The sequence below is a fragment of the Acidisoma sp. 7E03 genome, assembly GCF_054665075.1.
Genome location: NZ_BAAFHE010000006.1, coordinates 180,572 through 288,205 on the forward strand (window position 1 = coordinate 180,572; position 107,634 = coordinate 288,205).

Here is a 107,634-nt window from a genome sequence, read left to right on the forward strand (position 1 = left end):
CATCTCGCGCGCCAGGGCATAGGCGTCCGGCGTCCCGGTCTCGGTCACGTCCCCGGTCAGCAGCACGAGGTCGGGGGCCGGATCCAGGCTGCGCAGATGCCGGAGCGCGGCCGCGAACATGGCGTTGGAGTCGACGAGGCCCTGGTAGAGCTGACCCGGCGGGCAGAGATGCGGATCGGAAAGCTGGGCGATGAGCATGGGGGTAGCCTCAGCCGGTTTCACCGCTCGCGCCATACGCCGAAACGCGCAGAGCCGCGGTCAGCGGCGATAGGGCAGCGGCAGCAGCGCGCGGATCGGCATCTTGAGCGGGGCGAGCAGCCCCGGCACGATCACCTGCGCATCCGGATCATAGTCGAGGATCATTTCCCGGCAGGCGCCACAGGGAGAAACGACGGCAAGGCTCTGATCCGCTTCCTCGGCCTTCGGGTGGCGGATGGCGACGGCCGTGGCGATGGTGCCGTCGCCTTCGAGGATGGCGCGGCCGAGGGCGACGGGCTCGGCGCAGACCTGCATGCGACCGACGGTCGCGCCGAGGTGGATGCCGGTCCAGATCCGCCCGTCGCGTCCGCGGATGGCGGCGGAGACCATGTGCCAGAAGGGCCGATAATGCTCTCTGAGGACTGCACGCGCCGCTTCGATCAGCGCGTGGTCTTCCTCCGTCAGGGTGTCGACGGCGATCTCTGCCGTAGCGGGCTCAGTCTCATTCGGCAGCCTCAAGCTCGTCTCCCGTAGGATCGGTCGTCATGGCGTTCACCACGATGCCCGCCTGTTCGCGAATCTTCAACTCGATGGCATCCGCGACGGAAGGATTGTCGATCAGGAACTGGCGGGCATTGTTCCGCCCCTGGCCGATACGCTGATTGTCGAAGCTGTACCAGGAACCGGACTTCTCGACGATGCCGGCCTTGACTCCGAGGTCGATGACCTCGCCCATCTTGCTGACGCCTTCGCCATACATGATGTCGAACTCGACTTGGCGGAAGGGGGGCGCCAGCTTGTTCTTCACCACCTTCACGCGCGTCTCGTTGCCGATCACCTCCTCCTTCTCCTTGATGGAGCCGATGCGCCGGATGTCGAGGCGGATGGAGGCGTAGAACTTCAGCGCATTGCCGCCTGTCGTCGTCTCCGGGCTGCCGAACATGACGCCGATCTTCAGGCGGATCTGGTTGAGGAAGATGAAGGTGGTCTTCGAGCGTGAGACCGAGCCGGTGAGCTTGCGCAGCGCCTGGCTCATCAGGCGGGCATGCAGGCCGACATGGCTGTCACCCATCTCGCCTTCGAGTTCGGCGCGCGGCACGAGGGCGGCCACGCTATCCACCACCAGCACGTCAATCGCGCCGGAGCGGACCAGGGTATCGGCGATTTCCAAGGCCTGTTCGCCGGCATCGGGCTGGCTGATCAGGAGGTTGTCGACGTCGACGCCGAGCTTGCGGGCATAGACCGGATCGAGCGCGTGTTCGGCGTCGATGAAGGCGCAGGTGCCACCGCGCTTCTGCGCCTCGGCGATGACGTGCAGCGCGAGCGTCGTCTTGCCCGAGCTTTCGGGGCCATAGATCTCCACAATACGGCCGCGCGGCATGCCGCCGATGCCGAGGGCGAGGTCGAGACCGATGGAGCCGGACGGGATGACCTCGATCTGCTCATCGGTGCCCTTGGACCCCATGCGCATGATGGAGCCTTTGCCGAAGGCCCGCTCGATCTGCACGAGGGCCGCATCCAGAGCCTTGGTCTTTTCCATAATTCATCCCTCTCAGGGCATAGAAGCGGCCGCGACTCGGGGTGCGGCGGTTACCAGTCGGAGTCTGCGCGAATGGGAACAATTTAGCAACTCCGGCATCGGGTGGCGATGCGGAGCTTAATGATCCCTATCCGATCAATTGCGATATCGTTACGATATTGACCCCGGCGATGTCCATGTTTCGATAAGCGCGGGCCATCGATCCATCGAGATCGATACCGCGGCAGGCATCCGGCACCACGGACGCGCTGATGCCGAAGTGGTGGGCGTCACAGGCCGTCCAGCCGACGCAGAAATCGGTCGCAACACCGCAGACCACCGCTTCGGTGATGCCGCGCGCGGCAAGCCAGCCGTCGAGCCCGGTGCGCGTCTCGCGGTCGGCTTCGAGGAAGGCGGAGTAGCTGTCCACCGCCTTGTGGCCGCCTTTACGGAGAATGAGGCTGGCATGGGGGATGGCGAGCTTGGGGTGGAAGTCCGCACCATGGCTGCCCATCACGCAATGGTCCGGCCACAGCACCTGCGGGCCGTAGAAGGCGTCATAGCTCTCGAAGGGCTGTCGCCCGGCATGGCTGGAGGCGAAGGAGCTATGGCCCGGGCAGTGCCAATCCTGCGTCAGCACCACGGTCTCGAAGCTCTGGGCCAGGCGGTTGATGGTCTCGACGATCTCGTCGCCTCCAGGCACGGCGAGCGCGCCCCCGGGCATGAAGTCGTTCTGCATATCGACGACGATGAGGGCGCGGGTCGGGGTCATGGCATGCCCTCAGGGAAGCTGGAGCTGCTTCAAGGCTTCGTCCACCACCGCTTGCTCCAGTTGGTCGATGGAGACGGCGATCGCCTCGTCCGGCCCCGGCACTTCCAGCGTGTCGAACTGGCTCTGCAGCAGGGCGGGCGGCATGAAGTGGCGCGTGCGGTGCTGCATCCGCCCATAGAGCAGATCGTAGCTGCCGTTGAGGTAGACGAAGCGGACGTCCTTATGGCCGGCGCGCAGGATGTCCCGATAAGCGCGCTTGAGGGAGGAGCAGGTAACCACGCCCTGCTGCCCCGCGCGCCGCCAATCGTCGATCCGCGCAGCGATGGTTTCCAGCCAGGGCGTGCGGTCCGCGTCGGTGAGCGGAATGCCCTGGCTCATCTTGGCGATGTTGGCGGCTGGATGCAGGTCGTCCCCCTCAATCATCGGCCAGCCGAGACGCTGGGCGAGGTCGGCCGCGATCGTGGATTTGCCGCTGCCGGAGACACCCATGACGATGAGGGCGGTCAGCGCAGGAGGAGGGGCGATGTCGGGCAATGCGAGGGTCCGTTCCGGCAAGCGTGGGTGGAGTTCCTGCTGATAGGCCATCGGCCCGTTGTCACGGAAGCTCTAACCCGCAGGTTCGAGGACAGGGTGCGGGCCGAGGCGCGCGGGAGCCAGGGCCTGCGCCCGCCATGCCGTGGGGGTGCGGCCTGTGACCCGCAGAAACTCCCGGTTGAAGTTGGATTTCGTCTGAAAGCCGACCGCGAGGAACACCTGCGTGACTGGCATCTCGGTCTCGGCCAGGAGGCGGCAGGCATCGGCCACCCGGAAGCCGTTGACGTATTGGGAGACGTTCATGCCGCGAACGCGGTTGATGGCGCTCGAGACGGCCCGAGCTGGCACGGCCAGCCGGCGCGCCAAGCGTTCGAGGCTGAGGTTCGGGTCGTGATGCAGCGCCCGCTCGTGGAGCAGCGCATCGAGGGCCGCGACGATGGCGATATCGCCCTCACCCGCAACAGGAGCCTCCGCGACGGCGGTGGGTGCGGACGGAGCCACGGGGACCGGTGCGCGTCTACCCGCCCAGGCGGCCGCGGCGCTGAGCAGGCCGATGGAGATCATGCTCGCCAAGCCTGAGATGAAGCCCGCGTTGCGGCCATCATCATGCAGGAGATCCTGGTTGATCGCGAAATCCGTGATCGGCGAGAGCAGCGCCTTGATCGCCGTGATCCAGAGGGCCACCGACACGGGAATGCTGCCGTCGAGAGTGGCGCAGGTGAGGGCATCGGCTCCGCGCCAGGCGAGCCGCAGCAGAGCGATGCCGTAGCCCACGAAAATGGCCGCGAGCGTGGCATCGATCATCCAGGGCGCGGTCAGCCAGAGTCCCGCGAGCACGAGCGGCGGCAGCGCATGCAGCGCCGATGGCGGCTGCGCGGTCACGAAACTCCGGAAGGCGAGCCAGGCGAGTGGCGGGAGGGCCGCCGCCATGATGCTCTGCAAGGGCAGCACGGCCTGCAGCCCGTAACCCCAGTGCAACCCGATCAGCACGGCCTGCACCGCATAGGCGCCGATCAGAGCGATCATCCACCGGTTGGCCGAAGCCTGTTCCGCCCGCAGCATCCGCAGCAGCAGGAGGCCGAGCAGCAAGGCGAGGACGAAGGGCAGGGGCACCATGGGCATGGCGGAATCTATGACCGAGAACGCGATGCCGGACGACCGAAAACAGGATCCAGGTCGCGGATCCGAGCGCGCCCGTCCATGCCGGAGGCATTCGCCACGAGGAGGGTTCCCCATGCGATGGCTTCTGGCCGTCTTGCTGTTGCTGCCGTTGACCGCCCATGCTGCCGGCCTGCGCTTCATCACGATACCGGCCAAGGCGGCCGAGCCGGCGATGACCGGCGTGATCTGGACCCCCTGCGCCCATCCCGCTGGACAGGTGCAGGCCGGCCCGCTGACCATCCCCGGCGTGCGGGATTGCCCCGTGGTGGGCGAGCGCCTGCCGCTCGTCGTCATCTCCCACGGCGTCGGTGGCTGGTCCCTCAGCCATCATGATCTGGCGGAGCGGCTCGCGAATGCCGGCTTCGTCGTGGCGGCGATCGATCATCCGGAAGATGGTGGCCGCATTCCCGATCGCACCCATGCCGATGCCCTGGAGGTCTGGAGCCGGCGCCCGGCCGATATCAGCCGGCTCATCGACTACATGCTGTCCGCTTGGCCGGACCACGCCCGCATCGATCCGCGGCGGATCGGCTTCTATGGCTTTTCCCGTGGTGGTTTCACCGGCCTCGTCCTCATTGGCGGCCAGCCGGATACTGGCCGGCTGCGGGCGGTGTGTGCCGACTATCCAAAGATACAAACCTGCCTGCAGGTGAAGGCGGGCGCCCGCTTGCCGAACCCCATGCCGCATGACCCGCGCATCCGGGCGGCGGTGCTGGCGGACCCCGTGCTCAGCCGCATCTTTCCGGCTTCGGGGTTGGCCGCCATTCACGTGCCGACGCAGATTTGGGCCTCCCAATATGGTGGCGACGGCGTCGTGCCGGGCGAGGTGGTGGCGATGGCACGGGACCTGCCTGCAGCACCCGATCTGCACCCGGTAAAGGGTGCGGCCCATTTCTCCTTCCTTGTGCCGTGCGACGCGACCCTGCGGCGGCTTGCCGCGCCCATCTGTGTTGACCCGCCCGGCTTCGACCGGCTTGAGTTTCATGCTGAGATGGACGACGCAATTTTGGCGTTCTTCCAGGCGCAGCTGGCGCCGCAGCACTGACGAGGACCGATGCGGGTTCTGCTGACAGGATCGTCCGGCTGGCTCGGCCGCTATCTCGGACCGCGGTTGCGGGCCGCGGGCCATGCGGTGGTCGGTCTCGACGTGGCGCCGCGGGCGGAGACGCAGGTTCTCGGCTCGGTCGTGGACCGGGCGTTGATCGGCCACGTCTTCGCGGAGCATCGACCTGAGGCGGTCATCCACGCGGCTGCGCTGCACAAGCCCGACATCGCGCGCGACCCGGCGCAGGCCTTCATCGACGTCAACATGACCGGCACGCTCAATCTCCTGGAAGCCGCCGTCGCGGCAGGGCATGACCGCTTCGTCTTCACCTCCACCACCTCGCTCATGATCTCGGACGCCATCCGGCGCGAGGAGGCGGACCATGCCGTCTGGCTGGACGAGAGCAGCGGCCCGTTGGCGCCGCGGAACGTCTACGGGGTCACCAAGCTCGGCGCCGAGGGCCTGTGCCGGATGCATCATCTCGGCCATGGGCTGAACTGCATCGTTCTGCGCACGGCGCGTTTCTTTCCCGAGGAGGACGACACCGATCGCGATCTGTCGGGCGAGAACCGCAAGGCGAACGAATTCCTCAACCGTCGTGCGACGGTGGAGGACATGGCGGCAGCGCATCTCCGCGCGTTGGAGCGTGCGCCCGTCATCGGCTTCGGCACCTATGTCATCTCCGCGCCGACGCCTTTCCAGCGGGCGGAGGCGACGGCGCTGAAGCAGGATGCGGCGGCCGTCATCGCGCGGCATTTCCCGGAGGCGCCGGCCCTCTATGCCGCACGCGGCTGGTCCCTGCCGCGCTCCATCGGTCGGGTCTATGACGCGCGTCTGGCCGAGCGCGAACTGGGCTTTCGGGCGGCGACGGATTTCGCGGCCGTGCTGGCGGCGCTGCGCAGCGGCGCGCCCCTGCCTTTCACCCACGATCCGGGCTATGTGTCACCGAAAGAGGTGGGAGGGGCTGGATGATCACGACGCTCGAGGAGTTGGAGGCGCTGTACGGTCCGGCCAATCCGCGCTCGATCCTCAAGGAAATCCCGGCGCTCAACGCCGATTACCGGGCCTTCGTCGAGGCTTCACCCTTCATCGTCATCGCGACCGCCGGGCCGGAAGGGCTGGATTGCTCGCCCAAGGGCGATGCGCCCGGCTTCGTGCAAATCCTGGACGACCGGACACTCGCCATCCCCGACCGGCCGGGCAACAACCGCGTCGACAATCTGCGCAACATCATTCGCGATCCGCGCATTTCCGTGCTGTTCATCATCCCTGGTGTGGGAGAGACGCTGCGGGTGAATGGCCGCGCGGCGATTTCCACCGAGCCCGATCTGCTCGACCGCTTCATCGTCCAAGGCAAGCGGCCGAAGACGGTGATCCTGGTGACGATCGAGACGACCTATTTCCATTGCGCCAAGGCCTTCGTGCGCTCGGCGCTATGGGACCCGGATCGCTTCGTTGCGCGGTCGACCCTGCCGAGCGCCGGGCAAATCCTGCAGCACATCAGCGACGGCGCCTTCGATGGCACGGCCTACGACCGCGAGATGCCAGAGCGGACCAAGCAGACGCTGTATTGACCGTGCGCCTCGGAACGAGTCCGAGGGCGACGGCAAGAATGCTCAGACGTTGAAGCGGAACAGCAGGACGTCGCCGTCCTTCACAACGTATTCCTTGCCTTCGATACGCAGCTTGCCGGCTTCGCGCGCGCCGGCCTCACCCTTGAAGGCGATGTAGTCGTCATAGGCGATGGTCTCGCAGGCGATGAAGCCGCGCTCGAAATCGCCATGGATGACGCCGGCGGCCTGCGGCGCCTTGAAGCCGCGTTCGATCGTCCAGGCGCGGGTCTCCTTGGGGCCCACCGTGAAATAGGTGATGAGGCCGAGCAGCCCGTAGCCGGCCGCAATGACGCGGGCGAGGCCGCTTTCCGTGAGGCCGAGGCCTTCGAGGAACTCCGCCTGCTCCTCCTCGGGCAGCTGGCTGACCTCGGCTTCAATGGCGGCGGAGACGATGACGTGGGCCGCGCCCTTCGCCTTCGCCATCTCGGCGACCTTAGCGGAGAAGGCATTGCCCGTGGCGGCCGAGGCTTCCTCGACGTTGCAGACGTAGAGAACCGGCTTCGCAGTAAGCAGCTGCAGCCGCTCCGCCATCTTGCGGTCGGCCGGTGCGATCGCGCTCCAGGCCGACTTGCCTTCCGTCAGCGCCTTGACGATGGGCTCGATCAGTTCGAGCTGCGCCGCGCTTTCCTTGTCGCCGCCGCGCGCCTTCTTCTGCAGGTTCGGCACCCGCTTCTCGAGGCTTTCGAGATCGGCGAGCATCAGCTCCGTCTCCACCACCTCGGCGTCGCGCACCGGGTCGACGGAGCCTTCGACATGGGTGATGTCCCCATCCTCGAAGCAGCGCAGGACGTGGATGATTGCGTCCGTCTCGCGGATATTGGCGAGGAACTGGTTGCCGAGGCCCTCACCCTTGGAAGCGCCGCGCACGAGGCCGGCGATGTCCACGAATTCCAGGCTGGTCGGGACGATCTTCTGGCTTTTTCCGATGGTGGCCAGCGCCTGGAGACGGCGATCGGGCACCGCGACGCGGCCGACATTCGGCTCGATCGTGCAGAAGGGGTAGTTGGCGGCCTGGGCGGCGGCGGTCGCCGTCAAGGCGTTGAAGAGCGTCGACTTACCGACATTGGGCAGGCCGACGATGCCGCAATTGAAGCCCATTACTGTACCTTCCGCATGTCTTCGGAAACGCTGGTCATGAATTTCTCAGGCTCGCCGCCGGCCAGTTGCGCGGCGTTATCGGCCACGGCATCGAGGAAGGGAACGAGCCAGCTCTGATCGGCCTTCGCGAAGTCCCCCAAGACATAGCCATGCACCCGGTCCTTGTGGCCGGGATGGCCGATGCCGAGGCGGACGCGCCAATAGTCCGGCGTGCCAATGAGCTGATCGATACTCCGCAGGCCGTTATGCCCCGCCGCCCCGCCGCCGCGTTTGACCCGCAGCTTGCCGGGTACGAGGTCCAACTCGTCGTGAAACACCGTCATCTCGGCGGGCGCAATCTTGAAGAAGGCGAGCGCCTGCTGCACCGACTGGCCGGACAGATTCATATAGGTCATCGGCTTGAGGGCGAGCACCTTCTCGGTGCCGACGCGCCCTTCGGCCACCAACCCCTTGAAACGCGGCCGCCACGGCGTGAAGCCGTGGCGGGTCGCGATCACATCCAGCGCCATGAAGCCGATATTGTGGCGCTGCCTTGCCATTCCCGGCTCGGGGTTGCCGAGCCCGACCCAAAGCAACATGGGTGGACCTGGCCTCCCTTCGCGCGGTGAGCGGCTTACTTCTTCTTCGGCGCGGCCTTGCCACCCTTGGCGGCGGCAGCAGCGGCAGCGGCCTCAGCCTTGGCGGCGTCTTCGGCGGCATCGGCCGCGTTCTGCTGCACGGAGGCGATGCTCGCGATGACGAAGTCGCGGTCGACGATCGTCGGCCGGGTGCCTTCGGTGCCCTTCAGGTCGGAGAAGCGGACGTTGTCGTTGATGTCGAGTTCGGTGAGATCGGCCACGAAGTGCTCGGGCACGGTCTCCGGATCGGCATAGACTTCCACCGTGTGGCGCACGACGTTCAGAACGCCGCCACGCTTCAGGCCAGGGGAGACGGCGTCACCCTCGAAGACCACGGCGACGGCGACGCGGATCTGCTCGCCTGCTGCCAGACGCTGGAAATCGACATGCTCCGGCTGGTCGGTCACCGGATGGAATTGGATGTCGCGGATCAGCGCGCGCGGCTTCTCCGAGCCGAGATCCAGCTCATACAGACGGGATCGCCAGCCGCCGCGATGCAGCTCCTTCATCACCGAGCGGGGGTCGAGGGAGATCAGGGTCGGCGTTTGCTTCGCACCGTAGATGACGGCGGGAACTTTCCCCGCCCGGCGTGTCGCGCGCGCTGCCCCCTTACCTGCCCGCTCGCGCAGCTCGGCCGGAATAGACGTGAAATTGGCCATAACTCGCTCCTTGGAAATACGGAAAACGCCGGCCTCCAGGGGTGCCGACGTCAGGGGCGGGCGTGTAGCGGATGCGGCGGCTGGAGGCAACCGGCCTTGCTGCATGCCGCCCGCGCGTGCTGGCCGATCGATCGGCCTCGACTGGCGCGGGCGGGGGCCTTTGCCGTCTTGCTCTCCCGCAGGGCATCGGCCATGGTCCGCCGCCGTTCAAGACCCGGTGCGCATGACCCTCCCTGCCATCCTCAATCACCTGCTCTTCCTGATCTGTCTGGCCCTGCTCTCGGCCGGCGTCGTCCGGGTGATGATTGCGGTGGGGGTGATGGACCACCCGGAGGGTCGGAAGGCGCATGAGAGGCCGACGCCCAAGCTCGGCGGCATTGGCATCGTTCTCGCCTATCTCGCGGGCATTCTCTTTCTCTATCAGGTGGCGGAATTCGCCCGCCTCGCCGATCCCTATTTCCGCGGCATGATCCTGTCGGCTTTCGCGATCGCCTTGGTCGCCCTGCTGGACGACATCTACGACTACCGCTTCGTCGTGAAGCTCGGCGCCCAGGTGGCGGCCGCGCTGACCGCCGTCGGCACCGGCCTCTACGTCTCGGCCTATCACCTCCCTTACATCGGCGGTGTCGATGTCGGGCCACTCGCCATTCCCTTCACGCTCTGCTGGATTCTCTTCGCGACGAACGCGATGAACTTCATCGACGGGATGAACGGGCTCGCCGCCGGCATCACCTTCATCACCTGCGTCTTCCTGAGCATCTTCGCCGCCCATGCAGCGGGCTGGTTCACCTATTTCGCCGCCGCCCTGCTCGCCGCCGGCGTGCTGGGTTTCCTACCCTTCAACTACCCGCGCGCCCGCATCTTCATGGGTGACGTCGGCAGCCAGTTCTGCGGTTTCGTGCTCGCCATGCTGGCCGTCGCCTCCTCCCGCTTCGAGAGCACCGAGCTGTCCTTCGTTCTGGTGCCGATGATGCTGTCCGGCGCGCTCTACGACGTTGCCTTCACCCTGATGCGCCGGCTGCTGCGGGGAGAGAACATCACCCAGGCGCATCGCGGCCATCTCTTCCAGGTCGCCCACCGCGCCGGCATGGCACCCTGGTTCATCACCCTGATCTATTGGGGTTTCACTCTCTTCGGTGCCTGTGCCGCCTGGTGTTTCCTTGCCGCCCCCTCCTTCTACAAGCCGATGGTAGTGCCGGTGCCCCTCATCCCGCCGCTGATCTGGACCCTCTATGTCGTCCGACGGGCGCACCGCGCCGAGGTCGGCCGCTGGTCGAATTGATTTTGTCGTCTCCGCTGCCGAATTGACCGCTGGCACGCTGGGCATTTCGGGCTAGGGTTGCCAGGCACGGCGTATCCGGAGCGGAGCGTCCGGACGCACGCCCAAGAGCGAGGGGAAGAGCATGTCCAAAGTGGCACTGGTCACCGGTGGAACGCGCGGCATCGGCGCTGCCATCAGCATCGCATTGAAGGAAGCGGGGCGCACCGTCGTCGCGAGCTACGCCGGCAACGTCGAGAAGGCGGAAGCCTTCGGCCGCGAGACCGGCATCGCCACGCTGCAGTTCGACGCCGGCGATTATGCAGCCTGCGAAGTGGCGGTGAAGCGCATCTCTGAGGAGTTCGGGCCCATCGAGATCCTCGTCAACAACGCGGGCATCACCCGCGATGCCACCATGGCGAAGATGACCCGCGACATGTGGGACGCCGTGATCGACACCAATCTCGGCTCCTGCTTCAATCTCTGCAAGCTGACCTTCGACGGCATGAAGGCCAAGAAGTTCGGACGCGTCGTCAACATCGGCAGCATCAACGGCCAGGCTGGGCAATACGGCCAGGTCAACTACGCTGCGGCGAAATCCGGCATCCACGGCTTCACCAAGGCGCTGGCCCAGGAGGGGGCCCGCTTCGGCATCACCGTGAACGCCATCGCGCCTGGTTATGTCGATACCGATATGGTGCGCGCCGTGCCCGAGGATGTTCTGGCCAAGATCGTGGCCCGCATTCCGGTCGGGCGTCTCGGCCATGCCGAGGACATCGCCCGCGGCGTCGTCTTCCTCACGGCTGATGATGCGAGCTTCGTCACCGGGTCGACGCTGTCGATCAACGGTGGCCAGCATATGTACTGATCAACGGATACTTATATATTGATGTCTTCGCGTATCGGGATTGCCGGCATCTCTGGCCGGATGGGCCAGATGCTGGTGGAGGAGGTGGAGGCCGCGGGCGCCATTCTCGCCGGCGGCACGCGGCGTCGTTTCGCGACCGAGTCGCCCGTGCCGCTCTTCCCCGACGTCGCCACTTTGGCAGCGCAGTCCGATGTCGTGATCGACTTCACACGCGCCGGCACAGCCGAGAGCCATGCGGCGGCACTCACCGCCGCCGGCACGCCATGGGTGCTCGGCACCTCGGGCCTCTCGGCGGAGGAAGAGGCTGTGGTGGCCGAGGCCGCGCGGCGAATCCCCGTGGTCTATGCCGCGAATTTTTCGGCCGGTGTCACCCTGGTTCTGGCTTTGGCCGAAATGATGGGCGCGGCGCTGCCGGCCGCGCAATACGACGCCGAAATCGTCGAGATGCATCACCGCCAGAAGGTGGATGCGCCGTCGGGAACCGCTATCGCCATGGGGCGGGCGGTGGCGCAAGGACGTAAAGTCGATCTTAAGGACGTCATGCAGAGCGGTCGGGACGGCCATACCGGCCCGCGCCCTGACGGCGCCATTGGCTTCGCCGCTCTGCGCGGTGGGCAGGTGGTGGGCGAGCACAGCCTGCTCTTTGCCGGCAGTGACGAGCAAATCATTCTCTCGCACCGGGCTTTCGACCGCAGGACCTTCGCGACCGGCGCCGTACGGGCTGCGCTCTGGCTGCGCGGCCAAGCCCCCGGTCTCTACAATATGAGGCATGTCTTGGGTCTGGCTCAATCGCCGGAGGGTTGACCCGCCTCCCTCTTTAGGCGAAATGCGCACTCCCTCGCCGGTCGGTGAGGATTCCTCCTGTCAGCACGGAGCACCTTATGCGCGACACCGGCGAGTACCTGTTTACGTCAGAATCGGTTTCCGAAGGCCATCCCGACAAGGTTGCCGACCGGATCAGCGACACCGTGCTCGACGCCTTTCTGGCAGCAGACCCCTACGCCCGTGTCGCCTGCGAAACGCTGGTGACGACGAACCGCATCGTGCTGGCGGGCGAAACCCGCGGGCCTGACACCATCACGCACGAATACCTGGCCCATCTCGCGCGCCTTGCGGTGCATGACATCGGCTACGACCAGGAAGGCTTCTCCTGGCGCAATGCCGACGTGGCTGTCCATCTGCACGCCCAGTCCGCCGACATCGCGGTTGGCGTGGACGCCGCCGGCAACAAGGACGAAGGCGCGGGCGACCAGGGCATCATGTTCGGCTATGCCTGCCGTGAGACCGAAGAGCTGATGCCGGCGCCGCTCTATTACTCCCATCTCATCCTGCGCCGGATGAGCGAACTCCGCCGCAACAAGGACCTCTCGGTCGCTGGCCTGCAGCCGGATGCGAAGAGCCAGGTGACGCTGCGCTACGTCGACGGCAAGCCGGTGGGTGCGACCAGCGTCGTCGTCTCCACCCAGCACGACGCTGATGTCAGCCTCGCCAAGGTGCGCGACATGGTGCTGCCCATCATCCAGAGCAGCCTGCCCGAGGGCTGGATGCCAGCGGATAGCGAGATCTACATCAACCCGACGGGCACCTTCGTGGTTGGCGGTCCGGACGGCGACTGCGGCCTGACGGGCCGCAAGATCATCGTCGACACCTACGGCGGTGCAGCCCCGCATGGCGGCGGCGCCTTCTCGGGCAAGGACCCGACCAAGGTCGACCGGTCGGCGGCCTATGTCTGCCGCTATCTCGCCAAGAACGTCGTCGCCTCCGGCCTCGCCGACAAGTGCACGCTGCAGATCTCCTACGCCATCGGCGTCTCCCATCCGCTGTCCGTCTATGTCGACCTGCATGGCACGGGCCGGGACGTGAACGAGCAGAAGCTGGAGAAGACGCTCCGCGAGCTCGTGAACCTTTCGCCGCGCGGCATCCGCGAGCATCTGCACCTCAACCGCCCGATCTATGCGCCGACCTCGGCCTATGGCCATTTCGGCCGCACGCCGGATGAGGAAAAGGGCACCTTCACCTGGGAACGGACCGACCTCGTGCCGGCGCTGAAGTCCGCCTTCAACCGCTGATCGACGCGAAGCCTCAGCCGGACCGTCTCTACGGCCGGCAGCGCGGACACGCCCTGCGGGCACGGCAGGTCTGGCTCATGGAGCAGGTCCTGCCGCGCTTGCGGGTGCCGGAGGCGGCGCTGGCCGCTCCCGCCCGCGCCTTTGATGTCGCACCCAAGGAAGTTTGGGTCGAAGTCGGCTTCGGCGGCGGCGAGCATGCGCGCGCGCTCGCCGCGGCGCATCCCGAGGCGGGGCTGATCGCCTGCGAGGTCTTCGAGAACGGCATCTGCTCGATGTTGTCGGCCTTGGTGCCGGATGACGGCACGGAGACGATTCCGCCGCTGCCGGGCAATCTTCGCCTCTGGGATGAGGACGCGCGGCATCTTCTGGGGCAACTGCCGGACGGCGCCCTCTCGCGGCTCTATCTGATGTTTCCGGACCCCTGGCCCAAGGCGCGCCACGCCAAACGGCGCTTCATGCATCCCACCAACGTGGCTCTGGCGGGACGGTTGATCCGTCCGGGCGGTCTGTGGCGCATCGCAACCGATGACCCGACCTATCAGGCCTGGACTGCCGAAGTGCTCGCGGCCCAGGATCTGTTCGAGGTGCCGGCGCCCGCGCAGGACCGCCCGGAGGGTTGGCCGCCGACGCGCTATGAAGCCAAGGCGCTCAAGGCCGGCCGGCAACCGATGTATTGGAGCCTGATCCGAAAGGCGTGACGCGCGGACGCGCCGCGCCGAGGATACGGGCGCGGCTCCAGCGGCGGCAGGGTTCTTCCACCGTGCGATGCACGAGTGCCGCCACGGCGAGCGGCAACAGCAAGGCGGCTGGTCCCCAGATCAGGGTGAAGAGCGGCCCGTCGCCATGGGCGAGCGGCGCGAGAGCCAGCATCAGCAGGCGCTGGACCGGCGCATGCAGCAGATAGAGAGAATAAGAGAGGCCGCCGCACCATAGCAGCGGCGGCCAGGTGAGAAGCCGCCGCAGCCCGTGGTCGGCGCGCCATCTCGGCTGCTGCGCCCTCAGGCAAAGGATCCAGACGAGAGGCACGGCCGTCGCGCCCCAGCCGCCACCCGGCTCCCGCGCCGCCGCGCTCATGCCGATGGCGACTATCACCACCGCCATGAAGGGCAGGGGGCGGAGTCGCCGGCTCAACCAGCCATGGCTTGCCAGGCCTAGGGCGAAATACCACGCTTCGCGCGGCAGAAAGGCGCGGCCGAAACGCCAGGCGTCGGGTAGCGCCGAGATGCCGAGCCCGCCGAGCCCGAGCAGCAGCAGGAGGGCGACGAGGCGGCCGGTGCCGCCGGTGAGCAGAGCGGGTGCGGCGGCTAGGCAGACGGCCATCAGCGTATAGAACTGCCACTCCGTTCCGAGACTCCAGGCGGGGCCGAGCAAGGCGTATTCGGCGCCGGGCAGGAGCCTCGGAGGCAGGAGGCTGTGCAGCATCAGGAGATGGGCAAGGAGATGCAGCCATGGCTGCGGCGGCCAGCCGGGTTCGAGCACGGCATGGGCCACACCGCCTGCGCCGAGCCAGGGCATGGCGGGAAAAGGGTCTCCGGCCGCGAGCGCGCCACAGGCAAGGGCTAGCGCCAGGAAATAGACGGGAAGGAGACGCCCGGCGCGCAAGGCCAGGAAGCGGCCGGCGGCCGCCCAGCCTTGGGTCCCCGCCTGCGGTTCCAAGGCATGCAGGATGACGAAGCCGCTCAGCGCGAAGAAGAGGTCGACCGCAGCGCGGCCATGCGAGACGAGACCCGCGATCCAGCTCACAGAGGGTGGCAGGAAGAGGAACGGCAGCGTATGCCCCGCCAGAATATAAAGAGCCAGCAGGCCCCTCAGCCCATCCAGCGCAAGCAGACGTTGCGGCATCGGTGCGTATCCGGAACGAAAACCCCTAGATACGCCGCGCTGCGGGTCTTGGCGAGGCCTGCTGCGCGGGACGGAGGATCAGCGGGCGCCGCCGTAATGCGGGGTGAGGCTGGCATGGCCGAGCGCATTGCGGCGCAGGAAGATCGCGACCTTCTCCGCCGGCGTCCCTTCCTTGAAAGGCAGGCTGCGGTCCTTCAAAGCCCAAACGGTGATGAGATAGTGGTGCGCGAGCTTGCCCGGGTGCGGACAGGGCCCCGTATAGCCCGCATTGCCGAAGCCGTTGCGCGCCTGCACCGTTCCGGCGGGGCGCAGCTTCTCGTCCTCAGCCGCATTCTGCTGCAGTGTCGTCACGCTGGCCGGGATATTGAACATCATCCACAGCCAGGTAACGCCGACGCGAGCATCGAGATCCGCCATGCTGATCGCATAGCTGCCGGTGCCGGCGGGGCCATCATTCCAGATGAGCGGGGGCGACTGGTCGCCGCCCGTGCACCCGTTGCGGGTGCCGACATCCGCCTTGGGGATGGTGGCGCCGGTCTGCACCGTCGGGCTGGTCAGGACGAAATGCGGTGTATTGGCGACGGTCGCGGCGAGGGCCGTCGTGCTTCCTTGAGCCGCCAGGCCGCCGATCATGCAGAACAGGAACAAGCCTCCTGCATGGCATAACCGAACGGAGGATGACCCTCGCGCGCGGAAAAACCTTGGCAGACGGCCCCGGTGCGAGTTATCCTCCACGCAACAAGAACTCCTGCGATCAGCGGGGAACACATCCAAGAAACTGAAAAAGGGTGGCCCTGGGCCGCCTTTTTTATTGCTTGGCCCAGGATGTAGCGAGGCCGCCCCGCGCTTGGCAAGCCACTGCAGCTAGACCGGCCGCTGATCAGATCTGCGCCTCGGGCTTCCTGCTTGCAGAGCCGCCCGCACCCGCCTATATGCGAGGTCTTCCCTTCACCGATGAACCGACGGGGGTGGCCCAAAAGGCCGCCTTTTTTGTTTTGACCGACGACGACAGACCGCATCATTCCGGGTTCGACGCGCGCCTGGCCGAGATCATCATGCCGCGGCTGGAAGCCATGGGCTTCGAGCTGGTTCGTGTCCGCATGCTCGGCCGCGAACGCCCGACGGTGCAGATCATGGCTGACCGCGCCGACGGCAACCAGATCACCATCGACGACTGCGAGACGATCAGCCACCAGATCGGCGCCGTACTGGACGTCGAAGATATCGTCCCCGGCGCTTGGACTTTGGAGGTAAGCTCCGCGGGCATCGATCGGCCTCTGACCCGGGCCAAGGATTGGAACCGGTTCTCGGGCCATCTCGCGAAGGTGGAGATGACGATACCGACGCTCGATGGACGGCGCCGGTTCTCCGGCATCGTGCTGGGTGCCGCAGAGGGCCAGGGCCGCATGCGGCTGGACGACGGGACTGAGGTGACGCTGCCCCTCGTCGACATCAAGACGGCACGGCTGGTTCTGACGGATGCGCTGATCGAAGCGACCGCCCGGGACCTGCCCACTGACCTCCACTGAGCTTTTACCTTTGAGTCGTTTCTGAGAGGCCCGACCATGGATACCGCGATAGCCCGCCCTGAGCTGCTCTTGGTTGCCGATGCCGTCGCCCGCGAGAAATCCATCGACCGCGACGAGGTCCTGGAGGCGATGGAGCAGGCGATCCAGAAGGCCGGCCGCGCCAAATACGGCCACGAGAAGGACATTCGCGCGACGATCGACCGCAAGACCGGAGACGTGCGCCTCTCCCGCTGGACCGAGGTGGTCGAGGTCGCGGAGAACGAAGACACGCAGATCCCGCTGCACATCGCGCGCAAGTTCAAGCCTGAGATCAATCTGGGCGAGTTCATCATCGACCCGCTGCCGCCGATCGACTTCGGCCGCATCGCGGCGCAGACGGCCAAGCAGGTGATCGTCCAGCGCGTGCGCGAATACGAGCGCCGCCGCCAGTTTGCCGAGTTCAAGGATCGCGTGGGCGAAATCGTCAACGGCGTGGTCAAGCGGACGGAATACGGCAACCTCATGGTAGATCTCGGCCGGGCGGAGGCGCTGCTGCGCCGCGACGAGCTGATCGCGCGCGAGAGCTTCCGAAACGGCGATCGCGTGCGCGCCTATATCTATGACGTACGGGAAGAGCCGCGCGGCCCGCAGATCTTCCTCAGCCGCACCCATCCGGGCTTCCTTGCCAAGCTCTTCGCCCAGGAAGTGCCGGAAATCTATGACGGCATCATCGAGATCAAGGCCGTGGCGCGCGACCCCGGCAGCCGCGCCAAGATGGCGGTGATCAGCCGCGATGCCTCGATCGACCCCGTGGGTGCCTGCGTCGGCATGCGCGGCAGCCGCGTTCAGGCCGTGGTGCAGGAGCTTCAGGGCGAAAAGATCGACATCATCCCCTGGAGCGCTCAGGCCGCGACCTTCGTCGTGAATGCTCTGGCGCCGGCCGAAGTGACCAAGGTGGTGATGGAAGAGGAGACCGGGCGCGTTGAAGTCGTCGTGCCCGATACCCAGCTGTCGCTCGCCATCGGCCGCCGCGGCCAGAACGTTCGTCTCGCTAGCCAGCTGACGCGGTGGGACATCGACATCCTGACCGAGGCGGAAGAGAGCGAGCGCCGTCAGGAAGAGTTCCGTCGTCGCTCCGGCCTCTTCGTGGAGGCGCTGGATGTGGACGACGTGATCGCCGGTCTGCTGGTGACCGAGGGCTTCACCACCCTCGAGGAACTGGCCTACACGCCGGTCGAGGAATTGGCTGAGATCGAAGGCTTCGACGAGAACGTGGCGGGTGAACTGATCCGCCGTGCCGAAGAGTTCATGACGCGTCGGGATCGTGAGCTGGAAGATCGCCGGGTCGCCCTCGGCGTGACGGACGACGTCGCCTCCTTCGAGATATTCTCGCCGCAGGCGCTGGTCGCATTGGGAGAGAAGGGCGTGAAGACGCTCGACGATCTGGCCGACCTTGCTTCCGACGAACTGATCGAGATCGTCGGCGCCGGTCTCGACGAAGAGACTGCGAATGCCGTGATCATGCAGGCGCGGGCGCATTGGTTCGAGGGTGAGGAGGAGGGCGATTCTGAGCCCGCAGCAGAATGATGACCCGCGTCTGACCGCGGCGCCTATCTCCGGCCTCGTCATGGACGCGGCCGGACCTCAGGAGCTGCCTGAGGATGAGGGCGCCGACGACGAGAAGGGACCGTTCCGTCGCTGTATCGTGACACGCGAACGGAACCGTCCCAAGACCATGATCAGGTTTGTCCTGGGCCCCGAGCGGATGGTCGTGCCTGACCTCAAGGCAGGGCTGCCCGGACGGGGAATGTGGTTGAGCGCGCGGCGGGATGTGATAGAAACCGCTCTCGCTCGAAAGGCTTTCGCACGGGCTGCACGTGCGGAGGTTGTGGTGCCCGCCGATTTGCCGGACATCATCGAGGCAGCGCTCAAGCGGAGAGTGATCGAGGTTTTGGGCCTGACCCGGCGCGCTGGTCAGGCCGTATGTGGATTTACCAAGGCGCGTGAGTGGCTGGCGGCCGATCGTGCGGCGCTGATCGTCCAGGCTTTGGACGGCAGCGTCGAGGAACGCGCCAGATTGTTGAATGGACGCGCGGTTCCCGTGATCGCTCCCTTGCCTGCCCAGGAACTGGGGCAGATCTTCGGGCGTGACCATGCCGTGCATGTGGCGGTATCGGCCGGGCGGCTGGCATCGATGCTGCTGACAGAGACTGAGCGTCTGGCCGGGATTTCCCGAAGCCGGAGCGAGGCTGATCAACCGGGCGGATGATAGTGAGCGATACGAAAGACCAAGACGGCAAGGCGAGATTGTCCCTGCGCCCTTCCGGGCGACTGGAGCTGGGGCGGACCGTGGATGCAGGTTCCGTGCGCCAGAGTTTCAGCCATGGCCGGTCCAAGGTGGTGCAGGTTGAGGTTCGGAAGAAGCGTGCCCCAGGCACGCCGCCGCCGGCCGCCCCTTCTGCTGCCGGCCAGCCTGCGGGCAGCGGCCGTCCTCAGGGCGGCGGCCGTGCCGGCTCCGGCACGGGTTCGCGCGCGCTGACGGCGAGCGAACTCGCCATCCGTCAGCGCGTTCTGGAAGACCAGAAGCGCGACGCGGCGAAGCGCGAGGCCGAGGCCCGCGAGCGCGAGAAAATCATGATCCTGTCGGCGGCCGAAGAGGCGCGTCGGCGTGAGGAAGAAGAGGCACGCCGCGCGGCCGAAGAAGCCGAACGGCAGGCTGCCGAGGAAGCGGAGCGCCGCGCGGCCGAAGCGGAAGCGCGTCGGGCTGCCGAAGACTCGCAGCGTCCGGCGAGTGCTGCTTCTGTCGCCCCGCTGCGCAGCAAGGCGCCGGTCGCACCCGTGCCGCCGCCAGCGCCGAATCCGGCTGCGCGGCCGGCCGCTGCCCCGCGCCATCCCGGCGCCGGTGCCCCTGGCGAGACTCTCCGTCTCAAGCCCTCGGGCCGGGCGGGTGAGGAAGACGATGATCAGCGCCCCGTCCGCCGCGCAGGTGGTGGCGCGGCCGTACCGCCGCGCAAGCCCGCCGTCGTTGCGCCCAAGAAGGGGGCCGACGATCGGCGCCGCGCCGGCAAGATCAACGTTCAGGCCGCGATCGAAGGTGACGATGAGCGCGTGCGCTCCATCGCCTCCATGCGCCGGCAGCGGGATCGCGAGCGCCGCCAGGCGGAGCTCGAGCGTCTGCGCGCCGACCAGGTGAAGGTGGTGCGCGACGTGGTGATCCCCGAGAGCATCACGGTGCAGGAACTCGCCAACCGTATGGCCGCCCGTGCGGGTGACGTCGTCAAGACGCTCATGAAGATGGGCGTGATGGCGACCATCACCCAGACGATCGACGCCGACACGGCCGAACTGGTGGTTCAGGAATTCGGCCATCGCGTGAAGCGCGTGTCCGAAAGCGACGTCGAGCTCGGCCTCGAAGGCGAGGTGGACGAGGAAGACGATCTGCTGCCGCGGCCGCCGGTCGTGACCATCATGGGCCATGTCGATCACGGCAAGACCAGCCTGCTCGATGCGCTGCGCCAGACGGACGTCGCGGCGGGCGAGGCAGGTGGTATCACCCAGCATATCGGCGCCTACCAGATCACCACGCAGTCGGGTGACAAGATCACCTTCATCGACACTCCGGGCCATGCCGCGTTCACGGCCATGCGCTCCCGCGGCGCGAGCGTCACGGACATCGTCGTGCTGGTGGTTGCCGCCGATGATGGCGTGATGCCGCAGACGATCGAGGCGATCAGCCACGCCAAGGCGGCGGGCGTGCCGATCATCGTGGCCATCAACAAGATGGACAAGGTGGGCGCCAACCCCGACCGCGTGCGCAACGAGCTGCTGCAGCACGAAATCGTGGTGGAAAGCCTGGGCGGCGACACGCAGGAGATTCACGTCTCCGCGCTGAAGCGCACGGGCCTCGACAAGCTCGAGGAAGCGATCCTCGTGCAGGCCGAGATGCTCGACCTCAAGGCCAATCCGACGCGCGATGCCGAGGGCACGGTGATCGAAAGCCGCCTCGACCGTGGGCGCGGTCCGGTCGCAACCGTTCTCGTCCAGAAGGGCACGCTGTGGACGGGCGATATTCTCGTCGCCGGTGCCGAATATGGTCGTGTCCGCGCGCTGATCGATTGGAACGGTCAGAATGTGAAGACGGCCGGCCCGTCCGTTCCGGTGGAAGTGCTCGGTCTCTCGGCGGTGCCGGGCGCGGGCGAGACCTTCACGGTGGTGGACGACGAGCAGCGGGCGCGTGAGATCGCCGAATTCCGCCAGCGCAAGCTGCGCGACAAGGCGGCGGCCGGGGCGATTGCCGGCCGTGGCACGCTGGACCAGATGCTCGCCCGCATTCAGGCCGGCGTGCAGAAGGAAGTCGGCGTCCTCATCAAGGCGGATGTGCAGGGCAGTTCCGAAGCCATTCAGGCGACGGTGCTCAAGCTCGCCAATGACGAGGTGAAGGTGCGCGTTCTCCTGGCCGGCGTCGGCCAGATCTCGGAGAGCGACATCCAGCTCGCCAAGGCCTCCAACGCCGTGATCGTCGCCTTCAACGTGCGGGCGACCGCTCAGGCGCGGGAGCTTGCACAGCGCGAGGGCGTCGATATCCGCTACTACAGCATCATCTATGACGTCGCCGACGACATCGAGAAGCTGGTGCGCGGCCGCATGGCGCCGAAGGTGCGTGAGAACTTCCTGGGCTATGCCGAGATCCGCAAGGTCTTCGACATCACCAAGTCGGGCAAGGTCGCCGGCTGTATGGTGACCGACGGCGTGGTGCGGCGTGGCGCCGGCGTGCGCCTGCTGCGCGACAACGTGGTGATCCACGAGGGCGAGCTGTCCCAGCTCAAGCGCTTCAAGGACGACGTGAAGGAAGTGGCCCGCGGCTACGAATGCGGCCTGTCCTTCGCCGGGTTCCAGGATCTGCGCGAGGGCGACATCGTGGAGTGCTACGAGCGCGAGCTGGTGCCGGCGTGACCGGAAGCAACGCACCCTCGCAGCGCCAACTGCGCGTCGGCGAAGAAATCCGCCACATCCTGGCGGATCTCTTCGCCCGCGACGTGATCCGCGATCACGAGCTGAGCGGGGTGGCGATCACCGTGACGGAGGTGCGGGTCAGCCCGGATCTGCGGCGGGCGACCGCCTATGTCACGCGGCTGGGCCGCAGCGACGTGGACCAGCTTCTGCCGGCGTTGAAGCGGGTTGCGCCCTTCCTACGGAGTCAGGTTGCCCGCTCCCTGCGGTTGCGGGTGACGCCGGATCTCTCCTTCCTGGCTGATACCTCGATCGACTATGCGATGGAGGTAAACAGCCTCCTGCACCGGCCCGATGTGGTGCGGGATCTCGACAAGGGCTGAGCCCAGGCGCTCTCCGCCGGGGATGCGTTGACGCTATGGAAAAGGCAGGCCCTCGGGAGCCTGCCTTTTTTGTGGTCTCACGCCGGCGCGCGAGGCGGTCCGCAGGCTCGGCGCCAGGGCGGCTGTACGCCATGCTCCTCGGGATTACCTGCGGTCACTGGGCGTCCAACCGCATCTCCTCCCTCCTCCGACGCGCGGAAAATGTCGCGCACGAGGGCCTGATAAGGCGCCGCAGGCCTGATGGCGGGGCCGCCGGGGTCGCCGAAGCGAGGGCAAAATGTTTCAGATACGTTTTGAAAGAATGAAAAACCTTAGGTCGTTTGCTCACCGTTGATCTTCCTCATGATAAAAGAAGGGTTTGCGGGTTTGCTTTCACGTCTTTGATCAACGATTGGACAATCTGGAGGTTGCGTGCTTGCTCGGGCATCTTAGCCGCCTGGTCTCGCACTGCGGGCGCGCCATTTGTCAGATCATAGCGACGCCAGGATGCCGCCGTCGACATAGAGCACCTGGCCGGTGACGTAGGCCGCGGCATCCGAGCACAGAAAGATGGCGGCGCCGGCCAGATCCTCGAGCTGCCCGAAGCGGCCCAGCGGAATGCGCGCGCGCATGCGCGCTTCCCACGCGGCATCGGCATAGAAGGCCTCGGTCAGCGCAGTTCTGAAATAGCCAGGCCCGATGCCGTTGACCCGGATACCCACGGGAGCCCATTCGGCGGCCAGCGCATGCGTCATGCCGACGAGCCCAGCCTTTGAAGAACCGTAAGGAACCGCCGTTGGAATCCCCACGGCAGAGGTGAGCGAACAAAGGTTCAGGATGGCGCCGCTGTGACCGGCTGCCACCATCCGGCGTGCCGCCGCTTGGGCGCAGAAGAAGCTGCCGCGCAGATTGACGTCGAGGATGCGATCCCAGAGCGAGACATCCACCTCCAGCGACGGTCGTACCTCTTCCATACCAGCGTTGTTGACGAGGATATCAAGTCTTCCCTGAATATTTTGGAAACACTCGGTGATGCTTGTTGGGTCGCCCACGTCGAGCAGGGCGATTTCGGCCGAGCCTCCGGCGCCTTCAACCATCTCGGCCGTTTCGCCTAGGTTGGCAGCCTCCCGCCCGGTCAGGATGACATGGGCGCCGGCGCTCGCCAGCGCCAGCGCAATCGCCCGGCCGATGCCGCGGGAGGCGCCGGTGACCAGAGCGGTTTTGTCATCAAGGGAGAATCTTGTCACAGACATGGAAAGGTCGTCTCGGCTCTAAGGTGGATTAAAATTTACTCATCCCGGAACAATAGCGTGTCTTCTTCATGAAGTTGGGGATTAATGGGGCATCAATGAGGGGATTTTTGTCGGAAACGTCGCATTTAGGGCTTTCTTGTGTGGTCATAGGCAGCGCAGGATCGCGCCGATACGGCGGTTCGGACGAGAGCGGACGGCGGCAGAGGGTACGTTGACACAGATACCGATCAGTTTTCACGACATCTCCCATGCGGAGACCATTCCTCCCGATCTTCTGGCGCGGACCGAGGCGGATCTATCCCAGTTCCTCGAAGGCGCGGCAGGAATCATCGAGGCGGTGCGGGTGGAGGGTGATGCTGCCCTGCGCCGTTTTGCCGAAGCCTTCGACAAGGTGTCCCAGCCGATTGCCTCTCTCCGCGCGACGGACGCCGAGTTCGAAGCCGCCTTCGGCAAAGTGCCCGAGCCGGTTGTGCGTGCCATTGAAGTGGCGATCGACGCCGTGCGGCGCTTCCACGAGGCGCAGCGGCCTGAGGAGATGTGGCTGAAGGAGGTTCATCCCGGCGCCTGGGCCGGGGACCGCTTCCTGCCGATCGAGAGCGTGGCGTGCTACGTGCCGCGCGGCAAAGGCGCCTTTCCCAGCGTGACCATCATGACGGCTGTGCCGGCGGTGGTGGCCGGGGTCAAGCGGCCGATCATCATCACCCCGCCGGGTCCCGACGGCGCCGTAGATGCGGGCACATTGGTGGCGGCGAAGCTTGCCGGCATCAAGGAGATTTACAAATGCGGCGGTGCACAGGGTGTCGCCGCTGTCGCCTTCGGCACCGAGACGGTGCCCCGCTGCCTCAAGATCGTCGGTCCCGGCAGTCCCTGGGTTGTCGCCGCAAAAAGGTTGCTGGCGACGAAGATCGATCCCGGCGTGCCCGCCGGCCCGAGCGAATCCATCATCCTTGCAGACGACAGCGTCTCCGGTGCGCTCGCGGCGCTCGACCTTATCATCGAATCCGAGCATGGGCCGGACTCATCGGCCTGGTTGGTGACGCCGAGCGAACAACTCGCCCGGGAGGCGATTGCCGCTCTCCCCGGCCATTGGGCCGAAATGGACGAGGGACGCGCCGGGTTTTCCCGCACGGTGCTGACTGGACCGCGAGGTGGCGTCATCCTCACCCGGGATTTCGACCAGGCGGTCGATTTCGTGAATGCCTATGCGCCGGAGCATCTGGAGATTCTCGTCGAGGAGCCCATGTCTGTCCTCGGACGCATCACCAATGCCGGTGAAGTTCTGTTGGGTCGTCATACGCCTGTAAGCTTGGGCAACTATATTCTCGGGCCCAATGCGGTTTTGCCGACGGGCGGCGCCGCGCGGACTGCCTCGCCTCTCTCGGTTTACGACTACATGAAACGATCTTCTATTGGTTATGTAACGAAATCAGGGTATGATGACTTGGCACGCCACGTGAAGGCGTTGGCCGAGTATGAAGGATTTTCTGGTCATGCCCGGGCGGTCTCAGCGCCTCGCCACCGTCTCCTGGGGTGAGGGCGGCCGCGGAACCCCGGTTGTGACTCCGGACTATCGACAGTCAGTCTGCATCTCTCCAACAAGGACGTTTGGGAGATCATCAGCGCAAGAAGAAAGGAAAAGTGCTCGTGCTGGATCGTCAGGTGCAAAGAACGAAGAAGAGCAGCGACACGGCTCGCACGTCGGAGGCGGCCGGCACGGCCCGCGCCGCAGCCGGCACGGTGATCGTCGCGGAACGGTATGTGCCCGGCCTGGTCCGGGCGGTCGCCAACAAGCTCGAGGGTGGAGCGTCGCGCTTCTACCGTAAGCATTACGGCATCGGTCTGTCCGAATGGCACATCCTGGTGGCGCTTGCCGCCGATCCCTGGATCACCTCGCCGGTGCTCTGCAAGAACGCCGGCCTGGACAAGGCGGCGGTGAGCCGCAGCCTCGCGCGCATGGAAGAGCAGGGCCTGGTCCTGTCACGGGACACCAGCGGCCGGTCCCGCGCGACCGCGCTGACCGCGAAGGGTCGCCGCCTGCATGACCGAATCGCCCAGGCTGCCGCTCAGCGTGAGGAGCAGCTGCTCGCCGAGTTCTCGCCGAAGCAGGTGGACTCGCTGGTTCAGCTTCTCACCGCCCTCTCCAAGGCGGCTGCGGGCCTGACGGATGCGGCGCCGAAGGCCACCCGCAAGAAGAAAGCGGCATAACCCCGCGCTTCGGAGGCTCACACAAAACCCGCGCAGCCCGAAAGGGCGCGCGGGTTTTTTCATAGCCGACGTCGAGACGCCTCAGCTTAGGCGTGACCAGCGAGCGGAGATAGGGCAAGCGGGTCGATATGCATTTTCTGCATCGCCCGGCGCCAACGCGTGCCGTCCTCTCCATCGAAGACCAAGGCTTCGTCCGGTGGCACAGAGAGCCAGGCGTTTTCGGCAAGCTCCGCCTCGAGCTGCCCCGGGCCCCAACCGGCATAGCCGAGGGCCAGGAGACCAGCCCGTGGCCCCTGACCCTCGGCAATGGCCTTGAGGACGTCCAGGCTCGTCGTCAGCGCGAAGGTGCCGTCGACGTCGAGTGTCGCTTCGGCCATCCAGTCCGTGGTGTGCAGAACGAAGCCCCGGGCGTTTTCGACGGGGCCGCCGGCGCATAGGCGGATCTGACGCAGCGGGGGCGAGGGCGCGATCTCCAGCTGGCGCAGCAGGGCCTCGAAGCTCGGCGTCCGCAAGGCCCGATTGAGGATGATCCCCATCGCCCCGTCTTCGCCATGGGCGCAGACGAGGATGACGGTCTGGGCGAAGTTGGGATCGGTCAGGCTTGGCATCGCGACGAGGACCTGCCCGGTCAGCCGGTCCGCGTCCCGGCGCGCAAGGTCGGAGCCAGCGGGGCGGGCCGTGCTCGGCCCGGTCGTGGACGAGGTTGAGGGGGATGGTCTGCTCATTCCTGAGTATCTGGCATTTTCACGCCGACGTGCAAGGATGGCGCGCAGGCGGGCGGTGACAGGCCCGGCGGCAGCGCGTAAGCGGAACACCCACCCAAGAGGCAGAGAAAGCGATGATCAAGATTGGTGACACGATCCCCGACGTCACGGTCATGCAGGCGACGCCGGACGGCCCCAAGCCGATCAGCACCGGCGACATCTTCAAGGGCCGCAAGGTCGTCCTCTTCGCCGTGCCCGGTGCCTTCACGCCGACGTGCAGCGCCCGTCATCTGCCGGGCTTCGTCGAGCAGGCGCAGGCCTTCTTCGACAAGGGCGTCGAGACCATCGCCTGCATCGCGGTGAACGACGCCTTCGTGATGGGCGCCTGGGGGCGCGACCAGGGAACCGACGGCAAGGTGTTGATGCTGGCCGATGGCTCGGCGGACTTCGCCCGTGCCATGGGTTTGGAGCTCGATCTCACGGCCCGCGGCATGGGCGTCCGCTCGCAGCGCTACGCCCTCGTGGCGGAGAACGGCGTCGTCACCTTCCTCGGTGTCGAAGAAGGCGGTGCCTTCGAAGCGAGCAAGGCCGAGACGGTGCTCGCCGCCCTCTGAAGGCGAAGAGGGCCGCGCTTGGCGCGGCCCGACGGCTCACATGCCGAGAGCCCGGCGGTAGACGTCGAGCAGGGTCTCCTGCTCCTCGACCTCGGCCGGCTCCTGCTTGCGGATGCGGATGAGCTGGCGGAGCACCTTCACGTCGAAGCCCGCCGACTTCGCTTCCGCGTAGATGTCCTTGATATCGCTCGCGAGCGCCTTGCGCTCCTCTTCCAGCCGCTCGATGCGCTCGATGATGCTGCGCAGGCGGTCGGCCGCAATATTGCCCTGGGAGGCGGCGTCGGGGGTATCGGCTGAATCGAACGCCATGGGCGAAGCTCCTTCGAAAACGAAACGCGGGTCGGGGCGGGCGAGGTAACCCGCCGGAGGGGCGTGGGTCAATTGCGCTCTGGGATCACGTTTCGGGCCGGTCGGCGAGGGGCGGTCCACCACCGAGTGCGCTTCTCTTCAGTTGTTATTTAATTGGAACGTTTTTATCATTTAACGAAGATGGCGTTTGGAGTTAGTTAACGATTGATCGTTAACAAACACCGACCGGGCTCGGACGGGGCGCGCCGAATCGAGGGAGCAGATCTCGCAGGATGGTTCCGCTGAGCTACGAGGGAATCGCATCGCGTCTCGATGCCGGCGATCAGCCGGGGCTGGAAGCAGCCTTGGCTGCGCATCTGCGCGAACCGCCCGACCCTCATTGGATCGACCTTGGCATCTTCTTGCGGGACCGTGGGCAGCAGCGTCTGGCGTTGGTCGTCTTTGACCGGCTCATGCGCGCTTTGCCGGAGTGGATCGCGCCGTATTTCGAGGCAGCGTTTCTGCATCGTCTGGCGGGAGAGCATGCGCTAGCAGCACAATTGTTGCGCCAAGCCCACGCGGTTGATCCGCGCAACATGCGCGTTCTACTCTTCCTGATTCACATGACCTACGCAACGGGTGAGGAAGAGGAGGCGGATCACCTCTACCACCGTGGCCTCCTGCTCGCGAAGGAGGAGGATCTCGCACCGCTCGCGGAGATGCGGGCCTTCGGCCTCTTCCTCCGGGAGTGGCCGAAGGCCCGCGCTCTGGCCCTGATGCATCGCAACCAAGAACGCTACAGACATGCCGCTGCAGGAGAGGTTGGGGAGGCGGCACTTGCCGCCGTCGAGGCACGGCGGCCCTTCGCGCTCATTCGCCTTGGCGACGGCGAGGGCTCCTGCATCAATCTTGGGCCAGAGGACGAGGGGCGCTTCGCCGCTCTGCACAGCCGCAACCGCGCGGAACTGACGGCCATGTGGTTCGGTCCGCAGTTTGATTGGAACGGCCGGGCCTTTCGCAGCCTGGTGCGTCAACTGCCGCGGACCGCGCTCGACGCCGATTTCGTCGGCCTGCCCTATGAGGGGTGGATCGACCATGAATATCGCATCGCGAGCCTACGCGGCATCCCAACCCTCATCAACATTCACCGGGCGTTCGCGCAATTCGACGAGCCGAAGACGCAGTTGCGTTCCTGCTCCCAACTCGTTCACGTCGACTTGGCCCAGGCCGGTTTCATGCGGCAAATCATCCGCGCCGCAGGCCGCGTCAGCATTATCTCCTGCCTGCCGGAAGTCGCCGAGATCATCCGTTCCAGGCTCGGCATAGAGGACGTCACCTTCTACCGCATTCCAGGGGAACGCGGTTCGGTTGCGGCGCTGGGGGATGAGATCGTCGCCGGCAGTCATTTCCCCGAGGTCTTTACCCACATCATGGCCCAGCTGGAGCAGCCGCATGATGGGCGGCTGTTCCTGGTCGCAGGGGGTGTCCTCGGCAAGTTCTACGCCGCCAAGATCAAGCAGCATGGCGGCGTCGCGCTCGATATCGGCTCAGTCATTGATGGCTGGGCGGCGAGGGCGACGCGGCCGGGTTTGCAGACGCCGCTCTGATAGACAAAGGACATGGTCGCGACGATGGCATCGACATGGGAAGAGGTCCGCCGCAGCATCTTTGGCGATCATGATCCTTACGCGGGCTTCAACGCGCATCGCTACGCTGCGGACATGCAGGGGTGGAACAGCCATCACTTGTTTCTGTCGGACTCGATCGCACGGCTGCGGCCCCGGATCATCGTCGAGATCGGCGTCTGGAAGGGCGGTTCCAGCATCTTCATGGCGGAGAAGCTGAAGCAGCTGGAATTGCCCGCCGTCGTCATTTCCGTCGACACGTTTCTCGGCTCTTGGGAGCATTACGAGCAGGCCGAGTATTTTCCGAGCCTGCTGCACCAGAACGGCTATCCCTCCCTCTTCTATACCTTTCTGACCAACGTCGTGCGGGCTGGCGTGCAGAATCAGGTTCTGCCTCTGCCGCTCGACAGCACCAATGCCGCCCATGTCATCGGCCGCAAGGGATTGCGCCCGGACATCATTCATGTCGATGCCGGGCATGATTTCGAATCGGTCACGAACGACCTGCGGCTGTGGTGGCCGCTGCTGGCGCCGGGTGGAATCATGATCGCCGACGATTACGACGCCGCGGGGGTGGTGTGGCCGAGCGTTCGCGATGCGGTCGATTGTTTCCGGGAGACGACGCCGCACACGCAATTCGAAGCCATTCCCTACAAGGCCCGATGGAGCAAGCCGGCCTGAGCCTTCGCTCTACCAAAACTTCCCGGTCATCGACATAGGAAACACGAGGCCCGCCATGAAAGTCGTCCTGCTTGCCGGTGGTTTTGGAACCCGGCTGTCTGAAGAGACGCAGGCGCGCCCCAAGCCGCTAGTCGAGATCGGCGGCAAGCCGATCATCTGGCACATCATGAAGATCTACTCGCATTACGGCTTCAACGAATTCATCGTCTGTGCCGGCTACAAGGGCGATATGATCAAGGAATATTTCGTCAATTACATTCTTCATTCCAGCAATGTGACGGTGGACGTGCGCGGCGGCACCGTGCGCTATGAATCCGAGAGCCGTGATCCATGGCGGGTCACTGTCGTCGACACCGGTCTCAACACCATGACGGGTGGACGCATCAAACGCATCCTTCCCTATATCGGCGATGACCGCGAGTTCCTGATGACCTATGGCGATGGTGTGACGGATCTTGATATTCCGGCGGTGATTGCGCTGCATCGCGCCGAGAGACGGCTCGCCACGGTGACGGGCGCGCAGCCGCCCGGACGCTTCGGGCAGTTGAGTCTCTCCGGCAACGCGGTCACCTCCTTCCACGAAAAGCCCAAAGGTGAGGGCGGGTGGATCAATGCAGGCTTCTTCGTCTTGCCGAAAAACATCGGCGACTACATAGACGGTGACGACACGATGTTTGAGCATGGGCCTCTGGAAGCGCTCAGCGCGCAGGGCCAGTTGTCGCTCTATCGGCACGAGGGATTCTGGCGTCCGATGGATTCCCTGCGGGACAAGATCGCGCTGGAGGAGATGTGGTCCGACGGCAAGGCGCCATGGAAGATCTGGGCGTGACCGCGATGCCCGAGGCCTTTGGCGGATCATATCTGGGCCAGCGCGTGCTGGTAACCGGCCATACCGGCTTTAAAGGAGGATGGCTCAGTCTCTGGCTCAATCGCTTGGGCGCGCATGTCTCCGGCTATGCCCTGCCGCCACCCACGGAGCCGGCGCTCTTCGATCTCGCGCGTATCGCGGCGATCGTTGATCATACCGAGAACGATATCCGCGATCTGGCGGCGTTCCGCGCCGCCCTGCATCGGGCAAGGCCCCGGTTCCTCTTCCATCTCGCGGCCCAGCCGATCGTCTCGCGGTCCTACGCCGAACCGCTGGAGACGCTTTCGACCAATGTCATGGGCACGGCGGTGATCCTCGAAGCGCTGCGGGAGGTCGACTGGCCCTGTGCGGCCGTCATCATCACCAGCGACAAGGCCTACGACAACGTCGAATGGGCCTGGGGCTACCGTGAAAACGATGCGCTCGGCGGCAAGGACATCTACAGCGGCTCCAAGGGCGCGGCGGAACTTGCGATCAAAAGCTACCGTCATTCCTTCTTTCCGAACGGCGAGGGCGCGGTGCGTCTGGGCATTGCACGGGCAGGCAACGTGATCGGCGGTGGTGACTGGGCGCAGGACCGGATCGTGGTTGATTGCGTGCGCGCCTGGCAGAAGGGAGAGCGGGTGCGCTTGCGCAGCCCGGAGGCGACGCGACCCTGGCAGCACGTTCTAGAGCCCCTGAGCGGCTATCTTGCACTGGGACAGGCCCTTGTGGAGTCGCCGGCCCTGCATGGCGAGGCCTTCAATTTCGGCCCGCGGGCCGAGCAGAGCCGAACGGTGATCCAGCTTCTCGGCGATCTCGCGCGGGAGATGGGTTTGCCGGAGGACTCTGCCTATGAGATCGTCGAGCGCAAACCCTTCCGCGAGGCGGGTCTGCTCAAGCTGAACTGCGACAAGGCGCTGCTCGATCTGCGCTGGAGCCCGACGCTCGGCTATGAGCAGGTCGTGGGCATGACGGGGCAGTGGTACCGCGCCGTGCTACAGGACGGCGCCGATGCGCAGAGGTTGAGCCTAACGCAGATCGCCGCCTATGAGGCGGAGGCCCGCCGTCTCAGGCAGGTTTGGACCCATGGGCCATCACGATGAGGGAGGAGCGGCCGCCCCTCATGCCCGGCGTGCAGGTGACGGAACTGCGTCGTATTCCGACGCCGGATGGTGAGGTGCGTCACGGTCTGCGGCGGGAGGAGTCGGATTTTGCTGGTTTCGGCGAAGTCTATTTTTCGGAAGTGCTGCCGGGGCATATCAAAGGCTGGAAACGCCATCGCCTGATGACGATGAATCTCGTCGTGGTCCAGGGTACCGTGCGATTCCTGCTCTGCAATGATGAAGCAACAGATGAGGTTCTTCTCTCGGCCGATAGCATGATCGCGCCCTATGGCAGGCTGACGGTGGCTCCGGGCCTCTGGATGGCCTTTGCAGGCATGGGCGCTGGCACCAACCTGCTGATGAATCTCGCCAGCCATAGCCATGATCCAGCGGAAGCCGAGCGGGCGGCGCTTGCAACCTTTGCCCACCGGTTTCCGGAGTTCCCCTGGGCGGAGCCAGCGCGATGACCGTAGAAGGCCCGATCCTCATCACTGGAGCCCGAGGCATCCTCGGTTCTGCCTTCATGGCTCGCATCCCGGAAGCGATCGGTCTCGGGCGGAGCGATCTCGATGCGGACGCGCCGGAGACCGTGGTGCGCGAGGTCGTAACGCGGCAGCCGTCGCTGATCATCAACTGTGCCGCCGATACCGATGTCGAAGGCGCCGAGAGCGACGACGCCCGGGCGATTGCCGTGAACGTCACCTTGGCGGCCGCCCTTGCGAAGGCTGCAACAGACAGCGGCGCAGGCTTCGTCCATTTTTCCAGTACGGGCTGCTACGGCACGTATAAGAGCGTGCCGTATGAGGAGAGTGATCCGCTGCGGCCGACGACGGCGCATCATCGCAGTAAGGCGCTCGGCGAGGAGGCGGTTCTGAAGGCTCACCCGGGCGCGGCCATCCTGCGTCTCGGCTGGGTCTTCGGCGGTGCGCCCGGGCAGCGTAAGAACTTCGTCTGGGCGCGGCTGCGTGAAGCGGAAGGGAAGGCGGTGATCGGATCTGACCCGACGCAGATCGGGTCACCGACGAGTCCCGCGGATGTGGTGACGCAGGTCCTACATCTTTTGGCGCTAGAGCGCGGCTGTGGGGTGTTTAATTGCGTGGGCAACGGTCCGCCCGGATCACGGCTGGAGTACGTCGCGGCCATTCTTGCGGCCGCTGGAAGTCCGACCCGTGTGGAGGCAGCCTCATTCACCCGCCGCGCCGCGGTCTCTCCCAACGAAGCGGCGGTCAACGCACGGCTGCAACAGATTGGGCTCGACGTCATGCGGCCGTGGCGGGAGACGCTCCAGGATTGCGTGCTCGGTTTGAAGGCGTCGCTTTGAGAATTATCCGCACGGGCGAAGCCGGACGAGCGGTCCGCATCAATCGGCGGTTGCTTCCAGACTGGAAGCGGTCTCCGGAAAGAACTCGGCAAACTTGCTCAGATAATGCTCGTACAGTGTCGGGTCGTTTCGAATGAAATGGACCAGGTTGTGGTCCACCGCTTCTGGAAAGCCACGGCGGTAGTTGCGGTAATCGGCGATCTTGGGTCCGTGAAAATGAATGATCTCAGCATCGTCATTGACGCCCCAGTAGGGCTTCCAGTTCATGCCGATGCCGAGGTGCGTCCATCGCATCCAAAGGAAACCGTTAAGGTCTCCTTGCTCATAAGCGCAGAAGATGCGGTTCCGTAACCGCATCTCAATAAATTCCATGATGTCCGGTAACAAACGCCGCATGTTCGCGACGTTGTAGACCATGACGCCACAGTTGAAATAATTGTAGTTGTCGATCTGCGCTTCTGGACAGGCGCCGAGGTAGCGGATTTCCCACGGCGGAAGCGAGGGATGCTTCTGAAAGACGACGTCGACGTCCGTATAGAGGATGAGCGGGTCGCGTGTCTCGAAGAGGGGGAGATACAGTTTCAGATATGTTCCGTTCGCCATGGCGGGCGAAAAGCCCTCAAGCCCAGCAAGGGCTTGGTCCATACGATTCACGAAAGGCACGTGCATTTCGTGAATCTCGACTCCCTGGCTGACAAGAAAGTCGCGCATCTCCGGCACCAGACCTTGGCAGATGCAGACCGGTTCAAGATCGGTGTTCTTGCGGGCAGAGAGAACCGCGGCTCGGATCTGGTCGCGCAGGGAATGGCTGCCGTCGAGGCTAATCGTGAAATACCATTTCGAGAGCCGCTGCATCTTGGTCCCACCGCTACCTCATTGCGGTTTCACATTATGCGTCTCTCATAGTGTCTTGCAACGGCACTTTGAGCTGCCACCCTACTTCTGATACTTCGCCTTCCATTCTTCATAGGGCATGCCGTAGACATGCTCGCGCGCGGCGGCGTCCGACAGATCGAGGCCTTTCGCCTCGGCCGCCTCGCGATACCAGCGGGCGAGGCAGTTGCGGCAGAAACCCGCAAGGTTCATCAGATCGAGGTTCTGCACATCGGTCCGTTCCTGCAGATGCGCAACCAGGCTGCGGAACGCCGCGGCCTCCAGCGCGATGCGGGTATTGTCGTCCATCGCTCGTGTCTCCTTCACATGCCGCCGGGATAGTTCGGGCCGCCGGCGCCTTCGGGCACGGTCCAGTCGATGTTCTGCGCCGGGTCCTTGATGTCGCAGGTCTTGCAATGCACGCAGTTCTGCGCGTTGATTTGCAGCCGCGGCCTTCCCTCCTCGATGCCGATCGCCTCATAGACGCCGGCGGGGCAGTAACGGCTTTCAGGGCTGCGGTATTTCTCCCAGTTCTCGGTGAGCCAGGTGCCGGCATCCCGCAGCCGCAGATGCGGCGGCTGATCTTCCTCGTGATTGGTGCTGCTGAGGAAGACCGAGGAGAGACGGTCGAAGGTCAGGACGCCGTCCGGCTTCGGATAGGGGATGCGTCGGTCCTCGCGCGCCGACTCCAGCACCTCGTTGTCGGCGTGATCATGGTGAAGGGTCCAAGGCGCGCGCCCGCGGAACAACACGGTATCTACGGCGGAATAGAGGAAGCCGCCGAAATTGCCGAACTTGGCGAAGGCCGGGCGGATGTTGCGCACGGCGGAAAGCTCCGCATGCAGCCAGCTTGCCCGCAGCTTCTCGGTGAAGGCCGTAGGCTCGGCCGCGGTCACGGCGCGCGCTTCGGCCACCGCTTCCGCCGCCATCATGCCGGATTTCATGGCGGCGTGGGTGCCCTTGATCTTGGGCACGTTGAGGAAGCCGGCGGCGTCGCCCACCAGGGCGCCGCCCGGGAAGGTGAGGCGGGGGATGGATTGCAGCCCGCCTTCGCTCAGCGCGCGGGCACCATAGGCAATGCGCCGCCCGCCCTGGAAATGCTTCGCGACATGGGGATGCGTTTTCAGCCGCTGCATCTCGTCGAAGGGTGAGATCCAGGTGTTCTTGTAGTCCAGTCCGATGACGAAGCCGTAGGAGACGAGATTGTCGCCCAGGTGATAGAGCCAGGAGCCGCCATAGGTTTCGTTGTCCATCGGCCAGCCGAAGGTATGCTCGATCAACCCTTTCTTGTGGTTCGCGGCCGGAATCTCCCACAGTTCCTTGATGCCGAGACCGTAGGTCTGCGGGTCCACGCCGTCGCGCAGGCGGAAGCGCGCCATGAGCTGCTTCGAGAGCGAGCCGCGGCAGCCTTCGGCGAAAAGCGTGTAAGGGGCACGCAGCTCCATCCCGGGCTGGAAATTGGCGCCCGGCTTTCCGGTGCGATCGATCCCCATGTCTCCGGTCACGATGCCGGCGATCTGGCCGTTCTCCTCGATCAGCTCGGCCGCGGCGAAGCCCGGGTAGATCTCCACCCCTAAGGCTTCGGCCTGGGCGCCGAGCCAGCGCACCACGTCGCCCAGTGAGACGATGTAATTGCCCTTGTTATGCATCTGGGGCGGCGTCGGCAGCCGGAAGGCGCTCTCTTCCGTGAGGAAGTAGAACCGGTCCTCCCGCGCCTCCGTGGTCAGCGGCGCCTCCCGCTCCCGCCAGTCGGGCAGCAGTTCTTCGAGCGCCCGCGGCTCGATGACCGCACCGGAGAGGATGTGCGCGCCCACTTCGCTGCCCTTTTCGACGACGCAGACGCTCGCTTCCGGCTCCAACTGCTTAAGGCGGATGGCGGCGGCGAGACCCGCCGGGCCCGCGCCCACGATGAGCGTGTCGAACTCCATGGATTCGCGCTGCATAGTCTCTCCCAGCCCGGCTCGGACCCTGTCGGGCCCAGGATAAAACGATCGGGCTAGTGATGCCCATGGCTTGCCGTCCGGCGCAAGCGGGCTCGGGCCGGACGCTGTGCCTGCCCTCAGTCGGCCGCGTAGCCGAGTGTCGCCATAACGGGGGCGAGGATGGGCAGCACCGGGGCAAGCTGCCCCCGGTAGTGCCGCCAGCGGCCGATGGAGCGGTCGTAGAGCGGTTCCGTTACCTGGGCATAGCTCGCCGTCCGCGCGTAGCGGCGGTTTTCATGGGGCGCGAGGCAGGCGGGGTCGAACGCGAGGCCGAGCGCCTCCAGCAGGGTGCGGATCACCGTACCCTGGTCGGCGACCAGCTCTTCGTAGCGCACCCTCCGATAGGCGAGATCGGGCATCTCTGCCCGGTAATGGGAGACGAGATCCATGATCCGCACATAATGCAGCGCCGCCGTTTCCAGGGCGCTCGCGCAGTGAAAGCCATGGGTGAAATGGTTGGAGAAGGCCGAGACCATCACGTCCAGCGGATGCCGGACGAGGTGCAGCAGGGGGGCGCCGGGGAAGACGAGGCCGATCAGGCCAAGATGGGTTTCGTTCAAGGGCATCTTGTCGGTGAAGAGGCGGGGACTTCCGTCCGCCAGCACGCCCATCTGCCGCACGCGGCGTAGGTAGAGGTCGCGCAGCAGATCGAGCCCGCTGCGCTGGTCCCCCATCCAGAGTTCGGACAGAGCCTCGGGGTAGCCGATCGGGCTGCCGAGCAGCCGGGGCAGGACCAGGGCGAGTTCCTGGATGAGCGGTAGTTCGTCTCCCGCCGCAATCTCGGGATGGGCGGACAGGCTCTGCTCCAGCAGCGTTGTGCCCGAGCGCGGAAAGCCCAGGATGAAGACCGGCTGAGGCTCCTCCGCCCGTAACGCCGCGCGCGGCAGCAGCGCGAGACGGGAGGCGACGAAGAAGGTCCGCAGGCGGTCGAGCTCCCGCGCCGCCACCGCTTCGGCATAGGCATGGCCGGAGAGCGCCCGCGCCCGCGCCTTGCCTTCGGCAAAGGCCGCCCAGGCATCGTCGTAACGGCCCAGCCGGTCGAGAAGCCGGCCCTTTTCCAGTAACTCCCCCGGGCCAAGCCCGTCCGCGCGGTCTGCGGCCATCCGATCGATGAGGGCCACGGCGGCTTCGCTCTCACCGGTGCGGCCGAGCAGGGTCGCGCGGGTGAGGGCCAATTGCGGATCGGCGGGATAGGCGATCTCGGCCACGTCCAGCACGGCGCGGGCAGAGTCGAACCGCCGGTCGGCCTCTTCCAGTCGGGCGAAACCCAGCAGCGTCTGGCGCACGGTGGGCGCGAGACCGAGGGATTCCAGATAGAGCTGCCGCGCCTCTTCCATGCGGCCCTGGCCCTTCAGGTTCCAGGCGAGATTGGCGAGCACGATCGGGTCGCGACCCGCGGCGAGGTCGAGCACGCGGCGATAGTGATATTCGCCGGTCTGCGGCTTGCCGGCCTCGGTGAGGATCATCGCCATGAGATTGTGCGCCTGGGCGCTGAGCGGCGCGACGCGGATGGCGTTGCGCGCCTGCCCCTCTGCCTCCGCGAGCCGTCCCTGGGTGAAGAAGGCCATGGCCAGCGCCAGATGCGCCGGAAGATTGTTCGCGTCCAGCCGGACGATCCGGCGCAGCAGCGCTTCCGCCGCTGAGGCATTCCCCTCCCGCTGCCGCATCTCGGCGAGCAGGGCGAGAGCAGGCACGGAATCCGGGGCGAGGTCCAGGATGTCCGACAGCAGGGCTTCGGCGACGGCGCCGTCGCCACGGGCCTGGGCGGCCTGCGCCTCCGCCACCAGAGGCAAGAGCCGCCGAAGCGCCGTCGGGCTGGTGCGATCGCCCGGCGGACGGGCACAGCACCGCGAAGGCCGCAGACCGCTGCCGCAGGTGCAGAGACCGCTCATCGGCCGGTCTTCCTTCCATAATGATACGAAAAAGAAATAAATTGGTTGGCGGATCGTGTCGAGCCCGCGCTTTCTAGCCTAGCGTCCGGCGGTTTAACCTGGGCCTGACATCGGCAGGTGAGGCGGAGGCGGCGTGCAGGCGGGGCAAATCGAAGAGCGGCCTTGGGCGCCCGTCGTAGGGGGTGTGCAGCTTGCCGTGCGGCTCACGCCCCGGGCGCGCAAGGAAGGGTTGGACGGGCTGGTTCGGGATGCTGCGGGGCGGCCGCTGCTCCAGATCCGTCTGGCCGCGCCGCCGGTGGAGGGGGCGGCGAACGCCGCCCTCATTGCCCTCCTCGCCCGTGCGCTCGGCCTGCGCAAGGCCGAGGTTCAACTTCGCTCCGGTACTACGTCCCGCATGAAGATCCTGTTTCTTGCCGGGGAGCCGGCGGTCCTCACCGCGCGGCTGGGCGCGTGGCTTGATCGCGGAGGGGGTTGATTCACCCCCCGCTCTCATGGCTCATGTCGGCGCCTGCTGCCCCGCAGCCTCGCTTGCGGGTCAGGCTGTCTCGGGGGCTGAGCCCCTCTTTCTCTCTCTCACAAGCTGGGACGCCTGGAATGTCGCTCTCTCGAACGCCGATCGCTTCACAGCGGCTGCGCCGCCGCCGCCGCACGAAGATCATCGCGACGTTGGGGCCGGCCAGTTCCACCACCGAGGTCATCACCCGCCTGTTCCAGACCGGCGCCGACGTGTTTCGCCTGAATTTTAGTCATGGCAGTCATGATGACCATGCAGCGCGCATCGCCTCTATCCGCGAAGTCGAAAAGCGCTTCGACCGGCCGATCGGCATCCTGGCGGACGTGCAGGGCCCGAAGCTGCGTGTCGGCCGCTTCGCCGGCGGCAAGGTGCATCTGCAGACGGGCCAGGCCTTTCGGCTCGATCTCAACCCGACGCCGGGAGATGCGCGGCGTGTGAACCTGCCGCATCCCGAAATCATCGCGGCGGCCGCGATCAACAGCCATCTGCTGCTGGACGACGGCAAGCTGCGCCTGCGCGTGACCCATAAGCGGGACGACCATCTGGAAACCGAAGTCATCTTCGGCGGCCCTCTGTCGGACCGGAAGGGCGTGAACGTGCCGGACGTGGTACTGCCGATCCCGGCGCTGACCGAGAAGGACCGGCTCGATCTCGACTTCGCGCTGAACGCGGGCGTCGACTACATCGGCCTCTCCTTCGTGCAGCGGCCGGAAGATGTGATCGAGGCGCGGGACATTGCGGCCGGCCGCGCCTGGATCATGGTCAAGATGGAAAAGCCGCAGGCGCTCGACAATCTCGACGAGATCATCCGCCTGGCGGATGCGGTGATGGTGGCGCGCGGTGATCTCGGCGTCGAACTCCCGCCCGAGGAAGTGCCGCTGGCCCAGAAGCGCATCGTGCGCACCGCGCGCCAGATGGGCAAGCCCGTCGTCGTCGCGACGCAGATGCTGGAGAGCATGATCACGGCGCCGGCGCCGACCCGCGCCGAAGCCTCCGACGTCGCGACCGCCGTCTTCGACGGCGCGGACGCCGTGATGCTGTCGGCGGAAAGCGCTGCCGGCCAGTATCCGATCGAGGCCGTGAACATGATGGACCGCATCGTCGCCCGCGTGGAGCAGGACGGCGGCTGGCGGCAGATCACCGATGCTTCCCGCCCCGAGCCGGAGGATTCGGCTGCGGACGCGATTGCCGCGGCCGCGCGGCAGGTGGCCCACACCATCCAGGCGCCGGCCATCGCGGCCTTCACCGACAGCGGCCGGACGGCGCTGCGGGTCGCGCGCGAGCGGCCGGACTGCCCGATCCTCGGCCTCACCCCCCGCGCCGAGACGGCCCGCCGCCTCGCCGTGGTCTGGGGCGTGCATGCGGTGGTCGCCAAGGACGTCGATTCCTTCCCCGATGCAACGGACGAGGCGCGCGACGAGGCGCGCAAGGAAAACATGGCGCAGCCGGGCGAAAACATCGTCGTCACCGCCGGCGTGCCTTTCCGCCAGTCCGGCGGCACCAACATGGTGCATGTCGCGAAAGTCTGAGTCGTCTGCTCTGAAGGATTCCGCATGACCCAGCTGCCAACGATCGTGGTGACCGGCGGGAGCCGGGGCATCGGGGCCGCCATCTGCCGCCTGCTGGGCCAGGCGGGCTATGGCGTTGCCGTCAACTACGCGCAGCAGGCGGATGCGGCCGAGGCTCTCGTCGCCGAGATCGTCGCCGGTGGCGGTCGTGCCGCAGCCTTCCGCGGAGACATCTCCTACCCGACCAAGGTGAAGCATGTGTTCGAGGCGGCCGAGGCGGCGCTCGGGCCGATCGGCGGGCTCGTCAACAATGCCGGCACCACCGGCCAGCACGCCCGGATCGAGGACCAGACCCAGTCGGCGCTCGAAGGGCTGTTCGCGATCAACGTCTTCGGCTCGTTCTATTGTGCGCAGGAGGCGGTGCGCCGCCTCTCCACCACCCATGGTGGGAAGGGTGGGGTGATCGTCAACATCTCCTCGGTCGCCGCCCGGCTGGGCGGCCTCGCGGGCCAGGTGCCCTATGCCGCGACCAAGGGGGCGATCGAGACCTTCACCAAGGGGCTGGCCACCGAAGTCGCCAAGGAAGGCATCCGGGTCAATGCGGTGGCGCCCGGCATGACGGCCACCGACATGGCGACGCCTTGGATGCAGGAAGCGGCCCTTAGGGGCGGCGGCATTCCGATGGGACGCATCGGTGAGGCGGAGGAGATTGCCCAGGCTGTGCTGTGGCTGATCTCGCCGGCTGCCTCCTACGTCACCGGATCGGTCATCACCGTCTCCGGCGGCCGGTAACCGGGGCCGAAGATGGCGGTGTAGGGTGAACTCAGCGGCGCTGAGCGCCCCCTACCGTCAATAGCCTTTCGAGAAGTCGACCGGCGTCAGCAGGGGCTCGCCCCGCGTCAAGGCGGCGAGATTGGCGAAGAAGATGTCGAGCGAGCGCGGCACGTAGCTCACCGCGTCGTCCACCGAGACATGCGGCGTCATGATCATGTTCTTCGTCGTCCAGACGCGATCCTCCGCGGGCACCGGCTCGGGGTCGAAGACGTCCAGCACCGCGCCCGAGAGATGGCCCGCATCGAGGGCGTCACACAGCGCCTCCTGATCGACCAGCGGGCCGCGGCCGATATTGATGACGGCCGCGCCCTTGGGCAGCAGGGCGATGCGGCGGCGGTCGAGGATGCGGTGGGTCGCGGGCGTCAGCGGCGTCGCCACGAGAAGGAACTCCGTCTCCGGCAGCACGGCGTCCAGCGCGTCGGTCGCGAGCACCTGGTCACAGGCCGGATGCGGTTCAGGGCGGGTGCGCAGGCCCGTCACCCGCATGCCGAAATGCTTCGCTTGTTCCGCGGCGGCCTGGCCCATGGAGCCGAGGCCGAGCACGGTGAGGTGCCGGCCGCGCAGGCCCCGCGTGAAGACCTGGCGCCAGACCTTCTGCTGCTGATCCGCGATGCAGCCCGGCATGCCGTTGGACAGCATGAGAAGGGCCATGGCCACGAACTCGCCGGCCTTCTCGGCATGAGCGCCGCGGTTGTTGATATAGGGCACGGGCGGCATCTGCGCCGCGGGCAGGGTGTCCACCCCCGCGGCGACGGAGAAGATCAGCCGCAGGGCCGGGGCCTCGGACGGCTGCAGCTTGGCGATCAGCCGCTTGATAGCGGCCGGTCCGGCGATGAGAGCCTCGACCTCCCGCGCGACGGCCTCGAAATCGGCGTCCATCGCGCCGAAAGTCACGACATGGCCGGCGTTTTCCTGCCCGGCGCGGGCGACGGCATCGGCCCACTGCGTGGGAGACACGTTGAAGACGTCGGGCTGTTTCGGGTGGTTCTGGATGTGGATGCGCATGGCCGGAGACTGGCGTGCCGCCAGGGCGATGGCAAGTCAGCCGCCCGGCGGTTCCGGCAGGGTCGCACGCAGGACCAGCGCATCGGCGCCATTGGCGTAGTAGCCGCGTCGTCGCCCGACTTCGGTGAAGCCGGCTGCGGCATAGAGCCCGCGGGCGGCGGCGTTGCCGACCTCGACTTCGAGGAAGACCTGGCGTACGCCGCGGGCGGCGGCCTGGCGCAGCGCCTCTGCCAGCAGGCCAGCGGCGATGCCGCGACGACGCGCGGCAGGGGCGGTGCCGAGGGTGAGGATTTCGGCTTCGTCCAGCGTCAACCGCAGCAGGATCATGCCGCCCCGGCTGTCCAGCAGGCCGACGACGCCATGCATTTCAAGCTGCTGCTGAAAGGTCGCGGCGCCCCAGGGTTCCTGAGGGAAGGCAAGGGCGTGGATCGCGGCGAGCGCGGGGGCATAGGCCGGTCCGACCCGGGTGATGCTCATGATGGAACCGGCGTGCCGCTGACCGGGGGCGGTCGCAAGCCGCCGCGCGGCAGCAGGGCACGCGGCGGGTCGATGTAGAGCGGCTGCGCGGCGAGGGGTGGGAGACGACCGGCCGCGCGACGGGCTGCGGCCCGTGCGACGCCCGCGGCATGCGGCAGGGCGGGGCCGATCACCACTTTGGTGGAGAGGCCCAGCGCTGCCGCCAAAGCAGTGGCCCCATCCCCCGTCAGACGCAGGCCCAGCGGTGCCTCCGGCGGCTCGGCGAGTAGCACCACCGTCCAATCCGCCGGCGCACCCCCCTGATGCAGAAAGAGGCGGCCCTGCCGCGCATCGAGGGCGCACCACAGCGGTGCCGGCGGCTCGGGCTCGGCAAAGGCCAGAGCTTCGGCTGTCGTCACGGCGATGAGCGGACTCCCGGTGCCGCCCGCCAGACCGGCAGCGAAGGCGATGCTCGCACGGAGCCCCGTGAAACTGCCGGGTCCGACATTCACGGCAACGGCGCCGAGAGCCGAAGCGCTAAGGCCTGCTTCGGCGAGCAGACCGGCGACCATTTCGGGCAGTAACGCCGCTTCCCCTGTCTGGCCGCTGCGTTCGGCGGCGGCCAGACAGCATTCGTCCTCCGCCATCAGCACGGCGGAGCAGAGAGGGGAAGAGGCGTCGAGGGCCAGAAGGGGAAAGAAGGACAGGGGAGGTGACCTTGACGGAGTCGATGCCGATTACAGACTGCCACAGACGTACGCTTGCCAAGCATGAGCGGCAGATGTAGCCGCCATGCCATGCGCAAGCTTCTGATTCCAGCACTCTTCTTCGGCCTGACCGCGGGGCTCGCGCTGCCGCCCTTCTATCTTCTGCCCACGTTGTGGGTCGCACTGCCGGGCCTCCTCTGGCTGATCGGCAAAGCGGAGAGTTGGAAGCAGGCGGCCTGGGTCGGCCTCGCCTTCGGCTTCGCGCTGAATTGCCTCGGCCTCTACTGGATCACCGAGCCGATCCTGATTGAGGCGGCGCAGTTCTGGTGGCTGGTGCCCTTCGCCGTGCCTGGCCTCGCGCTCGTCGTCGGCCTCTTCATCGCGGTGCCCACGGCACTCGCCCGGGTCGCACCCCAAGGCCTGCCACGTATCCTGGTCTTGGCTGGTGGCTGGACCCTGGCCGATCTCGCCCAGCAATTCGTGCTCACCGGGTTCCCTTGGAATTTCTGGGGCACGGACGTGGCGCTGCCGGGGCGGCTCGGCACCATTCTCATCCAACCGGCGGCCTGGGTGGGCGTGCTTGGTCTCACCCTCGCCATCGTCTTCGTCGCCGCCCTTCCGTCCCTCGGCCGTCGCGGTCTGGCCGCGTCGCTCGGACTGATGCTCGTCTGGGTCGGCCTCGGCGCGGTGCGGCTTGGCCGCTCGCATCCGGCGCCGCTGGCCGCGGTCGTCGGCGTCATCCAGGGGGACGGCACCGCCGAATTCGTGTCGACGCGTGCCGCCGCGGTCGCGCTCTTCCGCCGGTATCTCGCCCTCAGCGCGCAGGCGGTGGCCGAAGCGCGGTCCGCGCATCCGGGTCTGCCGATCGTGCTTCTCTGGCCCGAGACCGCATCGCCGTTCCTTCTTGAGACCGATGCGGCGGCGCGCGCTGCCATTGCCGAGACGGTGGGAGCCGACGTCACCGTGGTCACCGGCATGCTGCGCTTCGGGCCGCAGGGGGCCATCTATAACAGCATGGGCGTGGTGCGCGGGGCAGGGCCCCTGCTCGGCATCTACGACAAGTGGCATCTCGTGCCCTTCGGGGAGTACGAGCCGGCCTGGATGCCGCTGCAGATCCTGCCGGGCCAGGGCTTTACGCCGGGCACCGGGCCAAAGACGCTGCATGTCCCGGGCCTGCCGCCGCTCGGCCCGATCATCTGCTACGAATCCGTGTTCTCTGGCCAGATCATCAAGGAGAGCGATCGGCCCGACTGGATTGCCCTCGTCACCAACGATGCCTGGTTCGGCAACAGCGCGGGGCCGCGCCAGCATCTGGCGGCCGGTCGGCTGCGCGCGGTGGAAGAGGGGCTGCCGCTGGCCCGCGCGGCCAATACCGGCATTTCGGCGCTGTTCGATGCCTCGGGGCGCGAGATCGGTCGGGTGGGCATGGACCGTCAGGGTGTGGTCGTCGCTCCCCTGCCGGGCCCATTGCCGCCGACCCTTTTTTCTCGTCTCGGCCTCTGGGCGCCGGCAGTTCTGGCGGTTCTCACGCTTCTGCTGGGCCTCGTTCTGGGGAGGGCGCGCGGGTCAAGGTAAAGATTTGGTAAACATCGCTGGTGTTTGAGAATGATTATGATAAACAGGAAAAGTTAGTAAATGGTTAAGCCGTATCGTTTCGAGTGACTTGCTCCGCTACCCGGACGGCATGGGTCCAGTGGGGGCAGGCGGCGCAGCGGTGCCGGTCCCATTTCGGGGCCATCTTTCGAAAGACGCATGGGCAAACGCGCATCCGACCTTGGTGAATCAGTCCCCAGTCCCGTTGACGTGCACGTCGGTGCACGGATCCGGCAACGGCGCACCGCGCTCGGTATGTCTCAGGAAAAGCTGGGCGATGCGCTGAATCTCACCTTTCAGCAGATCCAAAAATATGAACGTGGCGTGAACCGCGTCGGGGCGTCCCGTCTCTATGATTTATGCCGGGTCTTCGACGTTACGGCCGACTATTTTTTTGAGGGTCTGCCCGATTTCGATGCCATCGAAGCGGGCTTTCTGCCCCGGGTTGCCGCTACCAACGGCAACGGCGTCCGGACCTTCGCGGAATCTCAGGCGCGGCTGGGCGAGGCCGAAAAGCTACCGGCCGATACCGCCGAGTTGCTGCGCCACTTTCACCACGTGACGGACCCCGAAGTCCGCCGCCGGATACTCGACCTCGTGAAGTCGCTGGCAGCGTCGGTTCGCTAAATTACGCAAAGTGACGATTGCGTTAAATCGAACCGGTTCGGGTAACCGATGGTTTCCAAGTGTCAGGCGGCCAGTTCCGGCACCATCAGCCCCGGGCGTCCCGCCTCCCGAAGAAAGACCTCGGAGATGAAAGTGGCCAGCGCGTCGGTGACCGGCTGTCGCGCTTCCCGCGCCCGGATCATCATAACCTGGAAATCGGGCAGCGGCGGCAGGCCTTCCTCGGGACCGAGCATGACCAGCCCTTCGGGCAAAGCCGTAGCCGGTGAGATCGTAATGGCGAGCCCCGCCAGCACGGGCGCTAGCGTTCCGATCTGCGCTGCCGAGCTATAGGCGACGCGATAGCGCCGTCCGACCGTCTGCAGCGCGTCCTCTGCGGCGGCGCGCCAGCAGCAGCTCGGGTCGGAAAGGGCGAGGGGCAGGGGGTCGAGCCGGTGCGTCACGTGCCGGGTCGATCCCACCCAGACCAAGGGGCCGCGCCATAGCGGCTCCCCTTCCATCGCACGGGCCGACTCCCCCTCCGAAACCAGGGCGAGGTCGAGAGCTCCAGCCTGCACCCGGGGCACGAGTTCATTGGATGGCGCACAAACCACCTCGACCTCGACGCTCGGATGGACCTCGGAGAAGCGCATGAGCACGCGCGGGAGGAAGCGCAGTGCGTAATCGTCCGGCGTGCCGAGGCGCACGGAGCCGCTGACCGACGGCTCGTGGAAGGTCCGCCATATGTCGTCGTTCAGCGCCAGCATCTCGCGCGCCCGCTCCAACAGGAATTGCCCGTGCCGGGTCAGTTCCACGCTGCCGCCGCGTCCACGATGAAACAGCTGCTGGCCGAGCGTGCCTTCCAGCCGCTGCATCTGCATGGAGACGGCGGATTGCGTGCGCCCCACCACCTGGGCGGCACGGGTGAAGCTACGCTCCTCGGCGATGAGCACGAAGCTACGGAGGAGATCGGGATCGAGGCTTGCGGGACGGATCATGAGCATCAAGGTAATTGATTCTTGGAATAAGAACAATTCGTTTTTCTAATGCAGATGAGGGCGCCATCTTCCCACTCACAGCAGTTCCAGAAGGAAGATCGCCATGTCCCTCGCCCTCGACACACGGCTCGTCTCCGCCAAGGTCCGCCGCACGCCCCTGTCCGTGTGGCAGCTTCTTCTGCGCGTCTACACGGCCTCCGCCCGTCGGGCGGCGCTCCGCCGCGAACTCGATCGCATGGATGCGCACATGCTGTCCGACCTCGGCGTGTCGCGCGCCCAGCTCCTGTTCGAAATCGAGGAGGACACGCGCCTGCGCTGACCACCCTTGCGGGCAAGCCCCTCTCGATAAAGCCGGTGCTTGGGACTATGTTCACGCTATGTCCCAGGCCGCCGTCCGCTCCCCGATGCCGCCGATGCTCTTCATGCCCGAGAAGCAGCCGCCGCGGCCCGCCCTCAAACCACTCAAGGTCGTCTCGGAGTTCGAGCCGAACGGCGATCAGCCGGCAGCGATCCGCGACCTCGTGGCCGGGGCCGAGGCGGGGGAGCGCGACCAGGTGCTGCTCGGCGTCACCGGCTCGGGCAAGACCTTCACCATGGCCAAGGTCATCGAAAGCTTGCAGCGGCCGACGCTGATCCTCGCGCCGAACAAGACGCTCGCGGCACAGCTCTATGCCGAGATGAAGAGCTTCTTTCCGGAAAACGCGGTCGAATATTTCGTCAGCTACTACGACTATTATCAGCCGGAAGCCTACGTTCCGCGCAGCGACACCTATATCGAGAAAGACGCGCAGATCAACGAGCAGATCGACCGCATGCGCCACTCGGCGACGCAGGCGATCCTCGAACGCAACGACGTCATCGTCGTCGCCTCCGTCTCCTGCATCTACGGTATCGGGTCCGTCGAAACCTACGCCAAGATGGTGGTCAAGCTCGAGGTCGGCGGGCAGATCGACCGCGACCGTCTGGCCAAGGCGCTCGTAGAGCTGCAGTACCGCCGGAACGACGCAGCCTTCGCACGCGGCACCTTCCGTCTGCGCGGCGAGGTGGTGGACATCTATCCGAGCCATTACGAGGATCGCGCCTGGCGCGTTTCCCTGTTCGGCGACGAGATCGAGAGCATTGCCGAGTTCGATCCGCTCACGGGCCAGGTCACCGGCGCGCTGGAGCAGGTCACGGTCTACGCCAACAGCCATTATGTGACGCCGCGCCCCACACTGACCCAGGCGATCATCCGCATCAAGCAGGAGCTGAAGGAGCGTCTGGCGGAGCTCGAGGCGGAAGGAAAGCTGCTCGAGGTCGAGCGTCTGAGCCAGCGTACCACCTTCGACATCGAGATGATGGAGACGACGGGCTCCTGCAAAGGGATTGAAAACTATTCGCGCTACCTCACGGGCCGCGCGCCAGGGGAGCCGCCGCCGACCTTCTTCGAATACTTGCCGGAAAACGCCCTGCTCATCGTTGACGAAAGCCATGTGACGGTGCCGCAGATCGGTGGCATGTCCCGCGGCGACGCGGCCCGCAAGAGCATCCTCGCGGAGTTCGGCTTCCGCCTGCCGAGTTGCGCCGACAACCGGCCTCTTACCTTCGAGGAATGGGAGCGTTTTCGTCCGCAATCCATCTTTGTCTCGGCAACGCCCGGGCCGTGGGAAATGGAGCGGACGGCGGGCACCTTTGCCGAGCAGGTGATCCGGCCGACGGGGCTGATCGACCCCGTGGTGGAGGTGCGGCCCGTCGCCAATCAGGTGGATGATCTGCTCGCCGAGGTGCGCACGGTGCGAGATCGGGGCGGGCGCGTTCTCGTCACGACGCTGACGAAGCGGATGGCGGAGGATCTGACCGAATATCTCACCGAGCAGGGCGTGCGGGTGCGCTACCTGCATTCCGATATCGACACGCTGGAGCGGATCGAGATCATCCGTAATCTGCGTCTCGGCGTCTTCGACGTACTGGTCGGCATTAACCTGCTGCGCGAGGGCCTCGATATTCCGGAATGCATGCTGGTTGCGATTCTCGATGCCGACAAGGAAGGGTTCCTGCGCAGCCAGACCAGCCTGATCCAGACCATCGGTCGCGCCGCGCGCAATGTCGATGGACGCGTCATCTGCTACGCCGACCATATGACGCGCAGTCTGGAAGCCGCCATTGGCGAGACCGAACGGCGGCGCGCCAAGCAGCAGGCCTGGAACGAGGCGCATGGCATCACCCCGACCTCGGTGCGCAAGCAGATTGGCGAGGTGCTGGAGAGCGTCTTCGAGCAGGATTACGTGACGGTCGCGCCGGTTAAGGACGCCGAGGTCGCGGAATTCGTCGGCCGCGACCTCAAATCCTCGATTGCGGAAATCGAGCGGCGGATGCGCGCGGCGGCCGCGGATCTCGAATTCGAAGAGGCGGCGCGCCTGCGCGACGAACTCAAGCGCCTGGAAGCGCTCGATCTCGGCCTCGCCCCGCCGCCCAGTTCCGGCATCCGTCCGAAGAAGGACTACATGCCCGAACCCCTGGGCCCCGGGGGCGGTGGCTACGATCCTGAGAAGCGTCGTGGTAACAGCCGCCGCGGGGCCAAATCCGGCGCCCCGGGGCGGGGACGCAGAACGTGATGACGATCGACAGGACCATCGGGCGGGCGGCGCTCGTCACCGGCGGCGCGAAGCGGCTCGGCCGCGCCATCGTGGAGGCGCTGGTCGCGGAAGGCTTCGCGGTCGCCATCCACTACAATAGCAGCGTCGAGGAGGCCGAGGCGCTGGCCGCCGCCATCCGCGCCGAGGGCGGCCGGGCCATCGCGCTCGGCGCAGACCTCGCGCGCGAGGCGGAGGTCGAAACCCTCGTCCCCCGCGCGACCGAGGCGCTGGGGCCGCTCGGTGTCCTGGTCAACAATGCCTCGACCTTCGAGCGCGACGAATGGAATGACGCCACCCGCGAAAGCTGGGACCGGCACATCGAGCCCAACTTGCGGGCGCCCTTCGTGCTGTCTCAGGCTTTCGCGCGCGCCATGGCGGCGGACGGCTCCGGCGTGATCGTCAACATGATCGACGAGCGCGTCTGGTCGCTCACCCCGCATTTCGTTTCTTACACCATCTCCAAGACGGGCCTCTGGACGCTGACGCAGACGCTGGCGCTGGCGCTGGCGCCGCGCATCCGGGTGATGGGCATCGGGCCGGGCCCTGCGATGCCGAGCCCGCGCCAGAGCCAAGCCGACTTCGACCGGCAATGCGCCTCGGTTCCGCTGGGCCGAGGCACCTCGCCCGAAGAGATCGGGCGCGCCGTGCGCGCCATCCTGTCCTTGCCCTCGCTCACCGGGCAGATGCTGGCGCTCGACGGTGGCCAGCATCTGCAATGGGGTGCGACCAATGCGGACATCCGGGAATGAGCGGGGGGCAGGGCGAGCCGCTGCGCCGCGTCTTCATCCGCGATCTGCTGCTGCAGGCGAGCATCGGCGTGTATCCAGAAGAGAAGACCGGCACGCGCCAGCCGGTCCGCATCAACATCTCCTTCGAGATGCGGGATGATGGTCTCGACCATCCGGGCGGCGTGGGGCCGGACGATGTCGCCCGCGTGGTCGATTACGACGGTCTCGCCCGCCGCATCCGGGCCTTCGTGGGCCGCGCTCATGTCGAGCTGGTGGAGACCATGGCGGAGGAGATCGCGCGCCTTACCCTGCAGGACCGGCGGGTGATTTCTGCCCGGGTGACGGTGGAGAAACTGGCCGTTTTCAAGGATGCGGCAGGCGCTGGCGTCGAGATCGAGCGCTTCCGCGACAAAGTTTTTCCACCACCGGGCTGAGGGTGGGAAGGTTACAATCCGATGTCAGATTCTTACAGCAGAAACTGGGAAATTTCCTTTTTTCTTTTTTAATTTCAATTACTTACCTGGTTAGTTCCCCGGATTCGTCCACAGCCTGGCCTGCTGGCCGACCCTAGATCAAGCCTAGGATCGACGTTTCTCTCCACAAGGATATCCACAGGCTGCTGGGGGGTGTGGAGAAAGCGTCGGTCGGAAGATATCCCATGACAGACGACGCAGACATTTCACACGCGGAGCCGCAGGCCCCGGCCGAAGGCCGCCCGATCTCGATCGCCCACGGTGTGGCCGTGATCGAGCGGGCGCTGGAGACCATGCCGCTCGCCCCCGGCGTCTATCGCATGCTCGACGGCAAGGGGGATGCGCTCTACGTCGGCAAGGCGCGCAGCCTGAAGAAGCGGGTGACGAGCTACACCCAGATCGCCCGCCTGCCGGAGCGGCTGCGGCGCATGGTGGCCGAGACGATCTCCATGGAGATCGTGACCACCCATACCGAGGCGGAGGCGCTTCTTTTGGAAGCGAACCTCATCAAGCGGCTGAAGCCGCGCTTCAACATCGTTCTGCGCGACGACAAGAGCTACCCGTGGATCATGCTGGCGGAGGATCACGACTTCCCCCAGGTGGTGAAGCATCGCGGCGCGCAGACGCGAAAGGGCACCTATTGGGGCCCCTTCGCCTCTGCTTGGTCCGTCAACCAGAGTCTCACGGCGCTCGAGCGCCTGTTCCTGCTGCGCTCCTGCTCCGACAGCGTCTTCGCCAATCGCAGCCGGCCGTGCCTGCTGTTTCAGATCAAGCGCTGCTCGGCACCCTGCGTCGGCCATATCGGGCAGGAGGAGTATGGGGCTCTGGTCGCCCAGGCCAAGGCCTTCCTCAGTGGCAAGACCGCGACCATCCAGCAGCAGCTCGCGGCCGAAATGGAGCAGGCCGCCGCCGCCATGGAGTTCGAGCGCGCGGCCACGCTGCGTGATCGCATCCGCGGCCTCTCCCACGTGCAGGGAACGGGGGTGATCAACCCGGCGAGCCTGAATGACGCCGACGTCATCGCCGCCTGGCAGATCGCCGGCCAAACCTGCGTGCAGGTGTTCTTCGTGCGCGGAGGGCACAACAACGGCAACCGCGCCTTCTATCCCTCCCACACCAAGAACGAGGAGGTGGCCGAGGTCCTCGCCGCCTTCATCGCCCAGTTCTACGAGGACAAGCCGCCGCCGCCTCTCCTGCTGCTCAACCATCCGCTGGCGGAGGAGGGGCTGATCGCGGAGGCGCTGGCGCTGAAAGCGGGGCGCGCCGTCACCATCACCGTGCCGCAGCGCGGCGAGAAGCGGGCGGTGGTCGCGCATGCCGAGCTGAATGCGCGCGAAAGCCTGGAGCGCAAGCTCGCCGAGACGGCGGGCCAGGGGAAGCTGCTGGACGCGACGGCCGAGCTGTTCGGCCTGCCGCAGCCGCTCGAGCGGATCGAGACCTACGACAACAGCCACATCATGGGCACCAACGCCTATGGCGTGATGGTGGTGGCCGGGCCGGAAGGACTGATGAAGCAGGCCTACCGCAAATTCGCGATCAAGGGCCCGGTGGCGCCAGGAGACGATTTCGCGATGATGCGCGAAGTGCTGCAGCGCCGCTTCGGTCGGGCGCTGAAGGAACATGCCGACCGGGACGATCCGCACTGGCCGGGTCTGGTGCTGATCGACGGTGGTGTCGGCCAGCTCTCAGCCGCCCAATCAGTGATGGAGGAGATGGGGGTGGGGGACATTCCGCTCGTCGCCATCGCCAAGGGGCCGGACCGCAATGCCGGGCGGGAGTGGTTTCACATGGCTGGGCGCGAGCCCTTTCAACTGCCGCCGCGCGACCCGGTGCTCTACTTCCTGCAGCGCCTACGTGACGAGGCGCATCGTTTCGCGATCACCACCCACCGTTCCGGCCGCTCGCGCGCGATTTCGCAAAGTGAGCTGGACGAAATCGCGGGGATCGGCGCGGCCCGCAAGCGCGCGCTCCTGCATCATTTCGGCTCGGCGCGCGGCGTGAAGCAGGCGGGTCTCAACGATCTCGCTGCTGTCCCCGGAATAAATCGGGAGACAGCACGCCGGGTCTATGCGCATTTTCATCCAGGCGTCCGCATGGAAGGCGTTCCCTGACGGACGCCCTGCGCTTATGCTGAGGGCCGCATGCTGACCGATCTGCCCAATCTGCTGACCCTCTCGCGGGTGGCCGCGATCCCCGTCCTGATCGTGCTCGCCTCGATCGGCACGCCCGGCTGCGACCTCGCGGCCTGTATCGTTTTCATCTCTGCTGGTATCACCGACTATCTGGACGGCAAGCTCGCCCGTTCGCGCCAGCAATTCTCCGATCTCGGCCGCATGCTCGATCCGATTGCGGACAAGCTGCTGGTGGGCGCCATCCTCATCATGCTGGCGGGGGACGGCCGGCTGGGACCTTGGGGGCTCTATCCCGCCATCGTCATCATGTGCCGGGAAATCCTGGTGAGCGGTCTGCGTGAATTTCTCGCGGAGATTCGCGTCGGCCTCCCCGTGACCCGCTTGGCCAAATGGAAGACCACGGCGCAGATGGCCTCCCTCGGCTTCCTCATCGCCGGGAACGGCACCGCCCATCTCCTGCGCATCGGCTGGCTGCCCGTCTGGCTGATCGGCATCGCACTGCTGTGGCTATCCGCCTTGCTGACCGTCATCACCGGCTGGGATTATCTCCGCGCCGGGCTGCGCCACACCGAGGTCGGCGCCGGGCGGGACGCCAAGGCGCGCGGTTGAACCCACAAAGACCAGCCTTCCTTGCTGCCTGGCCCCGAGCCGTGGCATCAAGGCGGCACACGAGCGTGACGGGGCAGCCCGGCCCGCGACCGGCCCTTTCCTCGGGCAAGATCTAAGGATGTGACCTCCATGCGGCGGATTGCGCTGACCGGGCTTCTTCTCCTTTCCGGCTGCACCGGCTTCGGCCATTTCGTGAGCGATACGCACACCTTCCAGAAGACCCCGAACGCGCCGAAGGGGGACAGCCTCAGCATGCAGCGGGCCTACGGCAAGCCCGGCGTCGCGCCTGTCATTACGCCTGAGCAAGGCCAGGTCTGGCCGACGGCGATTCCCGCCATGCCGACCCTCGCCGAAATCCAGAAGCAGATGGACCTCAACGGCAGCGGTGTGCCGCAGCTCGGCCCGGTGCCCTCCGGCCCTGGCCAGCTTCCGAACCTCAACGCCCTGCCGGGCATGCAGGGCACCAGCCCGATGCCCAACAACCCGACCGTCCATGGCACCAATCCTGCGCCGCCGCCCGCCGCCAATCCGGCGACGCCAGCATTGAGCGCGGGCGCTCCGCCGAGCCTCACCATGCCGAAGGTCGGCACGACCATCACGACGCCCATGGGCCCCGCCACCATCACCGGCGGCACGGCGAATTATCAGACCCTTGGGCCGATCAACGGGCAGACCGGGGCCATCCTGATCCCCAACGGCAACGGCACCAGCACCCTCGTCATGCCGAACGGCACCATCAATACGGTGACGACCCCCCGTTGAGGCGCGGGCCGCCTCTGCCCAGATCGAGGAGAGGGAGGCGGCAGTGACGGTCGATCTGCTCTACTTTGCATGGGTCCGCGAGCGCATCGGGCGCGCTGCCGAAACGCTCGAACTGCCCGCAGGGGTTGCGACGGTCGGTGCGCTGATCGCGCATCTCCGTGCCCGTGGCGGCGGTTATGCCGAAGCTCTCGCCGAGACGGCCCGCATCCGCTGCGCGGTGAACCAGGATTTCGCCGTGGACAGCACGCCCATCAAGGCAGGGGACGAGATCGCCGTCTTCCCGCCGATCACCGGGGGCTGATCACGTGGCCGTGATTCGTGTCGGGCCGGAGGATTTCGACCTCGGGCAGGAACTTGCCGCGCTTCAGGATGAGGCGGGAGAGGCGGGGGCCATTGCCTCCTTTCTCGGTGTCGTTCGCCGCGGCGTGGAGCCGGCGATCGCCGCGATGACGCTGGAGCATTATCCCGGCATGACGGAGCGAGCCATCGCCGCCATGGCGGGGGAGGCCGCACAGCGCTGGCCGCTGCTCGGCTGCCGCATCATCCACCGCACGGGACGCATTCCGGTTGGCGGCCGAATCGTCCTTGTCGCGACGGCTTCACGCCACCGGCAGGCCGCGCTCGACTCCACGGCCTTCCTCATCGACTGGCTCAAGGTCGATGCGCCATTCTGGAAGAAAGAGCATCCGGAGGAGGGCCCTGACCGCTGGGTCGAAGCGCGGGCGGCGGACGATGCTGCTGCCGCCCGGTGGCGCGAGCCGCCGCTTTAATCCGGCGCAGCGCTCAGGCGGCGTCCTGGTGACGGCGCGCGGGCAAGGGGCTCGGCGGGTTCCAAACCTCGGGCAGGCGTGGGCCGAGAGAGCGACGGATTTCCCGCGCCAGCGGCTCTGGATCCACCTGAAGGCTATCGCTCACCACCTCTTCCCAAGCGAAGACGTCCGTCACCTTGGTCGGGTTGCGCAGCAGCAGCTCACGTTTGACGAAGGGATAGCCGGCGCGGATCAATTGGCGCCAGAGGTCGATCGACGGATTGAGCGGAATGGGCTGGCGCTGAGCACAGCGAAGAATGCGATCGGCATGCTCGGCTTCGGCATGCAGCCGGGGATCCCGCCCGTCCGTCTCGTCATCCGCCGCCACCAGGCGCTCCAGACGTTCCATCTCATCGGCGTCGAGCAGGGCGTTATTCGGGTAAAGCGCGGCGCTGCTCACCCCACCACGCGCCAGGGCACGAGTGAAGCCGATTTCACAGTGGCGGATGACCCAGTCCTTACAGGGAATCGGGCGAACCGAGCGCCAGAAGCGGGCCCAGGCCTCGCTGCGGATCGCGCTCTCCCCGCAGGCGAGGAAGAAGGATTGCAGGTGATAGTGGTGCTGCCAGCTCTCGGTGATGCCCCACAGGCCGGCCCGGCGGAAGTCGATCGCGTCAAGCAGCGGGCGCAGATCGCCGAACGGGCCGTAGACACTGTCGTTTACGAGGTAGATCGCGCGTGTCTCGGAACGCGGCAGGCCCAGCGTGTCCAGCGCATCGCGCCAGGCGCCGAAATCGTAGCCGATGTTGCGGCGGATGAGGACGGAGGCGCAGTGCGCCCGCAGGAAAAGCTTCGCCTCGTCCTGGATCGTCCCGGAATTGGTCACGAAGACGACAGAAAGCCCAGCCGCTTCCAGGCCGCGGATGAAGTCCCGCGTCGTCGGCAGCACCCTGCCCTCGCCGTCGAAATGGACGAAGAGCGCGACCTCCGGCCCCAGCTCGCCCGGCTGGTCATAGCGCTCGACCACTTGGTGCGGCGAATGGAGGAAGCCGAAGGGATAGGCGACAGCGATGCGGCTCTGGACGCCGATTTCGTGGGCAACCCGCCGGATCGGGTGGATCAGCGGGTGAAGCCGTGCCCAGAGGGCGCGGCCGGCATGGCGCGTGAGGTTCCAAGCGGCAAGGGGGCGATTATCGGCGTCTCGAAACCGGCGCATCAGAAGGCGCCAGGTGATCGGCTCCCCGAGCACCGGGCGGCTCTGGACCGTCGACATCCTCTTCTGGCTAACCACGTAAACGCTGCCTCAATCGATAGAAACCTTCCCGGGCAAATGCTTGCACCATGCCCACCTGCGTAATGTTATAAGAAGCCGTTACGTGGGACGCCCCCTCGTTTCGCGCAAGTCTGGCGGCACAGTATGGCCGTTCCGCATGAATGAGGAACTCACAAGCCCGCGCGACGATATCGGCGCGGCCCACCCCGGTGGGCGATTCCGCGAGGGCGGCAACGGCCCCGAGGGCCGCGTGGCGCCCTCCGGCCGCAAGACACAGCGTCTGTTCGGCCTGTGCCACCCAAAGAATCTGTCTGGTCTGCATATCGCTGATCTGCATCGTCTCAAGCCAGGTCCAAAGCGGACCGCACACGGTGCCGATAGCCGCGAAACGTGGCGAGAACCCGGCACGCGCTTCTCCCTGGGCAAGCCGCTGGTAGGCACGCGCCAGCATGATGACGGCAAGGTTGAAGGGCAGGCGGCGAGCGACATCCTCCAAACCCGCAGGCTGCCGCGGTAGGAGTGCGGTTGAGATCGTATCGATATCGATACCATAGCGCGATTGCAAGCTTGGACCGAGCCGCTCCCAGATGCGGGCCGCTGCCGGCCAATCCTGGGCACAGACGGCCTCGAAGAACGCACGTCCGGCGAAGCCGATGAAGAGATCGTCCGGCTCCGGCCGGGACAGAGCACGCTCCGTCAGATAGCCGATGACGCGCGCCTGGCGCCGGGCCGCATCCTCTTCGAGGTCGAGCGGCTGGTCGCTCGCGAAGGCCGTTAGCTTCCAGCCGTCGCTCGTCACGCGGACATGGGCGAAGCCCGCACGGCGCAGCAGGGCGGTGAGGCTGTCCTTGCTTTGCAGGATGAGATGCAGGCCGACCGTCAGCGTCGCCTGCAGCACCGGTTTGGCGATCGCGGGGCGCACTGCCGCGAGATCGGGGGTGGTGAGCACAGCGATGCCGTCGGCCGCGAGGCCGCGCCGAATGTCGCGCAGGAAGCCCAGCGGATCCGGTAGGTGTTCCAAGACCTCCGTCGCCATCACCACGTCACAGCTGCCGTCGGCGACGGTCGTCGGGTCGAAATAGGCGGGGGTGATGTCGAGGCCGAGCATCTGCCGGCCCACCTCGGACAGGGCGGCAGGGTCCATGCCTCGCGCGGTCCAGCCCATGGCATGCGTCGCGGCGTCCAGCCCGAAGCCGAAGCCGCAGCCGACCTCGACATAACGGGCGCCAGGGCCCTTTCGGATATGGGCGAGGATATCGGCAAAGATGCCGAGGGCTGCGCCCTGCTGCAGGAAATAGGTGGTGGAGGCGGCGGACATCCCTTCCTCCCCATAATCGGCGATGGTCTGGTCGGCATAGAAGCCGGCGCCGCAGGCGGGGCAGGAGAGGAAGTGCCAGACCGGCGTGATGCCGGGAGGAGAGAGGCAGATCAGCGGTTTTGCGCCAGGCGCCCCGCAGTTGGGGCAGTCCATGACGATCGGCGCGGCGCCAGGCTGCTCATGCGCCCAGAGAAAATCGGTGTTGGGTGGATTGGTCACCACGATGCGGCGTCCCTCGCGTGATGGGGGCCGGATCGCCGCGGCGATGTCCCGGAGGCGTGCCGAGCGGGGAATGCGCGGCGCGGAGCCCTGAGGATGGAGTGCCCGGCCCCTCGCCGGGCACTCGAACAGATCTTAGGCGGCGTCTTCGCGACGGTCGCGGATCTTCACATAGGCAAGCTGGGCATGTTCGGCGCAGTAGGGTTTTCCGGGCACGGCCGCGCCGTCACAGAAGTGGAAGCCCGGCTTGCCGGGTTCGCCCATGGGCCAGCAACAGGCGGAGACGCGCTGCACGGGCGCCGGCGCGACCGCGGCGAGACGCCGGGGCGGGGCAGCAACGCGCGGCACGGGGCTGGCCGAAGGCGCGCTGGCCTGGACGGGCGCGGGCGACGACGGCAGTGGGGTCAGCGTCGGCCCGACGGCCCGCGGTGCCGGCGCCGGGCTCCCGGCAGGGCGCTCGCTGCGCCGGATCGGCGAGGGGCGCGGTGCCAGATCGAGACGATGGGCCTTGCCGACGACCGCATTCTTCGAGATACCCAGCCGCCGGCCGATCTCGGCGGTCGAGAGCCCCTCGGCCCAGAGACGTCTGAGCTCCGCGATGATTGTCTCGTTCCACTCCATCTCGTGGTCTCTCCGCTGGCTTCCTACTAGATAATGTATCCTGCCGCCGAGCGCAGGCCAATGGTTGAGTCTGCCGCGGCGCGAGAAAGCTGTGGACAAGTCACGGCCGGAGGCTGACTTCGACTTCACGGTTCCGTGCAACTGGTGAAAGGCTGCGCGGCGGACTATGATACGAGAGAGACGAAGGTGGCTTGTCGCGCAGGCGCCTCCGTGACACGAAGCTTGGGGCTTTTCCCCGGGAGGCAAAATGGGCTCGCTCAGCATCTGGCATTGGCTAATCGTCATTCTCGTCCTGCTGCTGCTCTTCGGCAGCGGCAAGGTGAGCCACCTGATGGGGGATTTCGCGAAGGGCATTAAGTCCTTCAAGAAGAACATGGCCGAGGACGAGGATGCGTCCATGGCGAACGACAAGGACAAGCCCGCCGAGCGCCTCTCTGCGCCGGGTGAGGCCAGCGCCACCACGGCCAGCCGTCCGGCCGAGACGGTCCGGAACTGAGATCGCGTTGTTGCCGCGATGATGGCGGATGGTCTGGCGGGCGGGCTCCCCGGTGAAAGAGCTACGGCGGATATCGTTCCTCCGACGGTGGCTGAGGCGCTGGTCGCCGTTGGCCGCCGTATGGACTCGCGGGGCTGGGTGCCAGCGACGGCCGGCAATCTGAGCGCCCGGCTGCCGGGGGATCGGCTCGCCATCACGCGCAGCGGCGTCCACAAGGGGTTTCTCTCGGTGGCTGACATCATGGCCGTCGATTTCGCGGGGCAGAGCCTCAGCCCCGGGCTGAAGCCGAGCGCCGAAACCCTGTTGCATTGCCAGCTCTATGCGCTCTGGCCTGAGGTCGGCTCGGTGTTGCACGGGCATTCCGTGGCGGCGACCGCGCTGACCCTGGCCTACCCCAAGGATGATGCCATCCGCCTAGAAGGCTATGAGGTTCTCAAGGCCTGGAACAGCATCACCACCCATGAGGTGTCGGTGGCGCTGCCGGTCATCGATAACGACCAGGACATGCCGCGCCTCGCGCGGCACCTGGCGCCGCTGCTGGAAGCGGGACAAGCGCCCATCGGCTACGTTCTGCGCGGCCACGGGGTCTACGTCTGGGGTGCCGACGTGAATACCGCCCTCTACCGGCTGGAGGCGCTGGAGTTCTTGCTGGCAACCGAAATCGAACGGAGGAAGCTCGCATGAGCCGCCTGACCATCTATCGTGACGATGCTCCCGATCAGCCGCTGCTGAAGACCGAGGATGCCGCCGTCATCACCCGCGAACTGAACGCGATCGGCGTGCGGTTCGAGCGCTGGGACAGCCCCGTCGCCCTCTCGCCCGAGGATGACGCGGAGACGATCCTGGCCGCCTATCGACCGTATCTCGATGCCCTGATGGGAGACTCAGGCGCGGGCTCGGCCGACGTCATCAAGCTCACGCCCGATCATCCGCAGGCAGGGCCCTTGCGCGAGAAGTTCCTGCAGGAGCACCGCCACACGGAAGACGAAGTACGCTTCTTCGTCCATGGCTCGGGCAATTTCATCCTGCACCTCAACGAACGCATCTACGATGCTCATTGCACGGCGGGCGACCTCATCAGCGTGCCGGCCAATGTGAAGCATTGGTTCGATGCCGGTGAGCGGCCCTTCTTCACGGCGCTCCGCGTGTTCACCGATACCTCCGGCTGGGTGCCGCATTTCACCGGTGACGACATCAGTGCGCGTTTCCCGGCGGCCTGAGACGCGATCATGGATCTGACGGACCGCCAGCCCGAGGAAACGGGCCTGACCGTGACGCATCCGGTGGAAGCGGTGCTGCTCGACATCGAAGGCACCGTCACCCCCATCGCCCTCGTGAGGGACACCCTCTTTCCTTACGCCCGGACCCGGCTCGCCGATTATCTCGCGGCTCATGCCGAGGACCCCGCGGTGGTCGAGATTCTTGCTCAAGCCCGCGCGCTGGAACCTGAAACCGATCCCGTGGCCGCCCTCGCCCGCTGGAGCGACCTTGACCAGAAGGTGACGCCGCTCAAGACCTTGCAGGGGCTCATCTGGAAGAAAGGCTATGCCGCCGGCGATCTGGTGGCGCAATTCTATCCGGAAGTACCGGCGATGCTCCGCTTCTGGAAGCAGGAGGGCCTGCCGCTCTACATCTACTCCTCCGGGTCCGAGGAAGCGCAGCGCGGCATCTTCGGGCACAGCCAGGACGGCGACCTGACGCCGCTTTTCGGTGGCTTCTACGATACGCGCGTCGGACCGAAGCGGGAGGCCGAGAGCTACCGGGCCATTCGGGCCAAGATCGGCCTGCCCGCGGGGCTGATCCTCTTCCTCTCGGATGTCGAGGCCGAGTTGGATGCCGCCGCCGCCGCCGGGTTCCGCACCTGCCAAGTGGTGCGGGAGGCCGACGGCACTCTGCCGACGACCCGCCATCCCTGGGCCACCGACCTGCACGAGGTCGCGCGCCACTTCACCCTGCCGCAGCCCGCCTGACCGGGCTCTTTTCCGGCCCGGATCTGCCACGTCTCCTCCCTGCTCTGCCGGAAGGGATGGTTCTTTTGCCTGGCCGTGCGCACGCGGACGAGCTGAAGCCGGCGATCGACGAAATCGCGGAGCAGGCGCCCTTCCGTTTCATGCGCACCAGGCGCGGCGGCCGCATGGCCGCCGCCATGACGAGCGCCGGCCTTTGCGGCTGGGTCACTGATACGCGCGGCTACCGCTACGAAAGCGCCGATCCGGACAGTGGCAGGCCTTGGCCCGCCATGCCGGAGGTCTTCCGCAGTCTGGCGGAGGCGGCCGCGGCGGAGGCGGGCTTTCCCGGTTTCGTGCCTGACACCTGCCTGATCAACCGCTATGCCGTGGGCGCCGGCATGGGCCTGCATCGCGATCAGGACGAGCAGGATTTCGCGTCCCCCATCGTCTCCGTCTCGCTCGGACTGCCGGCCGTCTTCCTCATCGGCGGGAAGGAGCGAAGCGAGCCGACCACGGCGCTGCCGCTCGAAAGCGGAGACGTGCTGGTCTTCGGGGGGCCGGCCCGGCTGCTCTATCACGGCATCCGCCCGGTCAAGGCAGGCGCGCATCCGCTCTTCGGCCCCTTCCGCTATAACCTGACCTTTCGCCGCGCGAGGTAGAGCCTGATGACCGATGCCATCACCCAGATCGCGACGCGGCTGGTCTACGAGAACCGCTGGCTGCGCCTGCGCGAAGACCGGGTACGCCGGCTCGACGGGTCGGAAGGCATCTACTCGGTTCTGGAACGCGCGGACTTCGCGGTGATCTGCCCCTACCAGGATGGGCGCGTCTTCCTCGTCGAGCAGTTCCGCTATCCGGTGGGTGAACGGGCCTGGGAATTCCCCATGGGCACCTGGGAGTGGCAGGCGGATGTCGATCCGCGGGCGCTCGCCGCCGGCGAGCTGCGGGAGGAGACCGGCCTCATCGCCGGCCGGCTGGAGCAGATCGGCGAGCTGTTCCAGGCAGCCGGCTACTCCAACCAGAAGGGCCGGGTCTTCTTCGCGACGGATCTCACCGAAGGCGCGGCGGAGCGGGAGCCGGAGGAGCAGGACATGCGCCGCGGCAGTTTCCCCCTCGCCGAGGTCGAGACGATGATCCGCGACGGCGTGATTCGCGATGCCATCACCATCGCGGCCTTCGCCCAGGCGCGGCTGCATGGTCTGTTTTGAGCGGTTTTGCCCGGCGACGCTCGACAAAACCGCTTCGCGCGCCAGTTATCCTCTCCGATAATCAATCCCGCGGAATGGTGCATTCCAGCGCCAGCCGCTAAAGCTTCACGATTCCCGACCCCGCGCCCGCGGGGCAATGCTGAGGCGAAAGCTGTTCCCATGAAGCACACCATCGCGCTGGTGGATGACGATCGTAACATCCTGGCCAGTGTTTCCATGACGCTGGAGCAGGAAGGCTTCCAGGTTCGTACCTATACCGATGGCGAGAGCGCTCTGCAGGGCCTGATCTCCCGGCCCGTGGACCTCGCCGTGCTGGACATCAAAATGCCGCGGATGGATGGCATGGAATTGCTCCAGCGGCTGCGGCAGCGCAGCGCCTTGCCGGTGATCCTGCTCACCAGCAAGGACGAGGAGGTGGACGAATTGATGGGCCTGCGGCTTGGTGCCGACGATTACATCAAGAAGCCCTTCAGCCAGCGCCTGCTGCTGGAGCGGATCCGCACCCTTCTGCGCCGGAACGAGGTGAGCCGGGCAGAGGGCTCGGGCGCGACCCCCACCGGCGTCATGGTGCGCAGCGACCTGACGCTGGACGAGACCAAGCATCAGTGCCTGTGGAAGGGGCGCGACATCCAGCTGACCGTCACGGAATTCCTTCTGGTAAAGGCGCTCGCCGCCCGCCCCGGCATGGTGAAGTCGCGTGACCAACTGATCGACGCCGCCTATGGCGAGAACATCTATGTCGATGACCGCACGATCGACAGCCACATCAAGCGGGTACGTAAGAAGTTCCGCGTCGAGGATGAGAATTTCGACCAGATCGAGACCCTCTATGGCATCGGCTATCGCTACAAGGAGACCTGATGCCTGACGGGGCCGCCAGTCCTGGCCAGGCTGCGGCCGCAGGCCAGATGCCCGGGGCCGCGCCGGCGCCGGCCATGGCGCCGAAGCGCCGGCTGGCCTCGCCCTTCCTGCGGCGCATCCTGCTCGTCAACGCGCTGCCCTTGGCCCTGCTGGTTATCGGCTTGCTCTATCTCGACCAGTATCAGAACGGGCTGATGGATGCGGACGTCTCGGCCTTGCGTGAGCAGGCGCGGATCTATGCCGGTGCGCTCGGCGAAAGCGCGGTGCAGCAGACCGCCTCCGGCGACCATGCGGCACTGGCTCCCGATCTCGCGCGGCCGCTGCTCTATCGGCTGACGGACCCGACGCCCTTCGCCCAGGCGCGCCTCTTCGGGCCGGACGGCAACATCGTCGCCGACAGCCAGGTGCGTGAGGGGGCAGGGGGCGCCATCGTCACCGAGCCGCTGCCGGCCCCGGAGAGCGGCGGACCGGTCAGCCGCCTCGTGAGCTGGTTCTATGATCACGTGCTGGCCTGGGCGCCCACCGCGGGCGGCATCCCTGTCCGGCAGCTCGACAAGGCGGATGGGGCGGACTGGCAGCCCGACCTCAAGGCCGTGCTCGCGCTGCGGGGGAAGGATACCGGCCAGGAAGTGCCGCCCTATATCCGCCGCACGCCTGACGGGCGGCTGCTGGTGACGGTCGCCGAGCCGGTGATGCACGACAATCAGACGGTCGGCATGATCCTGCTGACGCATGACGCCCGGAGGGTGGACCAGGCGGTGCTCTCGGTGCGGATCTCGATCCTGGGTCTCTTCTTCGTGGCCCTCATCCTGACCGTGCTGCTCTCCTGGTATCTGGCCCAGACCATCGCCCGCCCCATCCTGCGGCTCGCGATCGCAGCTCAGGACATGCGGGAGGGCCATGGCCGCACCGGGTCGGTTCCGGCAAGCCTGCTCGACCGCGGGGACGAGCTTAGCATCCTGGCCCGGGCCCTCGCCGATTCCGCAACCGCGCTCTGGGGTCGCATGGATGCGATCGAACGTTTCGCGGCCGATGTCTCGCACGAGATCAAGAACCCGCTTACCTCCATCCGTAGCGCCATCGAGACGCTGCGGCGCGTGGAAGACGCCAATCAAAGCCGCAACAACCTTCTCGCCATCATGGCGGACGACGTGGTGCGGCTGGACCGCCTGATTACCGACATCTCGGATGCATCTCGGGTCGATGCCGAAATTTCCCGCGCGGCGCCCGAGAAGCTGGACATCGTCGCCATGCTCGGCGCACTCGCCGACATCGATGATGCGACCCGGCAGCCAGGGGCGCCGGTGCTGGTGCTCAAACCGGACGTGAAGCCGGGCCTCGCCGTCGCTGCCGTGGAGGGGCGCCTCGTCCAGGTGCTGGGCAACTTGATCGGCAATGCCCGCTCCTTCAGCCCGCCCGGCGGCCTCATCGAACTCGACGCGCGTGAATTGCCGGACGGATGGGTCGAAGTCTCGGTGTCGGACGAAGGCCCCGGCATCCCCGAGGGCAAGCTCGAAAGCGTCTTCGAGCGCTTCTACTCCGAGCGGCCGCAGGGCGAGACCTTTGGCAAGCATTCGGGCCTCGGTCTCTCCATCAGCAAGCAAATCATCGAGGCGCTCAACGGCCAGATTCGCGCCGAGAACCGCCGCGATGCGGAAGGGCGCGTGCTCGGTGCCCGCTTCGTCATCACCCTGCCGAAGGCCCCCTGAAACGACGAAGCCCGGCGCGAGGATCGCGCCGGGCTTTCAGTGTCAGCCACGCGGCCGCAGTCAGCCGAAGGCGGGCCGGTGCGCCTGCAAGGCCGGCGCTTTGGCGCAGCGCGGCGCCGGCAAGGGCTCGCGGCGCGGCGCTTCTTCCGCGCGGCGGGGTTCGGGATTGCGAGGAGCGGTCATCGGGAAGGAACCCTGGAAGCTGACGCTCGTGAAAATATCGACGAAGATCCTGTTGATCGTTGACATGGCTTTGTTCTCCTGCGGCGCAGAAGACACCTCTTTCCCATAACCTTCAAACGAGCTTATCGTCGCTTTCGAATAACATAAGGTTATGCGATGCGCCGTGGCCGGATTCCCCTGACCGCGCTCCGCAGCTTCGAGAGCGCGGGACGGCTGCTGAGCTTCAGCGCAGCCGCCAACGAGCTTTTCGTGACCCAGGCCGCGATCAGCCGGCAGATTCGCGAATTGGAGACCCAGCTCGGCACGCGGCTCTTCAACCGGCACCACCGCGCCGTCAGCCTCACCGAGCCGGGCGCGCGGCTGCTCGCCAAGCTCTCCGAGAGCTTCGATGCCATCGCCGCCGCCATGGAGGAGGCGACGGCCGCGCCCGTGGTCTCGGAAATCGTCGTCTCCGCCGAGCCGGGCTTTGCTGCCTGCTGGCTGGTGCCACGCCTCGGCCGCTTCCGTACCCTGCGACCAGACGTCGAGGTGGAGGTGCTGGCGGATCCGCACGTCATCGAATTCCGCGCCTCCCGCGTCGATCTCGCCGTGCGTTATGACCCGGAAGGCGGCGACTGGCCGCGCGTCGATGCCGAGCCGCTGATGCCGAGCCGGGCGACGCCGGTGCTGGCGCCCAGCCTGCTCGCAGCCGGGCCGCCCATCCGCGTGCCGGCGGACCTGCTCAAGCACACCCTGCTGCACGACGACGAGCGCGAGAGCTGGAAGGACTGGCTTCAGGCCGCCGGCGTGGAGGGGCCGCCGCCGGCACGGGGACCGGTCTTCAACGACCATGCGCTGACCATTCAGACCGCGATCCGGGGACAGGGCATCGCCCTGGGGGACGTGGCTCTGGTGGCGGAGGATCTGGCGGCCGGGCGTCTCATTGCCCCCTTTCCCCTGCGCATCGACACCGGTGGCTACTGGATCGTCGCACCCGATCTCGCCGATCTCGGCGCCGCCGCCCGCGCCTTCAAGGACTGGATGAAGGCGGAAGTGGCGGAGGCGCAGGCCATGCTGGCCGCCGCCGAAATCAGGCCTGCTTGATCTCGATCAGGCTGCGGCGGATCTTCCGGCCGCGCATCACCCGGTCCTCGATATAGGCGGCATCGCCCCAGCGGATCGCCTTGGCCATGGCCTGGGCATCCTCGGTGAAGCGCGCCAGCATCTCGAGCAGCGCTTCCCGGTTGTTGAGGAAGATGTCCCGCCACATCACGGGGTCTGAGGCCGCGATGCGTGTGAAGTCGCGAAAGCCGGAGGCGGCGAAGCGCAGCACTTCCTGGCGCGTCTCGTCCTCCAGATCGTCGGCCGTGCCGCAGATGGTGAAGGCGATGAGATGGGGCAGGTGGCTGACGACCGCGAGCGCCCGATCGTGATGCGCGGGCTCCATCTCCTCCACCATGGCGCCCAGCCGCTCCCACAGCGCGCGGATGCACGCGACGGCCGCAGGGTCGGTCCCGGCCGGCGGCACGACGAGGCAGTAGCGGCCTTGGAAGAGGGTCGCGAAGCCGGCATCGGGGCCAGAGAATTCGGTGCCGGCCAGCGGGTGGGCGGGGACGAAATGCACGCCTGCCGGCACCAGCGGCCCGACGTCGCGCACCACCGAGAGCTTGGTCGAGCCGACGTCCGTCAGGATGCAGCCGGGGGCGAGATGCGGCGCGATGGCGGCGGCGGCATCGGCAAGCGCCCCAACCGGCACGCAGAGCATCACGCAATCCGCGCCTGCCACGGCCAGCGCCGCGTCGCGTTCCACCCGGTCCGCGATGCCGAGTTCGGTGACCCGGGCGCAGACCGCCTCGCTCACATCGCAGGCGACGATCTCGGCGGCCGCCCCCGTCTCGCGCGCGGCGCGGGCGACGGAACTGCCGATCAGGCCGAGGCCGAGCAGGACGAGACGCTGAAAGATGGGATCAGGCACCGGCGTCGGCCGGCATATTGGCGCGCGCCTTGAACGCGCGCAGGCAGTGGATGACCGCGGCGCATTCCTCATCGGTGCCGATCGTGATGCGCAGGCAATGCGGCAGGCCGTAGGAGGCGACGACGCGGGCGATGATGCCCTCGGCCTTGAGCGCGGCATCGGCGGCGCGGGCCTCCTCCGCCGTGCCGAAATCGGCCAGGACGAAGTTCCCTTCCGACGGCCAGACATGGATGCCGGCCTCCGTCAGCGCCTGAGCCACCCGGCCGCGCGCGACGGTATTGTGGGCACGGGAAATTTCGGCCCAGCGCGGTTCCGAAAGCGCGGCGATGCCGGCGGCGACGGCGCTGCTATTGATGTTGAAGGGCGGCCGCACCCGGTTCAGCACGTCGATGATGGCGGGCGGCCCGTAGCACCAGCCGAGGCGCGCGCCGCCGAGGCCCCAGATCTTGCTGAAGGTGCGCGTCATCACCGTGTTCTCGCCGGCGTCCACCAGGCTGAGGCCCGCATCGTAATCCGGCCGTTCGACATATTCGGCATAGGCCGCGTCGATGACGAGGAGCACGTGCGCGGGCAGGCCCGCGCGCAGCCGCGCGAGTTCCGCCATCGGCAGGAAGGAGCCGGTCGGATTGTTCGGATTGGCGAGGAAGACGATCGTCGTCTTCTCCGTCACGGCAGAGAGCAGCGCATCCACGTCGGCGGTGAGCGCCCTGTCCGGTGCCTTGATCACCGTGCTGCCGGCAAGGGTCGCGAAGATCTCGTAGATCGAGAAGCCGTATTGTGACATCACGATCTCAGTGCCCGACCCGGCATAGGCCTGGATGAGCAGGTTCAGGATCTCGTCCGATCCGTTGCCGCAGACGATCCGCGCCGGATCGAGACCGAAATGAGCGCCGATGACCTCCCGCAAGGCGTGGGCGCCGCCGTCCGGATAACGCGCCATCGTCTCGGCGCCGGCGGCAATCGCGTCTCGCGCCGCAGGGGGCGGCCCGAAAGCGCCTTCGTTGGAGGACAGCTTGATGATGCGGCTGACGCCAGGAATGGTCGACAAGCCACCCACATAGGGCGCGATGGCCATGATGGCCGGGCGCGGGGTGGGGCGACGTGTCTCGGTCATGGCATCGTATCCTCGGCAAGGGCGACCGCATAGGCGCCGACGACCAGGGCGGGGGTTTGCAGGCCGGTGATCTGGGCCAGGCGCGGGTCATCCCCGGCGACGAAACCCTCGACTTCGAGCAGGACCTGCGCCACCGGCACGCCTGGCGGACGGTTGACCAGGATGGACAGCGGCCGCAGGCCCGCCGCCGTCATGGCGTTGGAGAGGCTGCCGAGGCTGATCTGGGATTCCATCTCGACGGCGAGCAGCGACACGTCCTGTCCGGAGGGATCGGCCGGCGTATGGGCGACGACCAGGGCTTGCACCGAGGGCACGCCTTCCGGCCGCAGGCTCCAGAAGGGCAGGCGAGCCACGACATGGATGCGGCCCTTGGTGTTCTGTTGCAGCAGGCCGGGCCACCAGCCCGGACCACCGGTGCCATCACCCGCGCCTTCGCCCGGCAGCGGCAGCACCGCGGCACTCGCCCGGCCCTCCAGCACTTCGCCGATGGCCTGAGCCGGGCTGCGGAAGACGCGCATCGGGGTCAGGCCGCCGAGATGTTCGCGCGCCGCCGCCTGGAAGCGGCCATCCATCGCCGGGTCGCAGACGGCAACTTGCAGCGGTTGTTGCTGTGCGACCGAGGCGGCGAAGATTTCCCGCCAGATGCGGACGATGGCGGAAGAGGGCAGCGGCGCGTGCGGCTGAGCCAGCAACCGTCGCAGGATGGCGGCTTCGCGCCCCGGCCGCAGCGGACCCGCGCCGCGCTTGGCGGCGGCCACGCGTTCGACGACCCGCGCCCGCTCGGCCAGAAGATCGAGGATACGATCGTCGAGCCGGTCCAGCTCCTCCCGCAGGGACGGCAGGGTTTCGGCTGAGGCAGCAGAGAAACACTCCGCGCCGGGGGCGGCTTCGGTAGAAGACGACATCGAGGACTGACCGGGCAATGTGCAGCCCCGACAGATACCGTAACCGCCTTCCGAAGCAAACATGGCGGCCGACAGGTTCGGTGTTTGCGCATGGCTGCCCTCTGCGCACCGTGACGGATCGAAAACCTTCTGGTCTGCCGCGCCCGCCACCGCATTGCCGCCTGCCGTCGCTCATCCTATCAGAGTGGGATGGACCAATTGGAGCCCTTCGCCGAGATCGCCCATCAGACCATCGTCTTCCCTGAGGGGATGACGTTGGACTGCGGCCGGACGCTCCGCAGCATGGCCGTCGCCTACCGCACCTACGGCCAGCTCGATGCCCAGAAGCGCAACGCCATCCTCGTCTGCCACGCCCTGACCGGGGACCAGTATGTCGCGGAGACGCACCCGATCACCGGCCGGCCGGGCTGGTGGGCCAGTCTCGTCGGGCCCGGCTTGCCGATCGACACCGACCGCTTCTTCGTCATCTGCGCCAATGTGCTCGGTGGCTGCATGGGGTCTACCGGCCCGCGCAGCCCGCATGACGAGAAGCCCGGCGAGCCCTGGGGGCACGATTTCCCGCCGGTGACGATCCGCGACATGGTGCGGGCTCAGAAGATGCTGGTGGAGCATCTCGGCATCGACCAGCTCTTTGCCGTGGTCGGCGGCTCGATGGGCGGCATGCAGGTGCTGGAATGGGCCGCGACCTATCCGGAGGTGGTCTTCGCCGCCGTGCCGATCGCGACGGCGGCCCATCACTCGGCGCAGAACATCGCCTTCAACGAGGTCGGCCGGCAGGCGATCTTCGCCGATCCGGACTTCAATGACGGCGAATATTGGCGGAGCGGCATCATTCCCCGCCGCGGCCTCGCGGTCGCGCGCATGGTGGCGCACATCACCTATCTGAGCGAAGCGGCGCTGACGCGAAAGTTCGGCCGCCGCCTGCGCGACGCGACCAGCCTCACCCTGCTCGGCGACAAGTTCGAGGTGGAGAGCTACCTTCAGTACCAGGGCAGCGCCTTCGTACGGCGCTTCGATGCCAATTCCTATCTCTCGATCACGCGGGCGATGGACTTCTTCGACATCGCGGCCGAGCATGGTGGCGATTTATCGCGCGCCTTCCAGCGCAGCCGCACGCGCTTCTGCCTCGTCTCCTTCAGTTCGGACTGGCTGTTCCCGACGGCGGCGAGCCGCGAGGTTGTGAATGCGCTGATCCGCAGCGCCGCTAATGTCAGCTTTGTGGAGATCATGAGCGACAAGGGGCATGACGCCTTCCTGCTCGACGAACCGGATTTCCACCGCACCATCGCGGGCTTCATCGCGGGCTGCGCGGAGCATCGCGGCTTATCGGCGAAGGAGCCTGGCTGATGCCGGACGGGGCCCAGCGCGCGGAGCGGCAGGCCGAAGCGCAGCGCGCCATGCGCGTCGATCTGCAATTGATCGCCGACCTCGTGCGGCCGCAATCCCGCGTGCTCGACATCGGCTGCGGCGACGGCGCCTTGATCGGTCATCTGTTCCATACCCGCGGCTGCGATGCCCGGGGGATCGAGCTCGACATGGCGCTGGTGACGCGCGCCGTCGCCCATGGCCTGCCGGTGATGCAGGGTGACGCCGATACCGACCTCGTGCACTACCCCGATCAGGCCTTCGACTATGTCGTGCTGTCCCGCACGCTGCAGGCGGTGGAGCGGCCGCTCGAAGTGCTCGGGCAGATGCTGCGCATCAGCGAACGGGCGATCGTCAGCTTCCCCAACTTCGGTCACTGGTTTTTGCGTGCGCAACTTCTGCTCACCGGCCGCATGCCGATGACGAAGAGCTGGAACCGGATGTGGTACGAGACGCCGAACATCCATCCCTGCACCATCCAGGACTTTTTCGATCTGTGCCGCACGCAGGGCTATGTGGTCGAGAACTGGCTGGCGCTGGACGATGAGGGCCATCGCGCGCCGTGGCGACGCTTCCCGCATCTCGCCAATCTCTTCGGCGAACAGGGGCTTTTCGTCCTGCGGCGGCGGTAGGGCGCTACAGACGCCAGTCTGGGTTCATGCGGCGATGCAGGATGCGAATGATGACAACGCCTGGCTCGCTCTGGCGGTAGAAGATGCTGTGCAGTCCATGGTCTGCACGGCTGTATCCTGGCCGGATGTAGCTCACGTCGCGGCCGAGCAACGGAAACTGAACGAGGCGGACGAAAGCTCCCTCGAGATCATTGAGGTACGCTTCTGCTCGGTCCTTGCCCCAGGTCTTGATTCCATAGAGCGCGATCTCTTCGAGATCCTGTCGCGCAGCTCGGCTTAAAACATACCGCGGCATCGACGTTCTGTCAGAGGCGGTTCCTTACGGCGCGCCACACGTCTTTGACTCCATCTTCGCTGATGCCGCTGGCTTCGCCTTCCTCAAGCGCCATGCGGAGAGCATCAAGCTGGGCCTCGCGTTCCTCAAGCAATCGCAATCCCGCGCGCATGACCTCATCGGCATCGCCATACCGGCCTTCGTGGATTTGCCGCTCGATAAAGTGGATGGAATGCTCGTCCAAGCGGAGTGAGGTGGCTTTAACCATCGCGGTCTCCTTCTCGGTCAGTTTAGCAGTTCCCGCGATTTCAGGTCGATCAAAACCCGCGTGTTATTCCGGTGGCGCGGCAGCAGCGGCCAGGCAGGCCGGGTCGCAGCCCGGCGAGCCGCAGTCTCTCTGACGCAGAGCGGCGGTGGCCGGCGCCACGGCCGCCGGCTGTTCCAGGCGCGCGGCCATGACCGGCTGGGGCCGCAGCTGAAGCAGCTGCGCCACCACCGCGATCGCGATTTCGGCCGGGAGCTTCTTGCCCACCCCCGGTAGGCCGACCGGGCAGGTGAAGCGGGCGAGCGCCGCCTCATCAATGCCCGCCCGGCGCAGCCGGCTTGTGAAGCGGGCGCGCTTGGTATCCGAGCCGATGGTGCCGACGAAGGCGAGATCGCGCCGCGCGAGCGCTGCGGCCGTCAGATCGTAGTCGAGCCCGTGATCATGCGTCATGATCAGCACCATCGTGCCGGTGGGCAGGCTTGCCACATCATCCACGCCGGCCCGCGCCTGCAGGCGGGTGTTGGAGGGCAGGCCACGCGTGTCGACGATGCCTGGCCGCGCGTCGAACCAGTGCAGCCGGCAAGGCAGATCGCCCAGCAGCTTCGCGACTGCCCGGCCGACATGGCCGGCGCCGAAGAGCGCCACCGTCCAGGCGGGCGGGCGGATCGGCTCGAACAGCACCGTCGTCGCCCCGCCGCAGCATTGGCCGAGGGCGGGGCCGAGCGGGAAATCCCGCGTGACCGGGGCGCCATCGCCGGCGGCCAGCATGGCGCGCGCATCGAGGATGCTCTGGTATTCGAGATTGCCGCCGCCGATCGTGTCCCACACCTCGGTCGCCGAGACCACCATCTTCACCCCGGCCTCGCGCGGGGCAGACCCTTGGGCGGCGATGATGCTGACCAGCACGCCGGCCTCGCTGCGGGCATCGAGCGAGCACAGCGCATCGAGCCAGGCGGGCATCACTCGGCCGCCCGGGTGGCCAAGGGAAGGGTGGCCGCGCGCAGCTGCTCGATCGCCATCAGCACGCGCTCGGGCGTTGCCGGCGCATCGAGGGCGGGCAGGGTTCCCGCGGGCCCGAAGGCCGCGACCGCCTGGCGCAGCGCCTGGAAGACGGCGATGCCGTGGCAAAGCGGCGGTTCGCCCACGGCCTTCGAGCGGAAGACGGCATTTTCCCGGTTGCGTCCGCTCTCGTAGATCCGCGCGCTGAACTGTGGGGCGAGATCACCGATCACCGGGATCTTGTAGGTGGAGGGTGCATGCGTGCGCAGCCGCCCCGCGCCGTCCCACCACAGCTCTTCCGATGTCAGCCAGCCGGCGCCCTGCACGAAGCCGCCTTCGATCTGGCCGAGGTCGATCGCCGGGTTCAACGACTTGCCGCAGTCGTGCAGGATGTCGACGCGCCGCTGGCGGTGTTCGCCGGTCAGCCCGTCCACCTCCACCTCCGCCAGGCATGCGCCATAGGCGAAGTAGTAGAAGGGACGACCGGTCTGCGTCTCCGCGTCGAAATGGATCTTGGGCGTCGCATAGAAGCCGGTGGAGGATAGAGAGACGCGCTGCATGCGCGCCCGCTTGGCGAGATCCGCGAAGGCGATGCGGTGCCGCCCGGCGATGACCTCGCCACCGGCGAAGATCACGGCCGTCGCCGGTACGTCGAACGCCTCTGCCGCGACATGGGCCAGGCGCTGGCGGATCGCATGGGCGGCCGCCTGCGCCGCCTTGGCGTTGAGATCGGTGCCGGCCGACGCGGCGGTGGGCGAGGTATTCGGCACCTTCGCGGTATTGGTGGCAGAGACGCGCACGGCGCTCAGCGGCAGGCCGAATTCCTCCGCGACGACCTGCGCGACCTTGGTGAAGAGCCCCTGGCCCATCTCCGTGCCGCCATGGTTCAGCAGCACGCTACCATCGGTATAGAGCTGTACCAGTGCGCCCGCCTGGTTGAGGTGAATGGCGGTGAAGGAGATGCCGAACTTTACCGGCGTCAGGGCCAGGCCGCGCTTGATCCACTGGTGCGCGCGGTTGAAGGCGGCAATCTCTTCCCGCCGCGCGGCGTAGCCCGTGCCTGTTGCTAGCTCATCGACGAGGTCGGCGATGATGTTGTCCTCGACCATCATCCCGTAGGGCGTCACGTTGCGCGAGGTGATCCCGTAGAAGTTCTGCCGCCGCACGGCCAGCGGATCAAGGCCGAGATGGCCCGCGATCTCTTCCATCACCTGTTCGATGCCGAGGATGCCTTGCGGGCCGCCGAAGCCGCGGAAGGCGGTGTGGGAGACGGTATTCGTCTTGCAGCGATGCGACAGGATGGAGACGTTGTCGAGATAGTAGCAATTGTCCGCATGCATCATCGCGCGGTCGTTCACGCCGGTCGAAAGATCGGCCGAGAAGCCGCAATCGCCCGCCAGCATGAAAGCGATGCCCCCGATCCGCCCCTGGCCGTCGAAGCCGACGTCGTAATCGATGCGGAAGGGGTGGCGCTTGCCGGTCGCCACCATGTCGTCGTCCCGGTCCATGCGCAGCTTCACGGGCCGCCCGGTGCGCTGGGCGAGCAGAGCGGCGACCGTCGCGGGCAGCGCGGCCTGACTTTCCTTGCCGCCGAAGCCGCCACCCATGCGTCGCGTCTCGCAGACTACGGAATGGTCGGCGATACCGAGGGCACGGGCGACCAGGTGCTGCACTTCGGACGGGTTTTGCGTCGAGCTGAGGATTGTCATGTCACCCTGCTCGCCGGGCTGTGCGAAGGCGATCTGACCTTCGAGGTAGAAGTGGTCCTGCCCGCCGATGCGCAAGGTGCCGCGCAGCCGGTGCGGGCTGCGCGCGATCGCCATGTCGGGATGGCCGCGGCGCATGAGGCGGCTCGGGGCGACGCGCGCATCCTCCCGCTTCAGCGCGTCATCGAGCGTCAGGATCGCGGGCAGCGGCTCGTAGGTCACGCGCCCCAGACGCACCGCCGCGCGGGCTTCCGCGCGCGTGCGTGCGGCGACGGCGAAGAGCGATTGGCCATGATATTCCGTGACGTCGCCGGCGAAGATCGGATCACCGGTGAAGATCGGCCCGATGTCGTTGATCCCGGGCACGTCCGCCGCCGTGATGACGGCAACGACGCCCGGGGCTGTGCGCACGGCAGACAGATCAAGCGCCAGGATGCGCGCATGGGCTTCCGTGCTGAGGCCGAGGGCCGCATGCAATAGGCCGCGCGGCTCGGGCAGATCGTCGATATAGGCAGCGCGCCCGGCGACGTGCAGGCGGGCGCTCTCATGCGGAATGGCGGCACCGATCGTGCTCATGCGGGCACCAGCCCGGCCGGCTGGTCCAGCCTCAGACGCGCCGGCCTCTCGCCGTCGTCCCGATGCTCCAGCCAGAACTTCAGCAGCAGGTTGCGGCCGATGGTGGCGCGGTAGGCGGCGGAGGCCCGCATGTCCGAGAGCGGCGCAAAGTCATCCGCCATTGCCGCCATCGCGTTGCGCACCGTCTCCTCGGTCCAGGGCTGGCCGAGCAGGGCGGCTTCCGCGGCCATGGCGCGCTTCGGCACCGCGGCCATGCCGCCGAAGGCGATGCGCGCCTCTGTCACCATCCCGCCCTCCATGCGTAGCGCCATCGCGGCGCAGACCGCGGAGATGTCCTGCTCGAAGCGTTTGGAGACCTTGTAGATACCAAGCCGCAGGTCGGAGGCCGGTTTGGGAATCTCGATGGCGGCGATGACCTCGCCCGGCGCACGTGCTGTCTCGCGATAGCCGCGGAAAAAGGCAGCGATCGGCAGCCGTCGCGTGCCATCGGCAGACGCGAGCACCAGCCGCGCGTCGAGCGCCATGAGCAGCGGTGGCATGTCGCCGATCGGGGAGGCATTGCCGACATTGCCGCCGACCGTGCCGCGCGCGCGAATCTGGCGGGAGCCGATCCGGCGAAGCAGCGTGCCGATCTCGGGATGCAACGCGGTGAGAGCGCCGGTGGCATCGGCATACGGCACCGCGCCGCCGACGGTCAGATGCGTTGCGTGATCCTCGATCACGCGCATCTCGGCGACATGTTCCGTGGCAATGAGCAGCGGCAGCGACCTCTGCTGCTTGGTGACCCAGAGGCCGATATCCGTCCCCCCCGCGAGCAGCAGGGCATCGGCGGTCGCGGCCAGGGCGGCCGTCAACTCGTCCAAGCTGCGCGGCGCGAGATAGCGGGCGCCGCCCTCGGCGTCGCCCAGGGTTTCGGACTCGGTGTCGAGGGCTGCGAGCCGTGCGGTCAGCCGCGCCGCCTCCGTCGCGATGTCGGCCGCGGGCTTCGGCGCGGCGAGCACGCTGCGCGCTGCCTCGAGAATCGGCCGGTAGCCCGTGCAGCGGCAGAGATTGCCGGCCAGCGCCTCCGTCAGGCCTTGGCGGTCGGGGCTCGCGCCTTCCCGGTAGAGGGTGGCGAGAGACATCACGAAGCCCGGGGTGCAAAAGCCGCATTGCGAGGCATGATGATCGAGCATCGCTTGCTGCACCGGATGCAGCGGGCCGCTCGCGCCGTCCAGGTGTTCCACCGTCAGCAGCTGCTTGCCGTCCAGGGCGGGCAGGAACATGATACAGGCGTTGACAGGGCGGACGCCGATGTCGCCTTCGGCGCGGCGCTCCGCCAGCATCACGGTGCAGGCGCCGCAGTCGCCCTCGGCGCAGCCTTCCTTGGTGCCGCAGAGCCCTTCGTCTTCGCGCAGATACTCCAGAACCGTCCGCGTGGGGGACGTGTTGCTCAGAGTTTTTGCCTCATCTCCGAGCAGAAATCGAATGTCGCTGCGCAATGGTCATCATCCTGCTCACGGCTTGTACGCTCAGCCTAAAAGCCGGGCCGAGCCCGCGTCAACGCATTTGCCCTGGGCGGGGAGCGCGTCCAGAAGAGGCAGGGTGGCGCGGCTCGCCGCATCGACGGCGATGCGTGCCACGGTGAAACAGGGCCAGTGGGCGAGCACCTGCGCCAGTGCGGCGGGCGGCGTCTCGGGTGTCACCAGCAGCACGTGCAGCCCGGCCGGTGCGGCGGTGAGGAAGGCGGAGACGAGGCCCACGCCGTCATTCCCGCGCGGCAGCAGGACGAGGCCGGTGTCGCCCGCCGCCTGCGCCGCCGCGCGCGCCGCGGCGCGCTCCGGCTGCATGGTTTCGGGCCGGAACATCAGGCCGGCGATCGCCGCGCTCTGCACGGCGAGGAGCAGCGCGAGCCCGGTGCCCGGCCAGGGCAGCCGTGCAAGCGCGCCTGCGAGCAGGAGCGCGAAAGGGGGCAGCGCGAAAGCGAGATAGCGGATTTCGACAGGGACGGAGCGGCTGGCGAGGGCGAGAACGCCGAGGCCGAGCGGCCCGCTCGCCGCGGCCAGGGCCAGCAGCGCGCGGGGGCCGGGCCGCCCCAGCCGCTGCCAAGACAGGACCGGCAGCAGGAGCAAAGCGAGCAGCAGCAGGCCGAGCAGCCCGTTCAACCCGGCGCGCAGCGCACCCTCGGCATAAAGGGGAAGCCCGCCGAGCACCGCGCCCCCTAGCGCGTGGGCCAGCGATGCCAGGAAGCCGGTCAGCGTGAAATCGGGAAACTGCCCGATGCGGCTCGCCTTCTGCGCCGAGAAGAAGACGGCATCGGCGCGGAGAAACAGGGCGAGGCCCGCGAGCAGCGTGAGCGCCTGGCCGCGCTCGCGTGGTGCCAGCCAAAGCACGGCCGCCCCCGCCGGGAAGGCGGCAAGGTAGTTGGTGAAGCTCGCGGCCCCCAGCAGCAGGCCGGCGGCGAAGGCCGTAATCCGGCCGCCGGCCGCCGCGCGCAGCGTCAGCACCAGGCCCCAGAGCGTCAGGCATTGCGCGAGGGCGAAGCCGCGCGCGACGATCCCGGTTTCGACGAAGCCGAAGCAGCCGAGCGTGATCAGCACGGCAGGTACAGCCGGCAGCGCAGCGGCCTCCGCCAGGGCGAGGATGGCCGCAAGCGCGCCTAAGCTGCACAGCACCGAGAGCAGGCGGGTGCGGAAGAGATCGGGGCCAAACAGCCGCCGCCAGGCCCAGACGGTCCAGAAATAGAGCGGCGGATGCACGTCCGTTCGCCGCAGGTTCGAGCCGATCGCCCAAGGGGTGGCGGCTGGGGCAAATGCTCCCCGCACATCCCCCACGCGGAAGGGTCCCGCCGGCCAGGCGGGCCGCGCCGCCTGGGCGGTGACGAAGGTGGTGTAGCCCTCGTCATATTCGGGGGCGCGCAGCCAGGCTGCGAGCGTCAACACGCCGGCCGCGAAGAGGAGGAGGACGCCGTGACGGCGCAGGAGGGACGGCATGTCAGGCTTATCGGCGGCTGGGCAATTTGGTGCAATGTCAAAATGAAAGAGCGCGCCTTTCCAGAGGTTTGATTGCCGCGGGGCAGGCGCCGTGCTACCGCGCGGCGATGGCAGAGAGCCTCTCCCCCGATCCCGGCAAGCCCGCCCGCACAAAGCCCGAGCGGAAGCGGAAATTCCGCACGCCCAAATGGTTCAAATGGCTGGTGCGCCATCCGCGCCTGAAGGACGGCTTTGCGCGGTTCGTCGGCGTCTATCTCGCCCTCGTCTACCGCACCACGCGCTGGGACTTCGTGGGTCTCGAGAACCTCGCGCCGACGACGGAGCGCAACACCGCCGGCCTCGTCTGCTTCTGGCACGAGCGCCTGCCCATGATGTCGATGCTGGCAATCGAGGCGCAGCGGCTCGGCGCCACGATGAAGACCTATGTCCTCGTCAGCGGCCATAATGACGGGCGCTTCATCGGCCATGCGGTCGGCCGCTTCAACCTCGGCACCGTCGTCGGCTCCTCCTCGAAAGGCGGCGCCGCCAGCCTGCGCAACATGCTGCTGCTGCTGCGCGCCGGCAGCAACATCGCGATCACGCCGGATGGGCCGCGCGGCCCGGCCAAGGTCGCGGCCGCCGGCGTCGTCCAACTCGCCGCGGCGACCGGCGCGCCGGTCTATGCCGCCGCCGCGCAATGCCGCTTCCACATGCGCATGCCAAGCTGGGATGCGATGATCCTGCCTTTCCCCGTGCCCTTCAGCCGCGGCGTCATCGTGGTCGAGCCCGCCTTTACGGTGCCACGCGCCGATTGGGCGGAGCACATGCCGCGCGTGGTCGCCGCGCTGAACGCTGCCTGCGACAAGGCGGATCGGCTGTGCGGCATCGTCCCCGCCGGCACAGCCAGATGACCCTGCCGCTCGCCCTCTGGGCCGGCGCCACCCGTCTCGCCGTGCCGGCGCTGCGCCGGATGCTGCGCAACCGGGCGGCGCGCGGCAAGGAGATCCCGGCTCGCCTCTCCGAGCGCGAGGGGATCGAGACGATGGCCCGGCCGCCCGGCCGGCTGATCTGGCTGCATGCGGCGAGCCTGGGCGAGACCATGTCCATCCTGCCGCTGCTGCCGGTGCTGGCGGCGGAGGGGCATGTCCTGCTCACCACCGGGACCGTCACCTCGCAGACGCTGCTTGCGGCGCGTCTGCCCGACATGGGTTTGGCCGCGGCCGTCATCCAGCGCTTCGTGCCGCTGGACGTGCCCGGCTGGGCCGCCCGCTTCCTCGACCATTGGCGGCCGGATGCGGCAGGTTTCGTGGAAAGCGAGATCTGGCCGAACCTCCTCGCGGCGGCGGCGGTGCGGAAGATTCCGCTGATGCTGCTCAATGCCCGGCTCTCCGCGCGCAGCCTTGCCCGCTGGCGCCGTGCCCCGTGCACCGCCCGCGCGGTGCTGGGCCGCTTCGCCCTCATCCATCCGCAGAGCGCCGCCGATGGCGAGCGCTTCGCGCGCTTGACCGAGACGCGCATCCTGCCGCCAGGCAATCTCAAACTCGCGGCGCCGGCCCTGCCGGTCGATCCTCAGGCGCTGTCGCAGCTCTCGTCTCAGATCAGCGGACCGGCCTGGGTCGCCGCCAGCCTGCACCCGGGGGAGGACGAGATGATCCTTGCCGTGCATGCCCGGCTTTCGGAGGTGCATCACAGCCTGCTGACGATCATCGCGCCGCGCCACCCCGAGCGCGGCGCGGCCTTGGCCGAGGCCGCGGGCGGTGCCCCGCGGCGCATGCTCGGCCAGATGCCGCCGAAGCGCGGCGGCGTCTGGATCGCCGATACCGTGGGCGAACTTGGCCTGATCTACCGGCTGGCACCCCTCGCCTTCGTCGGCGGCAGCCTGGTGCCGCATGGCGGACAGAACCCGGCGGAGCCGGCACGGCTTGGCCGGGCCGTCGCGGTCGGGCCGCATACCGCCAATTTCGCGGATACCGTCACCCTGCTCGAACAGGGCGGGGCGCTCGCCGTGGTGCCGGATGCTCAGGCGCTGGGCGACTGGCTGGACGCCCGGCTGAAGGACCCCTGGGGCACCACCGCGATCGGCGAGAAGGGTGCCAAGCTCCTCGAAGGCTATCGCGCCTTGCCGGCCGAGGTGGCGGGCCTGCTGCTCGGCCTCGCACGACCCCCCGAGGGCTGAGACGATGCAGGCGCCCCGCTTCTGGACCGAGGACGGGCTGGCGGCGCGGCTGCTTTCGCCGCTCGGCGCCGTCACTGCTACCCTCACCGCGCGGCGCGTCGCCCGCCCGGGCTGGCGCGCCCCCGTGCCGGTGCTCTGCTGCGGCAATGCGACGGTCGGCGGCTCCGGCAAGACGACGCTGGTGCTCGATCTGCTGGACCGCCTCCAGGCCCTGGGCGAGAGCCCCCACGCTTTGCTCCGTGGCTATGGCGGGCGCGAGCGAGGTCCCTTGCGCGTGCAGCCGGGCCTGCACGAGGCGGCGCAGGTGGGGGACGAAGCATTGTTGCTGGCGCAGGCGGCGCCGACCTGGGTGGCGCGGGACCGCGCCGCCGGCGCGCGCGCCGCGATCGCCGCAGGCGCCACGGTCCTGATCCTGGATGACGGGCTGCAGAATCCGGGCCTCGTCAAGGATTGCAGCCTTCTGGTGATCGACGGGGGCTTCGGCTTTGGCAATGGCCGGCTGCTGCCGGCGGGCCCCTTGCGGGAGCCGGTACGGGCAGCGGCCGGCCGCTGCCGTGCCGCGGTGCTGATCGGGCCGGATCTGCGCGATGCCGGGGCGGCGCTGCCGCCGGGCCTACCCGTCCTCGCCGCCACCCTCGTGCAGGACCTGCGGGGGCTGGATCTCTCCCGGTCCTATCTCGCCTTCGCCGGCATCGGCCGGCCGGAGAAATTCTTCGCGGGCCTGCGGCAGGCGGGCGTCACCCTGGGCGAGACCCGCGCCTTTGCGGACCATCACCCTTACGCACCGGCCGAGCGCACGGCCCTTGCCGAAGCGGCTGCGGCCCAGGGTCTCACCCTGCTGACGACGCCGAAGGATTTTGCCCGTCTGCCGCCCGCGGCGCGCACCGGGATCGCGGTTGCCGGCGTCACCCTCGCCTGGTCCGATCCGGCGGCCGTCGATGCGCTGCTGCGGGAGACGTTGCAAGCGGCGGCCTAGCACGGCTACTCGGGGACAAAGACAGAGGACCGGCCGGATGGACCCGTCGAGCGTGCCCGCCAAGCCAAGTGAAGGCGAACCAGCTCAGCACAGCGCACCTCCGCCGCCTCGTTCCCCCTACCGGCGCCGCACCGTCACCTTTCTCGGCATCCTTCTGCTGTTGCTGCTGCTCTGGGAAGGCAGCGGCCTGGTCTTCGCCTATACCGACGATGCGATTCTGACCTCGGATCTCGTCGCCATCGCGCCGCAGGTGACCGGTCTGGTGCAGACCGTCGCCGTCTCCGACAATCAGACGGTGAAAGCGGGCGACCCGCTTTTCACGATCGACCCCACGCCCTTCCGCCTCGCCCTCGATCAGGCGCAGGATGCGCTCTCTGCCGCGCAATCCCGTATCGCGGTCGACCAGACGACGGAGGCGAGTGCGCTCGCGCTCCAGCGTTCGGCTCAGGCCCGGGCGGTGCAGGCGGAAGCGGATTTCGCCCGCGCGCGGAACCTGGCGGGGACGGGCTTCGAAGCACCTCAGGCGGAACAGGATGCGACGACGGCGGCGCAACAGGCGGCGGACGCCCTGTCGGCAGCACAGGACGCCGTGCTGCGCGCCGAGCGCATCCTTCGCCTGGACCAGATCGAGATCGCCGCAGCGACATCGGCAGAGGCTCTGGCGCAATGGCGGCTTGACCAAACGCGGGTTGCCGCACCCGTCGCCGGCCGCGTCGCGCATGTGACGCTGCAGCCGGGCGATGCCGCGAGCGCCGGCAAGCCGCTGCTCGCCCTCGTCGCCGCCGATGCTTGGTACGTCAACGCCAACTACAAAGAAGGCATGTTGCGCCATCTCAAGCCCGGCCGCATCGGCTGGGTCTGGCTCGATACCCATCCCTTCCACCTCTATCGCGCCCGTATCCAGGGAATTGCCGGCGGGATCGACCGCGCCAAGTCGGTACGGGGCGGCCTGCTGCCCTATGTAGACCCGACAACGGATTGGATACGCCTGCAGGCCCGCTTCCCCGTGCGCTTTCAATTGCTGGACCTGCCGCCGGAGGCGGAGCGCTTCATGGGGTCCGACGCGCGCACCATCGTCTTCTACTGATGCCGATGGCCGGCACCCTTCCGCGTATTCTGCACAGCCTTCACGATGGGCTGTGGATCGAGATCGAGGATCTCGCCCGGGTGCGGGAGGGGTGGCGCGAACCGCTGAAAGCCGTGCTGTCGGTGCTGCTCGCGGTCTTCATCGCGATGGCGATGCACCTGCCGGACATCGTCTGGGCGGCCTTGAGTGGCTTTCTCGTCATGCGCAGTTCGATGGCGGAGGCTGTGCCGCGCGCTTTGCAGCGCATGGCGGGGACCATCGCCGGTGGGCTCCTCGGGCTCCTGCTCGCACGATGGACGGCGCAGGACGTGGGGCTGCTGATGATCGCTCTGTTCCTGCTGATCTGGGTCGCCGTCTATCAGGGAAGTGTCACGGGAGCGCGCTATGCCTGGGCCCTTTTCGGCGTGACCGCCGCACTCGTGCTGGTGGCGGCCCTCGGCTCGCCGGAAGGGGCACCCGCCTTCGCGGCCGTGCGCGCGGCGGAGGTCGCGATCGGTTCGGGCGCGGCGCTTGCCATCGCCGCCCTGTTCGAGGCGTTTGGCGCGCCGCCCGGCACGGCAGCGCCAGCCGGTGCCGCCGTCCCCACCGCCGTTCTGACGCTGCGGAACCTCACGGAGGAGGCGTGGCTCGCCCGCAATTGGCCGGTCATCATCCATGCGACGCAGGCTGCCCTGGCCGTGAGCCTGCTGCCCCTCGTCTGGCGTGCCTTCGAGATCACGAACTATTTGCAGACCGCCATCACCGCCTTCATCGTCATGATCGTGCCGCTGCAGGCGATCGAGAGCGGCGGCCGCTTCGCCGTCTACGAGCGGATGGCGCACCGCCTCACCGGGTGCCTGATCGGCGGGGTCGTCGCGCTCGTCGCACTGCATGTCGTCGCGGATGACGGGCTGCTCTGGACGCTGTGTCTCGCCGCGGGCGTCTGGGCCGGCTACCACATCCAGTGCGGTCGCGGCGGGCTTTCCTATCTCGGCACGCAATTCGCCTTCGCCTTCCTCGTCTCCTTCGTCCAGGGGTCCGGTCCCTCGGTGAGCATCGAGCCGCCGCTCACCCGGCTGCTCGGCGTGATGATCGGCGTCGGCATGGCCAGCCTCGTCATTCTCGCCTGGCCTTCCACGCCGGGAGACGACAGGCACCGCGCCTGATACAAGCCCGCATGATCGTCACGCCTGAAGCGGCTCTGCTGCTGACCCTGATCGCCCTGCTCGTCGAAGCAGCCTTCGGCTATCCGGATGCGGTCTACCGCGCCATCAGCCATCCCGTCGTCTGGATCGGCCGGCTCATCGGCTGGTTGGACCGGGGTTTGAACAACCCCGCGCTTTCAGACGGTCATCGTCGCCTGCGCGGCGTGCTCGCGCTGCTTTTTCTGCTTGGCTTCGTCTTCGCCGTGGTCCTCGTCACCGATTTCATCCTGCTCGTCGCCTGCGGGCACTGGCTCGGCCTGATCGTGTTGGCCATTGGCGCTTCCAGCCTCTTCGCGCAGCGCAGTCTGCACGCCCATGTCGCGGCGGTTGCCGAAGGCCTGGAGACGGGTGGCCTCGCCGCCGGCCGGGCTGCGGTCTCCCAAATCGTCGGGCGCAATCCCGCGCATCTCGACGAGGCAGGTGTTTGCCGCGCTGCGATCGAAAGCCTCGCCGAAAACTTTTCGGATGGCGTGGTGGCACCGGCCGTCTGGGGTGGGCTGCTCGGGCTCGCGGGCATCGCCGCCTATAAGACGGTGAACACGGCGGACAGCATGATCGGCCATCGCACCCCGAAGCACGCCGCCTTTGGCTGGGGCTCGGCCCGCTTCGACGATCTCGTCAACCTGCCGGCCTCGCGCCTCGCCGCGCTCTTCGTTCTGGTTGCTGCGGCCTGCAGCGGTGGCGACTGGCGGGCGGGTCTGCGTGCCGTCCGGCGGGACGCGAGACATCATCGCTCGCCCAATGCCGGCTGGCCGGAAGCCGCCATGGCCGGTGCCCTCGGCCTGCGTCTCGCCGGCCCTCGAGTCTATGGCGAAACGCTGGTGGCCGATGGCTGGATGGGGGACGGCCGCGCCGCGGTGACGGCGGCCGACCTGCGCCGTGCGCTGCGTCTCTACCGCGGCGCCTGCGCCGTGCAGATCGTCGCCATCGCGCTGGTCACGCTGGCCGTCAGCTGCTTCCGATGAGCACGCCGGTTGCGAAGACAAGTGCGCCGCCGAAGGCTACCTGAAGTGCGGCCGAAACCGGTGGCGTGTCCATGTATTTCCACCGCACCCAGCTGATAACGCCGAGTTCGATGACGACGACGCCGATCGCGATGGCCAGCGCTAGGTGGAAATTGGGGATGAGGAAGGGCAGGGAGTGGCCAAGGCCGCCGACCGTCGTCATCAGGCCGCAGACGACGCCACGGATGATGGGCGAGCCGCGGCCGGTGAGCGATCCGTTGTCCGATAGCGCTTCCGCGAAGGCCATGGAGATGCCCGCGCCCAGTGAGGCCGAGATGCCGACGATGAAGGCCTGCCAGCTCGAGCCGGTGGCGAAGGCGGAGGCGAAGAGCGGGGCCAGCGTCGAGACCGAACCATCCATCAGCCCGGCAAGCCCCGGCTGGATGTAGCGCAGGACGAGATTGCGCCGGGCGGCATCGGCTTCCGAGGTGCGTTCCTGGTCGGTAATCTTTTCGTCGATCAGCCGGTCCAGCTTGTGCTCGTGGCTGCTCTCGGCCATCGCCAGATCACCCAGCAGCTTGCGGATCGAGGCATCCTGGCTCTGCGCTGCGGCGCGGTTGTAGAAGCGCTCGGTCTCCATCTCCATGGACTGCATGAGATCGCGCGCCGCCTCCACCCTCAGCGGCCGCAGCTGCCAGACCGGTTTGCGGGTGAGGAAGCCGCGCACGTCCTGCCGCCGAATGAGCGGAATGTGCTCGCCGAACTTCTCCTGATACAGGCAGATGAGTTCGTGCCGATGGCCGCTCTCCTCTTCGGCCATTTCGCGCAGGATGCCGGCCGTGGTCGGATAGTCCTCCCGCAGGCCCTCCGCGAGATCCAGATAGATGCGGCCGTCCTCCTCCTCGTTGGCGATGGCGAGGGCGAGGATTTCGCGTTCGGTCAGATCGGAGAAATTGCGCATGGGGTCATTGTGGCGTCCGCGGCCGGAACGATCAAGACGCATTCGTAATGGTGATAATCTCTCGCAATCGCATGTTGAAGTCTGGATCAGGGGTTTTTGCGACTGCTTTGCATCTGCAATGTCGCATTTGCGGCGCGACCCCGGCATGCACGGGATTGCCTTCAATATTTAGCAAACCGCGCCTATGGGCCGTCCGCCATTCCGGCTAGGGGGGCTTCCATGCTGATCTTCCAGACTTTCCAGACCGCCGATTTCCTGAACACGCTGGTCGGCCTCGTGGTTGCCTTCGTCCTTGGCACCGCCATTGGCGCCGAGCGGCAATGGAAGCAGCGCAGCGCGGGCTTGCGCACCAATGTGCTGGTGGCGCTCGGCGCCTGCGAATTCGTCGATCTCGCGATGAACCTCGATGGTGGCCATGGCGGCGTGAAGGTCGTTTCGTACGTCGTCTCGGGCATCGGCTTCCTCGGCGCCGGCGTCATCATGAAGGACGGGCTCAACGTCCGCGGGCTGAACACGGCAGCGACGCTATGGTGTTCGGCGGCCGTCGGCGCCTGTGCGGGGGCCAATCTCGCCGCCCAGGCCGCCCTGCTGACAGTCTTCGTCATCACCGCCAACACGCTGCTGCAGCCTCTCGTCAACCGCATCAACCGCGCGCCCCTGCTCGGGTCCGCCGTGGAAGCGATTTACGAGGTGAGCGTGATGACGACCGTGGAGGGCGCCGCCGACGCACGCAAGGCGGTGATGAAGCTGCTGCTCGAAGCGCATTACCAGATCAGCGACCTCGAACTGGTCGACCGGCCGGACGGGCTGACCGAGGTACTGGCGACGCTCGCCATGACCGCGGTCGAGGCACATGAGCTAGACGCGATCGTTCACAAGCTGGAAGCAATGCCCGGCATTTCGAGTGCCACCTGGAGCAGCAGCACCGAAGATCTGGAATAGGGCGAAGCCCGGGGCAGCATCTCCGCCCCGGGCTTCGGGCTCAGTGCCGGAAGTGGCGCATGCCCGTCATCACCATGGCGATGCCAGCGGCGTCCGCCGCCGCAATCACCTCATTGTCCCGCATCGACCCGCCCGGCTGGATGACGGCCGTGGCCCCGGCGGCGACGATGGTCTCGAGCCCGTCCGCGAAGGGGAAGAAGGCATCGGAGGCGGCGACGGAGCCATGGGTCAGCGGCTCCGCGAGCCCGGCAGCCTTGGCGGCTTCGCCTGATTTCCAAGCGGCGATGCGGGCGCTGTCTACCCGGCTCATCTGTCCGGCACCGATGCCGACGGTGGCGCCGCCCTTGGCGTAGATGATGGCATTCGACTTCACGTGTTTGGCGACGCGGAAGGCGAAGAGCAGATCGGCTAGTTCCTGATCGCTCGGCGCGCGCTTCGTCACCACCCGCAGATCGGCTGGCAGCACGCGGCCGGCATCGCGGTCCTGCACCAGAAAGCCACCGGCGAGCGAGCGGAAGGCGGGCAGTTGCGCAGAGGAATCGGGCAGGCCGCCGGTCAGCAGCAGGCGCAGGTTCTTCTTGGCGGCGAGCACCGCTTCGGCCTCGGCCGTCGCTTCGGGCGCCACGATGACCTCGGTGAAGATGGCAGCGATGCGCTTCGCCGTATCCTCGTCCAGCACGCGGTTGACGGCGACGATGCCACCGAAGGCGCTGACCGGATCGCATGCGAGAGCCCGGTCCCAGGCGGCGGTGAGGGAGCCCGCCGTCGCGACCCCGCAGGGGTTCGCGTGCTTGACGATGACGACGGTGGGCTCTTCGAACTCGGCGACGCATTCGAAGGCGGCGTCGGTGTCGTTGAGGTTGTTGTAGGAAAGCTCCTTGCCCTGCACCTGCCGCGCGGTGGCGACGCCGGGGCGATCGTCGGTCACGTAGAAGGCGGCGCGCTGATGCGGATTCTCGCCGTAGCGGAGAAGTTGGCGGCGGCGCCCGCTGATCGCGAAGCGCTCGGGGAAAGCCTCGCCGCGCTCTTCCGCGAACCAAGCGGCGATGGCCGCGTCATAGGCCGCGGTCCGGGCATAGGCAGCACCCGCCAGGCGGCGGCGCAGCGCGAGATCCGTCCCCCCGGCGGCGAGCGCCGCTTCGACCTCGGCATATTGCCCAGGTTCGGTCACGATGGCGACGAAGTCATGATTCTTCGCGGCCGCGCGGATCATGGCCGGGCCGCCGATGTCGATGTTCTCGATCACCGTTTCGGCGTCGGCGCCGCGGGCGACCGTCTCCTCAAAGGGGTAGAGATTGACGCAGACGAGATCGATCGGCGCGATCCGATGCGTCTCCATGGCCTGGACGTGATCGGCCAGGTCGCGGCGGGCGAGGATGCCGCCATGGATCTGCGGCACCAGCGTCTTCACGCGCCCGTCCATGATCTCGGGAAAGCCGGTGTGGTCCGAGACGTCCTTCACCGGAATGCCGGCGTCACGGATCGCCTTGGCCGTGCCCCCGGTGGAGAGGAGTTCCGCGCCGGCCGCGGCCAGCGCCTGGGCGAAGGGGATCAGCCCCGTCTTGTCGGAGACGGAGATGAGGGCGCGGCGGACGGGAAGCGGGGTCTCTGAGGTCATCGCGGGTGCTCCGGCAACGAAAGCGCGGAGATAGGGCGGAGCGGGGGGCGCAGTCCAGAGCGTGGGTCATGGAAAAGCGGCAGGGCAGATCGTATGATGCCCCGGAACGGTTACGGAGGTCGCCGCGCCCTCCGCTTCGCCGAAGCGCATGGCGTCAACGTCTACCACGCCCTGGTTCTGGCGTCCGCGTTGGAGGCCGGCTGACCGTCATCAACCCCTTCGCCGTGCCGTCTCCTCCAGCAGGTCTAGCGTCCGGCCAATGATCTTGCCTTCGTCGAACCTGTCGCGGGCATAGGCGAGGCCGGCCGCCCCCATGCGGGCGCGCAGGGTTGGATCGGCCACGAGCTGCCCCAGGGCCGTGGCCAGTGGCTGGATGCTGCGCGGCGGCACCAGAAAGCCCGTCTCGCCCGGCAGCACCTGCTCGCGTGGGCCGCGAATGTCGGTCGCGACGACGGGCAGGCCCGTCAGCATGGCTTCGATGACCGACATCGGCAGACCCTCGAAATGGCTCGGCAGGGCGAAGATGTCGGCGGCCGCGAGAACCGCCGCGGTATCCTCGCGATAGCCGAGGCGGCGGAGGCGCGGACCCAACACGGACCCCCGGAAGTAGCTTTCGAGGTCTTCGCCGTGATCGGAGCCGAGCCGTTCGCCCACCACCCAGAGTTCGGCGTCCGGCACGCTCTCCATCGCCGCGAGCAGTTCGGGATGGCCCTTGTGGCGGACGAGGCGGGAGACGATGACGACGACGACGCGATCCTCCGGCACGCCGAGCGCCGCCCGGATGCGGGCGCGCGCCGCAGGGTCGGGATGGAAGACCGCGGGGTCCCGGCCATTGCCGATGGCGATCGGGTGCCGCGCGATCAGCAGGCGCCGCGCATCCCGTGCCTCTTCCTGCGAAACCGTGAGGTAGAGATCGGTCAGGCGACCCGCGCTCCATTCCATGGCGAAGGAGGCGGCGCGGCGCGGCCAGGGGCTAGGCTGATTGAAGAGGTAGCCGTGGCAGGTATAGGCCACATGGGGCACGCCTGCGGCCTGGGCGGCGACACGCCCGAAAAACCCCGAGAGCGGCATATGGGCATGGACGAGGTCGAACTGCTCCGCGCGCATCAGGCGGATCATGGCGGCGAGACCGCGCGCCTGCGCCGAGAGCGAGGCGCGGCGCTCCAGCGGCAGCGGCAGGACGCGGAACCCTTCCGCACGCAGCGGGGCGAGCAGCGGTCCCTCGGTCGTCGCGCCCACCATCTCGTGCCCACGGGCCCGTCCCTCGCGCAGAAGCGGCGCGAGGAAATGGTGCATGGCGAAATCGGTATTGGTCAGTTCGAGAATCTTCAGCGGCCGGCGGTTGCCGGGCCGGGAGGTAGCCCCGGTCAGCCGACCTTCGTGATCGCCCATTTCACCTGCTGGGGAGAGGCCTCGTCGCCAGCCAGCACGATCTGGCTTGTCTGTTTCGGCTCCGTGCCACCCATGTAGATGCTTTCTTCCAGCGTCATCGCGGCGCCTTCCGATCGGAAGCGCCAGCTCTGCCCGCTCGGCAGGCGCAGCAGGATGGCATCGCCCTCCGCCTGCACGGTTGCCTGCACCGAGGGATGCAGATGAAAGCGGATGACGTAGGGTTGCGGCGTTTCGGCTTCCACCGCGTCCTCGCCACGCAGATCCTCGCCGCTCTCCGCCATGTAGAGGCGGCGGCGGTGCAGCGCACCGGCGCTGCGCAGCCAGCCGTCCTGGCTGGCTTCGAGCCAGTGCGCGCCGTTCGCCTCTTGCCGCTGCACCTCGACCTTTTCGACGCGCCGCCCACCGAAGCCGGCGGGCTTGATCTCGGAGGAGCTGGTATCGGCGACCACGAGGGTGGAATGCGCGGCGGTCGCGCGCAGCGCGTCTCGCCATTCGCTCATTGCCTCGGGCGCGGCGCCGCAATTGACGATCATGCGGTCGCGCCCCACCGAGAACTCGAAGGACAGGGTGCCGGCATGGGCGAAGCTGTCGAGTCCCGGGGGTGGGGGTGCACCCGTATCCATCAGCAACACGCTGCGTCCGGCCTGCAGCCGATGGAAGCCGCCGTCGACGAGCTGGCTCGGCGCGCGGGTCGGCCGGCCGGCCTGGGTCAGCACGAGATCCACCAGGCTCGAGGTCTCTTCCTTGGTGCCATTGAAGAGGGCGAGGCCGCCATCGCCATGACGCAGCATCCGGAGGCTGGTCGCGAGCTTGTCGATCGAGGGGCCGAGAGCGGGGGGCGGCGGGGCTTGCGCCGCCTGCAACAAGGCGCGCACCTCTGTCAGGTCTTGCAGCGCCGCCAGATGGTTCGCCGGGCTGCGTTCGATATGGCTGCCGTCGGGCAAAACCTGGCGGTTGAGTTCGGCCGGCAGGAACCGCAGCGCCCGCGCCAGGAAGGAGCCTTGGTCCGGCAGGGCGACGGCGGCCGCGACGAGGCCTTTCAGCGCGGTCAGCGCCCGCGCCTGGCCTTCCTCGGCCGGCAGGGCCGCGGAGAGCGCCCGCGCATCTGCCACGAGCCGCCCCATCAACTTTTGGCGAAACGCATCATCCGCGCTCGCGGCAAAGAAATCATAGTGCCCGAGCCATGCGGCGATTCGCGCACCCGTGACGTCGGGGCGGGAGGCGACGCTATCGGTATGGGCGGTCGCGATCCATTCCGAGACGAGGGTGCGGGCGCGCTGGCGCGCCGCATCGGTGCCAAGGGCGCGCAGGTCCCGCAGCCAGGTAAAGGTATGGCCTGCAGCCCTAAGCGCGACCGATCCCTGGGTGTCTCCCCAGCTGCCCGGTTGCAGACTCCTCACGGAATTGCCAACCGTCAGCTCGCCCTTCAGCAAGCGGGCGCCGAGCGTCGGATCGCCGGGCCAGAGGTCGCGGACCGGCAGGGTGGGGGCGTCGGGCACGCGCGCCAGACGGAGGCTCGGGAGTTTTGCGAGGCCTAGCCGCGCACCGCGCAGCCAGCTTCCGCGGGGAGACTTACCGCTCATCAATCCATCCGGCGAAAGGCATGTTGCGTCCGGCCGGGAAGGCAGAAAGCAAGAATGCGTCTGTGCATACGTCTCTGATAGACATGAAACCTTCTAGACAGCGCAATGCCCGTAGCACAAGCGGCAGGCGAAACCGCTCGGGGTAGTCCCTAGGCCAGTCCGTAGTCGGATTCCGCCGTATAGACCGATCCTTCCTTGCCGAGTTGCGAGCTGAACAGGGTGAAGCGGTCGACCTCGTAGGGCTCGGCGCGGAACAGGCTATTGCCTTGGATGAAGCCGGTGATCTTCTCGTTGGCCGCCTGATCCAGACGAGCCAGGGTGACGTGCGGCGTGAACCGCCGCCGCTCGGGCTCGAGCCCGGCACGCTGCAGCGCCGTCTCTACCTTCGCCTGAAGATGGTCGAGTTGCGGGCTTCGCTCGATTCCAGCCCAGAGGCTGGTGACGCGTCCGGCCTTCTCGAACAGCCCGACACCGGACACCGTCAGGGGAAAGCTGCGCGCCCTGATCGCCTGCAGGGCCAGGTCGATTTCTTCCGCGCGCCAATGCGGCACCTCGCCGATGAAGCGCAGCGTCAGATGGAGATTTTCCGGCGACAGCCAGCGGCAGCCCTGAATGCCAGTCGCCAGCTGCGACAGCCGCGCGCGCAGCGGCCAAGGCAGGTCGAGAGCGACAAATAGTCTCATCCGCTCGGAAGCCTCCAGCCTCAGTCAGCCTGTCGCGTCGCAGCATTCTCTTCCCGAAGGGCCCGGTCAATATCGGCTCTCGCGTCTCGCGTCCGCCCATCGTGATGAAGGCCGTGGTGACGCGGCCACCTGTGGTCACCAGATGAAGAGCCAATGGATCGAGGAGGAGGCCATGGGCAAGCTATGGGCGAAACCGGGCGTCGCCGCGGCGACGATCGGTCTGTGTCTGGCGTGGGGCGCAACGGGACGTGCCGCGCAGGCCGAAAGCGTGACTGTGCCGAAATCCGTCGCCCCGGCGCCGCCGGGACCGCCCGGCCCGGCGGGACCCACGCCGACCACGCCGCCGGAGATTCCGCCGAAGTCAGACGGTGGCAGCGTCATTACCCCGCCGAAGAGCGACACCCGCATGCCGGTGATCAAGCCCGCCGTGCCCTCTCGCATGCCGGTGATCCACCCGGACAGTGGAGCAGCCCCCGGTGGCGCGCAGGTGGTGCCGAAATAGCCGTCATCCAATGGGCTGCCGCACCTGGTGCAGATGTTCGGCGACCGGGGCGTGGTTGAGCAGCGCCGCGAGCAGCGTCCCGCCGATGGTGTTGCCGAGCAGCGTCGGGAGGAGAAAACGGCCGACATAGTCTCCGAGCCCCGCTTGGCCGGTGAGGACGGCGAAGGAAGCCTCGACCGATCCCGCGATGATGTGCGGGAAGCCGCAGAGCGAGATCGTGTATGTCAGGATGATGATGATGAACGGCTGCGCGGCCGCGGCCGCCGGCAGCAGCCAGACCATGAGGCCGATGATCCATCCCGCAGCTCCCGCCATCATCACCGTATGCCCGAAGCTTTCGCCGAAGGCGTGTTCCGCCAGCAGATGCATGGCGGCGAGCGTATCGGCCGGCAGCATCTCGGGGCGCGACAGTACGAAGCCGAAAATCCAGGTAGCCACGAGATTGGCGAGCAGCACCACCACCCAGACGCGGGTCGTGCGCAAAAAGATCGAGAGCGTGCGCTGCGTCAGCGCCGGGATCAGCGCCGTCAGGGTGGTTTCGGTGAAGAGCTGCTGGCGCCCCAGGATGACGATGAGAAATCCAAGAGCATAGCCGAAGGAGGCGACCATGGGCCGCCAGTGCGTATCCGGCAGCATGGCCATCAGGGTTGCCTGCGTCACGAAGGAAAAGCCGATCGAGAGGCCGGCAGCCAAGCCCGACCAGGCCAGTGAACTCGTGGAGCGGGCGAGTTCGTCGAGACCCTGCTCGCGGACGATCTCATGAATGACGATGGCGCCCGGCGGTGCGCGGTCCCCCGCCTGCTTCTGCTGATTTTCGTCGAGATGAGGCGATTGGGCGCCGGCTTCGGTGTCGATCTCCTCGTCGAGATCCCGGCTGCGCTCTGTGCTGTCGGTCGCGTTCGAATCGTTCATGAAACGGCCTCTGCGGGCCGCTGGATAAGGCCCCGAAAGCCCGGTTCTGCAAGGCCGCGTCCTGCTCACGGATGCGGGAGGTGGCGCTATTTGGCGCGGGCGGCATCCATCTTGCGCAGGCGCCCTACGGCTTTCACCTGCTGCTTGTAGTCATGGCTGAAGACGTGACCGCCCTGGCCATCGGCAACGAAATAGAGCGCATCGGACTGCGCAGGATGGAGCACCGCCGTGATCGAGGCGACCCCGGGTGCCGCGATCGGCCCCGGTGGCAGCCCCTGGTTGAGATAGGTGTTGTAGGCCGAGGGCTGCATCAGGTCGCCATGATCGAGCGGCCGGCTCATGACGCCGCTGCCATCCGACAGGCCGTAGATCACCGTCGGATCGGCCTGCAGCTTCATCCCCAGGCGCAGCCGGTTGAGATAGACTGTGGCCACCATCGGCCGTTCCTCGGGCTTCGCCGTCTCCCGTTCCACGATGCTCGCGAGGATGATCGCCTGCGCCGGAGAGGTGAGGGGCAGATCCGCCGCGCGCTCCGGCCAGAGCCGGTCCATGGTGGTGGTCAAGGCGCGCTCGGCGCGCTCGAGCAGGACGCGGCGCTGCGTGCCGTAGAGGTAGTCGTAGGTGTTCGGGAGGATCGCACCTTCCTCGGTCAGATCGACGGTGCCTGTCATCGCCGGCGCCGCATTGATCAGCGCCGTGATGTCCTTCGCGGTCAGGCCTTCGGGGATGGTCAGATGATGTTCGACCTGCCGCCCGTGGCGCAGGATGCCGAAGACTTCCGCAAGGCTCGCATGGGCGGGGAAGGCGAATTCCCCAGCATGCAGAGGGCCGCGATCATCGGTGAGATGCTCGGCCACGCGAAAGGCGAGGACGCTGTCGATGATGCCGGCATCGTGCAGCGCTGTTCCCACCACCTCCGTAGTGCCGCGGGGCACCACGAAATCGGTCGTCTGGGCGAGGGGGCCTGGCCCGCGCCAGGTCTGCTGCACATAGGTCTCGCCCGCCCGCAGCGCGATCACAAGCGCTACGAGCGGGAGGATGATCCAGCCAAGGCGGCCGAGAAGACGGCGTGAGGCCACGCGGCGGTCAGTCCACCGCGCGGAAGATCACGCTCGCATTGGTGCCGCCGAAGCCGAAGCTGTTGGACAGCGCGACCTTGATCGGCCGCTCCTGGGCGGTTTTGGCAACCCGATCGATGACGCTCGGGCGGCTCGGTTCCTCCAGGTTGAGCGTCGGCGGCGCGACGCCATCCCGCACCGCGAGGATGGAGAAGACCGCCTCAATGGCCCCGGCCGCGCCCAGCAGGTGGCCGGTCGCCGATTTGGTGGAGGACATGGCGAGGGTCTTTGCGTGGTCGCCGAAGAACCGCTCCACCGCTTCCAGCTCCAGATCGTCGCCGAGCGGCGTGGAGGTGCCGTGGGCATTGACGTACTGGATCTCGGAAGGGTCGACGCCACCGTTGCGCAGCGCAGCCTTCATCGCGCGGAAGGCACCATCATGCCCTTCGGCCGGCGCGGTGATGTGATGCGCGTCACCGGACAGGCCGTAGCCGCCGATTTCGCCATAGATCTTCGCGCCGCGCTTCTTCGCGTGCTCGTATTCCTCGAGCACGAGAACGCCGGCACCCTCGCCCATGACGAAGCCGTCGCGGTCCTTGTCCCACGGACGGGAGGCGCGGGTCGGCTCGTCGTTGAAGGCGGTTGAGAGCGCACGCGAGGCGCAGAACCCGCCGATGCCGAGGGTGCAGACCGCAGCTTCCGCGCCGCCTGCCACCATGACGTCGGCATCGCCCAGGGCGATGAGCCGCGCGGCGTCGCCAATCGCATGCACGCCGGTGGCGCAGGCCGTCACGGCCGAGTGGTTCGGGCCCTTGAAGCCGTAGCGGATGGAAACGTGGCCAGAGACGAGGTTGATCAGGGCCGAGGGGATGAAGAAGGGCGACAGGCGGCGCACCTTCCCCTCATGCACCTGGACGGAGGCCTCATAGATGGACTGCAGACCGCCGATCCCCGAGCCGATCATCACGCCGGTGGCGCAACGGTCTTCCTCACTTTCGGGCGTCCAGCCGGAATCCTCGACCGCCTCGATCGCCGCTACCATCCCGAGCTGGATGAAGCGGTCCATCTTCTTGACGTCCTTGACCGGAATCCATTCGGAAAGGTCAAGCCCGCCGTCGGCCTTCAGGCCAGCGGGAACCTCGCCCGCGACCTTGGCCGGCAAGTCGGACGTATCGAAGGACTGGATGGCGCGCAGGCCCGACTGGCCTTCGATGAGCCGGCGCCACACGTTTTCGACACCGATCCCTAAGGGGGAGACGATGCCCATGCCTGTGACGACGACCCGCCGCAGCTCGATGGTTCGAGAACCCGACATGAGACGGCCTCAGGCGGCCTTCTGCTTCTCGATGTAGTCGATCGCATCCTTCACGGTGCTGATCTTCTCGGCGGCGTCTTCCGGGATTTCGACGCTGAAGGCTTCCTCGAAAGCCATCACCAGCTCGACGGTGTCGAGGCTGTCGGCGCCGAGATCGTCGATGAAGGACGCTTCCGGAGTCACTTTCGACTCCTCGACGCCCAGATGCTCCACCACGATCTTCTTCACCTTGTCGGCGACTTCGCTCATGGACCTCGATACTCCTGCGTGACGGCTAGTGGTTTTGATCCGAATAACGCCCAGAACGTTCCTCGTCCGGGGCATGTAGTCCGCGCCGCCCCGAGAGGTATAGCCCGGATTGTGGCGCGCTTAGCATGGTTTTGTCTGACCCGCCAACTGCCTCACACGCTGTGGTGACGCGGCCGCCGATGGACAAAGCGTTACGGGAAGTCTTTCCCGCAATTCAAGAGGTGATCTGGCTACACCATCGCCATGCCGCCATTGACGTGCAGCGTGGCGCCGGTGACCCAGCCGGCCTCGTCCGAGGCGAGATAGACGGCGGCCGCGGCGATGTCTCCCGGCTGGCCCATCCGGCCGAGCGGGATCGAGCCGAGCAGGCTCGCCTTCTGCTCGTCCTTCAGCACGTCGGTCATCGCCGTCTGGACGAAGCCCGGGGCGATCACGTTCACGGTGACACCGCGGCTACCGACTTCCTGGGCGAGGGACTTGGACATGCCGATCATGCCGGCCTTGGCGGCGGAATAATTCGCCTGCCCGGCATTGCCGGTGACGCCGACGATGCTGGCGATGTTGATGACGCGCCCGGCACGCCGCTTCAGCATACCGCGCAGCGCCGCGCGAATGAGGCGGAAGGGAGCGGAGAGATCGACGTCCAGCACGCTCTGCCAGTCAGCATCCTGCATGCGCAGCGCCAGCATGTCGCGCGTGAAGCCGGCATTGTTGACGAGAATGGCGAGCGGCCCGAGGGCTTCTTCTGCTGCGGCCACCAGCGCATCCGCTGCACCTGCCTCGCGCAGATCGGCCGGGCAGACGGCCACGCGCTCGCCGAGCTCGGCGGCTAGCGTCTCCAGCGCCTCGCGCCGGGTGCCGGACAGGGCGACGGCGGCGCCCTGGGCATGCAGCGCGCGGGCGATGCCGCCGCCGATGCCGCCCGATGCGCCAGTGACGAGGGCGGTCTTGCCGGTCAGGTCGAACATGGTCTCGTCTCCTCCGGCGCTCAGAGCGACTTCAGGAAGGCTTCGATATCGGCAGGCGTGCCGATGGCGGTGGCCGTCGCATCAGGCAGGATGCGGCGCACCAGATTGGTCAGCACCTTGCCGGCGCCGAGTTCGACGAAATGAGTGACGCCCATCTCGGCCATGGCCAATACGCTTTCGCGCCAGCGCACCATGCCCGTCACTTGCTCCACCAGCAGCGTGCGGATTTCGGTGGGGTCGGTCGCTTTGGCGGCCGAGATATTGGCGACCAGCGGCACGTTCGGCGCCTTCAGCGTCGCCGTGGCCAGGGCTTCCGCCATGGCATCCGCCGCCGGCGCCATCAGGGCGCAATGGAAGGGGGCTGAGACCGGTAGCAGCATTGCGCGCTTGATGCCGCGCGCCTTGGAGATTTCGACGGCGCGTTCCACGGCCGCCTTGTGGCCGGAAATAACGACCTGGCCGCCGCCATTGTCATTGGCCGGCTGCACCACCTGCTTCTGTTCGGTCTCGGGGTCGATCGCCGCTTCGGCGCAGATCGTCTGCGCCTGTTCGAGGTCCGTGCCGAGGAGGGCGGCCATCGCCCCTTCACCCGGCGGCACGGCACGCTGCATGGCGCTGCCGCGCAGGCGGAGCAGGCGGGCGGTTTCGGCGAGGGACAGGCCGCCGGCTGCGGCGAGGGCGCTGTATTCACCGAGTGAATGGCCGGCAACGAGCGCGGCCGTCTGCGGCAGGGGCAGGTTGCCCTCCTGCTCCAGCACGCGCAGCACGGCCAGGGAAATCGCCATGAGTGCGGGCTGCGTGTTCTCGGTCAGCGTCAGCTCTTCGGCAGGGCCCTCGAACATCAGCTTGGAGAGGCGCTGGTTCAGCGTGTCGTCCACCTCGGCCAGTACGTCGCGCGCACTGGGGAAGGCAGCCGCCAGATCCTGGCCCATGCCGACGAACTGGCTTCCCTGGCCGGGAAAGATGAAGGCGCGAACGACCATTGACTGTCCTTGAGGATAAGGCTCGGAGGCCCACGGAGATCAGCTTACGCCAGGATGATCAGCCCAGTTTGCGGCGCTGCAATGCGGCGGGGGGTTAGCCTCCACGTAACCTGGAGTCAATCTTCGTGAGCGGAGGCCGCGGCGCCGGGCGGCGCGAAACCGCCCGACCCGTCACGCTTTCCAGCCACCGAGAGCGCAGATATGCGCCCAGTGCGCCTCGCTCACCGGCACCACGGAGAGACGCGAGAGGCGGATCAGCCCGAAGCCTTCGAGCGCCGGATCCGCTTTCATCTGCGCCAGGGTCACGGGCTTGGGCATCGGGCTCACTGCCTCCATATCGACCGCCGACCAGTCGCCGCCTTCGGCCGTGGGGTCGGGGTAGTGTTCCCGCGCCACGCGCACGACGCCCACGATCTCCCGGCCGATGTTCGAGTGGTAGAAGAAGGCGAGATCCCCCTTCTTCATCGCCCGCAGGTTGTTGCGGGCACCGAAGTTGCGCACGCCCGTCCACGGCTCCACGCGGTTCGTCACCTGCTGGTCCCAGCTGAAGGCGTCGGGTTCGCTCTTGACGAGCCAATAAGCGGGCATCGGCGCCTCAACCCGCCCGGGCGCCGTCTTTGTAGACGGCACGATAGGGACGGATGGTGACGGTCTCGAAGAGACCCGCCTGCGCATAAGGATCGGCCGCGGCCATGGCTTCGACGGCCGCCTGCGACTCGGCCTCCACGATCAGGAGGCTGCCGACGGCCTGGCCCCCTGCGTCCAGCAGCGGTCCCGCGATCACCATCTGCGACACCATCCCATCGAGATAAGCGAGATGGGCGGGGCGGGTCTCGGCACGCAGCGCTGCCGCGCCGGGCTTGTCCATGGCGGAGATCGCGAAGAGCATGGCGGGAGGGGTCCTGTCGCTTTGTAATGTTCTGGTCACTCTAACTCAGGCCTATGAGCCTTCAAACTCGGCGTGCGCTTCGCTATGGAGGCCCGGTGAAAGCAATCGCGACAGCGCGGCCCGGCGCGACAGGATCCAGCGCCCGGACTCTGCACCGTTTTGCCAATCCCGGGCGGTTCCTGCGGCTGTCCGGCCGCGTGCTTCCCTGGGTGACGGCCGCTGGCGTTCTGGTCACGGTCGCGGGTCTCGCCTGGGGCCTGTGGCTGTCGCCTCCCGACTGGCAGCAGGGGGATGCCGTGCGCATCATGTATGTGCATGTGCCGGCGGCCTGGATCGCCTCCATGGGCTACGCCGCGCTGGGCGCCTGTGGCCTTGCCTCCCTCGTCTGGCGGCATCCGCTGGCTGATCTCGCCGCCATGGAAATTGGGCCCGTGGGCGCCGTCTTCACCGCCGTCTGTCTCGTTTCGGGCAGTCTCTGGGGCAAGCCCATGTGGGGCGCCTGGTGGGTGTGGGATGCGCGGCTGACTTCTGTGCTGGTGCTATTCTTCCTCTACCTCGGCCATGTCGCGCTGATTCGCGCCTTCGACAACGAGCAGCGCGGGTTCCGGGCTGCGGCGATTCTCGCCCTCGTCGGCCTCGTCAATTTGCCTATCATCAAGTTCAGCGTTGACTGGTGGAATACGCTGCATCAGCCGGACAGCATCCACCTCTTCGGACAGACCACCATGCCGGCGGCGATGCTCGATCCACTCCTGGTCTCGGCCTTGGGCATGACGCTCCTCTTCGCCGCCATCGTGCTGACGCGCCTGCGCGCCGCGGTGGTGGAGCGGCGCGTGCGCGCGCTGCTTCAGGCCCGTCTCGGCCGAGGCGAGAAGGCGGCATGAACCACGCGCCCTATATCCTCGGCGCCTATGGCGTGACCCTCGCCGCGCTGATCGGTCTCGGCCTGCAGGCTTGGGCGCGTGGCCGCCGCGCGCGCCAGCGGCTGGCGGCGCTGGAGGCCGAGACTCCGCGCCGCCGGGGCAGCCGGGCATGATGACGCGCAAGCGCCGCAGGCTGTGGCTGGTCGGGGCGTGCCTTCTGGCCTTTGGCGGCGCGGTGGCGCTCACCCTCTCCGCATTCTCAGGCGACATCGTCTATTTCATGCTGCCGGGCGCGGTGCTCGCGCAGCATCCGCCCCCGGGCCGCGTCTTCCGCTTGGGCGGGATCGTCGCGCAGGGTTCCCTGCACGACGCGAAGGTGGACGGGTCCCCCGGTGTCACCTTCGGTGTCACCGACGAGCGCGGCCATGTCGTGACCGCCGCCTATGCCGGCGTGCTGCCCGATCTCTTCCGCGAGGGCCAGGGGATCGTCGCGGTCGGCGCGATGTCGCGCGATGGCGTCTTCCGGGCGAGCGAGGTGCTGGCCAAGCACAGCGCCGACTATATGCCGCCGGAGGTGGAGCAGGCGCTCAAGAAGGACGGGTTGTGGAATCCTGCCAGCGGCAAGCCGCCGCCGGCCGCGGCCTTTCGGGCGGATCCCCCGCATCTGGTCCAGGCGGGCGGCTGAGGCGGCGGCATGATTCCGGAACTCGGCCATTTTGCTTTGGCTTTGGCCTGCATCGTCGCCGCGGCGCAGGGGCTCTGCGGTCTCTGGGGGCCTTATCGCAACGACGTCCGGCTGATCGCGGCGGCGCCCGCCCTCGGCCTGGCCCAGGCGCTCGCCGTCATGCTTGCCTTCCTCGCGCTCGTCTGGTCCGGCGTCGTCTCCGACTTCTCGGTGCGGAACGTCGCCGAATATTCCAGCGCGGCGGTGCCGCTGCTCTACCGGATCACCGGCACCTGGGGGAACCACGAGGGCTCGATCCTGCTGTGGTGCCTGATCCTCGCTCTGTGCGGCGGGGTGGTGGCGGCCTGCGGCGGCCGGCTGCCCTCCGGCTTTCGTGCCCGTGTCCTGGGCGTGCTCGGCTGCGTCGCCGCGGGCTTCCTGCTCTTCACCCTGTTGCTGTCCGACCCCTTCCAGCGCATCTGGCCGCCGCCGATGGAGGGGCAGGGGATCAACCCGCTGCTGCAGGACCCGGGCCTCGCCTTCCATCCGCCGATTCTCTACACCGGCTATGTCGGCTTCTCGATTGCCTTCGCCTTCGCCGTTGCCTCCCTGCTCGAAGGCCGGGTGGATGCCGCCTGGGGCCGCTGGGTGCGGCCCTGGACCCTCGCCGCCTGGTGTTTCCTGACGGCCGGCATCGCCCTCGGCTCCTGGTGGAGCTACTACGTCCTCGGCTGGGGCGGCTATTGGTTCTGGGACCCGGTGGAGAATGCCTCGCTGCTGCCCTGGCTCACCGGCACCGCGTTGCTGCATTCGGCGATCGTGGTGGAGAAGCGCGAGGCGCTGAAGATCTGGTCCCTGCTGCTCGCCATCGGCACCTTCTCCCTCAGCCTCTGCGGCACCTTCATGGTGCGCTCCGGCCTGCTGAATTCAGTGCATGCCTTCGCCAATGATCCGGCGCGCGGCGTCTTCATCCTCGCTCTCCTCGGCCTGGTCATCGGCGCCTCGCTCGCCCTCTTTGCCTTCCGCGCGCCGCTGCTGCAGCCGGCCGGGCTCTTTGCGCCGCTTTCGCGCGAAGGCGGCCTCGTGCTCAACAACATCCTGCTCTGCACGATCATGGCGGTGGTGCTGGTGGGCACGCTCTACCCGCCCTTCGTGCAACTGCTCTTCGGCCAGCAGATCAGCGTCGGCGCGCCGTTCTTCCAGAGCACGGCCGTTCCCCTCGCGGCTCCCTTGATCGCCGCCATGGGCCTCGGGCCTGCGCTGTCCTGGAAACGTGCGGCGCTGGCGCCGGCCCTGCTGCGGCTGTGGTGGGCAGCGGTCGCGGCTCTGCTGCTGGTGGCCCTGATCCTGCCCGCACATGGTCTTCGCCCCGCCCTCGGCCTGGGCGGGGCGCTGTGGCTCCTGCTCGCGGCCGTGGCCGATCTCGGCCAGCGCAGCGCTTGGCGCCCCCGCCGGCTCCTGCATCTGCCGCGCGCAGCCTTTGGCGCGGCCTTCGCTCATGCCGGCCTCGGCGTCACCCTCGCCGGCATCACCGGCATGACGCTCGCGCTGCACAGCATTAGCCTGGTGCATCCGGGTGAGACCGTCCGCCTGGGCGGCTATGGCTGGACGCTCGAGAGCGTCATCGATCAGCCGGGGCCGGACTATACGGCGCGGATTGCGGCCGTGCGCGTGACGGATCTCGCGAGCGGCACTTGGGTCGCGACCCTCCACCCCGCACGCCGCAGCTTCCCGCTGCAGCAGCAGGACACGACGGAAGTCGCGATCCAGACCAATGGTGTGCGGGACCTTTATGTGGCGATGGGGGATGTGCGGGATGGCGGCGTGGTGCTGCGCATCCACGTCAATCCGCTCGCTCCCTGGATCTGGTTCGGCGCGCTGATCATGGCGGCCGGCGGGGCGCTGTCGCTTTCCGACCGGCGGCTCCGCATCGGCGCCCCCTTGCGGTTGCGCCAGCGGCGCGCGCCGGCGCAATCGGCGGTGGCGGCGGAATGAGCGATTCTGCACCTCAGGAAACCCATCAGAAAACCCTCATCGGGCGGCGCTTGCTGCTCGGCGTTCCCTTGCTCGCGCTGGCGGCGGCGGGCGGCGGCTTCGCCTTCATGCTGCGGCGGATGGGTGAGGGGCGCTTTGACCCGCACGCCCTGCCGAGCCAGCTCATCGGCCGCCGCGTTCCCGATTTCACGCTGCCCGGCCTCGACGGCGGGGCCATGACCGGCGCCGAGCTGCAGCATCCGCAAGGTCCGCTGTTGGTGAACTTCTTCGCCTCCTGGTGCGTGCCCTGCCTCCAGGAAGCGGCCATGCTGATGCAGCTGACGCGCCAGGGCTTTCCCATCTGGGGCATCGCCTACAAGGACAGCCCGGACGCCACCCGGCGCTTCCTGGCGCAGAACGGCAATCCCTATGCCCGTATCGCGCTCGACCAGCCGGGGCGGGTCGCGCTCGACTGGGGGCTCTACGGCGTGCCGGAGACCTATCTCATCGACGCGCAGGGCATCGTCCGCTGGCGCTATGCCGGCGCGCTCACCGCCCCGGTGATCGATCAGGAGCTAGGCCCGCTGTGGCGGAAGGCGGCTGCCTGATGCGGCGGGCGCTCACCGTCGTCCTGCTCGGCCTCTGGCTCGGCATCGGGTCAGCGCGCGCCGTCAGCGACCCGGCCGAGATGCTGCCCAACCCGGCTGAGGAGGCGCGGGCAGAGGCGATCGGTCAGCAATTGCGCTGCCTCGTCTGTCAGAACGAGAGCATCGAGGCGAGTGACGCCGATCTCGCCCGGGACATTCGCGCCCTCATCCGCCAGCAGGTGGCGGCGGGGCGGACGAACCCGCAGATCATCGCCGCCATGGTGCAGCGCTATGGGGATTTCATCCTGCTGCGCCCGCCCTTCGATGCGCTGACCGCCCTGCTGTGGGCGACGCCGGTGCTCGCCCTCCTTCTGGGTGCGGCCGCGGTTCTCCTTGGCTTGCGCCGCCGCCGCGGCGAGGGGCCCCCCGCGCCCCTCAGCCCCGCGGAACGCGCCCGGCTGGAGCAGTTGCTTCGCCCATGATCTGGCTCGGCTTCGTCCTTCTCTCCCTCCTCGTCATGCTGCCGGTGCTGGTGGCGCAGCGTCAGGTCGCCCTCCGCGGCCGGCGGGAGGCCGCCCTCGCGCTTTACCGCGCTCAGCTGGGCGAAGTGGCCGAGGAGGGTGCGCGCGGCGCGCTCGGCGCGGCGGAGGCGCGGGAAGCCCGGCTCGAGATCGAGCGGCGGCTGCTCGCCGCCGACGCGGCGGCGGAGGCGCTGCCGCCCGCCCCGCGACCCTGGCGCAGTTGGCGCCTTGCCCTGATGGTGCCGCTGCTGCCCTTCCTCGCCCTCATCCTCTACCTGCAGAACGGCGCCCCGCTGCTGCCCGCCGCACCGCTCGCGCCACGGCTGCAGGCGATGGTCCAGCAGCGGCAGGAGGACGAGGCGATGCTCGCCCTGCTGCGCGACAAGATCGCGCGGCTCGATCCAACGAGCGAGGGGGCCCGCCAGGGCTATGTCCTGCTTGGGCGGCTGGATGCCGACATGGGCGATGCGGCGGGTGCGGCCGAGGCCTGGCGCCGCGCGCTCGCCATTCGCTTCGACCCGCAACTCGCGAAGCTCCAGCAGGCGGCCGCGGCGATTGCGCAGCAAACGGCCGAGGGCCGCTGACCTGGTGCTTGCTCAGTGCGGCGGGCGGATTATCTATCGGGTATGACCCAATCCGATCCGAAACCTGCCCCGCAGGACCCGCCCCCGAGCCCGCAGGACACCCCGCCGGTGGACCCGAAAGCCGTCATGCCGAAGGAGATCGGCGGCCCCGCCGGCCCCGAGCCCACGCGCTTCGGCGACTGGGAGCAGAAGGGCCGCTGCAGCGACTTCTGATCAGCCGGCGGCCGCTGCGGCCTCGGCCGGCGGTTCGCGCAGCCAGATCGGGTCCTTCAACTGCGCGAGAAATGCCGCATGACGCGCGGCTTCCCCTTGTGAGACAAGGATAGGCCGCGGCGCGCGCGTCGCGGGCGCATCATACTGCGCGTGCGTGGTGCTCGCCCCGCCTTCCACTGCAGCCAGCGACAGGCCACGCTGCCGACCGCCCGTCAGCTCGATATAGACTTCGGCCAGCAGCTTGCAGTCGAGCAGCGCGTTGTGGGAGGTGCGGGCCGATAGGTCGATGCCGAAGCGCCGGCAGAGCGCATCCAGGCTGTTGGGCATGCCCGGAAACCGCTCCTTCGCCATGGCGAGGGTATCCACCATGCGATGGGGCGCGAGCAGCGGCAGACCCAGCAGCTTCAATTCCCAATTGAGGAAGTTGAAGTCGAAGGGCGCGTTATGCGCGACCAGCAGCTCGCTCTCGCCCATGAAGGCCAGCATTTCGGCGGCCACCAGGCCGAAGACCGGCGCGTCCTTCAGATGCTCCAGCGTAAAGCCGTGCACCCGGGTTGCCTCTTCCGGAATGTCCCGTTGGGGGTGGACGAGGCGGTGGAAATGCACGCCGGTCGGCAGGTCGTTGATGAGTTCCAGGGCGGCGATCTCGATCACCCGGTCACCGGTCTTCGGGTCGAGCCCAGTCGTTTCCGTATCGAAGAGAATGGAACGCGTCATCCACGAATCTCCTGAACCAGCCGCCGAATCCGCGCCTGGGCATGGCGGCGGGACAGGCCGGTTTTGACCACCACGTCCGCCCGCTTGCGCTTTTCCGAATCGGGCATCTGCCGGGCGATGATGGCGGCGATCTCGCCATCCGTCATCCGTCGCCGACGCCGGAGCCGTGCGCGCTGATTGGCGGCCGAGGTGGAGACGACGACGACGAGGTCGATATCCGGATTGGGCGCTGTCTCGAACAGCAGGGGGATGTCGAGCACGACCAGCCTTGCGGCGTGGCGGCGATGGCGCGCGATGAATCGCCGCCGGGCGGCGCGCACCTGCGGATGAAGGATTCTTTCCAGCATCGTCCAGCCGCGCGGATCGGCGGTGAGGGCGGCGCGCAGGCGGTTGCGGTTGACGGCGCCGTTCTCAACCACGCCCGGGAAAGCCGCCTCGATGGCGGCGACGGCGGCACCTCCGCGGCCCTGCAGGCGGTGCACCTCCGCATCGGCATCGAAGACGGGAATGCGCAGGCGCCGGAACTGCTCAGCCGCCGTGGACTTGCCCATGCCGATGCCGCCGGTCAGCCCGAGGACTTTCACCCCTTCGCCCGCAAATCGTCGGCGATGAAGGCTTCGAGCCCCGCATCCACCGCGGGCGTCACGCCGAACCAGGCGGCGAAGCCCGGCACCGCCTGATGCAGCAGCATGCCGAGGCCGGGCGCCACCTTCAGGCCGAGGCGGCGCCCCGCTTCGATGAGCGGCGTCTCGAGCGGGACATAGACGATGTCGGCGGCGCTCATGCCCGCAGGGGCGCGGCCGAGGTCGAGCGGCAAGGGTTCGTGGCCGCTCATGCCGAGGGCCGTGGTGTTGACGACGAGGGCGTGGTCGGCGAGCGCCGCATCCCGCGCGTCCCAGTCGATCACCCGGCAGCCGGGCAGCGCCTCGCTCAGCGCCTCTGCCCGCGCGCGGGTGCGGTTGGTGAGCGTCACCGGGACATCCAAGGCGCGCAACGCGGCGGCGATGGCGCGCGCCGCACCGCCGGCGCCGAGGAGAAGCGCGGGCCCCGCCGCCGGATCGATACCGTGCTGGCGCAGATTGGCAAGGAAGCCGCTGCCATCGGTGTTGTGGCCGGTGATGCGCCCCGCGTCGAAGACGAGGGTGTTCACCGCACCTGCGGCGCGTGCGCTCTCCGCTACCGTGTCGCAGAGGGCGAAGGCCGCTTCTTTATGCGGAATGGTGACGTTGGCGCCGCGAAAACCCGCCGCCACCAGCCCGCGCACCGCCGTCGCGAAATCCTCGGGCCGGACGGCGAGCGGCACATAGGCGCCGTCGATCCCATGGCGGTCCAGCCAGAAGCTGTGCAGCCGCGGGGAGCGCGAATGCGCGACCGGCCAGCCGATGACCCCGGCCAGCCGGGCCTGGCCCGAAAGGATGGCCATCGGCGGCGGTCCGGAGGCTCAGTTGACCGTGGCGTTCGCCGCCTGAGCGGCGGCCGCGGCCTGCTGACGGCGGGCATGCCACAGGGAGAGGAAGTCGATCGGGCCGAGCAGGACGGGCGGGAAGCCGCCGTCACGCGTCACGTCCGCCAGGATGTTGCGGGCGAAGGGGAAGAGCAGGCGGGGGCCTTCCACCATCAGCACGGGCTCGATCTGGTTCTCGGGGATGCCGTTGAGGGTGAAGATGCCGGCATAGGAGAGCTCGGCCAGGAAGACGATGGGGCCTTCGCCGGCGTTGGTCGGCATGTCCGCGGGCTTCGTCGCTTCGACGCGCGCGAGCAGCGTGACCTCGAAGACCAGCTGGTCTTCGACCAGGCGCTTCACCTGCACGTCGAGATTGACGGCGACTTGCGGGGCGCTGCGCAGCACCGTGTAGATCTGCGGCGCGCCGGGAACCTCGAAGGAGAGATCCTTGACGTATTGCGCATTGACGACGAGCGGGGCTGCGACGGTCTGAGCATTGGCTTGGGCTTGGTCGGACATGGGTTCTCTCTCGGTCTCGGTCGTTGTGCCCCTAGCATCGGGGGCTTTGGGCGCCAAGATGGCGGCGTCGCTCTTGCGGCCGGTTACGCGTCAAGCCGCGGTCGGTTCGATCACGACCCATTCGGCATTATTCAGGCTTTGCCCGGTCATGGCCAGGATGAAGCCCCAATGGCTGACGACCAGCGTCTCATCGTGATCGGCGCGGGCGGCCATTTCCTGATGGAAGCTTGCGGCGCGGGCAAGAATCGCCTGCTCGGTCTCGGTCTCCTCCGGCCACCAGCGCTCCGGCAGATGGGCGAAATCATGCGCCGGCCACACGGGGCCGAGCCGGCTAATCGGGCTACCGACGTCGCAGGAATAGGCGTAGCGCTCCCGCACCAGGGGCGAGATCGTCACTGGTAGGCCGAAATGGCGGGCGAAAGGCTCGGCCGTTTGCAGAACGCGGGTATAGGGAGAGGCGATGATGCGGGTGATGCGCGTCTTCGCGAGGGCGGCGAGCGCGGCCTCCACCTGCCGCCGGCCGAGCGGCGTCAGCGGCGGGTCTTCAATTCGCGGATCGATTCCGGTCTGCGAGAACCGGACGTTGAATTCGCTTTGGCCATGGCGGAGCAGAATCATGCTAAGCTTGTCTGGAGCGTTGCGGCGGATGAAGCGGGATGACCCGACGGAGCCGCAAACCGGGAGCGGCGCCTTGGTTGCGATGCGGCCAACACCGGCCTATGTCTCCCTGCATTGGCACAGGCGGGGCCCGAGGGCCACGTCCAGGAATGGGTTTTCATGAATTTTTCCGGCGGGTTTCCGGTCGATCTCGTTCTTTTCGGTCTGATCGCGGCCTTCCTCATCCTGCGGCTGAGGAGCATTCTCGGCCGCCGTACCGGTTTCGAAGGCCGCCCCCGGCCGATGCAGCCCTTCGGCTTTCGCGGCCGGGCCGACGCCCAGCGCGGCGGCAAGCCCGCCAAGCCCGAAGCCCGCAGCCCGGTGATCGAAGGACGGGCCGAGCCCGTGGCGCCCCGCCCGGTGCGGCCGCTGCCCGATCCGGCCTCGCCCCTCGGCGAGCAGCTGCGCCGCCTCAAGAGCGTCGATCCCGGCTTCGAGCCGCAGCGCTTTTTGGAAGCCGCAGAGAATACCTTCCGCACCATCGTCACGGCCTTCGCGGCCGGCGACCGGGTGACGCTCCGATCCCTTTTGACCGACGAGACCTACCGCGCCTTCGAAACCGCCATCGCCGCGCGCGAGGCGGCGGAGGAGACGCAGCGCACCGAGATCCGCGAAATCTCCACGGCCGCGATCGTCGCCGTCGAACTGCAGGGCTCGCTCGCCGACGTCACGATCCGCTTCGTCACCGACCAGGTGAACATGACCTCCAACAAGGACGGGCAGCCGGTGTCGGGGACGGATGGGATCACCGAGATGGTCGATCTCTGGACCTTCGAGCGTGACCTTGCGCTCCGCGACCAAACCTGGCGTCTTGCCGCCGCCCGCAGCGCCTGAAAGGCCGCGGAGGATGACGGGACGGCGGTTGCGCGTCGGCGGCGCCGGCGCGATCATGAGCCTGCTGGCGGGCTGCACCCTGCCGCAGACGGGCAGCACGGGGCCCGCAAGCTGGCAGCCGGTTGCTTTCGCGAGCCTGCCCGGCTGGTCGGCCGCGCATCCGGCGGCGGCGCTGTCTGCCTTCGTCGCCAGCTGCCAGCGCATTCAATATTTCCCGCCCGATCAGGCGCTGGGCGGCTCCGGCCTCGCCGGGGAACTCGGCGGCAAGGCCGGGCTGTGGCAGGCCTCTTGCGCCGCCGCCAAGAGCGTGCCGCCGGATGACGATGGCGCGGCCCGCAGCTATTTCGAGACCTACTTCCAACCCTATCTCGTCACCCAAGCCGGTGGCAGCACGGCCAAGATCACCGGCTATTATGAGCCTGAGGTCGAGGGCTCGACGGTACCGGGCGGCCGCTACCAGACGCCGCTTCTCAGCCTGCCGCCCGATCTCGTGACCGTGGATCTCGGGGCTTTCGACCCGGACAAGCCGGGCAAGACGGCGGTCGGCCGTCTCGATGGCCACAAGGTCGTGCCCTATTACGACCGCTTCCAGATCGAGAATGGCGCGCTGGACACCAATGCGCTGGCGATTGCCTGGCTCGCCGATCCGGTGGACGCCTTCTTCCTGCAGATCGAAGGCTCGGGCCGTATCGACCTGCCGGACGGGCACGTCATGCGCGTGAGCTATGCCGGCAAGAACGGCCGTCCCTACGTGCCGATCGGTCGGGTGATGGTGCAGCAGCATCTTCTGCCCGAGAATGGTGTGACCGAGCAGAGCATCCGGGCCTGGCTGGAGGCGCATCCCGAACGCGCCAAGGCGATCATGGATGCCAACCCCTCCTACGTCTTCTTCCAGGTGATGCCCGAACTGCCGCCCGATGCCGGACCGCCCGGGGCGCTCGGCGTCAGCCTGACGCCGGGGCATTCCATTGCCGTCGATCGCCACTTCCTGCCGCTGGGCGCGCCGGTCTGGCTGACGACGACCGACCCGGTGAGCCATGCAGAGCTCGACCGGCTGGTGGTGGCACAGGATCTCGGCTCTGCCATCACCGGGCCTTTGCGGGCGGACCTCTTCTTCGGCACCGGCGCGCAAGCCTCGGCCGGCGCCGGGGCAATGAATGCGCCGGGGCAGCTCTACGTGCTGCTGCCGCGACCCTCGGCGTCGCCTGCCTCCGCCTCCGAGCCTTCGCCGGTGTCCTGATCCCCGCCTGCGGCGGTCGGCGCGGGCAGAGGCTCTTCGGGGATGAGGATCTGCGCCGGCGCCGCGC

Annotated in this window: 119 protein-coding genes (2 of these 119 only partly in view); 65 read left to right on the plus strand and 54 right to left on the minus strand. The window is 67.4% G+C overall.

The features are described 5' to 3' along the window. The 6 genes from ACYQ6W_RS11335 to ACYQ6W_RS11360 form a co-directional block, all read right to left on the minus strand. Positions 1 to 198: the 5' end (the start) of a phosphodiesterase gene (locus ACYQ6W_RS11335; RefSeq protein WP_459675395.1), read on the minus strand. The gene continues 597 nt to the left of window position 1, outside the view; 198 of the gene's 795 nt are visible here — the first part of the coding sequence; it begins with the start codon at positions 196 to 198; its stop codon lies beyond the left edge, outside the window. A 60-nt stretch (positions 199 to 258) separates the two neighbouring features. Further along, positions 259 to 717 (minus strand): cytidine deaminase, encoded by a 459-nt coding sequence (locus tag ACYQ6W_RS11340; protein ID WP_459675396.1) that lies wholly within the window; start codon positions 715 to 717, stop codon positions 259 to 261. Then, positions 701 to 1,738 carry a recombinase RecA gene (gene recA / locus ACYQ6W_RS11345; RefSeq protein WP_459675397.1) on the minus strand — a complete coding sequence of 346 codons (1,038 nt, stop codon included), beginning with the start codon at positions 1,736 to 1,738 and terminating at the stop codon, positions 701 to 703. Before recA ends, ACYQ6W_RS11340 begins: the two co-directional genes overlap by 17 nt. Before the next feature lie 127 nt (positions 1,739 to 1,865). Then, the gene (gene pncA, locus ACYQ6W_RS11350) at positions 1,866 to 2,489 is read right to left on the minus strand and encodes a bifunctional nicotinamidase/pyrazinamidase (RefSeq protein WP_459675398.1); all 624 of its coding nucleotides are present in this window, start codon (positions 2,487 to 2,489) and stop codon (positions 1,866 to 1,868) included. Positions 2,490 to 2,498: 9 nt separating this feature from the next. Then, positions 2,499 to 3,044, minus strand: coding sequence for a gluconokinase (locus tag ACYQ6W_RS11355; RefSeq protein WP_459675399.1), 546 nt, complete (start codon positions 3,042 to 3,044; stop codon positions 2,499 to 2,501). A gap of 51 nt (positions 3,045 to 3,095) precedes the next feature. After that, positions 3,096 to 4,145, minus strand: coding sequence for a helix-turn-helix domain-containing protein (locus ACYQ6W_RS11360; protein ID WP_459675400.1), 1,050 nt, complete (start codon positions 4,143 to 4,145; stop codon positions 3,096 to 3,098). Positions 4,146 to 4,257: 112 nt separating this feature from the next. On the opposite strand from ACYQ6W_RS11360, the gene ACYQ6W_RS11365 reads away from it, so the two are divergent. The 3 genes from ACYQ6W_RS11365 to ACYQ6W_RS11375 are packed head-to-tail and all read left to right on the plus strand — an operon-like array spanning position 4,258 to position 6,803. Beyond that, positions 4,258 to 5,229, plus strand: coding sequence for an alpha/beta hydrolase family protein (locus tag ACYQ6W_RS11365; RefSeq protein ID WP_459675401.1), 972 nt, complete (start codon positions 4,258 to 4,260; stop codon positions 5,227 to 5,229). Between the two features lie 9 nt (positions 5,230 to 5,238). Then, positions 5,239 to 6,201, plus strand: a complete 963-nt coding sequence (locus ACYQ6W_RS11370; RefSeq protein WP_459675402.1) for an NAD-dependent epimerase/dehydratase family protein — start codon at positions 5,239 to 5,241, stop codon at positions 6,199 to 6,201. After that, positions 6,198 to 6,803 (plus strand): pyridoxamine 5'-phosphate oxidase family protein, encoded by a 606-nt coding sequence (locus tag ACYQ6W_RS11375; protein WP_459675404.1) that lies wholly within the window; start codon positions 6,198 to 6,200, stop codon positions 6,801 to 6,803. The genes ACYQ6W_RS11370 and ACYQ6W_RS11375 overlap by 4 nt, the downstream gene beginning before the upstream one ends. 42 nt (positions 6,804 to 6,845) lie before the next feature. On the opposite strand, the gene ychF is transcribed toward ACYQ6W_RS11375, so the two are convergent. Genes ychF through ACYQ6W_RS11390 form a run of 3 tightly spaced genes read right to left on the minus strand, consistent with a single transcriptional unit; the run spans position 6,846 to position 9,216 of the window. Next, a complete protein-coding gene (gene ychF / locus ACYQ6W_RS11380; RefSeq protein ID WP_459675405.1) occupies positions 6,846 to 7,940 on the minus strand; it encodes a redox-regulated ATPase YchF in 1,095 nt (364 codons plus the stop codon). Then, the gene (gene pth, locus ACYQ6W_RS11385; RefSeq protein ID WP_459675407.1) at positions 7,940 to 8,518 is read right to left on the minus strand and encodes an aminoacyl-tRNA hydrolase; all 579 of its coding nucleotides are present in this window, start codon (positions 8,516 to 8,518) and stop codon (positions 7,940 to 7,942) included. Before pth ends, ychF begins: the two co-directional genes overlap by 1 nt. Before the next feature lie 35 nt (positions 8,519 to 8,553). Next, the gene (locus tag ACYQ6W_RS11390; RefSeq protein ID WP_459675408.1) at positions 8,554 to 9,216 is read right to left on the minus strand and encodes a 50S ribosomal protein L25/general stress protein Ctc; all 663 of its coding nucleotides are present in this window, start codon (positions 9,214 to 9,216) and stop codon (positions 8,554 to 8,556) included. A 223-nt stretch (positions 9,217 to 9,439) separates the two neighbouring features. On the opposite strand from ACYQ6W_RS11390, the gene ACYQ6W_RS11395 reads away from it, so the two are divergent. From ACYQ6W_RS11395 to trmB, 5 genes are all read left to right on the plus strand, one after another. Further along, entirely contained in the window at positions 9,440 to 10,498 is a 1,059-nt protein-coding gene (locus ACYQ6W_RS11395) for a glycosyltransferase family 4 protein (protein ID WP_459675409.1), read from the plus strand. A 121-nt stretch (positions 10,499 to 10,619) separates the two neighbouring features. Beyond that, positions 10,620 to 11,342: an acetoacetyl-CoA reductase gene (gene phbB / locus ACYQ6W_RS11400; RefSeq protein ID WP_459675410.1), complete on the plus strand. Its 723-nt coding sequence runs from the start codon at positions 10,620 to 10,622 to the stop codon at positions 11,340 to 11,342. Positions 11,343 to 11,363: 21 nt separating this feature from the next. Then, positions 11,364 to 12,146 carry a 4-hydroxy-tetrahydrodipicolinate reductase gene (dapB, locus tag ACYQ6W_RS11405; protein ID WP_459675411.1) on the plus strand — a complete coding sequence of 261 codons (783 nt, stop codon included), beginning with the start codon at positions 11,364 to 11,366 and terminating at the stop codon, positions 12,144 to 12,146. 77 nt (positions 12,147 to 12,223) lie between these two features. Further along, positions 12,224 to 13,411, plus strand: a complete 1,188-nt coding sequence (gene metK / locus ACYQ6W_RS11410; RefSeq protein ID WP_459675412.1) for a methionine adenosyltransferase — start codon at positions 12,224 to 12,226, stop codon at positions 13,409 to 13,411. Between the two features lie 77 nt (positions 13,412 to 13,488). Further along, a complete protein-coding gene (gene trmB, locus ACYQ6W_RS11415; protein WP_459675413.1) occupies positions 13,489 to 14,109 on the plus strand; it encodes a tRNA (guanine(46)-N(7))-methyltransferase TrmB in 621 nt (206 codons plus the stop codon). Here trmB and ACYQ6W_RS11420 read toward each other — a convergent pair. Then, a complete protein-coding gene (locus tag ACYQ6W_RS11420) occupies positions 14,060 to 15,253 on the minus strand; it encodes an acyltransferase family protein (RefSeq protein ID WP_459675415.1) in 1,194 nt (397 codons plus the stop codon). The two genes, trmB and ACYQ6W_RS11420, sit on opposite strands and share 50 nt — an antisense overlap. A gap of 78 nt (positions 15,254 to 15,331) precedes the next feature. Then, positions 15,332 to 15,901 carry a YbhB/YbcL family Raf kinase inhibitor-like protein gene (locus ACYQ6W_RS11425; RefSeq protein WP_459675416.1) on the minus strand — a complete coding sequence of 190 codons (570 nt, stop codon included), beginning with the start codon at positions 15,899 to 15,901 and terminating at the stop codon, positions 15,332 to 15,334. Positions 15,902 to 16,221: 320 nt separating this feature from the next. Between ACYQ6W_RS11425 and rimP the strand changes: the two genes are divergently transcribed. Genes rimP through rbfA form a run of 5 tightly spaced genes read left to right on the plus strand, consistent with a single transcriptional unit; the run spans position 16,222 to position 22,094 of the window. Then, complete coding sequence (rimP, locus tag ACYQ6W_RS11430; RefSeq protein WP_459675417.1) at positions 16,222 to 16,782, plus strand: ribosome maturation factor RimP; 561 nt, start codon at positions 16,222 to 16,224, stop codon at positions 16,780 to 16,782. A 36-nt stretch (positions 16,783 to 16,818) separates the two neighbouring features. Beyond that, entirely contained in the window at positions 16,819 to 18,348 is a 1,530-nt protein-coding gene (gene nusA / locus ACYQ6W_RS11435; protein WP_459675419.1) for a transcription termination factor NusA, read from the plus strand. A 40-nt stretch (positions 18,349 to 18,388) separates the two neighbouring features. Continuing rightward, a complete protein-coding gene (locus tag ACYQ6W_RS11440) occupies positions 18,389 to 19,030 on the plus strand; it encodes an RNA-binding protein (protein WP_459675421.1) in 642 nt (213 codons plus the stop codon). Positions 19,031 to 19,032: 2 nt separating this feature from the next. After that, positions 19,033 to 21,714 carry a translation initiation factor IF-2 gene (gene infB / locus ACYQ6W_RS11445; RefSeq protein WP_459675422.1) on the plus strand — a complete coding sequence of 894 codons (2,682 nt, stop codon included), beginning with the start codon at positions 19,033 to 19,035 and terminating at the stop codon, positions 21,712 to 21,714. Next, positions 21,684 to 22,094 (plus strand): 30S ribosome-binding factor RbfA, encoded by a 411-nt coding sequence (gene rbfA / locus ACYQ6W_RS11450; protein WP_459675423.1) that lies wholly within the window; start codon positions 21,684 to 21,686, stop codon positions 22,092 to 22,094. The genes infB and rbfA overlap by 31 nt, the downstream gene beginning before the upstream one ends. 470 nt (positions 22,095 to 22,564) lie before the next feature. Here rbfA and ACYQ6W_RS11455 read toward each other — a convergent pair whose 3' ends face one another. After that, positions 22,565 to 23,326 carry an SDR family NAD(P)-dependent oxidoreductase gene (locus ACYQ6W_RS11455; RefSeq protein ID WP_459675424.1) on the minus strand — a complete coding sequence of 254 codons (762 nt, stop codon included), beginning with the start codon at positions 23,324 to 23,326 and terminating at the stop codon, positions 22,565 to 22,567. A gap of 211 nt (positions 23,327 to 23,537) precedes the next feature. On the opposite strand from ACYQ6W_RS11455, the gene hisD reads away from it, so the two are divergent. Both hisD and ACYQ6W_RS11465 read left to right on the plus strand, forming a co-directional pair. Continuing rightward, a complete protein-coding gene (gene hisD / locus ACYQ6W_RS11460; RefSeq protein ID WP_459675426.1) occupies positions 23,538 to 24,860 on the plus strand; it encodes a histidinol dehydrogenase in 1,323 nt (440 codons plus the stop codon). A 110-nt stretch (positions 24,861 to 24,970) separates the two neighbouring features. Beyond that, positions 24,971 to 25,531 carry a MarR family winged helix-turn-helix transcriptional regulator gene (locus ACYQ6W_RS11465; RefSeq protein WP_459675428.1) on the plus strand — a complete coding sequence of 187 codons (561 nt, stop codon included), beginning with the start codon at positions 24,971 to 24,973 and terminating at the stop codon, positions 25,529 to 25,531. Between the two features lie 86 nt (positions 25,532 to 25,617). On the opposite strand, the gene ACYQ6W_RS11470 is transcribed toward ACYQ6W_RS11465, so the two are convergent. Then, complete coding sequence (locus ACYQ6W_RS11470) at positions 25,618 to 26,256, minus strand: YqgE/AlgH family protein (RefSeq protein ID WP_459675429.1); 639 nt, start codon at positions 26,254 to 26,256, stop codon at positions 25,618 to 25,620. Between the two features lie 113 nt (positions 26,257 to 26,369). Between ACYQ6W_RS11470 and ACYQ6W_RS11475 the strand changes: the two genes are divergently transcribed. After that, positions 26,370 to 26,849: a redoxin family protein gene (locus ACYQ6W_RS11475; protein ID WP_459675431.1), complete on the plus strand. Its 480-nt coding sequence runs from the start codon at positions 26,370 to 26,372 to the stop codon at positions 26,847 to 26,849. Between the two features lie 36 nt (positions 26,850 to 26,885). On the opposite strand, the gene ACYQ6W_RS11480 is transcribed toward ACYQ6W_RS11475, so the two are convergent. Then, positions 26,886 to 27,158, minus strand: coding sequence for a DUF2312 domain-containing protein (locus ACYQ6W_RS11480; protein ID WP_459675432.1), 273 nt, complete (start codon positions 27,156 to 27,158; stop codon positions 26,886 to 26,888). A 272-nt stretch (positions 27,159 to 27,430) separates the two neighbouring features. On the opposite strand from ACYQ6W_RS11480, the gene ACYQ6W_RS11485 reads away from it, so the two are divergent. Genes ACYQ6W_RS11485 through ACYQ6W_RS11510 form a run of 6 tightly spaced genes read left to right on the plus strand, consistent with a single transcriptional unit; the run spans position 27,431 to position 32,717 of the window. Further along, a complete protein-coding gene (locus tag ACYQ6W_RS11485; RefSeq protein WP_459675434.1) occupies positions 27,431 to 28,744 on the plus strand; it encodes a tetratricopeptide repeat protein in 1,314 nt (437 codons plus the stop codon). 24 nt (positions 28,745 to 28,768) lie between these two features. Further along, the gene (locus ACYQ6W_RS11490; protein WP_459675435.1) at positions 28,769 to 29,443 is read left to right on the plus strand and encodes a class I SAM-dependent methyltransferase; all 675 of its coding nucleotides are present in this window, start codon (positions 28,769 to 28,771) and stop codon (positions 29,441 to 29,443) included. A gap of 55 nt (positions 29,444 to 29,498) precedes the next feature. Continuing rightward, on the plus strand, positions 29,499 to 30,272 hold the full coding sequence (gene rfbF, locus ACYQ6W_RS11495; RefSeq protein ID WP_459675437.1) for a glucose-1-phosphate cytidylyltransferase: 774 nt from the start codon (positions 29,499 to 29,501) through the stop codon (positions 30,270 to 30,272). A 5-nt stretch (positions 30,273 to 30,277) separates the two neighbouring features. Then, positions 30,278 to 31,396 carry a CDP-glucose 4,6-dehydratase gene (rfbG, locus tag ACYQ6W_RS11500; RefSeq protein ID WP_459675552.1) on the plus strand — a complete coding sequence of 373 codons (1,119 nt, stop codon included), beginning with the start codon at positions 30,278 to 30,280 and terminating at the stop codon, positions 31,394 to 31,396. 20 nt (positions 31,397 to 31,416) lie between these two features. Further along, positions 31,417 to 31,863: a WxcM-like domain-containing protein gene (locus tag ACYQ6W_RS11505; RefSeq protein ID WP_459675438.1), complete on the plus strand. Its 447-nt coding sequence runs from the start codon at positions 31,417 to 31,419 to the stop codon at positions 31,861 to 31,863. Next, positions 31,860 to 32,717 (plus strand): SDR family oxidoreductase, encoded by an 858-nt coding sequence (locus ACYQ6W_RS11510; protein WP_459675439.1) that lies wholly within the window; start codon positions 31,860 to 31,862, stop codon positions 32,715 to 32,717. Before ACYQ6W_RS11505 ends, ACYQ6W_RS11510 begins: the two co-directional genes overlap by 4 nt. 39 nt (positions 32,718 to 32,756) lie before the next feature. Here ACYQ6W_RS11510 and ACYQ6W_RS11515 read toward each other — a convergent pair whose 3' ends face one another. From ACYQ6W_RS11515 to ACYQ6W_RS11530, 4 genes are all read right to left on the minus strand, one after another. Continuing rightward, positions 32,757 to 33,572 (minus strand): glycosyltransferase, encoded by an 816-nt coding sequence (locus ACYQ6W_RS11515; RefSeq protein ID WP_459675441.1) that lies wholly within the window; start codon positions 33,570 to 33,572, stop codon positions 32,757 to 32,759. 81 nt (positions 33,573 to 33,653) lie between these two features. Beyond that, positions 33,654 to 33,899: a DUF1244 domain-containing protein gene (locus ACYQ6W_RS11520; RefSeq protein ID WP_459675442.1), complete on the minus strand. Its 246-nt coding sequence runs from the start codon at positions 33,897 to 33,899 to the stop codon at positions 33,654 to 33,656. Between the two features lie 14 nt (positions 33,900 to 33,913). Beyond that, positions 33,914 to 35,533 carry an electron transfer flavoprotein-ubiquinone oxidoreductase gene (locus ACYQ6W_RS11525; RefSeq protein WP_459675443.1) on the minus strand — a complete coding sequence of 540 codons (1,620 nt, stop codon included), beginning with the start codon at positions 35,531 to 35,533 and terminating at the stop codon, positions 33,914 to 33,916. Between the two features lie 116 nt (positions 35,534 to 35,649). Continuing rightward, a complete protein-coding gene (locus ACYQ6W_RS11530; RefSeq protein WP_459675444.1) occupies positions 35,650 to 37,464 on the minus strand; it encodes a tetratricopeptide repeat-containing sulfotransferase family protein in 1,815 nt (604 codons plus the stop codon). A gap of 133 nt (positions 37,465 to 37,597) precedes the next feature. On the opposite strand from ACYQ6W_RS11530, the gene ACYQ6W_RS11535 reads away from it, so the two are divergent. The 3 genes from ACYQ6W_RS11535 to ACYQ6W_RS11545 all read left to right on the plus strand — a co-directional run bounded on the left by ACYQ6W_RS11535 (position 37,598) and on the right by ACYQ6W_RS11545 (position 40,278). Next, positions 37,598 to 37,939, plus strand: a complete 342-nt coding sequence (locus ACYQ6W_RS11535; protein WP_459675445.1) for a DUF167 family protein — start codon at positions 37,598 to 37,600, stop codon at positions 37,937 to 37,939. 119 nt (positions 37,940 to 38,058) lie between these two features. Continuing rightward, complete coding sequence (gene pyk, locus ACYQ6W_RS11540) at positions 38,059 to 39,507, plus strand: pyruvate kinase (RefSeq protein ID WP_459675446.1); 1,449 nt, start codon at positions 38,059 to 38,061, stop codon at positions 39,505 to 39,507. Between the two features lie 24 nt (positions 39,508 to 39,531). Beyond that, positions 39,532 to 40,278 (plus strand): SDR family NAD(P)-dependent oxidoreductase, encoded by a 747-nt coding sequence (locus ACYQ6W_RS11545; protein ID WP_459675447.1) that lies wholly within the window; start codon positions 39,532 to 39,534, stop codon positions 40,276 to 40,278. A 57-nt stretch (positions 40,279 to 40,335) separates the two neighbouring features. Here the strand turns inward: ACYQ6W_RS11545 and ACYQ6W_RS11550 are convergent, their stop codons facing one another. The 3 genes from ACYQ6W_RS11550 to tsaB are packed head-to-tail and all read right to left on the minus strand — an operon-like array spanning position 40,336 to position 42,488. Beyond that, positions 40,336 to 41,325, minus strand: a complete 990-nt coding sequence (locus ACYQ6W_RS11550; RefSeq protein WP_459675448.1) for a D-2-hydroxyacid dehydrogenase — start codon at positions 41,323 to 41,325, stop codon at positions 40,336 to 40,338. A 36-nt stretch (positions 41,326 to 41,361) separates the two neighbouring features. Beyond that, entirely contained in the window at positions 41,362 to 41,802 is a 441-nt protein-coding gene (locus tag ACYQ6W_RS11555; protein WP_459675449.1) for a GNAT family N-acetyltransferase, read from the minus strand. Continuing rightward, positions 41,799 to 42,488, minus strand: coding sequence for a tRNA (adenosine(37)-N6)-threonylcarbamoyltransferase complex dimerization subunit type 1 TsaB (tsaB, locus tag ACYQ6W_RS11560; protein WP_459675553.1), 690 nt, complete (start codon positions 42,486 to 42,488; stop codon positions 41,799 to 41,801). Before tsaB ends, ACYQ6W_RS11555 begins: the two co-directional genes overlap by 4 nt. A gap of 90 nt (positions 42,489 to 42,578) precedes the next feature. Here tsaB and lnt point away from each other — a divergent pair, with 90 nt between their 5' ends. Both lnt and ACYQ6W_RS11570 read left to right on the plus strand, forming a co-directional pair. Further along, positions 42,579 to 44,063: an apolipoprotein N-acyltransferase gene (gene lnt / locus ACYQ6W_RS11565; RefSeq protein WP_459675450.1), complete on the plus strand. Its 1,485-nt coding sequence runs from the start codon at positions 42,579 to 42,581 to the stop codon at positions 44,061 to 44,063. A gap of 177 nt (positions 44,064 to 44,240) precedes the next feature. Then, a complete protein-coding gene (locus ACYQ6W_RS11570) occupies positions 44,241 to 44,708 on the plus strand; it encodes a helix-turn-helix domain-containing protein (RefSeq protein WP_459675451.1) in 468 nt (155 codons plus the stop codon). 62 nt (positions 44,709 to 44,770) lie between these two features. Here ACYQ6W_RS11570 and ACYQ6W_RS11575 read toward each other — a convergent pair whose 3' ends face one another. Then, entirely contained in the window at positions 44,771 to 45,688 is a 918-nt protein-coding gene (locus ACYQ6W_RS11575) for a LysR substrate-binding domain-containing protein (protein ID WP_459675452.1), read from the minus strand. A gap of 97 nt (positions 45,689 to 45,785) precedes the next feature. On the opposite strand from ACYQ6W_RS11575, the gene ACYQ6W_RS11580 reads away from it, so the two are divergent. The 9 genes from ACYQ6W_RS11580 (at position 45,786) to ACYQ6W_RS11620 (ending at position 53,771) form a co-directional block, all read left to right on the plus strand. Next, complete coding sequence (locus tag ACYQ6W_RS11580) at positions 45,786 to 46,001, plus strand: DUF1127 domain-containing protein (protein ID WP_459675453.1); 216 nt, start codon at positions 45,786 to 45,788, stop codon at positions 45,999 to 46,001. 58 nt (positions 46,002 to 46,059) lie between these two features. Then, positions 46,060 to 48,276 (plus strand): excinuclease ABC subunit UvrB, encoded by a 2,217-nt coding sequence (gene uvrB / locus ACYQ6W_RS11585; protein ID WP_459675454.1) that lies wholly within the window; start codon positions 46,060 to 46,062, stop codon positions 48,274 to 48,276. Then, on the plus strand, positions 48,276 to 49,046 hold the full coding sequence (locus ACYQ6W_RS11590; protein WP_459675455.1) for an SDR family oxidoreductase: 771 nt from the start codon (positions 48,276 to 48,278) through the stop codon (positions 49,044 to 49,046). The genes uvrB and ACYQ6W_RS11590 overlap by 1 nt, the downstream gene beginning before the upstream one ends. Beyond that, on the plus strand, positions 49,043 to 49,459 hold the full coding sequence (locus ACYQ6W_RS11595; RefSeq protein WP_459675456.1) for a dihydroneopterin aldolase: 417 nt from the start codon (positions 49,043 to 49,045) through the stop codon (positions 49,457 to 49,459). The genes ACYQ6W_RS11590 and ACYQ6W_RS11595 overlap by 4 nt, the downstream gene beginning before the upstream one ends. A 224-nt stretch (positions 49,460 to 49,683) precedes the next feature. Further along, on the plus strand, positions 49,684 to 51,609 hold the full coding sequence (gene uvrC / locus ACYQ6W_RS11600; RefSeq protein ID WP_459675457.1) for an excinuclease ABC subunit UvrC: 1,926 nt from the start codon (positions 49,684 to 49,686) through the stop codon (positions 51,607 to 51,609). 30 nt (positions 51,610 to 51,639) lie between these two features. Next, a complete protein-coding gene (pgsA, locus tag ACYQ6W_RS11605) occupies positions 51,640 to 52,239 on the plus strand; it encodes a CDP-diacylglycerol--glycerol-3-phosphate 3-phosphatidyltransferase (protein WP_459675458.1) in 600 nt (199 codons plus the stop codon). Positions 52,240 to 52,368: 129 nt separating this feature from the next. After that, positions 52,369 to 53,001 carry a hypothetical protein gene (locus tag ACYQ6W_RS11610; RefSeq protein ID WP_459675459.1) on the plus strand — a complete coding sequence of 211 codons (633 nt, stop codon included), beginning with the start codon at positions 52,369 to 52,371 and terminating at the stop codon, positions 52,999 to 53,001. Between the two features lie 43 nt (positions 53,002 to 53,044). Beyond that, positions 53,045 to 53,302 (plus strand): molybdopterin converting factor subunit 1, encoded by a 258-nt coding sequence (moaD, locus tag ACYQ6W_RS11615; RefSeq protein WP_459675460.1) that lies wholly within the window; start codon positions 53,045 to 53,047, stop codon positions 53,300 to 53,302. A 4-nt stretch (positions 53,303 to 53,306) separates the two neighbouring features. Then, positions 53,307 to 53,771, plus strand: coding sequence for a molybdenum cofactor biosynthesis protein MoaE (locus ACYQ6W_RS11620; RefSeq protein WP_459675461.1), 465 nt, complete (start codon positions 53,307 to 53,309; stop codon positions 53,769 to 53,771). A gap of 13 nt (positions 53,772 to 53,784) precedes the next feature. Here the strand turns inward: ACYQ6W_RS11620 and ACYQ6W_RS11625 are convergent, their stop codons facing one another. The 3 genes from ACYQ6W_RS11625 to ACYQ6W_RS11635 all read right to left on the minus strand — a co-directional run bounded on the left by ACYQ6W_RS11625 (position 53,785) and on the right by ACYQ6W_RS11635 (position 57,181). Continuing rightward, on the minus strand, positions 53,785 to 55,023 hold the full coding sequence (locus ACYQ6W_RS11625) for a rhamnan synthesis F family protein (RefSeq protein ID WP_459675462.1): 1,239 nt from the start codon (positions 55,021 to 55,023) through the stop codon (positions 53,785 to 53,787). A gap of 10 nt (positions 55,024 to 55,033) precedes the next feature. After that, a complete protein-coding gene (locus ACYQ6W_RS11630) occupies positions 55,034 to 56,560 on the minus strand; it encodes a class I SAM-dependent methyltransferase (RefSeq protein WP_459675463.1) in 1,527 nt (508 codons plus the stop codon). Positions 56,561 to 56,695: 135 nt separating this feature from the next. Continuing rightward, entirely contained in the window at positions 56,696 to 57,181 is a 486-nt protein-coding gene (locus ACYQ6W_RS11635) for a GcrA family cell cycle regulator (RefSeq protein ID WP_459675464.1), read from the minus strand. A 247-nt stretch (positions 57,182 to 57,428) separates the two neighbouring features. Between ACYQ6W_RS11635 and ACYQ6W_RS11640 the strand changes: the two genes are divergently transcribed. The 8 genes from ACYQ6W_RS11640 (at position 57,429) to ACYQ6W_RS11675 (ending at position 63,404) form a co-directional block, all read left to right on the plus strand. Further along, complete coding sequence (locus tag ACYQ6W_RS11640; RefSeq protein WP_459675465.1) at positions 57,429 to 57,677, plus strand: twin-arginine translocase TatA/TatE family subunit; 249 nt, start codon at positions 57,429 to 57,431, stop codon at positions 57,675 to 57,677. Positions 57,678 to 57,698: 21 nt separating this feature from the next. Continuing rightward, complete coding sequence (locus ACYQ6W_RS11645; protein WP_459675554.1) at positions 57,699 to 58,361, plus strand: methylthioribulose 1-phosphate dehydratase; 663 nt, start codon at positions 57,699 to 57,701, stop codon at positions 58,359 to 58,361. Next, the gene (locus ACYQ6W_RS11650; protein ID WP_459675466.1) at positions 58,358 to 58,897 is read left to right on the plus strand and encodes a 1,2-dihydroxy-3-keto-5-methylthiopentene dioxygenase; all 540 of its coding nucleotides are present in this window, start codon (positions 58,358 to 58,360) and stop codon (positions 58,895 to 58,897) included. The genes ACYQ6W_RS11645 and ACYQ6W_RS11650 overlap by 4 nt, the downstream gene beginning before the upstream one ends. A gap of 9 nt (positions 58,898 to 58,906) precedes the next feature. Then, positions 58,907 to 59,647: an acireductone synthase gene (gene mtnC, locus ACYQ6W_RS11655; protein WP_459675467.1), complete on the plus strand. Its 741-nt coding sequence runs from the start codon at positions 58,907 to 58,909 to the stop codon at positions 59,645 to 59,647. Between the two features lie 56 nt (positions 59,648 to 59,703). Beyond that, entirely contained in the window at positions 59,704 to 60,285 is a 582-nt protein-coding gene (alkB, locus tag ACYQ6W_RS11660; protein WP_459675468.1) for a DNA oxidative demethylase AlkB, read from the plus strand. A gap of 6 nt (positions 60,286 to 60,291) precedes the next feature. After that, positions 60,292 to 60,834, plus strand: a complete 543-nt coding sequence (locus tag ACYQ6W_RS11665; protein WP_459675469.1) for an NUDIX domain-containing protein — start codon at positions 60,292 to 60,294, stop codon at positions 60,832 to 60,834. 159 nt (positions 60,835 to 60,993) lie between these two features. Further along, complete coding sequence (locus ACYQ6W_RS11670; RefSeq protein WP_459675470.1) at positions 60,994 to 61,695, plus strand: response regulator transcription factor; 702 nt, start codon at positions 60,994 to 60,996, stop codon at positions 61,693 to 61,695. Positions 61,696 to 61,742: 47 nt separating this feature from the next. Beyond that, complete coding sequence (locus ACYQ6W_RS11675; RefSeq protein ID WP_459675555.1) at positions 61,743 to 63,404, plus strand: stimulus-sensing domain-containing protein; 1,662 nt, start codon at positions 61,743 to 61,745, stop codon at positions 63,402 to 63,404. Between the two features lie 60 nt (positions 63,405 to 63,464). Here ACYQ6W_RS11675 and ACYQ6W_RS11680 read toward each other — a convergent pair whose 3' ends face one another. Continuing rightward, on the minus strand, positions 63,465 to 63,683 hold the full coding sequence (locus tag ACYQ6W_RS11680; RefSeq protein WP_459675471.1) for a hypothetical protein: 219 nt from the start codon (positions 63,681 to 63,683) through the stop codon (positions 63,465 to 63,467). 60 nt (positions 63,684 to 63,743) lie between these two features. Between ACYQ6W_RS11680 and gcvA the strand changes: the two genes are divergently transcribed. Further along, positions 63,744 to 64,670: a transcriptional regulator GcvA gene (gene gcvA, locus ACYQ6W_RS11685; RefSeq protein ID WP_459675472.1), complete on the plus strand. Its 927-nt coding sequence runs from the start codon at positions 63,744 to 63,746 to the stop codon at positions 64,668 to 64,670. On the opposite strand, the gene ACYQ6W_RS11690 is transcribed toward gcvA, so the two are convergent. From ACYQ6W_RS11690 to ACYQ6W_RS11700, 3 genes are read right to left on the minus strand one after another with little or no spacing between them, the layout of a single operon-like run. Continuing rightward, the gene (locus ACYQ6W_RS11690; protein WP_459675473.1) at positions 64,657 to 65,541 is read right to left on the minus strand and encodes a prephenate/arogenate dehydrogenase family protein; all 885 of its coding nucleotides are present in this window, start codon (positions 65,539 to 65,541) and stop codon (positions 64,657 to 64,659) included. The genes gcvA and ACYQ6W_RS11690 overlap by 14 nt on opposite strands. Next, on the minus strand, positions 65,534 to 66,655 hold the full coding sequence (hisC, locus tag ACYQ6W_RS11695; RefSeq protein WP_459675474.1) for a histidinol-phosphate transaminase: 1,122 nt from the start codon (positions 66,653 to 66,655) through the stop codon (positions 65,534 to 65,536). The genes ACYQ6W_RS11690 and hisC overlap by 8 nt, the downstream gene beginning before the upstream one ends. Next, positions 66,652 to 67,560: a chorismate mutase gene (locus ACYQ6W_RS11700; RefSeq protein ID WP_459675475.1), complete on the minus strand. Its 909-nt coding sequence runs from the start codon at positions 67,558 to 67,560 to the stop codon at positions 66,652 to 66,654. Before ACYQ6W_RS11700 ends, hisC begins: the two co-directional genes overlap by 4 nt. A gap of 189 nt (positions 67,561 to 67,749) precedes the next feature. Here ACYQ6W_RS11700 and metX point away from each other — a divergent pair, with 189 nt between their 5' ends. Beyond that, positions 67,750 to 68,907 carry a homoserine O-acetyltransferase MetX gene (metX, locus tag ACYQ6W_RS11705; RefSeq protein WP_459675477.1) on the plus strand — a complete coding sequence of 386 codons (1,158 nt, stop codon included), beginning with the start codon at positions 67,750 to 67,752 and terminating at the stop codon, positions 68,905 to 68,907. Next, positions 68,907 to 69,557, plus strand: coding sequence for a methionine biosynthesis protein MetW (metW, locus tag ACYQ6W_RS11710; RefSeq protein ID WP_459675478.1), 651 nt, complete (start codon positions 68,907 to 68,909; stop codon positions 69,555 to 69,557). The genes metX and metW overlap by 1 nt, the downstream gene beginning before the upstream one ends. A 4-nt stretch (positions 69,558 to 69,561) precedes the next feature. Here metW and ACYQ6W_RS11715 read toward each other — a convergent pair whose 3' ends face one another. From ACYQ6W_RS11715 to ACYQ6W_RS11740, 6 genes are all read right to left on the minus strand, one after another. Next, the gene (locus ACYQ6W_RS11715) at positions 69,562 to 69,852 is read right to left on the minus strand and encodes a type II toxin-antitoxin system RelE/ParE family toxin (protein WP_459675479.1); all 291 of its coding nucleotides are present in this window, start codon (positions 69,850 to 69,852) and stop codon (positions 69,562 to 69,564) included. Between the two features lie 10 nt (positions 69,853 to 69,862). Then, positions 69,863 to 70,099 carry a type II toxin-antitoxin system ParD family antitoxin gene (locus tag ACYQ6W_RS11720; protein ID WP_459675481.1) on the minus strand — a complete coding sequence of 79 codons (237 nt, stop codon included), beginning with the start codon at positions 70,097 to 70,099 and terminating at the stop codon, positions 69,863 to 69,865. Positions 70,100 to 70,162: 63 nt separating this feature from the next. After that, positions 70,163 to 71,056, minus strand: a complete 894-nt coding sequence (gene xdhC / locus ACYQ6W_RS11725) for a xanthine dehydrogenase accessory protein XdhC (RefSeq protein ID WP_459675482.1) — start codon at positions 71,054 to 71,056, stop codon at positions 70,163 to 70,165. Next, the gene (xdhB, locus tag ACYQ6W_RS11730; RefSeq protein WP_459675483.1) at positions 71,056 to 73,377 is read right to left on the minus strand and encodes a xanthine dehydrogenase molybdopterin binding subunit; all 2,322 of its coding nucleotides are present in this window, start codon (positions 73,375 to 73,377) and stop codon (positions 71,056 to 71,058) included. Before xdhB ends, xdhC begins: the two co-directional genes overlap by 1 nt. Further along, positions 73,374 to 74,858, minus strand: a complete 1,485-nt coding sequence (xdhA, locus tag ACYQ6W_RS11735; RefSeq protein ID WP_459675484.1) for a xanthine dehydrogenase small subunit — start codon at positions 74,856 to 74,858, stop codon at positions 73,374 to 73,376. Before xdhA ends, xdhB begins: the two co-directional genes overlap by 4 nt. A 30-nt stretch (positions 74,859 to 74,888) precedes the next feature. After that, positions 74,889 to 76,349, minus strand: a complete 1,461-nt coding sequence (locus ACYQ6W_RS11740) for a hypothetical protein (RefSeq protein ID WP_459675485.1) — start codon at positions 76,347 to 76,349, stop codon at positions 74,889 to 74,891. A gap of 107 nt (positions 76,350 to 76,456) precedes the next feature. On the opposite strand from ACYQ6W_RS11740, the gene ACYQ6W_RS11745 reads away from it, so the two are divergent. Genes ACYQ6W_RS11745 through cbiB form a run of 6 tightly spaced genes read left to right on the plus strand, consistent with a single transcriptional unit; the run spans position 76,457 to position 82,716 of the window. Further along, entirely contained in the window at positions 76,457 to 77,239 is a 783-nt protein-coding gene (locus tag ACYQ6W_RS11745) for a lysophospholipid acyltransferase family protein (RefSeq protein WP_459675486.1), read from the plus strand. Then, complete coding sequence (locus tag ACYQ6W_RS11750) at positions 77,206 to 78,504, plus strand: 3-deoxy-D-manno-octulosonic acid transferase (RefSeq protein WP_459675488.1); 1,299 nt, start codon at positions 77,206 to 77,208, stop codon at positions 78,502 to 78,504. The genes ACYQ6W_RS11745 and ACYQ6W_RS11750 overlap by 34 nt, the downstream gene beginning before the upstream one ends. Before the next feature lie 4 nt (positions 78,505 to 78,508). Beyond that, positions 78,509 to 79,480: a tetraacyldisaccharide 4'-kinase gene (gene lpxK, locus ACYQ6W_RS11755; protein WP_459675489.1), complete on the plus strand. Its 972-nt coding sequence runs from the start codon at positions 78,509 to 78,511 to the stop codon at positions 79,478 to 79,480. A gap of 37 nt (positions 79,481 to 79,517) precedes the next feature. Beyond that, complete coding sequence (locus ACYQ6W_RS11760) at positions 79,518 to 80,567, plus strand: biotin/lipoyl-binding protein (RefSeq protein WP_459675491.1); 1,050 nt, start codon at positions 79,518 to 79,520, stop codon at positions 80,565 to 80,567. A 5-nt stretch (positions 80,568 to 80,572) separates the two neighbouring features. Continuing rightward, complete coding sequence (locus ACYQ6W_RS11765; RefSeq protein ID WP_459675492.1) at positions 80,573 to 81,712, plus strand: FUSC family protein; 1,140 nt, start codon at positions 80,573 to 80,575, stop codon at positions 81,710 to 81,712. Between the two features lie 11 nt (positions 81,713 to 81,723). Continuing rightward, positions 81,724 to 82,716: an adenosylcobinamide-phosphate synthase CbiB gene (gene cbiB / locus ACYQ6W_RS11770; protein WP_459675493.1), complete on the plus strand. Its 993-nt coding sequence runs from the start codon at positions 81,724 to 81,726 to the stop codon at positions 82,714 to 82,716. Here cbiB and mbfA read toward each other — a convergent pair. Then, positions 82,700 to 83,656 carry an iron exporter MbfA gene (gene mbfA / locus ACYQ6W_RS11775; protein ID WP_459675494.1) on the minus strand — a complete coding sequence of 319 codons (957 nt, stop codon included), beginning with the start codon at positions 83,654 to 83,656 and terminating at the stop codon, positions 82,700 to 82,702. The genes cbiB and mbfA overlap by 17 nt on opposite strands. 219 nt (positions 83,657 to 83,875) lie before the next feature. Between mbfA and ACYQ6W_RS11780 the strand changes: the two genes are divergently transcribed. Next, positions 83,876 to 84,598, plus strand: a complete 723-nt coding sequence (locus ACYQ6W_RS11780; protein ID WP_459675495.1) for an MgtC/SapB family protein — start codon at positions 83,876 to 83,878, stop codon at positions 84,596 to 84,598. Positions 84,599 to 84,638: 40 nt separating this feature from the next. Here ACYQ6W_RS11780 and purH read toward each other — a convergent pair whose 3' ends face one another. From purH to thpR, 4 genes are all read right to left on the minus strand, one after another. After that, on the minus strand, positions 84,639 to 86,216 hold the full coding sequence (gene purH / locus ACYQ6W_RS11785; protein ID WP_459675496.1) for a bifunctional phosphoribosylaminoimidazolecarboxamide formyltransferase/IMP cyclohydrolase: 1,578 nt from the start codon (positions 86,214 to 86,216) through the stop codon (positions 84,639 to 84,641). A gap of 210 nt (positions 86,217 to 86,426) precedes the next feature. Beyond that, on the minus strand, positions 86,427 to 87,548 hold the full coding sequence (locus ACYQ6W_RS11790) for a glycosyltransferase family 4 protein (protein WP_459675556.1): 1,122 nt from the start codon (positions 87,546 to 87,548) through the stop codon (positions 86,427 to 86,429). Between the two features lie 35 nt (positions 87,549 to 87,583). After that, complete coding sequence (locus ACYQ6W_RS11795) at positions 87,584 to 89,191, minus strand: heparinase II/III family protein (RefSeq protein ID WP_459675497.1); 1,608 nt, start codon at positions 89,189 to 89,191, stop codon at positions 87,584 to 87,586. A 149-nt stretch (positions 89,192 to 89,340) separates the two neighbouring features. Beyond that, a complete protein-coding gene (thpR, locus tag ACYQ6W_RS11800; protein ID WP_459675498.1) occupies positions 89,341 to 89,874 on the minus strand; it encodes an RNA 2',3'-cyclic phosphodiesterase in 534 nt (177 codons plus the stop codon). A 142-nt stretch (positions 89,875 to 90,016) separates the two neighbouring features. On the opposite strand from thpR, the gene ACYQ6W_RS11805 reads away from it, so the two are divergent. Then, the gene (locus tag ACYQ6W_RS11805) at positions 90,017 to 90,376 is read left to right on the plus strand and encodes a hypothetical protein (RefSeq protein ID WP_459675499.1); all 360 of its coding nucleotides are present in this window, start codon (positions 90,017 to 90,019) and stop codon (positions 90,374 to 90,376) included. A 3-nt stretch (positions 90,377 to 90,379) separates the two neighbouring features. On the opposite strand, the gene ACYQ6W_RS11810 is transcribed toward ACYQ6W_RS11805, so the two are convergent. The 8 genes from ACYQ6W_RS11810 to ACYQ6W_RS11845 all read right to left on the minus strand — a co-directional run bounded on the left by ACYQ6W_RS11810 (position 90,380) and on the right by ACYQ6W_RS11845 (position 96,750). Continuing rightward, positions 90,380 to 91,288 carry a formate/nitrite transporter family protein gene (locus tag ACYQ6W_RS11810; RefSeq protein WP_459675500.1) on the minus strand — a complete coding sequence of 303 codons (909 nt, stop codon included), beginning with the start codon at positions 91,286 to 91,288 and terminating at the stop codon, positions 90,380 to 90,382. Positions 91,289 to 91,374: 86 nt separating this feature from the next. Further along, positions 91,375 to 92,367, minus strand: a complete 993-nt coding sequence (gene mltG / locus ACYQ6W_RS11815; protein WP_459675501.1) for an endolytic transglycosylase MltG — start codon at positions 92,365 to 92,367, stop codon at positions 91,375 to 91,377. Between the two features lie 7 nt (positions 92,368 to 92,374). Further along, a complete protein-coding gene (gene fabF / locus ACYQ6W_RS11820) occupies positions 92,375 to 93,661 on the minus strand; it encodes a beta-ketoacyl-ACP synthase II (protein ID WP_459675502.1) in 1,287 nt (428 codons plus the stop codon). 9 nt (positions 93,662 to 93,670) lie between these two features. Further along, positions 93,671 to 93,910 (minus strand): acyl carrier protein, encoded by a 240-nt coding sequence (locus tag ACYQ6W_RS11825; protein ID WP_158804395.1) that lies wholly within the window; start codon positions 93,908 to 93,910, stop codon positions 93,671 to 93,673. Between the two features lie 230 nt (positions 93,911 to 94,140). Next, positions 94,141 to 94,878 carry a 3-oxoacyl-[acyl-carrier-protein] reductase gene (fabG, locus tag ACYQ6W_RS11830; protein ID WP_459675503.1) on the minus strand — a complete coding sequence of 246 codons (738 nt, stop codon included), beginning with the start codon at positions 94,876 to 94,878 and terminating at the stop codon, positions 94,141 to 94,143. Positions 94,879 to 94,898: 20 nt separating this feature from the next. Further along, complete coding sequence (gene fabD / locus ACYQ6W_RS11835) at positions 94,899 to 95,861, minus strand: ACP S-malonyltransferase (RefSeq protein WP_459675504.1); 963 nt, start codon at positions 95,859 to 95,861, stop codon at positions 94,899 to 94,901. 171 nt (positions 95,862 to 96,032) lie between these two features. Then, the gene (locus ACYQ6W_RS11840) at positions 96,033 to 96,449 is read right to left on the minus strand and encodes an EVE domain-containing protein (RefSeq protein ID WP_459675505.1); all 417 of its coding nucleotides are present in this window, start codon (positions 96,447 to 96,449) and stop codon (positions 96,033 to 96,035) included. A gap of 7 nt (positions 96,450 to 96,456) precedes the next feature. Further along, positions 96,457 to 96,750, minus strand: a complete 294-nt coding sequence (locus ACYQ6W_RS11845) for a YciI family protein (RefSeq protein WP_459675506.1) — start codon at positions 96,748 to 96,750, stop codon at positions 96,457 to 96,459. Between the two features lie 95 nt (positions 96,751 to 96,845). Between ACYQ6W_RS11845 and ACYQ6W_RS11850 the strand changes: the two genes are divergently transcribed. The 8 genes from ACYQ6W_RS11850 to ACYQ6W_RS11885 are packed head-to-tail and all read left to right on the plus strand — an operon-like array spanning position 96,846 to position 102,156. Further along, positions 96,846 to 97,634 (plus strand): heme ABC transporter permease, encoded by a 789-nt coding sequence (locus tag ACYQ6W_RS11850; RefSeq protein ID WP_459675507.1) that lies wholly within the window; start codon positions 96,846 to 96,848, stop codon positions 97,632 to 97,634. Beyond that, positions 97,631 to 97,786 (plus strand): heme exporter protein CcmD, encoded by a 156-nt coding sequence (gene ccmD / locus ACYQ6W_RS11855; RefSeq protein WP_459675508.1) that lies wholly within the window; start codon positions 97,631 to 97,633, stop codon positions 97,784 to 97,786. Before ACYQ6W_RS11850 ends, ccmD begins: the two co-directional genes overlap by 4 nt. Then, positions 97,786 to 98,298: a cytochrome c maturation protein CcmE gene (gene ccmE / locus ACYQ6W_RS11860; protein ID WP_459675557.1), complete on the plus strand. Its 513-nt coding sequence runs from the start codon at positions 97,786 to 97,788 to the stop codon at positions 98,296 to 98,298. Before ccmD ends, ccmE begins: the two co-directional genes overlap by 1 nt. Positions 98,299 to 98,307: 9 nt before the next feature. After that, positions 98,308 to 100,272: a heme lyase CcmF/NrfE family subunit gene (locus ACYQ6W_RS11865; RefSeq protein ID WP_459675509.1), complete on the plus strand. Its 1,965-nt coding sequence runs from the start codon at positions 98,308 to 98,310 to the stop codon at positions 100,270 to 100,272. Beyond that, positions 100,269 to 100,859, plus strand: coding sequence for a DsbE family thiol:disulfide interchange protein (locus ACYQ6W_RS11870; RefSeq protein WP_459675510.1), 591 nt, complete (start codon positions 100,269 to 100,271; stop codon positions 100,857 to 100,859). Before ACYQ6W_RS11865 ends, ACYQ6W_RS11870 begins: the two co-directional genes overlap by 4 nt. Then, the gene (locus ACYQ6W_RS11875) at positions 100,859 to 101,320 is read left to right on the plus strand and encodes a cytochrome c-type biogenesis protein (protein WP_459675511.1); all 462 of its coding nucleotides are present in this window, start codon (positions 100,859 to 100,861) and stop codon (positions 101,318 to 101,320) included. Before ACYQ6W_RS11870 ends, ACYQ6W_RS11875 begins: the two co-directional genes overlap by 1 nt. Beyond that, the gene (ccmI, locus tag ACYQ6W_RS11880) at positions 101,317 to 101,943 is read left to right on the plus strand and encodes a c-type cytochrome biogenesis protein CcmI (protein WP_459675512.1); all 627 of its coding nucleotides are present in this window, start codon (positions 101,317 to 101,319) and stop codon (positions 101,941 to 101,943) included. The genes ACYQ6W_RS11875 and ccmI overlap by 4 nt, the downstream gene beginning before the upstream one ends. 42 nt (positions 101,944 to 101,985) lie before the next feature. Continuing rightward, complete coding sequence (locus ACYQ6W_RS11885) at positions 101,986 to 102,156, plus strand: DUF1674 domain-containing protein (RefSeq protein ID WP_459675513.1); 171 nt, start codon at positions 101,986 to 101,988, stop codon at positions 102,154 to 102,156. On the opposite strand, the gene dnaQ is transcribed toward ACYQ6W_RS11885, so the two are convergent. The 5 genes from dnaQ to ACYQ6W_RS11910 form a co-directional block, all read right to left on the minus strand. Further along, the gene (dnaQ, locus tag ACYQ6W_RS11890) at positions 102,157 to 102,873 is read right to left on the minus strand and encodes a DNA polymerase III subunit epsilon (RefSeq protein ID WP_459675514.1); all 717 of its coding nucleotides are present in this window, start codon (positions 102,871 to 102,873) and stop codon (positions 102,157 to 102,159) included. After that, the gene (gene coaE, locus ACYQ6W_RS11895; protein WP_459675515.1) at positions 102,870 to 103,457 is read right to left on the minus strand and encodes a dephospho-CoA kinase; all 588 of its coding nucleotides are present in this window, start codon (positions 103,455 to 103,457) and stop codon (positions 102,870 to 102,872) included. The genes dnaQ and coaE overlap by 4 nt, the downstream gene beginning before the upstream one ends. Then, positions 103,454 to 104,296, minus strand: coding sequence for a shikimate dehydrogenase (locus ACYQ6W_RS11900; protein WP_459675516.1), 843 nt, complete (start codon positions 104,294 to 104,296; stop codon positions 103,454 to 103,456). Before ACYQ6W_RS11900 ends, coaE begins: the two co-directional genes overlap by 4 nt. Before the next feature lie 18 nt (positions 104,297 to 104,314). Beyond that, a complete protein-coding gene (gene secB / locus ACYQ6W_RS11905) occupies positions 104,315 to 104,836 on the minus strand; it encodes a protein-export chaperone SecB (RefSeq protein ID WP_459675517.1) in 522 nt (173 codons plus the stop codon). A gap of 90 nt (positions 104,837 to 104,926) precedes the next feature. Next, entirely contained in the window at positions 104,927 to 105,454 is a 528-nt protein-coding gene (locus ACYQ6W_RS11910) for a histidine phosphatase family protein (RefSeq protein WP_459675519.1), read from the minus strand. 159 nt (positions 105,455 to 105,613) lie between these two features. On the opposite strand from ACYQ6W_RS11910, the gene ACYQ6W_RS11915 reads away from it, so the two are divergent. Together ACYQ6W_RS11915 and mltA are read left to right on the plus strand one after the other, a co-directional pair. Beyond that, complete coding sequence (locus ACYQ6W_RS11915) at positions 105,614 to 106,327, plus strand: Tim44/TimA family putative adaptor protein (protein WP_459675521.1); 714 nt, start codon at positions 105,614 to 105,616, stop codon at positions 106,325 to 106,327. A 13-nt stretch (positions 106,328 to 106,340) separates the two neighbouring features. Further along, positions 106,341 to 107,567: a murein transglycosylase A gene (gene mltA, locus ACYQ6W_RS11920; RefSeq protein ID WP_459675522.1), complete on the plus strand. Its 1,227-nt coding sequence runs from the start codon at positions 106,341 to 106,343 to the stop codon at positions 107,565 to 107,567. Here mltA and ACYQ6W_RS11925 read toward each other — a convergent pair. Next, positions 107,501 to 107,634, minus strand: the 3' portion of a protein-coding gene (locus ACYQ6W_RS11925) for an MFS transporter (protein WP_459675523.1). Its footprint extends 1,171 nt past the window's final position; the window shows 134 of its 1,305 coding nt (coding positions 1,172–1,305); the start codon falls outside the window, past its right edge; the stop codon is at positions 107,501 to 107,503. The genes mltA and ACYQ6W_RS11925 overlap by 67 nt on opposite strands.

Excerpts from the sequence above, each read along its gene's own strand:
- ACYQ6W_RS11555 (WP_459675449.1), bottom strand. The coding sequence starts at position 41,802 with ATGAGCATCACCCGGGTCGGACCGGCCTATGCCCCCGCGCTCGCCGCG.
- ACYQ6W_RS11475 (WP_459675431.1), top strand. The coding sequence starts at position 26,370 with ATGATCAAGATTGGTGACACGATCCCCGACGTCACGGTCATGCAGGCG.
- ACYQ6W_RS11455 (WP_459675424.1), bottom strand. The coding sequence starts at position 23,326 with ATGTCTGTGACAAGATTCTCCCTTGATGACAAAACCGCTCTGGTCACC.
- ACYQ6W_RS11395 (WP_459675409.1), top strand. The coding sequence starts at position 9,440 with ATGACCCTCCCTGCCATCCTCAATCACCTGCTCTTCCTGATCTGTCTG.
- ychF (WP_459675405.1), bottom strand. The coding sequence starts at position 7,940 with ATGGGCTTCAATTGCGGCATCGTCGGCCTGCCCAATGTCGGTAAGTCG.
- mbfA (WP_459675494.1), bottom strand. The coding sequence starts at position 83,656 with ATGCGCAATTTCTCCGATCTGACCGAACGCGAAATCCTCGCCCTCGCC.
- hisC (WP_459675474.1), bottom strand. The coding sequence starts at position 66,655 with ATGACCGAGACACGTCGCCCCACCCCGCGCCCGGCCATCATGGCCATC.
- ACYQ6W_RS11520 (WP_459675442.1), bottom strand. The coding sequence starts at position 33,899 with ATGGACGACAATACCCGCATCGCGCTGGAGGCCGCGGCGTTCCGCAGC.
- mtnC (WP_459675467.1), top strand. The coding sequence starts at position 58,907 with ATGGATCTGACGGACCGCCAGCCCGAGGAAACGGGCCTGACCGTGACG.
- ACYQ6W_RS11420 (WP_459675415.1), bottom strand. The coding sequence starts at position 15,253 with ATGCCGCAACGTCTGCTTGCGCTGGATGGGCTGAGGGGCCTGCTGGCT.
- trmB (WP_459675413.1), top strand. The coding sequence starts at position 13,489 with ATGGAGCAGGTCCTGCCGCGCTTGCGGGTGCCGGAGGCGGCGCTGGCC.
- ACYQ6W_RS11665 (WP_459675469.1), top strand. The coding sequence starts at position 60,292 with ATGACCGATGCCATCACCCAGATCGCGACGCGGCTGGTCTACGAGAAC.
- ACYQ6W_RS11645 (WP_459675554.1), top strand. The coding sequence starts at position 57,699 with ATGGCGGATGGTCTGGCGGGCGGGCTCCCCGGTGAAAGAGCTACGGCG.
- ACYQ6W_RS11510 (WP_459675439.1), top strand. The coding sequence starts at position 31,860 with ATGACCGTAGAAGGCCCGATCCTCATCACTGGAGCCCGAGGCATCCTC.
- nusA (WP_459675419.1), top strand. The coding sequence starts at position 16,819 with ATGGATACCGCGATAGCCCGCCCTGAGCTGCTCTTGGTTGCCGATGCC.
- ACYQ6W_RS11795 (WP_459675497.1), bottom strand. The coding sequence starts at position 89,191 with ATGAGCGGTAAGTCTCCCCGCGGAAGCTGGCTGCGCGGTGCGCGGCTA.
- secB (WP_459675517.1), bottom strand. The coding sequence starts at position 104,836 with ATGTCCGACCAAGCCCAAGCCAATGCTCAGACCGTCGCAGCCCCGCTC.
- xdhC (WP_459675482.1), bottom strand. The coding sequence starts at position 71,056 with ATGCCCGCCTGGCTCGATGCGCTGTGCTCGCTCGATGCCCGCAGCGAG.
- ACYQ6W_RS11915 (WP_459675521.1), top strand. The coding sequence starts at position 105,614 with ATGAATTTTTCCGGCGGGTTTCCGGTCGATCTCGTTCTTTTCGGTCTG.
- rfbG (WP_459675552.1), top strand. The coding sequence starts at position 30,278 with ATGCCCGAGGCCTTTGGCGGATCATATCTGGGCCAGCGCGTGCTGGTA.
- fabD (WP_459675504.1), bottom strand. The coding sequence starts at position 95,861 with ATGGTCGTTCGCGCCTTCATCTTTCCCGGCCAGGGAAGCCAGTTCGTC.
- ACYQ6W_RS11885 (WP_459675513.1), top strand. The coding sequence starts at position 101,986 with ATGACCCAATCCGATCCGAAACCTGCCCCGCAGGACCCGCCCCCGAGC.
- ccmE (WP_459675557.1), top strand. The coding sequence starts at position 97,786 with ATGACGCGCAAGCGCCGCAGGCTGTGGCTGGTCGGGGCGTGCCTTCTG.
- fabF (WP_459675502.1), bottom strand. The coding sequence starts at position 93,661 with ATGTCGGGTTCTCGAACCATCGAGCTGCGGCGGGTCGTCGTCACAGGC.
- ACYQ6W_RS11650 (WP_459675466.1), top strand. The coding sequence starts at position 58,358 with ATGAGCCGCCTGACCATCTATCGTGACGATGCTCCCGATCAGCCGCTG.
- ACYQ6W_RS11720 (WP_459675481.1), bottom strand. The coding sequence starts at position 70,099 with ATGGTTAAAGCCACCTCACTCCGCTTGGACGAGCATTCCATCCACTTT.
- ACYQ6W_RS11370 (WP_459675402.1), top strand. The coding sequence starts at position 5,239 with ATGCGGGTTCTGCTGACAGGATCGTCCGGCTGGCTCGGCCGCTATCTC.
- ACYQ6W_RS11440 (WP_459675421.1), top strand. The coding sequence starts at position 18,389 with ATGGACGCGGCCGGACCTCAGGAGCTGCCTGAGGATGAGGGCGCCGAC.
- ACYQ6W_RS11875 (WP_459675511.1), top strand. The coding sequence starts at position 100,859 with ATGCGGCGGGCGCTCACCGTCGTCCTGCTCGGCCTCTGGCTCGGCATC.
- ACYQ6W_RS11390 (WP_459675408.1), bottom strand. The coding sequence starts at position 9,216 with ATGGCCAATTTCACGTCTATTCCGGCCGAGCTGCGCGAGCGGGCAGGT.
- uvrC (WP_459675457.1), top strand. The coding sequence starts at position 49,684 with ATGACAGACGACGCAGACATTTCACACGCGGAGCCGCAGGCCCCGGCC.
- ACYQ6W_RS11375 (WP_459675404.1), top strand. The coding sequence starts at position 6,198 with ATGATCACGACGCTCGAGGAGTTGGAGGCGCTGTACGGTCCGGCCAAT.
- ACYQ6W_RS11745 (WP_459675486.1), top strand. The coding sequence starts at position 76,457 with ATGGCAGAGAGCCTCTCCCCCGATCCCGGCAAGCCCGCCCGCACAAAG.
- metW (WP_459675478.1), top strand. The coding sequence starts at position 68,907 with ATGCCGGACGGGGCCCAGCGCGCGGAGCGGCAGGCCGAAGCGCAGCGC.
- ACYQ6W_RS11570 (WP_459675451.1), top strand. The coding sequence starts at position 44,241 with ATGGGCAAACGCGCATCCGACCTTGGTGAATCAGTCCCCAGTCCCGTT.
- ACYQ6W_RS11575 (WP_459675452.1), bottom strand. The coding sequence starts at position 45,688 with ATGCTCATGATCCGTCCCGCAAGCCTCGATCCCGATCTCCTCCGTAGC.
- fabG (WP_459675503.1), bottom strand. The coding sequence starts at position 94,878 with ATGTTCGACCTGACCGGCAAGACCGCCCTCGTCACTGGCGCATCGGGC.
- xdhB (WP_459675483.1), bottom strand. The coding sequence starts at position 73,377 with ATGAGCACGATCGGTGCCGCCATTCCGCATGAGAGCGCCCGCCTGCAC.
- ACYQ6W_RS11360 (WP_459675400.1), bottom strand. The coding sequence starts at position 4,145 with ATGCCCATGGTGCCCCTGCCCTTCGTCCTCGCCTTGCTGCTCGGCCTC.
- ACYQ6W_RS11825 (WP_158804395.1), bottom strand. The coding sequence starts at position 93,910 with ATGAGCGAAGTCGCCGACAAGGTGAAGAAGATCGTGGTGGAGCATCTG.
- cbiB (WP_459675493.1), top strand. The coding sequence starts at position 81,724 with ATGATCGTCACGCCTGAAGCGGCTCTGCTGCTGACCCTGATCGCCCTG.
- ACYQ6W_RS11765 (WP_459675492.1), top strand. The coding sequence starts at position 80,573 with ATGGCCGGCACCCTTCCGCGTATTCTGCACAGCCTTCACGATGGGCTG.
- ACYQ6W_RS11490 (WP_459675435.1), top strand. The coding sequence starts at position 28,769 with ATGGCATCGACATGGGAAGAGGTCCGCCGCAGCATCTTTGGCGATCAT.
- ACYQ6W_RS11810 (WP_459675500.1), bottom strand. The coding sequence starts at position 91,288 with ATGAACGATTCGAACGCGACCGACAGCACAGAGCGCAGCCGGGATCTC.
- phbB (WP_459675410.1), top strand. The coding sequence starts at position 10,620 with ATGTCCAAAGTGGCACTGGTCACCGGTGGAACGCGCGGCATCGGCGCT.
- ACYQ6W_RS11480 (WP_459675432.1), bottom strand. The coding sequence starts at position 27,158 with ATGGCGTTCGATTCAGCCGATACCCCCGACGCCGCCTCCCAGGGCAAT.
- ACYQ6W_RS11625 (WP_459675462.1), bottom strand. The coding sequence starts at position 55,023 with ATGTCGACGGTCCAGAGCCGCCCGGTGCTCGGGGAGCCGATCACCTGG.
- ACYQ6W_RS11545 (WP_459675447.1), top strand. The coding sequence starts at position 39,532 with ATGACCCAGCTGCCAACGATCGTGGTGACCGGCGGGAGCCGGGGCATC.
- thpR (WP_459675498.1), bottom strand. The coding sequence starts at position 89,874 with ATGAGACTATTTGTCGCTCTCGACCTGCCTTGGCCGCTGCGCGCGCGG.
- rfbF (WP_459675437.1), top strand. The coding sequence starts at position 29,499 with ATGAAAGTCGTCCTGCTTGCCGGTGGTTTTGGAACCCGGCTGTCTGAA.
- ACYQ6W_RS11845 (WP_459675506.1), bottom strand. The coding sequence starts at position 96,750 with ATGCTCTTCGCGATCTCCGCCATGGACAAGCCCGGCGCGGCAGCGCTG.
- ACYQ6W_RS11870 (WP_459675510.1), top strand. The coding sequence starts at position 100,269 with ATGAGCGATTCTGCACCTCAGGAAACCCATCAGAAAACCCTCATCGGG.
- ccmD (WP_459675508.1), top strand. The coding sequence starts at position 97,631 with ATGAACCACGCGCCCTATATCCTCGGCGCCTATGGCGTGACCCTCGCC.
- ACYQ6W_RS11515 (WP_459675441.1), bottom strand. The coding sequence starts at position 33,572 with ATGCAGCGGCTCTCGAAATGGTATTTCACGATTAGCCTCGACGGCAGC.
- ACYQ6W_RS11760 (WP_459675491.1), top strand. The coding sequence starts at position 79,518 with ATGGACCCGTCGAGCGTGCCCGCCAAGCCAAGTGAAGGCGAACCAGCT.
- ACYQ6W_RS11675 (WP_459675555.1), top strand. The coding sequence starts at position 61,743 with ATGCCCGGGGCCGCGCCGGCGCCGGCCATGGCGCCGAAGCGCCGGCTG.
- pncA (WP_459675398.1), bottom strand. The coding sequence starts at position 2,489 with ATGACCCCGACCCGCGCCCTCATCGTCGTCGATATGCAGAACGACTTC.
- uvrB (WP_459675454.1), top strand. The coding sequence starts at position 46,060 with ATGTCCCAGGCCGCCGTCCGCTCCCCGATGCCGCCGATGCTCTTCATG.
- pth (WP_459675407.1), bottom strand. The coding sequence starts at position 8,518 with ATGTTGCTTTGGGTCGGGCTCGGCAACCCCGAGCCGGGAATGGCAAGG.
- metX (WP_459675477.1), top strand. The coding sequence starts at position 67,750 with ATGGACCAATTGGAGCCCTTCGCCGAGATCGCCCATCAGACCATCGTC.
- gcvA (WP_459675472.1), top strand. The coding sequence starts at position 63,744 with ATGCGCCGTGGCCGGATTCCCCTGACCGCGCTCCGCAGCTTCGAGAGC.
- ACYQ6W_RS11505 (WP_459675438.1), top strand. The coding sequence starts at position 31,417 with ATGCCCGGCGTGCAGGTGACGGAACTGCGTCGTATTCCGACGCCGGAT.
- ACYQ6W_RS11840 (WP_459675505.1), bottom strand. The coding sequence starts at position 96,449 with ATGCCCGCTTATTGGCTCGTCAAGAGCGAACCCGACGCCTTCAGCTGG.
- ACYQ6W_RS11900 (WP_459675516.1), bottom strand. The coding sequence starts at position 104,296 with ATGGCCATCCTTTCGGGCCAGGCCCGGCTGGCCGGGGTCATCGGCTGG.
- ACYQ6W_RS11910 (WP_459675519.1), bottom strand. The coding sequence starts at position 105,454 with ATGATTCTGCTCCGCCATGGCCAAAGCGAATTCAACGTCCGGTTCTCG.
- recA (WP_459675397.1), bottom strand. The coding sequence starts at position 1,738 with ATGGAAAAGACCAAGGCTCTGGATGCGGCCCTCGTGCAGATCGAGCGG.
- ACYQ6W_RS11550 (WP_459675448.1), bottom strand. The coding sequence starts at position 41,325 with ATGCGCATCCACATCCAGAACCACCCGAAACAGCCCGACGTCTTCAAC.
- ACYQ6W_RS11640 (WP_459675465.1), top strand. The coding sequence starts at position 57,429 with ATGGGCTCGCTCAGCATCTGGCATTGGCTAATCGTCATTCTCGTCCTG.
- ACYQ6W_RS11700 (WP_459675475.1), bottom strand. The coding sequence starts at position 67,560 with ATGTCGTCTTCTACCGAAGCCGCCCCCGGCGCGGAGTGTTTCTCTGCT.
- lpxK (WP_459675489.1), top strand. The coding sequence starts at position 78,509 with ATGCAGGCGCCCCGCTTCTGGACCGAGGACGGGCTGGCGGCGCGGCTG.
- pgsA (WP_459675458.1), top strand. The coding sequence starts at position 51,640 with ATGCTGACCGATCTGCCCAATCTGCTGACCCTCTCGCGGGTGGCCGCG.
- ACYQ6W_RS11865 (WP_459675509.1), top strand. The coding sequence starts at position 98,308 with ATGATTCCGGAACTCGGCCATTTTGCTTTGGCTTTGGCCTGCATCGTC.
- lnt (WP_459675450.1), top strand. The coding sequence starts at position 42,579 with ATGCGCAAGCTTCTGATTCCAGCACTCTTCTTCGGCCTGACCGCGGGG.
- ACYQ6W_RS11610 (WP_459675459.1), top strand. The coding sequence starts at position 52,369 with ATGCGGCGGATTGCGCTGACCGGGCTTCTTCTCCTTTCCGGCTGCACC.
- metK (WP_459675412.1), top strand. The coding sequence starts at position 12,224 with ATGCGCGACACCGGCGAGTACCTGTTTACGTCAGAATCGGTTTCCGAA.
- alkB (WP_459675468.1), top strand. The coding sequence starts at position 59,704 with ATGGTTCTTTTGCCTGGCCGTGCGCACGCGGACGAGCTGAAGCCGGCG.
- ACYQ6W_RS11635 (WP_459675464.1), bottom strand. The coding sequence starts at position 57,181 with ATGGAGTGGAACGAGACAATCATCGCGGAGCTCAGACGTCTCTGGGCC.
- ACYQ6W_RS11590 (WP_459675455.1), top strand. The coding sequence starts at position 48,276 with ATGACGATCGACAGGACCATCGGGCGGGCGGCGCTCGTCACCGGCGGC.
- ACYQ6W_RS11470 (WP_459675429.1), bottom strand. The coding sequence starts at position 26,256 with ATGAGCAGACCATCCCCCTCAACCTCGTCCACGACCGGGCCGAGCACG.
- ACYQ6W_RS11580 (WP_459675453.1), top strand. The coding sequence starts at position 45,786 with ATGTCCCTCGCCCTCGACACACGGCTCGTCTCCGCCAAGGTCCGCCGC.
- ccmI (WP_459675512.1), top strand. The coding sequence starts at position 101,317 with ATGATCTGGCTCGGCTTCGTCCTTCTCTCCCTCCTCGTCATGCTGCCG.
- ACYQ6W_RS11530 (WP_459675444.1), bottom strand. The coding sequence starts at position 37,464 with ATGAGCGGTCTCTGCACCTGCGGCAGCGGTCTGCGGCCTTCGCGGTGC.
- dnaQ (WP_459675514.1), bottom strand. The coding sequence starts at position 102,873 with ATGACGCGTTCCATTCTCTTCGATACGGAAACGACTGGGCTCGACCCG.
- pyk (WP_459675446.1), top strand. The coding sequence starts at position 38,059 with ATGTCGCTCTCTCGAACGCCGATCGCTTCACAGCGGCTGCGCCGCCGC.
- ACYQ6W_RS11670 (WP_459675470.1), top strand. The coding sequence starts at position 60,994 with ATGAAGCACACCATCGCGCTGGTGGATGACGATCGTAACATCCTGGCC.
- ACYQ6W_RS11715 (WP_459675479.1), bottom strand. The coding sequence starts at position 69,852 with ATGCCGCGGTATGTTTTAAGCCGAGCTGCGCGACAGGATCTCGAAGAG.
- mltA (WP_459675522.1), top strand. The coding sequence starts at position 106,341 with ATGACGGGACGGCGGTTGCGCGTCGGCGGCGCCGGCGCGATCATGAGC.
- ACYQ6W_RS11485 (WP_459675434.1), top strand. The coding sequence starts at position 27,431 with ATGGTTCCGCTGAGCTACGAGGGAATCGCATCGCGTCTCGATGCCGGC.
- dapB (WP_459675411.1), top strand. The coding sequence starts at position 11,364 with ATGTCTTCGCGTATCGGGATTGCCGGCATCTCTGGCCGGATGGGCCAG.
- ACYQ6W_RS11740 (WP_459675485.1), bottom strand. The coding sequence starts at position 76,349 with ATGCCGTCCCTCCTGCGCCGTCACGGCGTCCTCCTCCTCTTCGCGGCC.
- ACYQ6W_RS11525 (WP_459675443.1), bottom strand. The coding sequence starts at position 35,533 with ATGCAGCGCGAATCCATGGAGTTCGACACGCTCATCGTGGGCGCGGGC.
- ACYQ6W_RS11780 (WP_459675495.1), top strand. The coding sequence starts at position 83,876 with ATGCTGATCTTCCAGACTTTCCAGACCGCCGATTTCCTGAACACGCTG.
- ACYQ6W_RS11595 (WP_459675456.1), top strand. The coding sequence starts at position 49,043 with ATGAGCGGGGGGCAGGGCGAGCCGCTGCGCCGCGTCTTCATCCGCGAT.
- ACYQ6W_RS11805 (WP_459675499.1), top strand. The coding sequence starts at position 90,017 with ATGAAGAGCCAATGGATCGAGGAGGAGGCCATGGGCAAGCTATGGGCG.
- purH (WP_459675496.1), bottom strand. The coding sequence starts at position 86,216 with ATGACCTCAGAGACCCCGCTTCCCGTCCGCCGCGCCCTCATCTCCGTC.
- ACYQ6W_RS11365 (WP_459675401.1), top strand. The coding sequence starts at position 4,258 with ATGCGATGGCTTCTGGCCGTCTTGCTGTTGCTGCCGTTGACCGCCCAT.